The organism is Leucobacter aridicollis, from assembly GCF_013409595.1.
GTDB classification, from domain to species: Bacteria; Actinomycetota; Actinomycetes; order Actinomycetales; family Microbacteriaceae; genus Leucobacter; species Leucobacter aridicollis.
Window position 1 is genome coordinate 857,278 of sequence record NZ_JACCBD010000001.1, and the last position, 108,895, is coordinate 966,172.

The following is a 108,895-nucleotide window of genomic DNA, read 5'->3' on the forward strand; positions in this document are numbered from 1 at the left end:
CCGACTCGAACAGCGCGTCAAGCGTGTCGCAGAGCAGCTCGCGGTCGGCCTCGGCCGACGCCTCACCGCTCGCGTCCACCGCCGCGAGCGGCCCGAGTACCTCACGGCTCAGCTCCGTCGCGGTGTGTCTGCCGGTGAAGCCGAGGCTGAGCACCGCGTCGAGGAACGGCGCGTCGCGGTCGACCCAGATCACCTGCGCGCGCCGCGGTTCGGCGTAGAGCGCGGCGCGGCCCGGCAGATCGCTGATGCGTGAGGCCGCGGAGCGCCCGCTCACGGGCACACTGCCGCGGTCGACCTCTCGCCCGACGACAAGGTCAAGCCCGTGCTGCACGGTCCGCGTGATCGCTGGCTCGGGGTGCGCGCCGTCGATGATCTGCCAGGCTTGCGCGAGCCCGCCCGGCAGCTCCTCGGTCGAGGTGATGAGCCTGTCCAGGCCCAGGCGCGGTTCCGTGCGCCAGGCCGAGATGTCCTCGGGAGCGCCCTGCACGGCGACGGCACGCAGCGTCGCGGGCATCACGAGTCCGGGGGCGAGCGCCTCGGCGGTCTCCGCGGGGAACTCGCCGCTCAGGATCCTGCCCGTGAGGAGCTCCCATCGCTCCCGTTCGGCGCGGTCGGTTGCGCGGTCGCTGCGCACGCTGAATCCGAGCGCCATCGCGCCGGCGGCGATCACCGAGCTGCCCTCGGGTGTGAGTGGGCCCGAGCCCGCAATCGCGAGCCGGAGCGTCCCCTCGGTGTCGAGCGCGACGAGCTCGGCGCCGTCCGGATTGAATCCCTGCGTGCTGGCGAGCACGCGGTCGGGGCCTGCGATGAGCGCGAGTTGCCTGCCGGTCGCCTGCGAGATGCTCGCGAGTACCTCCGCAGGGTCCTGCGCGCCGCGCGCGCTGTCGAGGAGGCGCAGCTGGACCTGCAGCGCCGAGCGCGCGGCGCGCAGCTCGTCCGAGCGCATGAGGCCGGCTACGGCTTTGGTGACGGCGATGAAGGGGACCGGGAGCGGGATCTCGAATAGGGCGACGCGGTACGTGCTCGCGGCGCGGAGCAGCGGGGTCGGCACCCGCTCGTGGTTCACGCCGACACCGAACCCGATCGCGGCGATGCGCGCGCGGCTGAGGCCGGCCACGAAGTCGAGCCAGCCCGGGTCATCGGCGCTGAGGGAGAGGCCAGTCGTCATGATGATCTCACCGCCCTCGAGGTAGTCGCTGAGCGTCAGGAGCTCGGTGATCGACGCCCAGCTCAGCTCGGGATCTCCCTGGCCCGCCTGCAGGAGCGTGAGGCCGAGATCGGGCAGTTCGAGCAGTTGGGAGAGCGTCGCCATGGTGTCATTCTCGCACAGCATCGAATGCTAAGAGTGTGCAAGTTTTGCCCCTCGAGTTGTGGCAGTTCGCCTACAGTTGAAGTATGACAACCCCAGGTCCGCTCGCCGGCATTCGTGTCGCAGACTTTTCCCGAGTGCTCGCGGGCCCACACGCAACGATGCTGCTCGCCGATTTCGGCGCCGACGTGATCAAGATCGAAAGCCCCGAGGGCGACGGCACCCGGCAGTGGTCGCCGCCGACCAACGCGATCGGCCAGAGCACCTATTTTGCCGGGGTCAATCGCGGCAAGCGCTCGGTCGTCTGCGATTTGCGTAGCGAGGAGGGGATCGCCCTCGCGACCGAGCTCGCAACCTCAGCGGACGTCGTCATCGAGAACTTCAAGCCGGGCACGATGGACAAGTTTGGGCTGAGCTACGAGGCGCTCGCCGCCGCGAATCCTGGCGTGGTCTACTGCTCGATCTCGGGCTTCGGAGACGCCGAGGGTCGCGACCTCCCCGGCTACGACCTGCTCGTGCAGGCCGTCGGCGGGCTCATGAGCATCACCGGCCAGGCAGATGATGCTGGCGGCGAACCGACGAAGGTCGGCGTCGCGCTCGTCGACATCCTCACCGGCCTGAACGCGGTGATCGGCATCCAGGCAGCCCTCCGCGCCCGTGACGCTGCGGGCGGCACCGGCCGCGGCCAGCACGTCAAGGTGACGCTCCTCGGCTCGCTGCTCTCGGCGCTCGCGAACCAGGCCTCGTCGACGCTCGAGACCGGCGCGTCGCCGGGGCGCATGGGCAACGCCCACCCCTCGATCGCGCCGTACGAGACGTTCCACGCTGCCGATCAGTCGGTCGCGCTCGCGGTCGGAACGGACGGCCAGTTCACCAGGCTCTGCGAGGTGCTCGGCATCCCCGAGCTGGCGGCCGACGACCGGTTCGCGAACAACCCCGCGCGCGTCGCCAACCGGGTGGCGCTGCGTGCGGCGCTCGAGGAACAGCTCCGCACCCGCAACGCCGACGAGTGGATCACCGCGTTCACCGAGGCGAACATCCCGGCCGGCCGGGTCAACACGATCGCGCAGGCGATCGAGCTCGCAGAGTCGCTTGGCCTTGACACCGTCGCCGAGACCACCGGCGTCGCCGCCGACGGCAGCGAGCACACGCTCCGCTCGGTCGCCGCTCCCATCCAATTCTCCGAGACGCCAGCCCGCTACACCTCGCCGCCTCCAGGGGTCGGCGAGCACCAGGGCGCGACCTGGCTTCCCCGCTAACCCCGCTGCACACACCGAACAAAGGAAACTCATGACCACCACGATTGACCAGCTGTTCAACGTCGCCGACTTCGTCACCGAAGAAGAGCGCGAGTGGCAGCTCAAGGCGCGAGAGTTCGCGCAGACCAAGATCAACCCGATCATCGACCAGGCGTTCGAGGATCGTAGGCTCCCCGTCGAGCTGCTCCCGGAGGTCGGCGAGTTCGGCGCGTTCGGCATGTACATGAACGGGTACGGCCTCCGCGGCGCATCGTCGGTCGCGTATGGCCTCGTTGCGATGGAGTTTGAGGCCGCTGACTCGGGCTTCCGCACCGCCCTCTCGGTGCAGGGCTCGCTCGCGATGGGCGCGATCTACAAGTTTGGCTCGGAGGAGCAGAAGCAGCAGTGGCTCCCCGCCATGGGCCGCGGCGAGGCCGTCGGGTTCTTCGGACTCACCGAGCCGCAGGGCGGCTCCGACCCGAACACCATGCTCACCTCAGCTCGCCGCGATGGCGACCAGTGGGTGCTCAACGGCAAGAAGCGCTGGATCGGTCTCGCAACCATCGCGAAGGTCGGCGTGATCTGGGCGAAGGACGAGGAGGGCGTCGTGCGCGGCTTCGTCGTGCCGACCGAGACCGAGGGCTTCAAGGCGACCGCGATCGAGAACAAGCTGTCGATGCGCGCGTCGCTGCAGACCGAGATCGAGCTCACGGACGTGCGCCTGCCCGCGGACGCGATCCTCCCCGGAGCCAAGGGGCTGTCGGCGCCGTTCAAGTGCCTGAACGAGGCGCGTTACGGCATCGCCTGGGGTGTCATGGGCGCGGCGCGCTCGTGCCTCGAGGCCGCCGTCGAGCGCTCGCAGACGCGCGAGGTGTTTGGCGCTCCCATCGGATCGAAGCAGATCATCCAGGCGCAGCTCGCCGACATGTTCGTCGAGTACGAGAAGGGCATGCTGCTCGCGCTGCACCTTGGCCGCCTGAAGGACGCGGGAACGCTCACCTACGGCCAGATCTCCGTTGGCAAGCTGAACAACGTTCGTGAGGCCATCAAGATTGCCGGTCAGTGCCGCTCGATCCTTGGTGGCGACGGCATCACCTCGGACTTCCCGGTGATGCGCCACATGGCAAACCTCGAGTCGGTGCGCACGTACGAGGGCACCGACGAGGTGCACCAGCTCGTCATCGGTCGCGAGCTCACCGGAATCGCGGCGTTCTAGTCTGACGCTCACGGCGCCCGCCACCCGCAGGGGTGGCGGGCGCCTCGCGTTTTCGACCCGCGGGCCTGCCGGCCTCGGTCGATACATCTGTGATCTGCACATCCAATGCCGTCGGGGTCGGTCTGAGGCATATGCGTTGCAGATCGCATTGCTGCCGCGGGTGCCGGGTAGGTGCGGGCACGGGGAAGGGCTGGCGCAGCTGCGGAGGCGCGGGCGCAGACAGGACTACCGGCGCCGGGTAGGCGCCAGAGCCTACTTCACGAGACCGGAGTCGATGAACCGGTCGTCGCCATCGCGCGGCTCGACGCGGCCGTCGGTGTTGTTGCTCAGCAGCCAGAGCGTGCCGTCCGGCGCGACCGTGACGTCGCGGATGCGGCCATACTCCTCGACGAAGTGGTCTGAGCTCGCGGTGAGATCCGACAGTGGCACCGTACGCACGCGCTGGCCGCGCAGGTTCGCGATGTAGATCGTGTCGTTCGTGATCGCGATGCCGCTCGGGCTCGCCTCGGCCGGGGCCCACTGCTGGACCGGGTCCACGTAGCGGCTGTCGCCCGCGATGCCCTCGACCTCGGGCCACCCGTAGTTCGAACCCGCCGTGATGACGTTCAGTTCGTCCCAGGTGTCTTGCCCGAACTCGCTCGAGTACATCTTGCCGTCCGGCGCCCACGCGATCCCCTGCGGGTTGCGGTGCCCGTAGGTGAAGACCGGCGAGCCGTCGAACGGATTGTCGTCGGGGACGCCGCCGTCGGGGGTGAGGCGCAAGATCTTGCCCGCGAGGCTGTCGAGGTCCTGCGACAGCCACGGCTGTGAGGCGTCGCCGACAGTCACGTAGAGCATGCCGTCGGGGCCGAACGCGATCCTGCCGCCGTTGTGCGAGGTGGCGCTCGGGAGGCCTTCGAGAATGGCTGTCGGCTCGCCGATCGCAAGCGCGCCCGGTTCGCCCGTGAGCGGGAAGCGTTGCACCCTGTTACCGGTTCCCGACGTCGAGTAGGCGTAGAGATACTCGGGCTGAGTGCCTTCGGCGGCGGGCGACACCGCGATCCCGAGCAGCCCGCCCTCGCCACCGTGCACGACATCGGAAATTGTCGTGATCTCGCGACTCGCGCCGTCCGCGGTGAGTTCGAGCAGCTTGCCGGAATCGCGTTCGCTCACCAGCGCCGAGTTCTCGACGTAGGCGATCGACCACGGGGCGGCGAGGCCCGTCGTCGACTGCCGCGGGCCGAGCGGCTCGGGCCCTTCCTCGGCCGGAGGGTCGGCGGTCGGAGCCGTGGTCGGCGACGCCGTGGGCTTCGATGGTGGTTCGGCGGCGCACCCGGTGAAGCCGAGCAGCGCGGCGAGCGCCCCGGCGGTGAGCGCGACGGATGCGGTGCTCCGCGAGCGTGGCGAACGGTTCATGGTGACCTCCCACAACTCACGGTAGTTGATGTTGGTGCATCGGGCCAGACACATTGTTCTAGTTCAAGTAGAGTTATTGGTGAAAGGAGCGCGCATGCTGATTCGGATTGACGAAGCGAGCGAGCGCGCGATCTACGAACAGATCGCCGACTCGATTCGTGCCGACATCGCCGCGGGCAAGGTTCGGGCCGGTGCCGCGCTCCCTGCCGCGAAGCGGCTTGCCGCCGCGCTCGACATCAACGTGCACACCGTACTGCGGGCCTATCAGCAGCTGCGCGACGAACGGCTCGTCGACCTGCGGCGCGGCCGGGGCGCCGTGGTCACCTCACTCGCCGGCACGCTCGTCGAGCTCTCGAGCGAGGTCCGCGACCTTGTCGACCGTGCCAGCCTCCTCGGGGTGAGCCAGGTCACCCTCGCCGCGCTGGTCGCGCATGCCGACCCCAACGGCGCGCCGCCGTCAGGCCGCGCCCCGATCCCGCTGACGTTCTCACAGGAGCAGACCGCCGCATGACCGAGACCGCTCCCGCCCAGCCAGCCCCCGAGTCGCACCCAGACTTGCCCCGCGCGCGCATGGCCGCGCGCGTCGTCGGGCTCATCATCCCGGTCGGCCTCGTCATCGTCGGCGTGATCGTCTCGCTCGTCTGGCTTCCGCGGCTGCCCAACCCGGTGGCGGTGCACTGGAGCGGCGCAGGCGTCGCTGACGGGTTTGGCAGCCCGGCGCTCAGCCTAATCATGTTCCCGATCACTGGCCTCATCGTGGCGGGGCTGTACTTCGTAACAAGGGTGCAGGACCTGCAGAACCGGGCGCGGCCAGGCGGCGACATCTGGGGCCCGATCAATCGCCTGACGCCTGCGATCGTCCTCGGTGCAGCCGTGCTGATCTTCTCGCTGAACATGGTCACGACGGCGATCCAGCTCGACCTCCCCGACGCCAGGCAGCTCGAGCCGAATCTCGCCGTCACGATCGTGCCGGCGGTCGCCGGGCTCGCCGCTGCCGTACTCGGCTACTTCGCGCAGCCGCGGCTGCGGGTCTCGGCGACCGTCGAGGCCGATACAGGCGAGCCGCTCGAGCTCGCTCCAGCCGAGCGCGTCGCCTGGGTCGGCACGATCGGCGTGAGCCGGGCGTACCTCTGGATCATGGGGGCCTCGTTGGTGGTGCTCGTCGCCTGTCTTATCCTCGTGGCAAGCATCAGACCGGCTGAACCTGCCGGAATCTCGATCGTTGGCGCCTCGCTACTGGTGGTGGTCGTGCTCACGGTCACCTGCATGCGGTTCAACGTGCGCATCGACGAGCGCGGCCTCGAGGCGAGGTCGTTCGTCGGCTGGCCGGTGATGCGCGTGCCGGCGGACCAGGTAGTCACGGTCGAGGTGGGCGATATCCACCCGTTCGGAGAGTTCGGGGGCTGGGGCTGGCGGCTCTCGGTCGACGGCAAGATCGGCATCGTGATGCGCACGGGCGAGGGTATCCGCGTCACGCGACGTACGGGCCGACCGCTCGTCGTGACGATCGACGACGCCGAGTCCGCGGCCACCGCGCTTGCGACGGCGGCACAGCAGGCACGCGCAGGGTCGGTCGCCCCGGACGGCCAGACCGGCACCGAACGAGCCAACGGATCCCGCGGGGAGGTCACCGAATGACGACGCGCACACCGATCGCTCGCGCGCAACGCGCCGCCCTGTGGATCGGCACGATCGTGCCGCTGGCGCTCCTGACTGTCTCGGTCATCGTGCAGCTGCTGTGGCTGCCGCGAATGCCTGACCCGGCAGCGACGCACTGGGGCCCGTCGGGTCTGCCAGACGGCTTCGGACCGCCGTGGACGAACGTCGTGTTGTTCGCCAGTATCAGCCTCGCGGCCCTGCTGCTGCCGCCCCTCCAGCGGTTCCAGCTGCGCCGCGGGGACGCCGTCGGCGCGGGCCGCAGCTGGGCGGCGGCGAACCGGTGGATGCCCGCGTTCACCCTCGGCATGGTCGTGTCGCTGCAGCTCAACGCGCTCGGAACGGCGTGGGTCCAGCTCGATGCGGTCGACGCCCGCGAGACCGGCTCGACGCTCGGCTGGCTTCTCGGCGGCTGGCTCGCGGGCGCGGTCGTCTGCGTCGCCGCCTATCTCCTGCAGCCGAGCCTGCGCATCGACCCGGAGGAGGGGGAGCCGGCCGCGCGGGCGCTCCCGCTCGGGGCCACCGAGCGCGCGGCCTGGGTTGGCGAGATCCGCCCGTCTCGTGGCGTGGGGTGGGCGCTCGGCGCGGTGAATGTGTTGCTTGCTGCGATGGCGGCGTGGATGTTCACCGTCGAGCCGCTTGCTGGCTGGATCGGCGTCGGCACCCTCGCGGTCGTCGCGGCGGGGACGGTGATGTGCATGTGGTTCAGCGTGCGGATCGGGCCACAGGGCTTCGAGGCGCGCTCGCTGGTGGGGTGGCCCGTGTTCAGGATCGCCGCGGCTGATGTCGCCGACGTGGTCACCGCGCGGATCGAACCGCTGGGCGAGTTTGGCGGCTGGGGGCTGCGCTTCGCCGGCGGCCGCACCGGCCTCGTGCCGCGCGGCGGGGAGGGGCTCGTCATCACCCGCCGGAACGGCAAGGTGCTCGTCGCGACCCTCGACGGTGCAGAGGAGGCTGCGGCCGTGCTTGTCGCCGCTGCCCGGGCGGCAGGCCCAACGACTGACCCAGCAGCGCAAGTGCCAGACGCCGCTGACGCAACTGACCGACCGAATCTAACGAAGGAGACTCGCAATGACGCAGGAACCGATTGAGCGACCGCAACCCGAACCGCTCGCGCGGGTGCCCTGGGTCGCCGTCGCGGTCTTTGTGGCGCTCGCGTGGGGGCTCGCCTGGCTGGTGATGCTCCCGATGTGGCGGCTCGACCCCGTCGCTGCCGCGACGATGCCGGTGGGCACGCAGATGCTGCTGCAGTTGTTGCCGTCGGTGATGATGTTCACGCCGGCCGTCGCGATGCTCGTCGTGGTCTTCGTCTTGAGGTCGCCTAGGCGGGGGAGGGCCCGGTTCCTCGGCCTGTGGCCGCTCCGCCCCGCAAAGCGCGTGGTCTGGTTCATCGTGCTCGGGAACTTCGGCCCGATGGTGATCGTCGCGCTCGCCCTCGGCGTCGCGACGCTGCTGGGGTGGTTCACCCCCGACTTCGCCGAACTCTCGGGGTTCGCGGCGACGCTCGCAGCGAGCGGCACGCCGCCTGAGCTCGCGCGCACGGTGATGCTCACGCAGCTTGCGGTGATCCCGTTCGCAGGCCTCATCAACCTGTTGCCGGCGTTCGGCGAGGAGATCGGGTGGCGCGGCTGGTTACTCCCCGCGTTGCGCCCGCTCGGAACCTGGCCCGCGCTGCTCGCGAGCGGCGTGATCTGGGGCCTCTGGCACGCCCCGGTCACGCTGCTCGGCCACAACTTTGGGCTGTTCGACTGGCGCGGCGTCGCGCTCATGACGATCGGCTGCGTCTTCTGGGGGATCCTGTTCGGGTGGCTGCGGCTGCGCAGCGCCTCCGTCTGGCCGGCGGTTATCGCGCACGGGGCGCTCAACGGCGTCGCCGCCATCTGCATGGTGTTCACGATGGCCGGCGCCCCGCTCCCGATGCCGCTCGTGAACCCGCTTGGCGTCTCGGGGTGGATCGTTGCGGCCGTCGCGATTGTCGCGCTCGCCGCGACGGGCCAGTTCAGCACACAGCCGAGCCTGGCGCCGCCGCGGCGCTAACGCGCAGACCCCGCCGGGCTAGTTCGCTGCTGCCTCCGCCTGGAACCAGGCGGGGAGCAGCAGCGGGAGGTTCTCGAAGAAGCGCTCGCGCGACATGTCACCCTCGAGGATCCAGATCCGGATCGCGCCGGTGGCGCCGTTGGCGAGGAACGCCGCAGCGACGTCGAGGTCGACGTCGGGCACGGCGGGCTTCCGCTTGCGGCGCTTGGTGAGGTAGGTCTCCGCGACCTCGGTGAGGAAGCGGGAGAGCATGATCGGGATGGTGCCGTCGACCTGGTCGCTGAACGCGATCGTGTAGAGGTCGCGCCGCTCCTCGAGGTGGTCGAGCGCCGTGTAGATGCAGTGAGTGAACGCGTCGATCTCCGGCGCGGGGGCGCCGCCCCGGCAGACCTCCGAGAGTTCCGAGTACAGGGCATCCGCGAGCGCCTCCGCTGGCGTCGTGTAGTGCTTGTAGAACGTCACCCGGTTGATGCCAGCACTCTCGGCGAGCTCCGAGACAGTGATTTCCCCAACTGGCTTCTGAGTGGCGAGATCGGTGATCGCCTTGTGGAGTGCGGCCCGAGTCCGCAGGATACGCGCGTCAGTCATGGCCCCAGCCTAGCGCTGTTTCATGGAGGAAAGGCAGCATAGGAAACTGTTTCTGTTGTCGGAACTGTAGAGAATGTACCAATTAGACGGGCCACGTCTGTCGATATGTCACGTTTCCAATGTTGCTGCCTCGAATTCTTGCACGTGAACACTGCGTACCAACGCGTCAGCGTGTCGACAGCCCCCGTTTACGTGCGGAGCGTACCTTGTGCAGTACCGGGCACCGTGCCCGGTTGAGGAGGCCGTAGCCCCCCTCGAAAGCTACGGCCGACTCGTTTCGCCGGGGCCGCCCCGGCAGAACGAAGGAGCCGCCGTGGCAACTATCCGAGAAACCATCACGCAGCCGGCGATCGGCGAGGCCGAGCGCCTCGCGCAGGCGGAGCGAACCTACGTGCTCGACACGTCGGTGCTCCTCAGCGATCCGTCGGCGATTTTCCGGTTCGCCGAGCACAGCATCGTCTTGCCTGTCGTCGTCGTGACGGAGCTTGAGAAGAAACGGCACGATCCCGAACTCGGGTACTTTGCGCGCCGCGCGCTCAGGCTCCTCGACGGACTGCGTGAGCGGCACGAGCGACTCGACTTCCCGGTACCTGTTGGCGAGGATGGCGGTACGCTGCGGGTCGAGCTGAACCACTCGAGCGCCGAGGTGCTGCCGAGCGGCATGCGGCTCGGCGACAACGACACCCGGATCCTCGCCGTCGCCCAGAGCCTCGCGAGCGAGGGTCTCGACGTGACGGTGATCTCGAAGGATCTCCCGATGCGCGTGAAGGCCGCCGCGCTCGGCCTCGGTGCCGAGGAGTACCGCAACGATCAGACCGGCGACGACAGCTACCTCGGCACGACCGCGATCGAACTCACGGACGCTGACGTCGACGCCCTCTGGGAAAACGAGCGGCTCGATGATGTGGAGGCGGCCCGCGGCCTCGTCGTCGGAACCGGGCTCGTCATTAGCTCGCCGACGGGGTCCGCGCTCGGTCGAGTCGACGGCGACGCGTCGCTCAGGCTCGTGCGGGGCGACCGCGAGGTCTTCGGCGTGCACGGTCGGAGCGCGGAGCAGCGCCTCGCGATCGACCTGCTGCTCGACCCAGAGGTGGGGATCGTGTCGCTCGGCGGCAAGGCCGGCACCGGCAAGTCGGCGCTCGCGCTCGCCGCGGGCTTGGAGGCCGTGCTCGAGCGGCAGCAGCACCGCAAGGTCATGGTGTTCCGGCCCATGTATGCGGTGGGCGGCCAGGAGCTCGGCTACCTCCCCGGCGATCAGCAGGACAAGATGAACCCGTGGGGGCAGGCGGTGTTCGACACCCTCGGCTCGATCGTCTCGCAGAACGTGCTCGACGAGGTGGTTGCGCGCGATCTCGTTGAGGTGCTCCCGCTCACGCACATCCGCGGCCGGTCCCTGCACGACGCGTTCGTGATCGTCGATGAGGCGCAGTCGCTCGAGCGCAATGTGCTGCTCACGATGCTCAGCCGGATCGGGCAGCGCTCACGGGTCGTGCTCACGCACGATGTCGGCCAGCGCGACAACCTGCGCGTGGGCCGGCACGATGGAATCGCGGCGGTCATCGAGAAGCTCAAGGGGCACTCGCTGTTCGGCCACGTCACGCTGACGCGCAGCGAGCGCAGCGATATCGCCGCCCTCGTTACGGAGCTGCTCGACTCGTAGCGGGGCAGGATCGGGGCGGGCCGGCGCTAGCGTGAAGCTGCGCCGGCCCGCTCTGCGTGGTCCCAGCGCTCGGTGGCGGCAAGGTTTGCCGAGGCGCTCGCGCCGGCGGCCTCGGAGTCGCGGCGCCGGATCGCCTCCAGCACCTCCTCGTGGCCGCGCGGGTCCTCTCTGCTGAAGCCGTCGCGGGTGATCGCCGACTCGACGGATTCTCGTAGCCGCGGCAGCAGGGCTGCGTAGATCTCGAACAGGATCGGGTTGTGTGCGGCCCGCGCGACCTCCTCGTGGAACGCGGCGTCCGCCTGCGCCCACACGGCGGCGTTCTCGCGCGTCGGCGGCTCCGCGGTCACGAAGGATCGGTACTCGAGCGCCTCCGCGATCCTCGCGATGTCGTCGTCGTCCGCCCGCTCGGCTGCGAGGCGCGCGAGCTGCGGTTCGATGGCGGCGCGGGCCTCGAGCACATCGCCGATCGAGCCGCCCGAGCGGGCGAGCGCCCCGGGAACTTCGCTCCGCGCGGTCACAAACGTCCCGTCGCCGCGGCGCACGTCGAGCATGCCGCTGTACTGCAGCGCCCGGATCGCTTCTCGCAGGGTGCCGCGGGCGACGCCCAAATCCGCGATGAGTTCGGGCTCGGGCGGGATCCGCTCGCCGACTCGCCAGCGCCCCTCGACGATCTCAGTGCGGAGTCGCTCGACGACCTGGTCGCTCAGCGAGGACTGGCGTATCGGATCAAGGCTCATGTGTGCAATGATAGTACGTCTCAAAGGTTAGACGTTTGACGTTTGGATGAATATGACCCACTTCTCTGCCCCCGCCCGCCGGCGGCCCGCGCTCATGCTGATCGCGCTCGTGCTCGTCGCGCTCAACCTGCGCCTGGCGATCACGAGCGCCGCCGCGCTGCTCACGCTGCTCACCGAGAGTGGGGCGCTGAACTCGGCGACTGTCGTGCTCATTCCAGCGATCCCGACGGCCGTGTTCGCCGTCGCCGGTGTGAGCACCGCGAGGCTCGCCGGACGCTGGGGCGTCGAGCGGACGGTGGCGGTCGGGCTCGCCGTCCTGAGCGTCGGGCTGCTCATCCGCGCGATCCCGAGCCCGTGGATCGTCGTGCTCGGCACCGTCGTCGCGACCGGCGGGCTCGCCGTCGTGAACATCCTCTTGCCCGCCGTCGTCCGCGCGCACTTCGGGCGCAGCATCGGCACGGTGACCACGGTCTACTCGACCGCGATGTCGCTTGGCGCGGCGACCGCGGCCGCCACCGCCGTTCCGGTCGCGGTCGCCGTCGGCAGCCCGACCGTTGGGCTCGCGGCCTGGGCCGTGCCGGCGCTCATCGCTCTCGCCGTGTGGGCAGTCGTGATGCCGATCGCGCGACCCGCGCGCCCCGCGGCCCCCGCGCCCGAGGCTGGGGTACGCCGCGAGCGCGCCGCCTACCCTGCCGGAACCTGGCTCCTCGCGAGCTTCTTCGCGATCCAGTCGCTCCTGAGCTACGTCGTCATGGGGTGGCTTCCGACGATCGCGACCGACGCGGGGCTGTCGCCCGAGCGCGCCGGTCTGTTGCTCGGCATCACGATGGCGGTGGGCGTGCCTGCGACGGTGCTCGTCATGCCGCTTGCGCGCGGCGCCGGCCGGATGCGGGTCGGGTTCGCGGTCGTCGGATCCGCGACAACGGCGGGCGTGCTCGGGCTGCTGTTCGCCCCGCTCGCGCTGCCCGAGGTGTGGGCCGGCCTCCTCGGGCTTGGCATGTGCGCGTTCCCGCTTGCGCTTGCGCTCATCGCGACGATCGGCACTGACGCGGCGGAGTCGGCGCGGGTCTCGACCGCAGTTCAGTCGATCGGGTACACCGTCGCGACGCTCGGCCCCCTCGGGGCGGGCGCCCTGCACCAGGCGGCGCAGTCGTGGACGCCCGTGCTCGTGCTGCTCGTCGTCGGCGCCGCGGCGCAGATCACTGTCGGCGTTGTGCTCACCGGGGTGGTGTGGCGTCGGCGGCCCGGCGGCGACCGGTAGCGGCCTCGCAACCGGCGCCCGACGCGGCGCACGCACCGGCGTAACTGGTGTCGAAACCGGCGGGAACGCGTGAGGCGGGGCGCCGGGAGAGTTCCCGACGCCCCGCCTCACGCGGCTCCTGCGCTAGCCGATCGTGTGATCAGCCGTCTCTGCGGCGGCGGCGCGGCGGCGCCACAGCAGCAGTCCACCGCCCGCGGCGAGTAGCGCGAGCGTTGCAATGCCGAGCGGGACGAAGGACGCGCCGCCGGTGGTGGCGATCGATCCTGATCCCTTCCCGCCCGTGCCCGTGGTGCTGTCGCTCGGCGTGGTGCCGGTCTCGCCCGGCTTCTGGCCGCCGGGATTCTCGCCGCCCGGGTTTTCGCCGCCGGGGTTTTCGCCGCCCGGGTTCTCCCCGCCGGGGTTCTCCCCGCCGGTCTCGGCCGCGGTGACGGTGAGCGGGGTCGACACTGTCTTGCCGTTCGGCAGCACGGCGACGAGCTCGTGCTCGGTGTCAGTCGGGGTGTTCGCCGGGATCGTCACGGTTGTCGAGAACGCGCGATCCTCACCGACCTCGACCGACGCGAGCGCGACCGGCTCCGAGTGCAGCTCGAGCGCGATCTTCGAACCGGGCGCGAAGCCCGATCCTGAGACCTGCAGCTCGCCGCCCTGAGCGACCGATGCCTCGCCGAGCTGCAGCGCCGGGCCGGCGGGAGTCTCGATGCCAGGCTCCGTCACCCACTTCTCGCCGGTGTCGTACTTGGTGACAGTGAACTCGTCGAAGACCTCGCCGACGGCGGGGACCTCGAAAGCGGCATAGACCGGGCGCTCGGCGGCAGTATCGGTGAGCTTGAAGCTCTTCGACCCATTCACCTTCTCGGCGACGTACGAGCGGTAGGTGAGCTGGTTCGCAGTGACGTCGATGACCTGGTAGGTCGTGACGCGCTCGCCGCGGATGACCTGGGTCGCGCCGTTGTTCGTCCAGACGTTCTTTGCTTCGGTCTCGAGGTCGTAGTGCTTTGCGCCCGAGTTCGAGACCGCGTACACCGGTCCGACGGTCATGCCGCGCGTCTCGGTGGTGTCGTCGTTCTTGTAGCCGCGGCCGTACGTGTGGTCGTGCCCCATGAGCACGAGATCGATGTTGTTCTCCTCGAAGACGGGGACCCAGTATTCGCGGAGGACGGCCTCGTCGCGGCCCGAGGACGTCGAGTACACGGGCTGGTGGAAGGTGACCACGTTCCACTTCGACGGGCTCTCCTTGAGCACGAAGTCGAGCCAGGCGGCCTGGTACTCGGTCCACAGGGCCTGGACCTTCGTGCTCGGGCACTCGGCGCCCGTGCAACCGGGGAGGTTCGCGGGCTTCAGGAACGTGGTGTCGCGTGTGGCGTTCAGCGTGATGAATCGGACGCCCTGGTAGTCGGTGTAGTACACGGTCTCGGCCGCGAAGTCTGCCCAGTGCTCGAAGTATGCGGCGTACTGGCGTGCGACGTCAGAGTCGCCCTGCGCGCGGCCAGCGAGCTCACCGATCGTCTCGGTGGACGGCTGGTTGAGCGGGTACTCAAAGTGGGCCTTCCACGAGGCGAGCGTCTTATCGCCCGAGTACTCGTGGTTGCCCGGCGCGGCCATGACGTTCGTGCTCGTCGCCGAGCGCTCCATGCCCTTGAACCAGTTCAGCCACTCGGTGTCATTGCTGCCGGTGTTGATGAGGTCGCCGGCGTGCACCGAACCAATGGAGCGAGGCGCCTTGGCCTCGGCCTGCTCGACGACGGCGGGCCAGGTGGTGTCGAGGCCGATCTGTGCGTCGCCGTAGTAGACGAACTGGAAGTCGGTCGCGCCCGGGGTCTCGGTGGTGAACCTGTACCACTCGCTCATGCTGCCCTCGGTCCCGACGCGGTAGCGGTACGCGGTTGCGGGGGCGAGGTCGGTGACTGTCGCCGAGAAGTGCTCCTTCGCGTTGCCGTTCACGGCGCCAACCGCGCGCGCATCGACGACGCGGGTGTCGCCGCCAGCAGCGAGCCCGATCTCGACCGCACCGCTCTTGTGCGTCTCATCGCCAGCGAGCCACGAGAACGACTGCGACGTCGCCGGAGTCTCGGTCGGCGTCAGGATCACGCGCGTCGGAGCGGCGACCACCGGATCGGTGCCGCCACCCTCATCGGTCTTGGGTGAGAGCTGCAGCTTCGTCATGTCGAAGTACGCGTCGGACGAGGTCTCGCGATCCTGGTAGACGGCCACCGCGATCGTGTTCGTGCCGTCCTGCAGCAGCGCCGGGTCGACAGTGAAGTCGGACACGACAGGGTCGCCCTTGCTTTCGCCCGCGTACTGCAGGTTCGTGGGCGACGCGTCATCGACTCGGGCATCGAGGAAACCGGCGACCTTCTGGCCGTTGACGAACACTCTGGCCGCGTCGTCGTGGATGATCGACGCGGAGACCGCATCAACCTCGCTCGCGACGCCGGCCTCGAGCTCGATCGTTGTGCGGAAGAAGTAGGTCGGAACCGTGTTCTTCGAGTCGCCGTCGATGTAGTGGGCGAGCTTGGTCGCGGGCATGTAGGGGCCGACCGCGGCGAGCTCGTTCTTCTTTACGCCGAAACCGCTCGCGGCAGTTGGCCACGCCGAGTCATCGTACCCGGGGGCCGTCCAGGCGTTGCGGTCGGCGTTGCCCGCGGCCGGGTCGACGTTGGTGTCGAGGTACTTCCAAGCGGTGCCGGTGGAGACGAGGGAGGCGGCGGGGACGACCGGGACGGCGGCCGTCTCGGCGGCCGCGGTTGTCGCCGAAGCGGGGCTCGCGAGTGGGATGGCAAGGCCGGAGCCGACGAGCGCGGCGAGCGCGAACGCCGTCGCTCCTCTGCGTAGTCGGGGCGGGCGAGCGGGGTTCGTCATATCGTTCCTTCAGACTCGATTGCGGCACGTGTATGGGCGCCCGCAGGGCGCCCTCAACTACACAACCGAACCCGAATGGCCCCGGGGTCGCCCGGCGGTAGCCGGTTCGCGACGTCGAGGTGCACGGCAGATGAACGTGCGGGGCAGGCTGGGGTGCGCGAGCTATGGGCGGGCCGGCTGGCGTGCGCCGCCCGGCTCGTCATCCTCGTCGTCTTCGTCGTCTGGGTCTGGGGCGATGTCGGGGAGCACGATCACGCCGGTCTGCAGCGCCTCGTCGATCACAGCCTCGACCTGGCGCTGGCGGCGCAGCTGGATACGGCTGAGCGCGCGCTGCTCGGGAAGGCTCCACCCGAATCGAATGGCGAGGAGGCGCAGCAGCGTCGTCACGACGACGCAGACGACGCCGGCGATGAGCACGGGGGCGCCGAACTGCAGCATGACGAGCAGCACGACGATTCCGCCCATCGACGCGACCGCATAGAACGAGCCGACGTGCATGAGCGCGATCGGGATGTTCAGGATCATGTCTCGCAGCACACCGCCGCCGACCGCGGAGACCGTGCCAATGAACAGCGCGGGCAGGACGGGAAGTCCGAGCGCGAGCGCCTTCGTCGCGCCGATCGCGCCGAACATTCCAATGCTCACCGCGTCGAGCAGGGTGACGACCGGATCCACCTTATGGAACAGGCGCGGCACGAGCATGCCAACGAAGGCAGCCAGCGTCGCGGTCAGCAGGTACCAGTTGATCGAGAACGCGGCCGTGGTCGTGTTCAGCAGGATATCGCGCAGGAAGCCCCCGCCAATCCCGGAAGCGATGCCGACGAGTGCGACCCCGAGCAGGTCGAGCCGCTTGAAGCCGGCCGCGAAGAGGGCGCCCTGGAGGCTGCCGACGCCGACGGCCGTGAGTTCGGCCCAGAGGGGAAGCGTGAAGGTTTCGTCAAGCACCCGACTATTCTCCCGTATCGCCGGTGCGGAGCTGCGCAGCGTAACCGGTGAGCGAGCGCTGATACTTCGGCAGCGTCGGGATGAGCGCCTCGAGCAACACTGCGACGGCCTCCGTGGAGCGGCCGGCTGCGTGCAGCGCGAGCGCGTGGAAGGCATCGGGCGACGCGCCGAGCTCCTCGTGTCGAGTCGTCGTCTCGAGGACCCGCACGGCCTCGTCGGTGCGGCCGAGGACTCGCAGCGTCGACGCGTACTGCACGTCGAGCTCCGCCCGCGGCAGACCGGCGAGGCCGAGGGCGATTGCGCGCTCATAGAGTTCGGCGGCGCGCTCTTCATGTCCGGCGGAGTCGTGGGCGCCGCCAAGCTCAAAGGGGCCGCGCGGGTCTGATTCGGGGAGCTCGGCCGCGAGCGCCGCAATGCGCTCGAGCACCTCCTCCTCGGTGGCGCTGGCGTCACCCCAGACGCGGTCGACCCGTACCTGCCAGGTGTCGGCGGGGCTGGCGGCGGAGCGGGCTGAGGCGTCGGCGGTCATGAAGCCAGCGTAACGCGGGCGCTGGCGGCGCGCCCCGCCCGGCACCCTGTCGAGCCGAAACCGCATCTACCTTCCGAGATCGGTCCGCACATTTCGGAACTGCGGTCGGTCTCGGAGGACAGATGCGTGCTCGGCAACCCCCAGCATGGCCGCACGAACGCGTTCCTCTCGAAGGTGCTGTAGCGGCCCGATACCGGGGAGACGCGAAAGCGGCTCGGGATCCGATGTGGATCCCGAGCCGCTTTTTTGCGCGCTGTGCGAACTACTTCGCGACGCCCGGGTGGGTCATCGAGAGCAGATCGAGTGCCTTGTCGAGGTCAGCCTCGGTGACCTCGCCGCGCTCGACGTAGCCGAGGTCGATGACCGCCTCGCGCACCGTGATGCCGGCGGCGACCGAGTGCTTCGCGATCTTCGCGGCAGCCTCGTACCCGATGAGGCGGTTGAGCGGAGTGACTGTCGAGGGGCTCATGCCCGCGAGGGTCTCCATGCGCTCGATGTTTGCCTCGAGCCCGGCGACGGTCTTGTCGGCGAAGACGCGCGAGACGTTCGCCAGCAGGCGGATCGACTCGAGCAGGGCCGTGCCCATCACCGGGATCATCACGTTGAGCTCGAAGTTGCCGCGAGCGCCGCCCCAGGCGATGGTCGCGTCGTTGCCGATCACGCGAGCGCAGACCATGAGGGTCGCCTCGGGGATGACAGGGTTGACCTTGCCAGGCATGATCGACGAGCCGGGCTGCAGATCGGGAATGTGGAGCTCACCGAAACCGGTGTTCGGGCCCGAACCCATCCAGCGGACGTCCTCTGCGATCTTCGTGAGCGAGACGGCGATGGTACGCAGCGCGCCCGAGGCCTCGACGAGGCCGTCGCGGTTGGCCTGTGCCTCGAAGTGGTTACGCGCCTCGGTGATCGGCAGTCCGCTCGACGCGGCGATCTCGGCGATGACCTTCTCGGGGAAGCCGAGCGGGGTGTTGATGCCGGTGCCGACAGCGGTGCCGCCCTGCGGGACCTCTGCGACGCGAGGGAGTGCGGCGTCGATGCGCTCGATGCCGTAACGGATCTGCGCGGCGTAGCCGCCGAACTCCTGGCCGAGGGTGACGGGGGTTGCGTCCATGAGGTGGGTGCGGCCCGGCTTCACGGCCGACTTCCACAGCTCGGCCTTCTCCTCGAGCGCCTCGGCGAGGTGCGCGAGCGACGGCTTGAGCTGCTCGATGAGCGCGCCGGTGACCGCAACGTGCACCGAGGTCGGGAAGACGTCGTTCGACGACTGCGAGGCGTTCACGTGGTCGTTCGGGTGAACGGGAGCGCCGAGGTGCTTGGTTGCGAGGCTCGCGAGGACCTCGTTCATGTTCATGTTCGACGAGGTGCCAGAGCCGGTCTGGTACGTGTCCACGGGGAACTGGTCGTGGTGTGCGCCACCGATGACCTCGTCGGCCGCAGCGACGATCGCCTTCGCAATGTCTGCGTCGAGAATGCCGAGGTCGGCGTTTGCCATCGCCGCCGCGCGCTTGATGCGCGCGAGCGCGACGATCTGAGCGGGCTCGAGGCCCTTGCCCGAGATCGGGAAGTTCTCGACAGCGCGCTGCGTCTGCGCTGCGTAGATCGCGGACTTCGGTACGCGTACCTCGCCCATGGTGTCGTGCTCGATGCGGTACTCGATCTCTTCAGTCACAGTTGTCCTTTGCTAATGGGGTGTTGATGAGGATGTGTTAATTCAGGGGAGCGAGCTCAAGCTCGACGGGGCCGACGGCCGAGTACGGCACTGCGCGGCCCTCGGTGAGCCGGTACTGGAGCCCGACGATCGCGAGGGTGCCGGCGTCGACGGCGTCGCTGATCGCGCGCGAGGTGCGCAGCAGCTCGTGGACGGTGGCGCCGAGGTGGAGCCGGCCGACGGCGTTCGCGTCGATGTCCGCCGCGTTCACATACGGGGTGTCGGTATGGCCCTGCAGCCACAGCTGCTGCACGGACGGCTGGATCGGCGCGAGCGTGTGCTTCACGGAGCGGGTCGTCTCGGACGGCTCGCGCCCGGTCTGATCGATCGCAGCGGCGACCGCGCCGCACGAGTCGTGCGCGAGCACCACGATGAGTGAGGCCCCAAGCTCGGTGACCGCGTACTCCATCGAAGCCGTGATCGACTCGGCGACCACGTGGCCCATGTTGCGGGCGATGAACAGATCGCCGAGACCGCAGTCGAAGATGATCTCCGCGGCGAGGCGGGAATCGGAGCATCCGAAGAGCGCCACGTCGGGGCTCTGCGAGTTGACGAGCTCGCTGCGCCGTTCGACGTTCTGGTTCGGGTGTGCTGACTCACCGGACACGAATCGCTCGTTCCCTGCGATCAGCGTGTCCCATGCCTCCTGTGGGCTGACCCGCGGGGTGCTGCTCATTCGGTCACCTCTTTCGTCGTGGTGGTGTCGCCGTTCAGGCCGGCGAGCGACTCGCCCACCTGCGTCGCGAGGACTCGGATGGTTGCCTCATCGTCGGTGCCGAAGACGAGGACGGTGTTCGTGCCAATGACGCCCTCGAGGCCGAAGCGCATGTTGACCTCGTCGGCCTTCCGATCCTGATGGTCGTAGACCTGCCAGTCGACGCCGCCGAGATGCTCGCTGCCCGTTGGCCGCTGCTCCTCGAGCTTGGTCGCGATCCAGGTCGCGGGCACGGGGGAGCCGTCGGCGGTGTATGCCTGCACGACGGTCGCGTACGCCTCGTTCTCGGTCGTGTAGTGGACCTGCCAGAACGTCACGTCGCCGTCGATCGCGAGCGCCGCGCGCTTCGCCTTCCAAGTGTCGGGCACGTCGGGCACGGCGAGGGAGTAGCTCGACCCCGAGCTCTCGGCCGCCGCCGCGACGTCGACCGAGCGATCGGGGAAGTCTCCGGCCTCGCGCGGCACCATGAGGTAGATCATGAAGACGACGCCGACCGTGACGAGGAGCGAAAAGACGAGGTTGTTCACCGTCTTCCGCTGCTTGTAGAGGCGGCTGCCCTCGGCCTTGCGGGCGGCGGTCTCGGCCGCGGTCTCTGGCCGACCGAGCTCGGCGACAATGTTCGGGCGCTTGTTTTTCGCCATCGTTAAAATGCTTCGCCGTTCTCGGGCTGCGTCGCGGCGTCGCCGGAGGAGGCGCCGCCCTGACGCGCGTCCTCGAGTCGTTTGCGAGCACCGATCAGCCACTCCTCGCAGCGGGTGGCGAGGGCCTCGCCGCGCTCCCACAACTGGATTGACTCTTCGAGCGTGGCGCCGCCCTGTTCCAGGCGACTCACCACCTGAATGAGTTCGTCGCGGGCCGCTTCATAGCTCAGCGCAGCGACGTCTGCTTCGATCGGGGCAGTCATAGCTTTCAGTCTAGCCGCTGCGGCTTGGAGACTCGCGATACGGCAGCTGTCGGACCTGGCGGCAGCGCACACGTTAGGCTTTTTCCGTGCTTCGCCTGACATTCTTCCTCGGCCTCGGAATCCTGCTCGGCGGCGTCGTGTCCGCGCTCGTCGGGCCGCCGGGTGCCGCGTCGTGGGCGTTCCCGGTTGGCCTGATCACTGCGGTCGTGTCTGCGGTGCTCGTCCTGCTCGGAAAGTCGCTCCGGGGCCTCGCGCTGCCGTCGGAGGAGCAGGTGCAGTCCGCGCTCGCAGACGGCAGGGTAGGTCTCGCCCGCGTCGACGCGCTCACGCAGACCGGAACGCAGATCAACGAGCAGCCGGTGTGCGACATCGACCTCACCGTACGCCCGGTGCGGGGCGGCGTCTACCGTACGCGGGTGCGGCGGATCGTGCAGCTCACACAGATCCCCCGTTTCCAGCCGGGGACGCGGCACGTCGTCGCGATCCTCGCCGAGGGCGCGCCAGACGTTGCGCTCACCGACGAGGATGCGACTGCGGAGATCTGGGCCGACACCGAGTTCCCGCCCGCGGCGGCCGCGGGGGAACTGCGCCTCGGTTCGGCGGGCGGCGCGCCAGGCTCGCGCAGGCCGCTCATCGGCACCGGCAAGAGGTCGCGGCCGATCCGGATCGCGGTCTTCGTGCTTGCCGGCCTGCTCGCCGGCGCCGCCGTCGTATACCCGTACCGCGCTGGCCTCGCGGAGACCGTCGCCGCGATCCCCGAGGGACGGTTCCATGCCGACCTTCGTGAACCGGCCGCGCTCGACCGGGCCCTGACGGCGCTCGCCGCCGAGGTCGGGCACGATCGCGTCGTGAGCGTGACGGTCTCGGAAGACCTCGTCACCGTGAACGCACCGCTCACCCCGGAGAGCCTGAACGTCGACCGGTGGACCTACCGGAAGGGCTCCGTCACGCACGGCGGCCCCGGCGCCCCGCAGCCTGAGACACTCAGCGAGCAGTTTGCGCTCACGGAGATCGACGCCGGTGCGATCCTTCGCGAAGTGGAGCGCGCGGCAGGGGAGGCCGGAGTGAACAGCCTCGATGGCGTGATGTACAACGCGAGCAGGGGGTTGGCGCAGACCGACGAGGATCCGTGGAACACCGAACGCTCCGGCCCCGTCAGCGTCTCGTTCGTGATCAACGACGGCTACCGCAGCTCATCGTTCAGGGTGGCGCCCGACGGCAGCGGCCTCGAGAGCACGGACTAGCGCCGGGGTCTAGGCCTCGGGCCCCGCGGACGTGGCGCCGAGCTTCCCGCCGACGACGCTTACGCGAAGGGCCGTGCCCTCGGGGGCCTCTGCCGGGTCGCGCAGCACGTCGCCAGTCGGCAGCTGCACGATCGCGTAGCCGCGCTCGAGCGTTGCCTGCGGCGACAGCGCGGTGAGTCTGGCGCGGGTCTCGGCGAGCGTGCTCGCGCGGTCGACGATTGCGCGGTCGGCGAGCTCGGAGCCGCGCGCGACCCACCGCACGAGCTCCTCGGCGCGGTCGTCGACGATCCTGTCGGGGCTGGCGAGCACCGGCCGTTGCCTGAGCTGCGCGATCCTGTCGGTCTCGTGCGAGAAGAGCTGGCTGAGCCTGCCTGACATCCGGCTGCGCGCCTGGTCGATCCCGGCGAGCTCCTCCCCGACGTCGGGAACGACGCGCTTGGCGGCGTCGGTCGGCGTCGACGCGCGCAGATCGGCGACCTCGTCGAGCAGCGGGCGGTCCGCCTCGTGCCCGATGGCGCTGACGATCGGGGTGCTGGCCTCGGCTGCCGCGCGCACGACGGCCTCGTCCGAGAACGGGAGTAGATTCTGGAAGTCTCCGCCGCCGCGCGCGACGATGATGACGTCGACCTCGGCGTCGGCGTCGAGCGCGCGGATGCCCGCGGTTACTTCGGCGGCGGCGCGGTCGCCCTGCACCGCCGCGTAGTGGATCTTGAACTGGACGCCCGGCCACCGCAGTGTCGCGTTGCGCACGACGTCCTTCTCCGCGTCGGAGTCGCGGCCCGTCACGAGTCCGATCCTGCCGGGCAGGAACGGTAGGCGCTGCTTGCGGCCCTCGTCGAAGAGGCCCTCGGACTGGAGCTGCCTGCGCAGCCGTTCGAGCCGTTCAAGAAGCTCGCCGAGGCCGACGTGCGCGAGGTCGAACACCTGCATCGTGAGCGAGCCGCCCTTGACCCAGAAGTTTGGCTTCACGAGCGCGATCACCCGGTCGCCCTGCTTGAACTCGGCGGTGAGGCGCTGCGCGACTGAGCGCCAGACGGTGAAGCTCACCGTCGCGTCCTGGGTGAGGTCGCGGAGCTTGCCGTAGACGTGCCCGCCGCGCACCTGCCACTGGGTGACCTCGCCCTCAACCCAGACCTGGCCGAGCCTGTCGATCCAGCCGGCGACCTTCTCGCTCATGAGGGCGACGGGCCACGGGGCTTCGCGGGTTGCGGGTGCTTCTGCTGCCATGACGTCGAGCCTACTCGGCGGCCCCGACGGGCGGCGCCACGACGCACACTTGGCGGGGACAGCTCCCAGATCATCCGCTCAGCGTTCCAGCGTAGACTTATGGGCATGACAGAGCAGGGTTCGGTTGTTGATCAGCGCACGGTTGGTGCCCCGGTTGTGAGCCTGGCGATGCCGCGCATGCGTCGCCTCGGCGGCAGGCTGAAAAACGAGCCGGTGGACGGCGACAAGCGCGTGCTCCTCGCCGCCCCGCGCGGCTACTGCGCTGGCGTCGACCGCGCGGTCGTCGCCGTCGAGAAGGCGCTCGACCGCTACGGCGCGCCCGTCTACGTGCGCAAGCAGATCGTGCACAATGTGCACGTCGTGCAGACGCTCGAGAAGATGGGCGCGATCTTCGTCGAGGAGGTGGAGGAGGTGCCCGAGGGCGCGAACGTCGTGTTCTCGGCGCACGGTGTCTCTCCCGCTGTCGTGCAGGCCGCTGAGGATCGACACCTGCACGCGATCGACGCGACCTGCCCGCTCGTCACCAAGGTGCACCGCGAGGCAGTGCGCTTCGCGAAGCAGGACATGGAGATCCTGCTCATCGGCCACACCGGCCACGAAGAGGTCGAGGGGACCGCCGGCGAGGCACCCGATCACATCACGATCGTGAACTCGCCCGACGACGTCGATGATCTTGTGGTGCGCGATCCTGATCGCCTCGTGTGGCTCTCGCAGACGACGCTCTCGGTCGACGAGACGATGGAGACCGTGCGCCGCCTGCGCGAGCGGTTCCCGAACCTGCAGGATCCGCCCTCGGACGACATTTGCTACGCGACGCAGAACCGCCAGGTCGCGATTAAGAAGATCGCGCCCGAGGCCGACCTCGTGCTCGTCGTTGGGTCGACGAATTCGTCGAACTCTGTGCGCCTCGTCGAGGTCGCGCTCGAGTACGGCGCGAAGGCCGCCTACCTCGTTGATTTCGCCGAGGAGGTCAAGCAGGAGTGGCTCGAGGGCGTGAAGACGATCGGCATCTCGAGCGGCGCGTCGGTGCCCGAGGTGCTCGTGCAGGAGCTGCTCGATGACCTCGGCGAGGCCGGCTACTCCGACGTGAGCGCGGTCGTGACCGCCGAGGAGGACCTCGTGTTCTCGCTGCCGAAGGAGCTTCGTCAGGACGCCTCGGGTAAGCGCGACGCGCGTGCTCTCGGCGGGCGGGTGCGCTAGGGCTCGCTGACCCGCGCGAGGAGCTCGATCAGGATCGCCTCCGCAACCGGGGCCGGGAGCTTCTCGGCGAGCGCCATGAGCGGCGCAAGCTTGCCGGGGAGCGACGAGCCCCGACTGCCGGCGCCGGCGATTTTCAGGATCCGCCACGCCATATCGGGGGAGGGGACGCGGTACGCTCCGCCCTCGCGCTTCGGCGCGAAGCCGAGCGCCTGCATGCCGAGCAGCTCGAGTCGTGGGCTCGCCTGGCGGCGTCCGCGGACCGCGTCGGCGGCGGCCTGCAGCGCGGGAACAAGTTCAGGGAGGGTGCGCTCGGTGACCGGCGTGACAGTCAGGTGAGCGGTGTGCGGCAACCGGACGCCGTTGCGCTGAGTGAAGCCCGGCTGATGTTGGATGCGGAAGCCCCGCGTCGCGAGCTCGTCCGCGAGGTGATGCGGGTCGACCCGCTCGCCCTCGGGAACGCCGTCGTCGGTGACGAGGGCGATCGAGGGGCCGGAGGGGGCGCCCCACACATTTAGCCCGCGGATGAGCGACGCCTCGCGCACGATCGTCTCGGCCGAGCGCACGCACGACGCAGTGAGCGCCGCGTACCCGTCGAACCCGAGCCGCTTCGAGATCGCCCACGCTGCGGCGAGCGGTGAGGCAGGCTTCGAACCGAGCAGCGTAGGGTTCACGACGGGGTATCCCGGCCAGCTCGTCGTCGCGAAGAACTGCGCGCGGTGCCGCTTCCTGCCGCGATGCAGCAGCACCGAGACGCCCTTGGGCGCGTACCCGAACTTGTGGAGGTCGGCAGAAATGCTCGTGACACCCGGCACGCGGAAGTCCCAGTCGGGCAGGCCCGGCCACCAGGGCAGCGCGAGCCCACCGAAGCAGGCGTCGACGTGGCAGGAGACGCCGAACTCCTTCGCGATCCCGGCGACCTCCGCGACGGGGTCGAGCGCGCCGTTCGGGTAGGCCGGCGCGGAGACGACGACGAGCGCGACGTCCGCGCCGAGCTTCTCCTCGAAGCCAGCGGCCCGAACCGAGCCGTCGGGTTCGCAGGCAACGGGATCCCAGTCGAGATCGAACATCCGCGCGGCCTTCTGGAACGCCGCGTGCACCGTCGACGCGGTGACGAGCCGGGGCTGTTTCCCCGCACGGGCAAGCTTCGCGGCGAGCTCGGGGTGGTCGGCGCGCCACAGATCCCGCGCCGTCTTCACGGCGAGTAGGCAGCTTTCGGTGCCGCCGCTCGTGACGCTCCCGACGACGCCACCGCCGAAGCGCGGCGTTCCTCCTCCGAGCGCGCGACGCATGAACGCGATGAGCTCCCGCTCCATGACCGCGATCGACGGGAACGTCGTCGGGTCGAGCGCGTTGAGCGGCCGCGTGAGTTCGGCGGCATCGCGCGCGAGTTCGTCGAGCTCGGAGAGCCCTGAATCGTAGACGTACGAGAGCACGCGGCCGCCCTGCGTCGGTGCATCCCCGGCGCGGAGCTCCGCGAGCTCGGCGAGAATGTCGGCCGCGGACGGCCCGGCGAACGGGCTCGCGCTCACCGCAGGTTCCCCGCGGCCCGCTCGACGTCGGTCTCACTGAGCGTGTAGCCGCGCAGCGTTGCGAGACTCGCGAGCATGAGCAGCGCCGGGAAGAGGCTGAACGCGAGCGCGATACCCGAGACCGCGGTGGCGGGCTGCGTGACAGTCACCGACGCGACGGATTCGACGTAGCCCGTCGCCGCGAGCACGAGCGCGAGCGTCGTCGAGCCGAGCGCCATGCCGGCGGTCTCTCCCGCAGTCCAGACGCCGCCGAAGACCCCCGCGCGTCCGTCAGGATCGTCGGACGTCGCCGCGTCGTGACTCATCACGTCGGGGAGCATCGCCATCGGCATCGTCTGCATGCCAGCGTAGGCGGCGCCGGCGATCCCGACGGGCGCGAGGATCCACATGCCCGGCCAGAGCAGCATGCCGACGAGCGCGATCGTGGCGACGAGGAACACGAGGCTTGCGATGCGGAACGTGCGTACCTTGCCGATGCGGTCCGCGATCCACCGCCAGACCGGGGCGAACAGCAGCGCCGGCGCAATGAGCGACGCGAAGAGGATCGTCACGGCGCCCTGATCGTGCAGCACCCAGGTCGCGACGTACTGGGCGCCTGCGAGCATGAGCCCAGTGGCGAGCCCCTGAAGCATGAACGTCGCGAGCAGCGCGCGGAAAGGCTTGCTGTCGCGGAGCGCGCGGAGGCCCTCCCGGTAGTGCGTCGCGGAAAACGCCTTGTGGCCCGCGGTCGCCGAGATCGTCGGGCTGCCCTGTGGGGCAATTGTCGAGGCGACCCAGAGACTCAGCCCGAGCAGCACGGCAGCTGCGGCGGCCATGATGAGGTAGCCAAGCAGCTGGTTGTCCGGGAACAGGTCGCGGATCTCCGGGCCTCCGGCGCCGAACAGGAGGATCGCGATCGTGAGCACGACCACCCGCCACGTGAGCAGCCGCGTGCGTTCCTTGTACCCGTTCGTGAGCTCAGCGGGAAGCGCAATGTAGGGGATCTGGAACATGCTGAAGAACGTCGCGGCCGCCACGAACGCGATAAGCACCCAGAGAGCGGAGACCGCCGGAGCGAGCCCGGGCGGTACTGCGAACATGAGCACGAACGCGATGGGCAGCCCGACCGCGCCGATGAGCATCGGACCGCGGCGAGAGCCGGTGCGCGCGAGCGTGCGGTCGCTGAGCCCGCCGATGATCGGGTCGATGACGACGTCCCAGATCTTTGCGAGGGTGACGATGAGGCCGGCCGCGAGCGCCGTCACGCCGAGGGAATCCGTGAGGTAGTAGACGAGCACGAGGCCCGGAAGAGTGGCGAAGCCGCCGGTCGCGAGGGAGCCAGCCGCGTAGCGGGTGATGGTGCGCGCGGGCAGCTTGGCGGCAGTGGCTGAGGTTCCGGTCGCGGGCATCCCGGACATCGGAACCGACTCAGAACTCGACGGTGAACTCATGTGATTAGCGTAGCCGAATGCGGTGTTCTGCGAGGCCGCGGCGCGGGCATAACAGCCGCACGCCGCCCGCCCGGGAGGGCGAACGGCGTGCGGCATCAGCGGAAGCTAGTTAGCGGGGAAACCCTGCAAGTACTCCAGCAGCTGTGTCGAGGCCTGCGGGTCGCGCATGATCTCCATGAGCTCGGGCGTTTGCATCATCGCTGCACCGACGACGGCGACCACGATGATGAACGCGAGCACGCCAGCCGCGAGCGGCGCCCAGAACGTGATCTTGCCGGCGCGGAGCCTGCGAATCGAGAACACGAGCACGAGCCCGTACAGCACGAGCAGACCGAGCCCGATCGCCTTGCCGGTGACGTCGAGCCAGCCCGGCGGGGTCAACGAGGTGATGCCCGGGGCGTCCTCCATGAGCGAGAACATGGTGCTCATGCCCATCATCGCGAACGCCGACTGGAGCGCGCCGAAGCCGCCGAATACAAGCAGCAGGATCGTGACGATCCGGTCACCCATGTTCGCGGGCTTCTGGTAGCCAGGCGCGCCCTGGGGCGGGGCCTGGAATCGCGGCGCCTGCTGCTGCGCCTGCTGCGGAGCCTGCTGGCTTTGGGCCGGCGCGCGGTAGGGCGCACCCGAGCTGCCCTGCGCGGCGGACTTTCGCGGCGGGCGGGCGATGCCTGCGCCGAGGTTGTGCGGCACGCCCTGCACGGTCGCGGGCGTGGGCGAGGCGGCGGCCGAGCCGGCCTGCGCGGGGGAAGCGGCCGGTGCTGCAGCGGGTGAGGCCTCGGCGCCCTCCGGCTTCCACTCCCACCCCTCCGGGGCGTATTCGCCGAACTCCGGCTTCGGGCGGGTGTCGCGTGCCTGCGGGGTGGCCGGCGCGTCGAGCTCGGCCGTCGGGACCGGCTCCTGGGTCGGCGCCTGATCCTGGGCCGCGGCCCGCTCCGGGGCCGGATCCTGAGCCGTGGCTGGCGCCGCGGCGTCACCTGACGCCGCGGCAGCCGATCCTTCGCCTGCCGTGGCGGCCGGCGTGCCCTGTGGGCCCGACTCCGGAACGCCCTGGTCGCCGGGGGTGCCCGTCACTATGCGCTCACCGACTTCCCTGCGGATCCGAGCTGCTCAGCAGCGAGCGCGATGCGCGCGGCCATGCCGTTCTCGCCGACCTTGCCCCATGCGCGGGGATCGTAGGTCTTCTTGTTGCCGACCTCGCCGTCGATCTTCAACAGACCGTCGTAGTTCTTGAGCATGTAATCGACGATCGGGCGCGTGAACGCGTACTGCGTGTCAGTGTCAATGTTCATCTTGATGACGCCATTGCGCACGGCCTCGGCGATCTCCTCGGCCGACGAACCCGAGCCGCCGTGGAAGACCAGGTCGAGCGGGTTCTTGCCGGTGCCGTACTTCGCCTGCAGACCGTCCTGAATCTCAGCGAGCAGCTCAGGGCGCAGGGTGACGCCACCCGGCTTGTAGACGCCGTGCACGTTGCCGAACGTGAGCGCCGTGAGGTAGCGGCCGCGCTCGCCGAGCCCGAGCGCCTCGACTGTCGCAATGCCATCCTCGAGGGTGCTGTACAGGCTGTCGTTGATCTCGTGGCTGATGCCGTCTTCCTCGCCGCCGACGATGCCGATCTCGACCTCGAGAATCACGTTGATTGCCGCGAGCCGGGGGAGCAGCTCCTTCGCAATGTCAAGGTTCTCGGCGAGGGGCACCGCCGAGCCGTCCCACATGTGCGACTGGAAGTAGGGGAGCCCGCCCTCCCTCACGCGCTCCTCGCTCGCGGCGACGAGCGGCAGCACGAAACTTTCGAGGTGCTGCTTGGGGCAGTGGTCGGTGTGGAGCGCAACCGTCACGTCGTACGCCTTCGCAACCTCTTCCGCGTACTTCGCGAACGCGATCGCGCCGCCAGCGCGGTTCTGCACGGTGTGGCCCGCAAGGTAGTCGGCGCCGCCGAAGCTCACCTGCAGGATGCCGTCCGAGCCGGCCTCAGCGAAGCCCTGAATAGCGGAGTTGATGGTCTGGGAGCTCGACACGTTGACCGCGGGGAAGGCGAATCCGCCTGCCTTCGCGGCGTCAAGCATCGCGGCGTACTGTTCCGGAGTTGCGACGGGCATAGGTGCTCCTTGGGCTTCTGGCGGTTGCGCGCTTTCCGGGCGGCAACACACGACGAGTCTTGGCGGCGCGGAAGCCGTGTCACGAAGATCGCCACCGGGCCGCACTGCATCCTCCAGTCTACGCGGTAGTCTTATGGGTATGACTGATCCTCTTTCGCTTGACGAATGGCAGCCCGACCGGAACCTCGCGATGGAGCTCGTCCGCGCGACAGAAGCCGCAGCGATGCGCTCGACACCGTGGATCGGTCGCGGCGACAAGAACGCCGCCGACGGCGCGGCCGTTGACGCGATGCGTCGCTTCCTCGCGACGGTCAACATGAACGGCACCGTCGTCATCGGCGAGGGCGAGAAGGACGACGCCCCGTGGCTCTACAACGGCGAGGTCGTCGGCAACGGGCACGGTGCTGAGTGTGACGTCGCTGTCGACCCGATCGACGGCACCCGCCTCACCGCGGAGGGTCGCCCCGGTGCGCTCTCCGTCATCGCCGTCGCCGACCGCGGCAGCATGTACGACCCGTCCGCGGTCTTCTACATGGACAAGCTGGTCGCCGGGCCCGAGGGTGTCGGCGTTGTTGACATCCGCAAGCCCATCGGCGAGAACATCCGCGCGCTCGCGAAGGTAAAGGGCGTCGACGTCTCGGATATTCGTGTCGCAGTGCTCGACCGCCCGCGCCACGATCAGCTCATCACCGACATCCGCGAGGCTGGCGCGGGCACGCGCCTCATCATGGACGGCGACGTCGCAGGCGGCGTGAACGCTGCCCGCTGGGACTCAAGCATCGACCTGTGCGTCGGTATCGGCGGCACCCCTGAGGGCATCATCACCGCGTGCGCCGTGAAGGCACTCGGCGGCGTGATCCAGGGGCGGCTCTGGCCGAAGGACGACGACGAGCGTCAGAAGGCGATCGACGCTGGCCACGATCTCGACCGCGTGCTCGAGGCCAATGACCTCGTCGCGAGCGACAACTGCTACTTCGTCGCGACCGGCATCACCGACGCCGAGTTCGTCGAAGGCGTGCAGCGGCGCGGTCCGTTCGTACGCGCCGAGAGCATTGTGATGCGATCGCACTCGCGCACGATCCGCCACATCATCAGCGACATGGATCCGAACCGCTGGGAGTAGTCCCGGCCGGGAAACCCGGCGCGCAGCAGTAACGACGTAGTTCACGAGGTCGAATACACAGCGAGGAGTACCACATGAGTTTCATCACACGGACGGCGCGCCTTGTCGCGTGGACGGGTCTCACTGCGGCTGGCGCGATCCACGCCGTCTGGGCCTCGGGGTCGTCGTGGCCCGAGCGAAACCACAAGCGCCTCGGCGAAGCTGTTGTCGGCAACGGCAAGCAGCAGCCCGACGCGCAGGCGACGATGGTGGTCTCCGGTCTTGCATTCGCCGGTGGTGCCGTCGCTGCCGGCGGGCTGGGCGAAGGGAAGCTCATCGTCGGGGTGCGCCGCGTTGCGGGCCTCGCCCTTATCGCCCGTGCCGCCTTCGGTGGGGCTGCCGCGTTGCAGGTCCTTGGGCTCGACGAGCCGGGCAAACGATTCGAAGAGCTCGACAGGCGGTACTACCGCCCCGCCTTCGGGATCCTCGGGGCCGCGATGCTGCTCGGCGCAAAGGACTCGAAGAAGCGCGCGGCGAAGCTCGCCCTCAAGCAGCAGGCCCGCTAGCGCTCCGGTACTGGTCTGGCGGCGCCGGCCCGGCCCGCCGGCTGGCGCCGGCAGCTTTCTCTACGTTTTGACGTAGTTGGCGGGCCGCAACTACGTCAAAACGTAGAGAAAGTCTCACGTTTGGTCCGCGCCGCGCCGGTCGATACCTCCTGGGCCGCGCTCAATAGCCCGCTGCTTGTGCGGAGCGCATGAAGGAAGGCCTCTGAGAGGGGACTCGTATCGCTCTCGCGAAGCGCAGCAATAATTTGTCGTCGGGGTGGTCGGGGATGGACAGGTAGGATCGCCAGGTCATCTGCTCGTTCGACGATCGAGATCCTGGGGAGAAGCGCGACCGCAAGGCCCGAGGCAACAAGTCCAAGGATCGTGCTCGGGTTGTTGCTCTGGAAAGCGATATTGGGCGTGAAACCAGCCTCGGCAGAATACTTGCGTAGGGAGGCGCTCGCGGGAGTATCCGGAAGGTGAGCGGCCCAAGTCTCGCCACGAAGGTCAGAGAGCTGCAGCGACTGTTTGGATCTGAACCGGTGTTTGGCTGGCCCAACGAGGAGCAAATCCTCGATGGCGACCTCCTCGAGCCGCAACCCATTCGGAAATGCGGCCGGAGCTAACTCGTACTCAAATCCAAGCGCGATGTCGAGAGAGCCGTCAGCCACCCGGGGGAATAACTCGTGCGGCTCACCTTCGTCCAGAGAGATCTCGGTGTCTCGACGGCCCACGAGAAACTTCGCGATGGCAGGCCCGAGAAACCTGCCTCCGGCGCTGTGATAGCTCCCAATTCTTAGACGGCCAGCCTGCCCTGCGCCGAGTCTGCCAACGTCGAGGTCGATCTGGTGGATGAGATCGAACAGCTCCGACGAGCGCTGGACGAGATACTCTGCTGCCTCGGTAGGAACAATACGCTTTGCCTCTCGCTGAAACAGTTGCACTCCGAGGGATCGTTCAAGGCCGGAAATCTGTTGGGAAAGTGCTGAGGCTGTGTAGCCAAGACTCCGCGCTGCCCCCGCGAATGACCCATGGTGGACGACTTCGCGCAGCGTTGCCATTCCGCGGACATCGATCGGCATCCTTGCCTCCTCCTACATGTACCCGCTCGCTAACCATAAGTGAAATTAATGGAAAGGTGGCAAAAGTATCGCTGTCGACCCAAAATTTGCCTGCGAGTAGTCGATAGCGTTAATGCTAGCTGCAGCCCCATCGACCTGACATGACGAACATAGGAGTTTTTCAGATGTCAACCGACGTGAACCTTTCTACCCTCGTAGTTTTCGTTGTCTACCTCGTGGCTGTGCTCGCAATTGGCGTGTGGGCTTACCGTCGGAATAACACCATGGGGGACTTCGCCATCGGCGGCCGAACGCTTGGAACCTTCGTGACCGCGGTCAGCGCGAAAGCCACCGATTCGAGCCAATGGGTGTTCTTTGGACTCCCCGGTGCGTTTTATATCAGCGGGATGCGAAACCTATGGATGATCGCTGGACTGACGCTTGGCTTTTATCTGAGCTGGCGCATCCTTGCTGGTCGCCTGCGCACGTATTCCGAGCGGCTCAATGACTGGCGTGATGAGAACGACACCAATGAATCGGTGACGCTCCCGGGGTTCTTCGCGAACCGCTTTCACAGCGACTGGCTGCGGTCAGTTACCGCAGTTTTCATCATTGTGTTCTACATCATCTACTTGGGTTCAGCGTTTATCGCGACCGGAGTCATCTTTTCGCAGATCTTCGGATCGTCGATCCTCACTGGCACGATTGTTGGAGCAATCGTTGTGACTGTCTACTCCTCGCTCGGCGGGTACCTTGCCAGTAGTTACACCGACCTCGTCCAAGGGCTGCTGATGTTTGGAAGCCTGGTCGCGATCTCGATAGCTGCAATTATTCGGCTTGGCGGTCCAGGCGCGTTTTTCGGTGCCGTCACTGATCAGAATCCAGATCTGCTTAACCCGTTCAAAGGCGTGGCACTCGTTGATGGAACGTGGATGACCACAACTTCGGTGCCTTTCGTGGCTATCGTCTCAGCGCTGGCCTGGGCGCTCGGGTACTTCGGGTCGCCGCACATTCTTGCGCGATTCATGGGCATGCGGTCCGCGAAGTCCGCCCGCGGTGGCGCTCGCATCGGAGTCGTTCTTTCGATCACGCTGCTCGGCTCGGCAGGCATTATTGGGTTCGCCGCAATCGCTATCTTCGGGGCAGACCTCGCAAACCCAGAGGACGCGTACATGATGCTCGTCGGCGAGCTGTTCCCAAGCTGGGTTGCCGGGATATTCCTTGCAGGAGTGCTTTCTGCCGTCATGAGCACGGCCGATTCGCAGCTTGTTGTGGCGTCGGCGACCCTCACGGAGGATTTTTACCGTGCCTTCATCAACAAGGAAGCGCCCGCAAAGACGCTTGTCTGGATGAGTCGACTTGGCGTTCTCCTCTGCGCGGGAGTCGGCCTTCTCGTTGCGCTGCAGGGTGGTTCTATTCTCGACCTAGTCGGCTACGCCTGGGCGGGGTTCGGTGCAGCCTTCGGCCCCGCGCTGCTGGCTGCACTCTATTCCAAGAAAGCAACCTGGTTCGGGGTCATGCTCAGCATTATTGCTGGGGGTCTCACAGTGATCGTCTACCGCGAGATTGACACGATCGGACTGTACGAGCTTGTGCCTGGTTTCCTCGTCGGAATGCTCGCACTTTGGCTAGGCAGCGCGTTCGGTCCGAAACAACGCAAGAACGTCGGAGAAGCGTTTGACACGCTGACCGGGCGTACACCTGTCGTGGCGCATTAGCGCTCGACCTCTTTCTACTTCACCCGCAAACAACCATCTAAGGAGTTCCCATGGCAAAGCTCGATGTCGTAAAGACAGCCGGAGTCGCGGTCCTCACTATCAATAATCCGACTGCAATGAACGCGTGGACGCAGGCAATGCAGCGCGACATGGTCGTTAAACTCGGTGAGCTGGATTCAGATCCCGAAGTCGGCGCGATCGTACTCACTGGCGCCGGAGACCGGGCTTTCTGTGCCGGGCAGGATCTCAAGGAAGTTGCGCAGTTTACCGGCGCTGACGTTGAGGAGTGGCTCAACACATTTATGGCGGTGTATGACGCCGTGCTGTCGAACTCAAAGCCCGTGATTGCGGCCCTCAACGGTGTGACCGCCGGCTCGGGTTACCAGCTCTCGCTGCTCTGCGATGTGCGCATCGCCCACCCCGACGTACGTATCGGGCAGCCCGAGGTGAAGTCAGGCATTCCAAGCATCACTGGAATGTATCTGACTTGGCAGGCAGTGGGGTACAGCAAGACCGCAGAAATGATGCTGACGGGCGAGTTACTCACCGCAGAGCAGGCGGCGGGTCTCGGCATGATTGCCGAGATAGTTCCGCAGTCCGAAGTGCTCTCGCGAAGCATCGAACTCGCGCAGAACATGGCCCAGCTGCCGAAGCAAGCATTCGCCCTGACGAAGCAACGGGTGCGCGCAACGCTGATGCCCGGCCTGCAAGAGGCATTCGCCGCTGCGCTTGACGCAGACAAAGAGGCGTACGGTGACGGAGAGCCGCAACGAACGGCACGCAGCTTTGTAACGAAGGCCGGAAATTGAACTCAGGGTCGGCTCAGCCCGATAGCATCGAGCGGGCGTCAGCGTTTATTCACGGTTCGCCTCTCGAAGAGCAGCTCTCGGCAGCCGCGAAGCGCGACCCGAATCGTGTGTATCTCCTGGACGAGGGGCGACCTGTCACTGTGGGGGAGATCGAGGAGGGCGTTACGTCCCTGGTCCGAGTGCTCGGCCGGCTTGGGATATCGGGCGACTCGAGGGTGGGGGTGGCGCTTCCAGTCGGCAAGGATCATGTCGTCACGATCTTTGCATTGCTCCGCCTGAGGGCGCTATGGATTCCGCTGAATCCACAACTTATCGGCGAGCCGCTCGGTCACCAGCTGCGTGACTCGGACGCGACCCATGTTTTGTGTGAGTCGGGGTCGCCGTTGGCTCAAGACTCCCAAGTTCAAGTATTCGGAGAGCTCCGCGCTCTCCACGGGCCGGGACACAACGCCACAGTGTTCGCCACTTTCCCCCGAACGGCTATCTCTGCCGACAATGGATCCTCAGAACTGCAGGGAGCATGCCTGCTGATGTACACGTCGGGTACGACGGGCCCGCCGAAGGGCGCGCTTGTGACGGAGACGATGCTGCGTGCCGCAGTACTCGGAGCCATCGAGGTATCGCAGCCAAAGCCGGGAGACGTGTTCTACGTCTGGGAACCCCTGTTTCATATCGGCGGGGCCCAAGTCGTATTCCTGCCGCTGTTCGAAGAACTCACGCTGGCCATGGTGCCACGGTTCAGCGCCTCGCGGTTTTGGGACGACATGCTGGCGTACGATGTCACGCACATCCACTATCTCGGCGGCATCTTGCAGATCCTGCTGCAGTTACCGCAGAGGGGTACCGAACGCGAGAACCGGGTGCGTATCGCCTGGGGAGCCGGGGCAACCCCCGAGGTGCGGGCAGCGTGTGAAGACCGGTTCGCGTTCGCGCTCCACGAGTGCTACGGCATGACGGAGGCCTCAAGTATCGTTACGGTGAACTCAGCTGAACGCGATGGCGGAGTCGGACGCCCCCTGCCTTGGGTGGATGTGTCGGTACGGTCGGATGAGCGCTTGACTACTAGTCGCGCCGACGGGCCAAGGGTAGGCGAGATTCTTGTGCGGGGCCAAATAGAAGGACTCATCACCCCCGGCTATCTCGGAAACCCTGAGGCGACAGCGAAGATTCTCGACGGCGAATGGTTTTGCACTGGGGACAACGGGTACTTTGACGCTGCAGGCAGGCTGCACTTCACAGGCCGAGCGAGCGACAGTATTAGGGTTCGAGGCGAGAATATCTCGGCCTGGCAGATCGAGAGTGTCTTCAGCTTGCATCCGGCCGTAGAACGGTGCGCTGTAGTCGGCGTCGAGGCAGCAATTGGGGAGCAGGAAATGGCACTGTTCTATACGCTCGATGGAGCTGCCAACATCGAGCCTGAAGACTTGCTTGAGTGGGGAAAGAACCACCTTGCACGGTTTCAGATTCCCCGATACGTGAGATTGCTCGAGGAGATGCCGTTGACCCCAAGCCAGCGAGTGGCAAAGCACCGGCTCCCAAAGTTCACAGAGTGTGTGTCCTTGGCCTAACAGACCCTGAATAGCTGGCTCGTTGCCAGGTGTGGGGCAGGTCCCGTTGCGCTTGGTCCGGCAACTTTCTCTACGTTTTGACGTAGGTGGCGGGCCGCAACTACGTCAAAACGTAGAGAAAGTTGCGGCCTAGCGGCCGCCGCCCCACAGGGTGGGCTGTTCTGCGTCAGCCGGGTCGGGTGCCTCGGGCTGGGGCTGGGGCTGGGGCTGGGGCCTCGGGTCGGGTGCCCGGGTTGGGGCGTTCGGGCCGGGTGCCTGGGGCTGGGGCTGGGGCTCAGCCTTCGGGTCGGGATTCAGTTCTGGTGCTGGTTCCTGCTTCGGCTCGGCAACCGGGTCGAAGGTCGAGGCGAGCTCGGGGGCCGTCAGCGGGCGCACCGCGTCCTCGAGCTGCACGGGCTCGTCGATCGCCGCACCGTTGAGCGCGCTGATCTTGCGGGCCGTCGGCAGGACCTGACGTTCGAGCGACCCGATGTACGCGTTGTACCCCTGCACCCCGCGCGAGAGCGTGCGGCCGAGTTTGTCGAGGTGGGTTGCGCTCACGCCGAGCCGCTTGTGCAGTTCGCGGCCGAGCTCGAAGAGCGTGCGGGCCTCACTCGTGAGCGACTCCTGTCGCCAGCTGAACGCGACTGACTTCAGGATCGCCCAGAGGCTCACCGGAGACGCGAGCGCGACCCTGCGCTCGAAGGCGAACTCGAGGAGCACCGGGTCCGTGTCGAGCGCGGCAGACAGCAGCGACTCGCTCGGCACGAACGCGATCACGAACTCGGGGGAGTCGCCAAGTGCTGAAGAGTAGTCGCGCCCGCTGAGCTCGATCACGTGGTCCCGCAGCGCGCGGGCGTGGCGGGTGAGGAGCGCCTGCTGTCGCGCGGCCCGCTCGGTCGGGTCGCCGCCGGACTCGGCACCAAGGTGCTGCGCCTCAAGGTATGCGTCGAACGGGACTTTCGCGTCGATGGCGATTGACTTGCCACCGGGGAGCTTCACGACCATGTCGGGTCGCAGCGCCCCGCGCTCGGTCTTGATGTGCTGCTGCACTTCGAAGTCGACGTGCTCGAGCATGCCGGAGGCCTCGATGATGCGGCGCAGCTGCGTCTCACCCCAGAGCCCGCGGGTGTTGTTCGAGCGCAGGGCGGACGCGAGGCCCTCTGCCGTGCCCCGCAGTTTCTCTTCGGCGCGTGCGGCCTGCCTGAGCTGTTCCGCGAGCTCGCCGTGCTGCACCGCGCGCTGCTGCTCAATGCCGACGACCGTGCGCTCGAGCTTGCCGAGCGAATCACGCAGCGGAACGAGTTGCTGCAGCACGCGCTGCTCCTCGCGATCCAGTTCGATGCGGCGCTCCGTGTTCGCGTGCGCGTCGCGCAACCTGTCGTTTAGACCCTGCACGCGGGTCTCGGCGACGGCGAGTTCCTCGCGCAGGTTTCGGGTTCGGTAGGTCGCGATGACGAAGCCGGCCGCGCCGCCGACCGCGAGCACCGCAAGCATCACCACGGAGAAGATCAGGGGCGAAATGGTCATGCCTCTATGGTGGCAGGCGCCACTGACATCGGGGTGGGCGGGGCGTCCGAGCCGAGCCGCCCGCGGACTCGGCCTACAGCTTGAGCGGAATCGCCTTCAGTTGGTGCAGCTTCACGCCGGCGATCTTGGCAAGCGAAGGCACGTCCGCGGCCTCGTGTCGCCTCGCCGAGTCAATAATGATTGAGGCGCACGCCTCCGCATCGGCGAGGGCCTCGTGGTGGGCGAATTCCCCGTAGCCGGCTGCTGCGGCCGCGAGCGGGAGGCGGTGCGATGGAATGTCGTAGGTCTTGCGCGACACTTGCACGCTGCAGAGGTACTTCAGGCGCGGGGTGGGGAGCACCGCGTCAGCGCACGCCGCTCTGATTACGCCCATGTCGAACGAGGCGTTGTGCGCGACCGCAACATCGTCTCCGATGAATGACAGGAGATCGTCGAACTGCTCGCCCCAGGTCGGAGCGTCGACGACCATGTCGGGCGTGATGTTGTGAATCTTCACGTTGAAGGATTGGAACTGCGGGTGGCTCGCCGGCGGCTTGATGAGCCAGTACGCGCGGTCCACGACGACACCGTCTCGCACCCGGGCGAGCCCTACCGAGCATGCGGATGCGGGGTTCCCATTTGCGGTCTCGAAATCGATCGCGGTGAAGTCAACTGGCACCCGTTGATCCTCCCACACGGGTCTGACAGTCGACGCGCGGGTGAGGGTTCCGCTCCCGATCCTGATCGTGTGACAATGATCTCCCACCGGAGCCGCACAGGCGCCGAACAGAGTGCGAATGGAGTTCGCCATGATTCCCGAGATCAACTACTGGGCGGTACTGGTCGCGACGGCCTCGACGATGGTCGTCGGGTCGGTCTGGTACACGCCTAAGGTGTTCGGCACACTGTGGATGCGGCTGGCAAACGTCACGCCCAGCGGCAACGCGAAGGACGCCGTCGGGCCAATCATCACGACGGTCATCGTGAGCTTCATCACCGCGTGGGTATTTGCGGGGGCGATCTGGATCGCGCACGCCTTCTACGGAGGCTCGTTCCTCTCCTCGGCACTCATCACCGGGCTGTTGCTCTGGGCGGGATTCACTGCCGCAAGATTTGTCACCCACGACGCGTTCGAAGGGCGTCCGGTCAAGCTCACCGTGCTGAACATCGCGCATGAACTCGTCACCGTCGTCGTGATGGCCGTGATCCTCGGCGCGTGGCCGCCCGCGATGTGAGAGGCATTGCGAGCGCGCGCAGGCAACTTGCCGGGTAGACTTGACCCCCGTGGCTCTAACTATCGGAATCGTCGGTCTCCCGAACGTCGGCAAGTCGACCCTGTTCAACGCACTCACGCACAACGACGCTCTCGCAGCGAACTACCCGTTCGCGACGATCGAGCCGAACGTTGGCGTCGTCAACCTGCCCGACCCCCGGCTCGACAAGCTCGCTGAGATCTTCGGCAGCGAGCGGATCCTGCCGGCTCCCGTGAGCTTCGTCGACATCGCGGGCATCGTCCGCGGCGCGAGCGAGGGTGAGGGGCTCGGCAACCAGTTCCTCGCGAATATTCGCGAGTCTGACGCCATCGCCCAGGTCGTGCGCGGCTTCTCGGACCCCGACGTGATCCACGTCGACGGCGACGTGAACCCGGCGAGCGACATGGAGACGATCAACACCGAGCTGATCCTCGCCGACATGCAGACCCTCGACAAGGCGCTGCCGCGCTACGAGAAGGAACTGAAGGGCAAGAAGATCGACGCGTCGGTCGTCGACGCCGCCAAGGCCGCGCTCGCCGCGCTGAACGAGGGCACGCCGCTGTCGCTCGCGGGTGTGGATCTCGAGCCGATCCGCGAGCTCGGTCTGCTCACCGCGAAGCCATTCCTGTACGTCTTCAACGTCGACGAGGGCGTGCTGCAGGACAAGGCGAAGCTCGCCGAGCTCGCCGATCTCGTTGCGCCCGCGAAAGCGATCTTCCTTGACGCGAAGCTCGAGAGCGAGCTCATCGAACTCGACGACGAGGACGCGGCCGAGCTGCTCGCCTCGATCGGCCAGGAGGAGAGCGGCCTCGACCAGCTCGCCCGCATCGGCTTCGAGACCCTCGGCCTGCAGACCTACCTGACGGCGGGGCCGAAGGAGGCTCGCGCCTGGACGATCCCGAAGGGTGCGACGGCGCCGCAGGCAGCCGGTGTCATTCACGGCGACTTCGAGAAGGGCTTCATCAAGGGCGAGATCATCTCGTTCGAGGACCTCGTCGAGACCGGTTCGGTCGCCGAGGCCCGCGCCAAGGGCAAGGCCCGCATGGAGGGCAAGGAATACGTCATGCAGGACGGCGACGTCTGCGAGTGGCGTTTTAACGTCTAGGTTTTGACACGAAAGGCCGGGAAGCGCGTCGCGTGCTTCCCGGCCTTGTGCGTTCTCGCGGTGGACCACCGAGACCAGCGCAATGCTAGGACGCGCGCGGGCCTGGCTTGTGTGTGAATGCTTTGGCGTGTGCCGTGGGCGTGGTGCCGAGGCGAGCGGCGAAGTGCCTCCGCAGCAGGTCGTCTGAGGCATACCCGACCGCATGGCTGATCGCAGATACCGACAGGTCGCTTTGCTCCAAGAGGCGCTGAGCCTCGCGTACTCGGAGATCGTTCAGCCAGGCGTTCGGGGTGGTGCGAAGGTGTGCCCTGAACCAACGGTAGAACGATCTTGGCGACATCGAACAGATGGCGGCAAAATCTGTCGTGCTCCAGTGGCGGCGCAGATCAGCGGTGACGGCCGTGTGGAGGTGTGCGAATGTCGGGGCTGAACTCGTTGGGGTGCGGAGGTCGGCAAACTGGGCCTGCGTGCCAGGCCGGTGCGCGGGCGTCACCATCGAACGGGCAATAGTCTCGGCCGCCGTTGCTCCCCAGGAGTGTCGAGCGAGTTGAATGAGCAGATCGATGCCCGCTGTCACGCCTGCCGACGTCTATACGTTGCCGTCGCCGCAGTAGAGGTCGCGTGGGCGCACGTCGGTGTCGGGGAACTGTGAGGCAAGGTCGCCGGTGTATCTCCAATGCGTCGTCGCCGTGCGGCCCTTGAGGAGGCCCGCGTGGCCCAACGTGAATGCGCCGGTGCACAGCGATGCGACGGTCGCGCCCGCCGCGGCGGCGTTCGCGACGGCCGCGACTTCGGACGGGGAAGGCACGGCAAGCGGCTCTTCGCTCCCGGGCACGACCAGGAGGTCGACCTCGCTGGCCGAGCGGAGGGAATGCGTGCTTCGCATGGAGTTGGCCTCGTCGAGGTCGATCACGGCTTGTGCGCCGAGAAGTCTCAGATCCGCGCGGGGCACCTCGCGATCAGTCCGGTCGCTGAACACCTCGCGGGCAACCGCGACATCAAACGCGCGACGGCCGGTGCCAAGCAGGATTCCCACGACATGCATGGCGAAATTTTATCGAACACTGGCGTACGCGCCACTGTGCGCTGCGGTGCGTTGCTGATGGACTGCAGTCATGACACACAAGGAACGGACCGCGCTGGTGGTCGTCGACATGCAGCAGGGGTTTTTCGACAACTCATGGGGAGCGACGACAAACCACCCGCAGTGCGAAGACAACGTTGCCCTATTGATCCACGCCTGGACGGAGGCGAACCAGCCAGTGGTGATCGTTCGGCACGACAGCCTGGACTCGACCTCACCGCTCAACACCGACCACCCAGGTAACTCGTTGATGCCCGAGACCGCCGGTGTCGATCCCGCTCTGATGGTGACAAAGACTGTGAACTCTGCCTTTCTCGGAACGCCTGATCTCGAGGCGTGGTTGCGGGCCGGGCAGATCACCACGATCGTGCTGTGCGGCATTCAGACGAACATGTGCGTGGAAACCACCGCGCGCATGGGCGGCAACCTCGGATTCGACGTCGTCGTGGCGATCGACGCCACACGCACGTTTGACCTCGCCGGGCCTGACGGGACCACCGTCGACGCGGCCACGCTCATGCGGACGACCGCGACGAATCTGCACGGCGGCGGATTTGCGCGGGTCGCTTCGACGAGCGTCGTCGTTGCAGAGCTCCGGAAGAACGTGCGGGACACGCGTGCCTCCCAATAGGCCCTGTGAGTCTTCCTGAGAGGAAACCGTCGTGCCCGCATCGAGGAATGGGCCCATGCGGCGGCGCGAAACTCACTAGCATGAGGAGTGCGCGCCCTGGAGCGCGGCACGGGCTCGGCAGAGGGGCGGACCGCGACGATGGCGGAGAACAGGTTCTGGCGCGACTTCTCGGTGCCGATGCGGTCGCTCGGGTTCGCGGTCGCTGTCGTCGCAGTCGCGGTGCTCGTGCTCGGGGCGAGCCGCCTCTGGATCGGTCCGAACACTGCGCAGGCAGGCTTCTTGACGATGCTCCTGCTGCTCGGGGTCGCCCGCGTGCCGAGTTGGACGTCACGTCTCGTCGCTGCCGCGTGGTCGCTTGCCGTGGCCGGGCTCGGCTTCGTCGTCGGGTCGCTCGGCCTGTGGGCGACGCTCGCGGCGGTGGTCGCCGTGTCGCTCGTGCAGGGATTGCTGAAGATCGGCGAGGTCGCGATCCTGACCCGCTCGCCCGTGAACCTCCTCGCCTTCGCGACGCTCTCACAGGGCACGGCCGAAGCCTGGCACGTGATCCTCGGCGCACTCATTGGCGCCGGGCTCGTGCTCGGGGCGGCCGCGTTCGCGCCGATCAGGAACCGTGAGCAACCCCGCGCCGCGAGCCTGCGCGATCGCCTCGACTACGGCATCGCGACGGCGATCGGCGCCGCGCTCATCGTGCTGTTCGCCGAGCTGACGGGCTTCGATTACGCCGGCTGGATGATGCTGTCGTTCTGCGTCATTCTCGCGGTGAGCTTCGACGCGCAGTTCGCGCGGGCGGCTGACCGCGTCGCGGGATCCCTCGCGGGCGTCGCCGCGACCGTGGCGTTCGGGATGCTGCCGGCACCGATCCCGGTGATCGCCGCCGTACTGTGCTTGGTCGCGAGCGTCGCCTACATTCAGGCCGGCAAGTACCGGCAGTTCGTGCTGTTTCTCACCCCGGGGATCCTGCTGAGCACCAGCTCGGAGCTCCCGCTGTGGATGCTCGGTGTCTACCGGATCGAGGCCGTCCTGATCGCCGCGGCCTTCGCGGTGCTGTGCAGCGCGGGTCTGCAGCTTCAGCGCCGCCGCCGTGCGGGAACCAGGACCCAACCCGAGAGCGCCGCGCCGTGAGCGCCGGAACGCCGGCCTCGGAGCGCGCCGGGGGCACCGGCGCCGCTGCGGCCACGCGCGCCGCATACTCGCGGCGCGCGGCCGAGTACATTGCGGCGCTCGGTGACATCGCCGCCATGTCGCCGATCGATCGCGCCGCGATCGCGGAGTGGGCGTCGCCCCTCGCCGGCCCGGTGCTCGACGCCGGGTGCGGGCCCGGCCACTGGACTGCCTACCTGCACGGCATCGGAACGCAGGTCGTTGGTCTCGACATGGTGCCCGAGTTCATCGCCAGCGCACGCGAACGCTTCCCCCGGGTCTCTTTCCGTGTTGGGACGCTCGACAGCCTCCCCTACGCGCAGGGCGCGCTCGCAGGGATCCTCGCGTGGTACTCGCTGATCCACACCCCGCCAGCGCGGGTGCCCCAGGTGCTCGCCGAGTTCGCGCGGTGCCTGGAGCCTGGTGGCTCGCTGCTCGTCGGGTGCTTCGCCGGGCCGCAGGTCCGAGCGTTCGGCCACGCGGTCACAACCGCGTATCTGTGGCCGCCGGCCCAGCTGAGCCGAGCGCTCGAGGGAGCAGGCTTCCGTGTCGTCGGCGTGGAGACGCGCACCGACGTCGGCAGCCGGCCGCACGCGGCAATCTCGGCGACGCTAGGCTGAACGCGACCGAAGGGGGAGAGATGGGGAAGCGCAAGACGCCGGAGGAGCGGGCGGACGAGGATCGGCGCTACGCGCTCGCGCTCGGGGCGCACACGGACGCCGAGTTCGTACCGTTCTTCACGGACACGAACCAGTCGATCCGTAATGCGGCCGCGCTCAATCCAGACGCGAGCGCCGCGGTGCTCGCGGAGTTCGCGAAGGATCGGTTCTGGAGCGTCCGCGTCGCCGTCGCGGAGCACCCGAACACGGCACGCGAGACGATCCTCTCGCTCCTCGAAGCGATGCCAGCCAAGCGCGGCGTCGTGCACCACGCCGCGAAGGAGCGCCTCGAGCGCGAGGGCGTCGTGTTCGGTGACGACGGCATGCCGGCCCCAGGCGTGCTTCCCGGCTAATCGCCCAGACCGCGGCGGGCCGGGAGCGGGGCCTCCGTTCCTGGCCTAGGCTTGTCGGAACCCAACTGTCGGAGCCCAACCGGGGCTGAAGAACGGAGCACGCATGTCTGAGCAGGTCGTCGCCAGGGAGTCCGAGACGCCGCCGTGCCCGCAGTGCGACAGCGAGTTCTCGTACGAGCTCGGCGCGCTGCTTGCGTGCCCGATGTGCGGGCACGAGTGGGCCCCAGCTGCTGACGCCGGCGCGGACGGACTCGCGGAGACGGCCGCCGGCGACGCAGCCAGCATCCGCGACGCGGTCGGCAACGTCCTCGAAGACGGCGACACCGTCACTCTCGTGAAGACGGTGAAGGTCTCGGGCGGCGGTGGCGGCACCATCAAGGTCGGCACGAAGGTGACCGGCATCAGGCTCGCCCCGGGCGGCGCCGGCGGCCACGACATCGATGCGAAGGTGCCGGGCTTTGGGAAGATGCAGCTGAAGTCGAGCGTCGTTAAGAAGGCGTAGCGGCTGAAACGCTGGTGAGCTGCTCGAGCTTGCCCCGCATGCGTGCGAGCGAGCGCTCGCGCTCGCGGAGCAGCGCCCCCGGCCATGCCGAGCGGCGCAGCGTCAGCGGGTTCGAGAACCACAGCGCCGCCAGGAACAGCACGGCGTAGATCGCGGGCACGTACAGCGGCCTGATCTCTGCGAGCACGAACCACAGGTTGTAGCCGAGAAGACACGCGACCCCGGCCGCAAGCATGATGCCGCCGACGAGCTCGAGCTTGCTGCGTACGCCATATCCCGCGAGCTTGGAGAGCCGTGCCTCGATGAGTTCGTGTTGGATGATCGAGACCGCGAGGAAGACGAGCGCTCCGATGGCGGCGACGTAGCACGCCTCGATGATCGCCGTCGACACGGGTTCATCATGCAGCAGCCAAAAGGCGAAGAAGACGATGATCACGAGGCAGCCCTGCACGAGGAGCGGCCTGCGCCAGGGCGACCGCGCGGTGTGCGCGGTGACGCTCGGGTCGCCGTAGAAGAGGGGCGCGTTCGCGAGGTGCGTGTATTCCGCTTCGGAGCGTGCGATGGCCTGCCGGAGGAGTTCGACCCGGCGCGCGACGGGGCGGAAGTCGAGCCGTCCGAGCACGAGCGCGAAGACCACCGACACCGGCGTGAGAAACAGCAGCCCCCAGAGCTGCTGCCCGCCTTCGCTCGTGGCGGTGGGGCCGTGCGTCGACAGCACAACGACGGCGAGCACGGTCCAAGCCAGCATGAATCCGCCGATGAGCGCCGCGACGTAGGGGAGTGGGCGCAGCACGGATTGGCTGTCGAGATCGGCGGTCGGTGTCACGAGGAACCCGAGGCCGACGAGCAGCGCGAGCAGTGAGGGCGCGACCCACCCGACGTAGCTCCCGGAGATCGCGACGACCTCAATGGTTTCGCGCCATGCCGCCCCGTAGTGCGGGGTCTGCGAGTCTTCGGCCGCGAGCATCGCCGCGCGGGCGAAGAAGGCGAGGAAGAACACGAGCGGCCAGAGCAGGGCGCCCGCGCCGAACAGCACAGCGGACGCGCCCCAGCTGTCAGACATCGCCTGGGTGCTGCCGGGCGATGCGGGCGGCGGCAACTCGGTGTCGTGGGTGTTCGTCATGGCGCTCTGCAGCGATAGTACCGAGAGATGGGCCCGGACGCGCGGAACCGGGTGCGATCGCGCGCGGCGGGTGGCGCGCTACGCGTCGAGGTTGCTCGCCTTGCAGAGGCAGAACAGGTGGCCGGCTGGGTCGGCGAAGACGATGAACGACCCGCTTTCGCTCGGCTGCACCTCGTGCCGCCGCGCGCCACACGCCACCGCGGCCGCCGCCGCAGTCTCGAGGTCCGGCACGTAGAAGTCGAGGTGCGCCTGCTGGGGGACTGCGCCCTCGGGCCATTCGGGCGCGCGGTAGTTGTCGACCTGCTGGAAGGCGAGGAAGTATGAGCCCCGGGCGTCCTGCGTCGGGTGCGCCTCGACCCAGCGGTCGTCCTCCGGGTCGCGCGAGACGTCCCATCCGAGGAGCCCGGCGTAGAACTCGGCGAGGGCGACCGCGTCGGGGCAGTCGAGCGCGAAGGTGGTGCGGGTCACGGTGATCGGAGTGGTCATGCGAAAAGTGTAGGCAGCGTCCCCGGCGCTGTCTACGCCGCACGACGGGCAGAGTCTCAGCAAAATCTTGCTGCGTCTCGGCCCGATCCGGGGGATACTGAGTGCTGACCCCGTCACCGTCGAAGGAACAGCCCATGGCTCACATGCTCGCGACATACATTGCCCTGCCAGGCACAACCGCTGAGGCGATGGAGCACTGGCACGACGTCTTCGGGGGCGACCTCGAGATCATCCGCTACGGCGAGGCCCAGCTCAAGGATCTGCCGTTCGACCCGCCGCCGAACGCCGTCGCTCACGCATCGCTCACCCTGCCCGCCGGGATCATCACCGGTGGGGACGTGATGGATCAGGGCACCGACTACCCGGTCCGCGGCACTGCATACTCGCTGTTGTACACGACGGATACCCCCGAAGAGGCCCAGCTCTACATCGACAGGCTCTCCGCGGCCGGCGGCTCCCTCGGCATGCCGTTCGAGCAGGCGCCGTGGGGCGACTGGTACGGTCAAGTGTTCGACAGGTACGGCGTGATGTGGGCGTTCTCCTGCGCAGTCATCTAGCGCGCTGGGCCCCGCGCGCGAAAGCGAGATGAGGATCGGCAGTGGCGTTCGCAGACTCCTACCTCGGGCGGCTTCGCCAGCACGTCGGCAACGCTGAGCTTCTCGCGCCTGGCGCGCAGGTGCTCCTGCTCACCGACGACGATCACGCGGTGTTTCAGCGCCGCGCCGATTCAGGCGGCTGGGAGATCCCCGCCGGGAGCGCGGAGCCTGGACAGAGCTTTGCCGACACCGCGATCGCTGAGGTCGCTGAAGAACTCGGCGTGCGGCTCTCGCCCGACATGCTGACGCCGTTCGCGTCATTCTCCGACCCGGTGGAGCATCGACTTGTCTACCCCAACGGCGACATCGTGCACGCGTTCGCGCTGTGCTTCGTCGCGCGGGACTGGGCGGGCGAGATCGATCCTGATCCGGGGGAAGTGACCGAGTGGGGCGTGTTCCCGCTCGCGCACCCGCCCGAGGGGCTGCAGCGCGCCACCGGGATCGTGCTTGACCTCTTCGAACGGTTTCGCGAAACCGGCGCGTTCCAGGCCCGATAGCGATTGCGATGTCGGACCCCGCTGCTACGTTAAACATCCACCACACACGCTGAGGAGTCGCCATGGCTGAACCCGTGAAGGGCCCAAAATCGTACTTCCCTTCGATTGAAGCGAAGTACGGCAAGTCCATCGACGAGTGGCTCGAGTTGCTCCGCCCGCACGCTGGCGAGAAACACATGGAGCAGGTCGCGTTTCTCAAGGAGCACGGGATGGGCCACGGGCACGCGAACGCGCTCGTCCACGTCTTCCGCGCCGAACACGGTGGTGCCTGATGGCCCCCAAAGCGCCAGCGATGTCGCCGTCGGCGATGCCCGTCGTTGACGTGCTCGACAAGGTCACCGGTCCGCGCCGTGCGGAGGCCGACGAACTGCTCGCTCTGCACCGCGAGGTGAGCGGCGCGGAGCCCGTCGTGTGGGCCGGCCGCATCATCGGGTTCGGGGAGTACGAGTATCAGTACGAGAGCGGCCACGGTGGTCGGGCGCCCGAACTCGCCTTCGCGACCGGTGCGCAGCGGCACACGATCTACCTCACGCCAGACTTCGCTGACCGCTGGCCGGATCTCATTGACGCCCTCGGCCCGCACAAGGCGAGCAAGGTCTGCCTGTACCTGACGCGCTTGACGAAGATCGACATGACAGTGCTCCGAGAGTTTCTTGTACGCGCGCTGAGCGAAACGCGCTCGGGCGACCCAATGCACAGCTGATTCAGAGAGGTCAGAGTTAGCCTCACATCATGAGCAACACCGCACCCATCCCGCGAGCTCCCCTCTCCGCCGTCGGCGATGAGATCACCATTTCGCCGAGCGAACTCCGCTCCCTCGGCGGGGAACTGCAACGGTTCATGCTCGAGTACCGCTTCGCGATGCAAGAGATCGAAACGAAGGTCGCGATCCTCCGCGAGGAGTTCGTGCACATGCACGAATACAACCCCATCGAACACGTCTCGAGCCGGGTCAAGAGCGCCGAGAGCCTGCTCGCGAAGGTCGAGCGTCGCGGGGTCAGCCCAGAGATCGAGTCGATCCGGCGAGAGATCCAGGACATTGCGGGCGTGCGCGTCACGTGCGCGTTCATCCGCGACGTGTACCGGCTCTTTGGGCTGCTCACCCAGCAGGACGACCTCACGGTGCTCGAGGTCGAGGACTACATCGAAAATCCGAAGGCGAACGGCTACAAGAGCCTGCACGCGATCCTGTCGGTGCCCGTCTACCTGTCGAGTGGTCGGGTCGACGTGCCTGTCGAGGTGCAGTTCCGCACCATCGCCATGGACTTTTGGGCGAGCCTCGAACACAAGATCTACTACAAGTACCAGCGCCAGGTGCCGGAAGAGATGATGGCCGAGTTGAAGCAGGCCGCCGACTCCGCAGCCGAGCTCGACACGCGGATGCAGAGCCTCCACGTGCAGATGCACGGCGATCCCGCCCCGACGTCGCCGATCAACCTGCGCGAGATCCGCGAGGTTCGGGAGCGCATCCGCAGGGTCTAATCCACGCGCCGACGCAACCGGCCCTCGGGCGCCGTACCCCGTAGGCTCGATTCGTGGAAGAAAACGAACGAGGCGAACACCTCCCCGGCGGCTCCGGCGGGGTCTGGCGAATGCGATCGGCCGATGGCACGACCCGTGTGCACCGGCCGACCGGCGCATGGACGCCCGCGGTTCACGAATTGCTCGACTACCTCGCATCCGCAGGCCTGGACGGCATCCCCGAGGTGTACGGCACCGACGCGGCCGGCCGCGAGGTGCTGAGCTACCTGCCGGGAGACACGCTCGACCCGGAGACCGAGCAACCGAGTGCGGCCGCGCTCGCCGCCGCCGCGCGGTGGCTTCGTCGGTTCCACGACGCGGTCGCCGACTTCGAGCCCACCCACCACGTGTGGCGGCCGGGGGAGCAGCGGCTCGCCCGGGAACGCGGCGAGATCATCTGTCACAACGATCCGGGCCTGTACAACTGGGTTGTCGTCGACGGCGAGTTCGCCGGCATGATCGACTGGGACCGGGCGGGCCCTGGGCTGCCGCTCGACGACCTCGCGTTTCTGGTGTGGTCGGGGGTGCCGCTGCTACGCGAGATCCCCCTCGCCGAGGCCGCCGCGCGAATCAAGCTCGCCGCGGAGTCCTACGGGGGCGTCGACGGCAAGCAGCTGCTGGACGCGGTGACTCACCGTATGGACCTCATTGCGACCCGCTGGCAGGCGGGCATCGAGCGCGGCGACCCGGGCACGCTCGCGCTGCGGGACTCCGGCATCATGGCCCGGCATGAAGCGAGGGTGGCCGCGTTTGGTGGCCGTCGCGCCGCGCTTGAAGCGCTCCTCTCCTGATACTTCGGCGAGATCCCGAGTCTGTCGCGCCCGCCTGGCGGCCGTCGCTCCCTGCGCAGGGGACGCGATGCTCCGGGCGAAGTGGGCAGCGTCGCCGGGCGATCCGGATCACGCGGATCCTGGGATTCAGGCTTCGTCGTTTAGGCTTGTGCTGTGAGTAGAGACCCATTGGAAGAACTCTTCGGCCCGCTGGACTCGGACGATACCGACACCGGCGCCCTCGAGACTTCGTCGACGCCTGCCGCGGAGGCCGCCGACACGTCGGCCACGACACGAGCATTCGAACCAGCGCCCGCCGTGCGCCCTCGGGGCACCGGTGAGGCTGCCCCGAGGCCAGCCGTTCCGGCCGACGCGCCGACCGCGCCATTCGCGCCGACTTCAGCGACCGCCGCGCGGACGGCCGCGACCGCGACGCCTGCGCCCGCCACCGTTTCGGCGCCCGGGCCGGTCCGGGCGCGCGCGACTCGCGACGCCCGCCAGGAGCTGCCGACGCGCCCGGTTCCCGCCGAGCAGAAGCGCTCGAACACTGCACTGCCGTGGATCATCGTCGCGGCCGTCGCGGTTCTTGCTCTTGTCGGCGCCCTGCTCGTCGTCAACGCGATCCGGGGCAACGACGAGCCCACGCCCGCGCCAACGACAGAGGCGCCAGCACCCGAACCGACCGAGCCTGAGGTGACAGAGAGCGAGACGCCTCCGACAACCCCGGAGGAGCCCGAGGTTGAGGAAGCGCCGAAGGTCGACGTTGGCCCGAACCCGATCTCCATGGACATTTCGTACGCCGGCATCTCGGTGGAGTCGTCGCAGAAGCTGACGAACCCGCTCTGGTTCTATCAGGCAGGACCCCCCGAGCGCGTGATGTTCGAGTCGGGTCTCATGAACACGTTCCCCGACTCGTGCTCCGCGATGCGCAGCCCGACCGGGCAGAGCCCCTGGGGTATCGAAAAGGGCGAGGGCGATACCTGGACTGTTGTGCGCCCCGAGGGCACCTGCGAAGCCGACCCCAAGCTCTACAACGAGGTCTGGGGCCTGATGCAGGCGGTCGCCGACAGCGCGAAGCCGCTGTAGGTCCTGCCTGCGGAGTTACCCGAAGAGTGCCGGCCAGAGCGCGAGCGCGAGGGGATACCCCACGAAGCTCACGATATCGAGCAGCAGGTGCGCGACGATCAGGGGGAGTGAACGCCCCCACCGCTGGTACACCCAGCCGAACACGAGGCCCATCACGACGTTTCCGATGAAGCCGCCGAAGCCCTGGTAGAGGTGGTAGCTGCCCCGGAGCAGGGCGCTCGCAATGATCGTCGCCCAGACGCTCACGCCCAGCCGTTTGAGTCTGTCGAAGAGGTACGCGACGACGATAAGTTCCTCGCTGAGCGCGGCGCGGGCGGCGTTGAGGATGAGCACGGGGACCGTCCACCAAAACGCGTCGAGCGTCGTCGGAACGACGGTCGTGTTGATGCCGATCCACTTCGCGAAGAGATAGAACGCCAGGCCGGGAATGCCGATGACGGCGGCAAGGAGAAAGCCGTTGCCCGACTCGCGCAGCCAAGGCCAGCCGCCTCGTCCACTCGCAAGCTGGGTGAAACTCATTCCTCCGGGGGCGCCGGTGAGCGTCAGCGGACGGGCGCCGAGGCCCAGGTCCCCGAGGTGCGGCTTATGCTCCCGCCAGAGTAGGAATGCAACGAGCGCAACCGGCGCCAACCCGCCGACGATCCCGAGGAGCTGGTACGCGAGGTCGAAGTACTGCTGGCCCGACATGGGCCGGTTGATCGTCGCGGTCTGGTTCGCGAGCGCGGTGTCCTGCGCGAGCCGCTCAAGGATCGTGATGATCGCCCGTGCGCCCGCATAGCCGAACGAGAGTGCGAGCACGATCGCGAGCTCCCAGCGGAGTCTCGGTCGGAGTTCTGGGGGAGCAAGGTCACGGCGATGTTCGGTCACAGGCTCAGCGTAGCCGGGTGGGTGGCGCAGTTGCTTGGATTGCGACGTGACTTTCGATTCCACCCCCAACACACCCACAGCGCCCTACGGGATATGGAGGGAGGTAGCTTCCGTATGTCGAAGCAATTGCATGATTCGCACAAGTTTCCGTCACATGCGGGGGATTGCTTTGGCAGTGGCTCGTAGGGCGGTCACGACTACGTCACGAGGGATTCCTAGATTCGCTTCCCTGGTTAGCTTTGGCTTAAACTGCTCCACGGAAATACCTACATACTCTGGACCCATTTTCCGGCGTGCTCCGCACGTCACTTCGGTACGGGTCAGGAGTCAATACAAGGAGGAAACCAGTGAAGCGTTCACGCATTGGGGTGGGCATTGTTGCCCTCGCCGCAGCGGGCTCCCTGGCACTTGCCGGTTGCTCGACCGGCGGAGGCGACAAGGGCGGCGACAGCAACGGCGGCGGGGGAATCATCACCGCTAACGGCTCGGAGCCCCAGAACCCGCTCATCCCGACCAACACGAACGAGGTAGGTGGCGGCAAGATTCTTGACGCTATCTTCGCTGGCCTCGTGAGCTACGACGCCGACGGCGCGCCGCACAACGAGGTTGCAGAGTCGATCGAGCCGAACGAGGACGCATCTGAGTTCACGATCAAGCTCCGCGAGGACGCAACGTTCACCGACGGCACCCCCGTCAAGGCTGAGAACTTTGTGAAGGCCTGGAACCAGGGCGCGAGCAACGAGCTCCAGCACCTCTCGAACTACTTCTTCGAGGACATCGAGGGCTTCGAGATCAACGATGGCCCGGATGGCGAAGCCGGCACCGACGACGACGTCTACGGTGCTGTCGGAGACATGTCGGGACTCGTTGTCGATGGCGACTACGAGTTCACCGTGAAGCTCAAGCAGCCCGCATCGGACTTCCCGCTGCGCCTCGGCTACTCGGCCTTCTACCCGCTGCCCGACGTTGCCTTCGAGGACCTCGAGGCATTCGGTCAGAACCCGATCGGCAACGGCATGTACAAGGTCGACGGCGAGGGCGCTTGGGAGCACGACGTGCAGATCAAGCTCACCAAGAACGAGGACTACAACGGCCCCCGCGAGGTCAAGAACGATGGCCTGACCATCGTCTTCTACGCTTCGCAGGACGCGGCGTACGCTGACCTCCAGGGCGGCAACCTCGACGTGCTCGACGCGATCCCCGATGCGGCACTCGCGAACTTCGAGTCGGATCTCGGCGAGCGCGCCGTGAACCAGCCGGCAGCGATCTTCCAGTCGTTCACCATCCCGGAGCGCCTCGAGCACTTCAGCGGTGAAGAGGGCAAGCTCCGCCGCGCAGCCATCTCGATGGCGATCGACCGCGACGAGATCACCAAGGTGATCTTCGACGGCACCCGCACCCCCGCGAGCGACTTCACCTCGCCCGTCATCGACGGCTGGAGTGACAAGCTCAAGGGCGCCGAGGTCCTCGAGTACAACCCCGAGGAAGCGAAGAAGCTGTGGGCTGAGGCCGACAAGCTCGCTCCGTGGACCGGCTCCTTCGAGATCGCGTACAACGCCGACGGTGGCCACCAGGCCTGGGTCGACGCTGTGACCAACTCGGTCAAGAACACCCTCGGCATCGACGCGGCTGGCAAGCCGTACCCGACCTTCGCTGAGGCTCGCACCGAGATCACGAACCGCACTATCACGACTGCCTTCCGTACCGGCTGGCAGGCTGACTACCCGGGTCTGTTCAACTTCCTCGGACCGTTGTACGCAACGAACGCTGGCTCGAACGACGGCGACTACTCGAGCGCTGAGTTCGACGGCCTGCTCAAGCAGGGCGCGCAGGAGACCGATCCGGCAGCAGCGAACAAGCTGTTCCAGGAGGCACAGGAAGTTCTGCTCGCAGATCTCCCCGCAACTCCGCTGTGGTACTCGAACGTGGCCGGTGGCTTCGGCGAGTCGGTAGAGAACGTCCAGTTCGGCTGGAACTCTGTACCGCTGTACCAGGACATCACCAAGAAGTAGTGCACTTCTTTTAGGGCCCCGGGCGAGAGCTCGGGGCCCTAACCCCGTCTTGACGGCCTACACGGCATTTACAAAGCGGGAACACAGAGTCGTGCGAACCGGAGACACCGGAGTCTCGACTTCGCATCGCGCAACCACAGCGAGAGAAACAACTAGTTATGCATACGCAGTCTGAACGGGGGACGACAGCAACATGCTGAGATACATCGTTTTCCGCATCCTTCAGGTCGTCCCAGTGCTTTTGGGGACAACCTTCCTGATTTACTTCATGGTGTTTGCCATGCCCGGCGATCCCATCATCGCCATGTTCGGTGACAAGACCCCGAACCCCATCGTGCTCGAGAAGCTGCGCGCGCAGTACAACCTCGACAAGCCCTTCATCGTGCAGTACCTGCTCTACCTCAAGGGAATCTTCGTCGGTGACTTCGGCGTGAGTTTCTCCGGCCAGCCGGTCAGCACGATCCTCGCCCGCACATTCCCGGTGACCGCGACGCTCGCAGTCATGGCAATTGCGATCGAGTTCGTCCTCGCAGTCGTCATCGGCCTCTTCTCCGGTCTGCGCAAGGGCAAGCTGTTTGACAACGTCAACCTGCTCATCGGCCTCCTCCTCATGAGTGTGCCGATCTTCGTCATCGCCTTCATCGCGCAGTACTTCTTCGCGATCGAGCTCGGCTGGTTCCGCGCAACAGCGGGCCCCGGCGCTCCGATCAAGGATCTCCTGCTGCCCGCGATCGTGCTCGGCGTCTCGCTCTACGCGACCTCGATGCGCCTGACGCGCTCCTCGGTGATCGACACGCTGAACCAGGACTTCGTTCGCACCGCCTACTCGAAGGGTCTGTCGCGCAACCGCGTCGTCCCCGTGCACGTGCTCCGCAACTCGCTTATCCCGACCGTCACCAACAGTGCGGCGAACTTCGGCGTGCTGCTCGTTGGCGCGACCGTCACCGAGGGCATCTTCAACGTGCCCGGCGTCGGCAACACGCTGTACCAGGCGATCCTCCGCGGCGAGAACGCCACCGTCGTGTCGTTCGTCACGATCATGGTGCTGTTCTACCTCACCGTGAACCTCATCGTAGACCTGCTCTACGCCGCGCTCGACCCGAGGATCCGTTATGCCTGAGTCACCGAAAAATTCCTCGCAGAAGCGTCCCCCGATCGAGCACTTCGTCGCACCATTCGACGAGAACTCCGTTCAGGCTGTTGACGCTGTCAAGGTCAGCGAGACGAAGTCAAACCTTTGGAGCGACGCGTGGAAGGACATGCGCCGTCGCCCCATGTTCTGGATCTCGGCAGTCATCATTCTGCTCGTCCTCGTCGTTTCGGTATTCCCGACCCTGTTCACGCAGGTTGACCCCCGACTGTGCCAGCTTGCACAGTCGAACGCTGGTCCCTCCGCTGGGCACCCGCTCGGATTCAACAAGCAGGGCTGCGACATCTACTCGCGCGTTATCCACGGCACCTCGACTTCGGTCTCCGTTGGTCTCGTTGTCATCGTGATGACCTTCGTTATTGGCATCGTGATGGGCGCGCTCGCCGGCTACTTCGGTGGCTGGGTTGACACGATCCTGTCGCGCCTTGGCGACATCTTCTTCTCGATTCCCTACATCCTCGCTGCTGTCGTCGTGATGAGCGTGATGAGCGAGCACCGGAACATTCTTGTGATCTCGCTGGCAATCGGCGGCTTCTCGTGGCCGGTGACCGCGCGTATTTTGCGTGCAGAGATCTTCAGAGTAAAGAACAGCGACTACGTCATGGCGTCGCGCGCGCTTGGCCTGTCCGGTCAGGGCACGCTGTGGAAGCACGTGCTGCCGAACTCGATCGCCCCGGTGATCGTTGTGACGACGCTGTCGCTGTCCGCGGCAATCGTCGCCGAGGCCACGCTGTCGTTCCTTGGCGTCGGGCTTCCGCCGAAGGACTTTATGAGCTGGGGCCTCGACATTAGCGCCGCACAGGGCGATCTTCGCACCAGACCGCAAAACCTTATCTACCCGTCAATCGCGCTCAGCGTCACCGTCCTCGCATTCATCATGCTTGGCGAGGTCGTTCGTGACGCGCTCGATCCGAAGGCGAGGGCCCGCCGATGAGCGACATGCAACCGCTGCTCAGCGTGCGCGACCTGAAGGTCGCCTTCAAGACAGACAAGACGGCGAAAGAGGTGCTTCACGGCATCAACCTCGATGTCTACCCGGGCGAGACCGTGGCGATCGTCGGCGAGTCGGGTTCCGGCAAGTCAACGACCATGCACGCGGTGATCAATCTGCTTCCCGGCACCGGTGAGATCACCGGCGGCTCGGTGCAGTGGAACGGGCGCGAACTCGTCGGTATTGGCCGGCGCGAGATGGAGTCCATCCGCGGTCGCGAGATTGGCCTGGTTCCGCAGGACCCGATGTCGAACCTCAACCCTGTGTGGTCGGTCGGCTTCCAGGTCGAAGAGGCGATCCGCGCAAATGGCCTCGCGAAGAGCAAGAAGGACGTGCGTGCGCGCGCGATCGAGGTGCTCGAGCAGGCCGGACTGCAGGATGCTGAGAAGCGCATGAAGCAGTACCCGCACCAGTTCTCGGGCGGTATGAAGCAGCGCGCGCTCATCGGTATCGGGCTCTCGGCGAAGCCGGAGCTGCTCATCGCTGACGAGCCGACGAGCGCCCTTGACGTGACGGTTCAGCGCGTCGTGCTCGATCACCTCGCCAAGCTCACGAGTGAGCTCGGGACCGCGGTGGTGTTCATTACGCACGACCTCGGCCTCGCAGCCGAGCGCGCCGAGAAGCTCATCGTGATGTACCAGGGCAACATCGTCGAGTCGGGGCCGAGCCGCGAGATCCTCCAGGATCCGCAGCACCCCTACACGAAGCGCCTGGTCGCCGCGGCGCCGAGCCTCGCCTCCCGCCGGATCGGTTCGGACGCGGTGATCCCGGCAGCTCCGACGAGCACCTTCGACGTGGCGGCGCTCGCGGAAGCTGAGAGCCGCGGTGGCAAGGTCGGGGAGCCCCTCATCGAGGTGGAGAACTTGCGCAAGGTGTACAAGCTGCGCAAGGGGAACTTCAGTAGCGAGGACTTCGTCGCGGTCGAGGGGGCGAACTTCACGATTAACCGTGGCGAGACGCTCGCGCTCGTTGGCGAGTCCGGCTCGGGCAAGTCGACGATCGCCAAGATGGTGCTCCAGCTTGAGGAGCCCACCGGCGGCACGGTGAAGATCGCGGGGAAGGACACCGCGAAGCTGAACGGGCGCGAACTCTTCGACCTGCGGCGCACGCTGCAGCCGGTGTTCCAGGACCCCTACGGATCGCTGGACCCGCTGCATAACATCGGCAACACCATCATGGAGCCGCTCAACATTCACAAGGTTGGCGACATGGCGAGCCGAAAGCAGCGCGTGAACGAGCTGCTCGACCAGGTGTCGCTGCCGCGCGAGCTCGCAACGAGGTACCCGAACGAGCTCTCGGGCGGCCAACGCCAGCGCGTTGCTGTCGCTCGCGGACTCGCGCTCAAGCCGGACATTCTCGTCCTCGATGAGGCCGTGTCCGCGCTCGACGTGCTCGTGCAGGCGCAGATCCTCGATCTGCTCGCCGAGCTGCAGCGCGACCTCGGGCTGACCTACCTGTTCATCACACACGACCTCGCGGTTGTGCGCCTGATCGCGGATCGCGTGTGCGTGATGCAGCAGGGCAAGATTGTTGAGCAGGCGACGACCGAGGAAGTGTTCGAGAACCCGCAACAGGAGTACACGAGGAACCTCCTCGCGGCGATTCCTGGCGCGTCGATCGAGCTTGGCGTCGGTAGCGTCGGCGATCACGTTGCCCACACCACTGCTGCCGGAAGCGGCACTGCGCCGTTCGCAGGCGGCGGTCAGGCTGGTGCGCAGGGATAGCAAATCTAGTTGGGGGCGACACTGAGCGCCGCCCGCTAGGTCACAATTCGTGGGCCATTGTCACAAGCGGTTTTTCGCTTGGGGCAGTGGCCCACTAGTGTGTGAAGTGATCTGAAACGCAATTAGTACGAGCATCGAAGCACGTATGAGTTTCCAATGGAGGAAGAATTGAAGAAGACGCTATTTACTTCTGTCGCACTCGCGGGCGCGGCGGCCCTGCTGCTGAGCTCGTGCGCGTCTGGCGGCGATAATGCCGGTGGCGAGAGCGGGGGATCGGGCGGCGGCGCGGTCACCGTCGGCACGACCGAAACGGTCACCTCGCTCGATCCCGCAGGCGCATACGATAATGGCTCGTTCGGAGTGATGACGAATGTCTACCCGTTCCTGCTGAACAACCCCGTGGGCGAGTCGACCGTTTCCCCGGATATCGCAGAGTCGGCGGAGTTCACCGCTCCGACCGAGTACACGGTGAAGCTGAAGCCAGGCCTGACGTTTGCCAACGGGAATGAGCTCACGAGCTCGGACGTGAAGTTCACGTTCGACCGGCAGGTCGCCATCGCGGATCCGAACGGGCCGTCGAGCTTGCTCGCGAACCTCGACAGCATCGAGACCCCTGACGACACGACGATCGTGTTCAAGCTCAAGTCTGAGAACGATCAGACGTTCCCGCAGGTGCTGTCGAGCCCGGTCGGACCCATCGTCGATGAGGATGTCTTCCCGGCAGACGCAATCCTCGACGACCAGGAGCTCGTGAAGGCTAACCCCTTCGCCGGCCCCTACGCGGTGACCAACTATGACAAGGGCAATCTGATCGCCTATCAGGCGTTCGATGGCTATGAGGGCCTCTGGGGCGCTCCCAAGACCGATTCGATCAATGTGAAGTACTTCGCGAACGAGTCGAACCTTAGCCAGGCGATCGAGACCAAGGCAGTCGACGTCGCCTTCCGGAACATCTCGGCGACCGACGTTGAGAAGTTCGAGGGCACTGACGGCCTGAACGTCGTCAAGGGCCCGGGCGGTGAGATCCGGTACATCGTGTTCAACTTCAACACGCAGCCGTTCGGCACGGGCGTGGACGGGGCTGACCCGGCGAAGGCGCTCGCAGTGCGTCAGGCTGTCGCGGACTCGCTGGATCGCGAAAAGATCTCGACCGAGGTGTTCAAGGGAACCTACACCCCGCTGTACTCGTACATTCCCGAAGGTCTCCTCGGCGCGAATGAGTCGCTGAAGGGCCTGTACGGTGATGGCGACGGCGGCCCGGACGCTGAGCGCGCAGCCAAGCGGCTCTCCGATGCTGGCGTTGAAACGCCTGTGAACCTCAAGCTGCAGTATGCGGGGGAGCGGTATGGCGCAGCCTCGGCAGAGGAATACGCGCAGATCAAGTCTCAGCTCGAGGCCGACGGCCTCTTCACCGTTGACCTGCAGTCGACCGAGTGGGGCCAGTATACCGAGGACCGCGTGAAGGATCTCTACCCGGCGCACCAGCTCGGTTGGTTCCCCGACTACTCTGATCCTGACAACTACCTGACGCCGTTCTTCTCGCCGGACAACTTCCTCGTGAACCACTACGAGAACGCCGACGTCGTGAAACTCATCGACCAGCAGCGGGTGACGGGCGACGAAGCAGAGCGCGGCAAGCTGCTCGAGCAGGCGCAGGACAAGCTCGCGGAAGACCTTTCCACGCTGCCGATGCAGCAGGGCGCGCAGGTTGCAGTTGCGGTTGACGGTGTGGACGGGGTGACGCTTGACGCGTCGTTCAAGTTCCGCTTCGGGTCGCTCACGAAGTAACTTGGTTCGGCGGGCGGGGGCGCGACGCGCCTCCGCCCGCCTACCGTGTCTCTGAATTCCTGCAATGGTAATTACAGAAGCCGCCCCTGCGGTGACCGCACGCGCGAAGGTGAAGGGTGGTGGCCTCGGACGTTTTATCCTGTGGCGCGCGCTCCTCATCATCCCCACCGTCTTCATCCTGGTGACGATGGTGTTCCTCCTGATGCGAACACTCGGCAACCCGATCTCGGCCTCCGTCGGAGACAGGCTGCCCCCGGCTGAGCTCGCCAAACGCGTCGCCGAGGCTGGCTATGACCGCCCGCTGATCGTGCAGTACCTCGAGTACCTCGGCCAGATATTCACTGGCAACTTCGGTGTCACATTCAGTGACCGCCGGCCGGTGACCGAGGTGCTCGTAACCTTCGGGGCTGCGACCCTGGAACTCGCTGTCTACACCCTGATCGTCGCGCTCGTCGTGGGCATCCCACTCGGCATCCTCGCAGCCTACTACCGTGACCGTGGCCCCGATGCGGTGCTGCGCGTCTTTGCGATCTTTACGTACGCGACGCCAGTGTTTTTCTCTGGCCTCATCATGAAGCTCATTTTTGGGGTGTGGCTCGGGTGGTTCCCCGTGTCTGGTCGTGCCTCGATCGCCACCGAGTTGCAGCTGCAGACGCTGGCAAACCCGAGCGGCATCTATCTCATCGACGCAATACGGACTGGTTCGTTGGCAAACGTGGGCGATGTGCTTTCCCACGCAGTGCTCCCTGCACTGACGCTTGGCATGATGACCGCCGGGATCTTCCTCAGGCTCGTCCGCACAAACATGATCGGTACGATCGGGCGCGAATACATCGACTCCGGCCGGTCGCGCGGAGTTGGCGAGTACCGCCTTGCCACGAAGCATGCCTTCCGCCCAGCGCTGATCCCGATTATCACCGTGATCGGTCTCCAGATCGCGATGCTGCTCGGTGGCGCCGTACTGACTGAGACCACGTTCGAATGGAAGGGACTTGGCTTCCAGCTGGCCCACTACCTCAGTGCGCGCGACTTTGTCGCTGTGCAGGGCATTGTCGCGCTGCTCGCGGTTATTGTCGCACTGTCGAACTTCATCGTCGACGTTGTCGCCGCCCTCATCGACCCGAGAGTGAGGTATTGATATGTCGACCGAAATCATTCCCGTCGTGCCTCCGCGCGAGCGTGGGTGGCATAACCTTCCGCTCGTAAAACAGCTCCACCAGAGCGTTGGCCTGCAGCGCGGGATGCTGATCACCGGCCTCGTGCTTGTCGCTATCTTCGCGCTTGTCGCGCTGTGTGCCCCGATCCTTGCGCCGTACTCCTATTCCGCGTTGAGTGGACCAGACGGTGACTTTGGGTCGCTCACGGCGCCGTCTGCCGCCCACCCACTGGGCACGACAATCGCCGGTTATGACGTGCTGTCGCGTGTCATCTGGGGTGCACGCACCGCGTTCCTCGTTATCGTGATCGCTGTCGTGAACTCGATCTTTGCCGGCACGATGCTCGGATTGCTGTCGGGGTACGTCGGCGGCGCCCTCGACCGGGTGCTCGTGATGATCGCGGACGCGATCTACGCCTTCCCGTCGCTGCTGCTCGCAATCGTGCTCTCGATCGTCATCTCCGGTGGGCAATCGAGTTTGTGGGGCGGCATTTGGGCTGCGTCGCTGTCGATCACGGTGGTGTTTATCCCGCAATACTTCCGGGTCGTGCGATCCGAAGTGGTGCGAGTGAAATCGGAAGCATTCGTCGAATCGGCGCGCGTGGTCGGGGCGAGCCGCGGACGAATCATGTTCCGGCACGTGCTGCGCAACTCGACCCGTTCCCTGCCACTGGTCTTCACGCTCAACGCGTCTGAGGCAATTCTCACCCTCGCGGGCCTCGGCTTCCTCGGGTTCGGTATCGAACCGAACTCGGCCGCGGAGTGGGGCTATGACCTGAACAAGGCGATCGCAGATGTGACGAACGGGGTGTGGTGGACGAGCGTCTGGCCCGGACTTGCGATCGTGCTCGTCGTCATGGGCCTCACGCTGACCGGTGAGAGCCTGAATGACCTCGCGGATCCGCGGCTGCGGAGCCGCCGGAAGGCGAAGGCGGGCAGCGGCGTCGTCGCAGCTACCGCGCCGACAACAACGGAGAAAGGGGAGCGCGATGAGTAAGGTACTCGATATTCGCGACCTCGAGGTCACGTTTGCGACGGACCACGGCGACGTGAAGGCCGTCGATGGCGTCTCGCTCGCCGTGCAGCCGGGGCGCGTGCTCGCCGTCGTCGGCGAGTCGGGATCCGGCAAGACCGTCTCCGCTCGGACCGTACTTGGGCTACTGCCCGAGACCGCGGTCTCCCGCGGGTCCGTGCTGCTCGCGTCGCGTGACGGCAGCGGAACGAGCGACGTGCTGCAGCTGTCGGCCGACGCGCTGCGCGCGGTGCGGGGCCGGGACGTCGCGATGGTGTTCCAGGAGCCTTCGACGGCACTGAACCCGGTGTACACGATCGGGTGGCAGATCGCGGAGGGGCTGCGGGCGCACGAGAAGCTCTCAAAGAAGCAGCTTCGGGCGCGGGCGGTCGAGATGCTCGCGCTCGTCGGGTTGCCCGATCCCGAGGAGCGGGTCGACTACTTCCCGCACCAGCTGTCGGGCGGGCAGAAGCAGCGCGTCATGATCGCGATGGCGCTCGCACTGAAGCCGGGCCTCATCGTCGCCGATGAGCCGACGACGGCGCTCGATGTGACAGTGCAGGCCGAGATCCTCGACCTGCTGCGCAAGCTCAGGGACGACCTCGGCACCGCGATCCTGCTCATCACGCACAACATGGGTGTCGTCGCCGACCTCGCCGACGATGTCGCCGTGATGTACCAGGGCAAGGTCGTCGAACAGGCTCCTGTCGCCGAGGTGTTCGCGAATCCCCGCGAGGACTACACGAAGCAGTTGCTCGGCGCCGTGCTCAAGCTCGGTGACGGCAGGATCCGCGCCGCGGATCGGCCCTCCGATACTGCCGCGGGCTCCGCGAGCGCGGGGGAGGGCGCCCCAGCGCTCGTCGCCGCGCGCGGGCTCGAGATCCAGTATCCGGGCAGGCTCGGGCGGCCAGGTTTCAAGGCCGTGCGCGGCGTCGATTTCGAGATCCGGGCAGGCGAGGTCTACGGCCTCGTCGGCGAATCAGGATCGGGCAAGTCGACGATCGGCCGCGCGATCGCCGGCCTCACGGACGCAACCGGCGGCTCGCTCACGGTGCTCGGCCACGAGATGGTCGGCTTCAAGGAGCGGGCGTTCAAGCCGCTCCGCAAGCGCATCGGGTTCGTGTTCCAGGACCCCGCGTCGAGCTTCAACCCGTTGCTCACGATCGCGGAGAACGTCGCCGAACCGCTCATCGTGCATCGCGTCGCGCGCTCGCTGCAGGAGGCGAGGCCGCGCGTCGACGCGCTGCTTGAGTCCGTGCAGCTCCCGCGCGCATACGGCGACCGGTACCCGCACGAGCTCTCGGGCGGGCAGCGCCAGCGCGCCTCGCTCGCGCGCGGCCTCGCGCTCGACCCGCAGCTGCTCATCGCCGACGAGCCGACGAGCGCGCTCGACGTCTCGGTGCAGGCGCGGGTGCTTGAGCTGTTCACCGAGCTGCAGTCCGAGCTCGGCTTCGCGACGCTGTTCATCACGCACGACCTCGCCGTCGTCGACGCGCTCGCCGACCGCGTCGGCGTGCTGTACCGCGGCGAGCTCGTCGAGAGCGGCCCGACCGCCGAGGTGCTGCGCGCGCCGCGTGAAACCTACACGCAGCGCCTGCTCGCGTCGCTCCCGGTGCCCGACCCCGTCGAGCAGGCCGAGCGGCGAGAGCTCGCCCGCGCGCTCAGGGAGGCGGAGGGGCTGCAGTAGCGGCGCCGATCCTGATCTGCCGCGTTCCAGGTCGCCGCCCCCGCATTCCCGCGGCGGGCGGCGACCTACTACGCTAGAGGGGCGCCCGTGCCGTGCGGCACGGGCAGGGTTTCCGGGGCAATCGTCGCCCCGAGGTCCGTCTCGGCCCGCTTCGCAACTCGCGCATTTCCCGCGCGGGTCGCGAGTTGCGCCGTGAACGGGTATGATAGAACGTTCGCTATTTTATGATCGTGAGGATCCACCCCTATGGCTCTTGCCACACGCGAAGACCTTCGTAACGTCGCCATCGTCGCACACGTCGACCACGGCAAGACCACGCTCGTTGACGCCATGCTGCGTCAGACGAACTCCTTCGACGCCCACGCCGACGTCGATGACCGCGTCATGGACTCCAACGACCTCGAGCGCGAGAAGGGCATCACCATTCTCGCGAAGAACACTGCCATCAGCTACGAGGGCGAGCACGCGAAGAACGGTCCGATCACCATCAACGTGGTCGACACCCCGGGCCACGCCGACTTCGGTGGCGAGGTCGAGCGCGCACTCTCGATGGTTGACGGCGTCGTCCTGCTCGTCGACTCGTCCGAGGGCCCGCTGCCCCAGACCCGCTTCGTGCTGCGCAAGGCGCTCGAGGCGAAGCACCCCGTGATCCTCGCGGTGAACAAGACCGACCGCCCCGACGCCCGGATCCCCGAGGTCGTCGGCGAGGCGCAGGACCTGCTGCTCGGCCTGGCGTCGGACATCGCTGAAGAGCACCCTGACATCGACGTTGACGCGATCCTCGACGTGCCCGTCGTCTACCTCTCGGGCCGCGCTGGCGCATCGAGCCTGAACGAACCCGCCAACGGCACGCTCCCCGACGGCGACACCCTCGAGGCGCTCTTCGGCGTGATCCTCGAGCAGGTTCCCGCACCAACGTACGATGACGAGCACCCGCTGCAGGCGCACGTCACGAACCTCGACTCCTCGCCGTTCCTCGGCCGTATCGCGCTGCTGCGCGTGCACAACGGCTGGATCCACAAGGGCGAGACCGTCGCCTGGGTCAAGAGCGACGGCACCCAGCAGAACGTGCGCATCACCGAGCTCATGCTCACCAAGGCGCTCACCCGCTACCCGGCAGAGAAGGCCGGCCCCGGCGACATCGTCGCGATCGCCGGCATCGAGGACATCACCATCGGTGAGACCATCGCCGACGCTGAGGACACGCGCCCGCTGCCGCTCATCGAGATCGACGAGCCGGCAATCTCGATGACGATCGGCGCGAACACGTCGCCGCTCGTCGGCAAGGTGAAGGGCCACAAGCTCACCGCCCGCATGATCAAGGACCGCCTTGACCGCGAGCTCATCGGTAACGTCTCGCTGAAGGTCGTCGACACCGACCGTCCCGACGCGTGGGAGGTGCAGGGCCGCGGCGAGCTCGCCCTGTCGATCCTCGTCGAGAACATGCGCCGCGAGGGCTTCGAGCTCACCGTCGGCAAGCCGCAGGTGGTTACGAAGCAGATCGACGGCAAGACCCACGAGCCGTACGAGCACCTCACGATCGATACGCCCGAGGAACACCTCGGCGCGATCACCCAGCTCCTCGCCGCACGCAAGGGCCGCATGGAGAACATGGTGAACAACGGCACCGGCTGGGTTCGTATGGAGTTCATCGTCCCCGCGCGTGGCCTCATCGGCTTCCGTTCGGAGTTCATGACCACGACCCGTGGCACCGGCATCGCGAACGCGATCTCGCACGGCTACGACGAGTGGGCAGGCCAGATCGTCACCCGGAACAACGGCTCGATCGTCGCCGACCGCTCCGGCGTCGTGACCCCGTTCTCGATGATCAACCTGCAGGAGCGCATGAGCTTCTTCGTGCAGCCCACGCAGGAGGTCTACGAGGGCATGGTCATCGGTGAGAACTCGCGCTCCGAGGACATGGACGTGAACATCACCAAGGAGAAGAAGCTCACCAACATGCGTGCGGCCTCGTCTGACTCGTTCGAGTCGATGACCCCGCCCCGCGTGCTCACGCTCGAGGAGAGCCTCGAGTTCGCCCGCGAGGACGAGTGCGTCGAGGTGACCCCCGAGGTCATCCGCATCCGCAAGGTCGAGCTCGACGCCACGTCGCGCGCTCGCTCGGCCTCGCGCCTGAAGAACCAGAAGTAAGCGCTTACTCGCGCTTCGCGCCCGCACTCTGAGCCTGGCTCGGGGTGCGGGCGTTTCTGTGTCCGCGGTCGTTGCAGCCGCGTATGATCGGGTCATGGCTCTCCTCTACGCAGACACCACGCTCGTCCCGTCCAAGCTTGAACTCATCGCCGAGTGGCTCCCGAAGCAGCCCTGGTTCACGGGCGACGTCGCCCAGCTCGCCCGCGTTTCGGGCTACCGCCTCGACGACCCGGAGGGCGAGGTCGGTATCGACGGGATCCTCGTGTCGGCGGGGGAGGATAAGGTCTACCACGTGCCGCTCACGTACCGCAGCGCGCCGCTCGACGGCGGCGAGGCACACCTCGTCGGAACGACCGAGCACGGCATCCTCGGCACGCGCTGGGTGACCGCAGCGACCGGTGACCCCGTCTACCGGGCCGTGCTCGCCCAGGTGATCGCGCAGGGCGGCTCGGGGAGCGAAGAGCTTCTGCACCAGCCGGACGGCTCGACGGTGCCACGCGAGATCGCGATGCCGATCCACGGGTCGGGAGAGCCCGGCGCGCAGGTACCCGAGCTGTGGGCCGCCGAGGTCTCGCTCGCCGACGGCGTCAGCGTCGCCTCGACGGGCTTCGCGACCCTCAGGGTCATCCACGTGCCGCAGGCCGACGCCCCGGCCGCGCGCGGCGCCGCAGGCACGCTCACGGCGACCTGGCCGGGCCAGGAGACGCCCGTCGTGATCGCCACGCTGGACTAGTGGCGTTCGCCGGGGGCTTGCACCATCGGGCTGCCCGCCAGCCACGGGCGCTCGCGCAGCGCGCGGGGGCGCGAGGCGTGTCGCCCGCGTGACGCGCCCGCGACATGCGGTTGGCCCGCCCGTTTTCGCTTTTCGCGAGTGACCCGATAGAGTATTCCTTGCGCGAAAGCGTAAATCGGGATGTGGCGCAGTTTGGTAGCGCACGTCGTTCGGGACGACGGGGTCGCAGGTTCAAATCCTGTCATCCCGACGAAATGGCCCGGAACATTGTTGAAATCTCAACGAAGTTCCGGGCCTTTATCGTTTCCTCAGAATTCCGATATCGGAAACATCCCACATTTATCCCACATGGGAAATTACGCGGCGAGTGCTTGAGCTCTCCGCTCCTCAACCAAATCGACAACTTCAGCAATTTTGTCGGGCCAGAGTGCGGCATAAGTGTTCAGCGTTTCTGTCGCATCTTTGTGCCCAAGCATCTGCTGAACAAGCTTCACATCCGCGCCGGCCGCGATTGAGAGAGTTGCCGCTACGTGGCGAAGGTCATGGATCGTGAATCCAGTATCGAGCCCCTGCCCATCGCGTATCTTCTTCCAGATCCGGTTGTACCAATTCCGGTCGTTGATCGCTTCACCGCGGGCCGACTGGAATACCCAGTCGTCTTCGTTCATGTCCGTGACGAGCGTTTCTATCTCCTCGATCAAGAAACCCGGGAGCGGTATCTCACGGCTCTCCCAGGTCTTTGGCGGGCCGGTCTTTCGTTTGCCTTCGCGGTCGATCGTCCAGGTGCGGTTGATCTTCGCACGGCCAACTGTCAGGTCGAGATCACCAACCTTCAACGCGGTCGCTTCCCCGATGCGAGGGCCGCAGTACGCGAGCAGACGCACTAGCGCGGCGTCGCCTGGTCTCCGAGTGATGTCTGAGGCGGCCTCAGCGAGCATTTCGACCTCTTGGTAGGTCAGCGTCGGCAGGCCCTCCCGTTCGCGCTCGTCGCGGGGGAGCTCGACGTGCTGCAGCGGGTCGCGCGCAAGCCAGCCCTCCGCGACGGCGTACCGGATCGTACCGCCGAACGTCAGCCCAACGATGTGCTGAACGTATGTTGGCGCGAGGGGACGCATCGCTTTAACCTTCGCCTCGCCATCCGCTTTGGCTCGGGCCTTGTAGCTGTGTGGCGCCGTGCCGGCCATCAGCTCTTTCACCCACTCATCGATGTGCTCGCGTCGAATCGCGCCGATCTGTACGCCTGCCCACTTCGGGAGTACGTAGTTCCTCAGTTCGCGGTCGTAGCGCCGGAATGAGGAACCCTTGAGCCGGTTCTTGGAACCCAGCCAGATCGCGGCTACTTCATCAAACGGCCGCTCACGATGTGACGGGTCGACATAGCGGCCAGTACGAATATCGTCCTCGAGCTCAGCCTCAAACGACTCGGCATCGGAGCGCTTCTTGAACGACTGCTGTCGAACCCGCCGGACGCCTCCGTCTTCCTCATACCAGCGAGTAGCCCAACGCGACCCCTTGCCAAACTTCGAGGTTCGGAAATGCTCTGGGAGCGTCTTGAGAGACTTGAGCTGTTGCGCGGTTGGTGCGATCCGCTGTTCAGTTCCGTCGGGGAGCGTGACGACAGTGTCTTTCACCCAGAGATCATCGACCCATGCTCTAGCCATGTGCTGCTCCAATTCTCATCGCCCATTGCCCCTCGCCCATCTTGGGATCTAGGTACACGACGTCGCCGAGACGTTCGAACCGCAGCGCTTCCTCGCGCTGGCGCTTGCGTTCCTCGTTGTAGGCCACGAACTGTTCTCGTGTGACTCCGAGCTCGAGGCAGATGCGGTCATAGTCCTGCGTCATCGCCAGCTGCGCGTCAAACTCCCTTGGGTCGATCAGCCGCTGTGCTGAGTGAAGGTTGGCCCGGGCCTCGAAGCGGTGATGATGGCCAGGTGGGTCATTATGTTCGGCATGGTCACACTCGTGAGCGAGGATCGGCATTTCGAACTCTTGAGGTAGATCAATGTCGAGGATGATTAGCCGCTGCGCGGGAAACCATCCGCCGTAGTTCATAGTGAGCTTGCGTCTGACGACGGGGATCTTCATGCTGTCGGCATGCTCCCAAGCGTCATACAGTGTTGTCACCTCGTCACCTTCCTGAAAATGGGTGCAGTCAATCGCCTGGCCCCGCCGTGGGGTCAGTGAGGGGGAGCTAGTCGCGGTCTGCGGCTAGGGCGTGTGGTCCTGAGGTAGATCCGTCTTGGGGTGTGCGGCTAGGCCCCACTCCTCCTCGACGTTCTCCGGGACTTCGATGTCGCTCTCGGTTTGGACATTGTTACCCGCTCCACCGACATTCAGATCTTGCGACTCAAGACGTCGGCGTTCACCGCGGAGGATCTGGTTCACCTCGCGTTGCATGTGCTTAGGCGTTATCCCGGCAGAGATGATGGCCAGCCCACGTTTGCGAGCACGTCGTTGCAGTTCCTCGAGGAGCTCCCCGTCGGAGGCTTCCTTGAGAGCCAGGGCGAATTCGGAGACTCCTTCATGGTCAGCCCTGTCGGAAAGGGTCATTCTTTGGACCTCAAGGTTGTAGTCGATTTCAGCGAATGGATCGGGACGCTGAGCCCCATCGGACAAATCGTCGCCGAAGAATCTGCGCACCTTGTACTCAGCTTTTCGTGCGACTCCGACTCTTTCCCAGTTGGTGATCGTCCTTGTTGACACTCCGAGCTGTTCAGCAAGCTCCTCTTGCGTGAGATTGCGGCGCTCGCGCGCGTCTCTAAGTTCGTTCCATGAGATGACCATGCCTACATTCTTCCCGCCGAGGCAAGGATTGGCAAGTTTTGCGGGCAATAAATGCTGATAATTCGCGAATTGCGGATAATGTTACTTGCCAGAGTTGCTGAATTCGGCAGTAGTTGCCTAGTCTGGACTCATGTCAACTAGAAACATCAACGGCCCCGCCGTCGCGGTCATCCGGGAGCTGATGGGCATGCGGAAGGGCGAATTTGCTCGACGTGTCGAAATCGATCCGGGCTATCTCACCAAGATCGAGGCTGGATCTCGTCAGCCGTCACCGGCAGTCATGAAACGGATTGCATTTGCGCTAGGTGTGTCCATCGAAGTGGTGACCTACCCAGTTAATGCCGAGGCGGCTGCTTGATCCAATCAGGCGAATGCCCGATGAACCACTGCCGAAATCACCGAACCAGTTTCTTTACGAGGAGAAAACACTATGACCAGCACAAGCATTATTGAAACCCGAGGCGGAGAGCTCACGATCTCCTCCGAGATCATCGCAGAGCGAACCGAGAGAGACCATCCCTCGATTCTCAGGACTATCGCCGAACACGAAGAGGCATTTGCTGAATTCGGCTTGGTCCGATTTGAAATCCGACCAAGAGTCGCGGGCCAGCATGGCGGCGGAGAGGTCCGGTTCGCGATCCTGAACGAGCATCAGGCAACTTTGATGATGACGTTCATGCGCAACAGCAAGATCGTGAAGGCCTTCAAAGTTGAACTGGTCAAGCAGTTCTACAAGATGCGTCAGGCTCTCACCGCACCTGCTGTGGCGGCGCACAAAGCACCTGAGGTGCTCGACCTCAAAGGGCAGGCAGCAATCCTGCGCACGTTGAGGAGTTCGCTGCAGCCTGACTATGCCGATGCGAAGGCTCGTGTCCTTCTGGCCCGTGCGATGGGCGATGAGGCCGAGATTGACCCCGCAAGGCGCCCACTTGACGTACAGAGCTACCTCGAGAGCCGAGAGATCCCGACCTCGGTCCTTCGATCGAGGCGCGGACAGTTCGGAACCCTTGTCGCCAAGGAGTACCGCGCCGAGTTCGGGGAATCACCGAAGAAGGTTGAAAGGTTCGTAAATGGTGTTCCGAAGCAAGTGAATGGCTATACCGAAGAGCACCGCTACCTTTTCGACCGGGCCTTCCCGAAGGACAAGGTCCTTGCTGAGTATGTGGATGGCGATCCCGAACAGCTCTCTCTTGGTGGCTTCTAGTGACCGGTGTCATCGATTGGCTGTACGCGTTGACGGCCGCCACGATCATCATCTGGCTTTACCGCAACCGACGCGACCTTCGGTGAACAGCCTTCGCGTTTTCCACCAACCACAGATCAGCACAGAAAGGCGCAACGTGAGTGAAGTCATCCAGTTCCCGAACGCGAAGCCACCCACCGATGACCCAGTTCCTGACCTCCCGCTTGTTCTCTCACCGGCTCAACTCTCCGAGCTCCTCACCGTTTCGGTGAAGACGATCACCCGGTGGAGAGAAGACAAGGTCGGGCCGCCGGCGTTCAAACTCCCCGGTGGACGGTTTTACCGGTATCGCAGAGACGAGGTCATCGCCTGGATCGATGACCTGGCAAAGAAAAAGCCCGGAGCTGCAACCCCGGGCCAGAACACAAACCTCTAGGGAGAGAATCATGTCTGAAGTACAGAGTATCAACATCGTCGAAGACGCGGAAGGCGAACTGCGCGTCTCGTCACTGATCATCGCCGGGCGCACCGAAGTGCAGCACAAGAACGTGATGGACCTGGTGAGGACTTACGCGGACGAACTAGCAGAGTTCGGCCCACTCGCGTTTGAAACGCGAATGGGTGTCCCGCTCCCACAAGGCGGCTTCGCAAAGGCAACCGAGTACGCGCTGCTTAGCGAACACCAGGCCACACTTCTAATCACGTTCATGCGCAACAGCCCGATCGTGCGCGAGTTCAAGGTTGAGTTGGTGAAGCAGTTCTATGCGATGCGTCAGGCGCTCGCTGTCTCGCAGTTCGCGCCCCCACAAACGTACTCAGACGCGTTGCGTGAGCTTGCAGCAACGGTGGAGAAGAACACGGAGCTGGCGCAGAAGATCATCGCCGACGAACCCAAGGTCGACTATGTGGACACTTTCGTCGCTGACGGTGACTTGCGAATCCTCCGCAACGTGGCGAAGTCGATCGGTATGACTGAAACGGAACTGCGCACCGACCTGCTGGCACGCAAGTGGATCTACGTCGAGCACATGACGCGCTGGTCAGAGTCGAAGCAGGAGAAGGAAACCGTCTCCCGGTATTCGCCGTACGCCCACAAGGCCGAGTACTTCCAGCCGATACCGAACCATCTGGCGCCACGGTTCAAGGGCGAGGTCATGCACACGCTGAAGGTGACGCCGGCAGGCGCTGTAGCTATCGCGCGACTGTACGGTAGGCACCTCGCCGCGGTTGAGGCGGTGTCGGCATGATTGGGCTGCGCAGCATGAGGAAGGCCCGGCGTTTGGGCGCCGGGCCGGGGCTTAAAGCTTCGAGGGGAAGTCAAATAGGCCCTGTGGGGACTCTAACCCGGGAACGGTCAGAAGAAAAGGAAAAGTTGCGTCGTGAGGCGGTGCCGGCATGAGCGCCCTGCTGTGGAAATGGGAAGGCCCGGCCTTGGGGAAGCCGGGCCAAGGCAGGGGGATTGCTTGGGGAAGCGTCTGCCTATGGGGGACTCTAGCTGTGTTTACGTCGAACCGGAAGAGCGAATTAGGGCGAGAGGCGGTGTCGGCATGAGTGCGCGACGCCGTTCACGTCGTGAAGCGGAATACCGGGCCTTGGTTGACGCCCTTCGCGTCGGTCCAGTCGATCTTGAACACACCCGTGCCTGCATCGCTGACCATAAGCAGGATGGCGTCTTTTGGTCGGCACTTGTTGACTGGGGCGTCCGGGTGAAGCTCGAACTCCGAGTTTCCAGTGATGGCGATGTCCACGTTGTGCGCTTCGATGTCGCCGATGTTCTCAATGATGACGATGCGCGTCTTGAGTCTGCTGTCTTTGATCGACCAGGTGACAGACCAGTCAGCAGCGAGTTTCTTGGCTTCGGAGCGGCGCCGGAGGAACGAGACAAGTTCGTTCAGCCCAATGGTGGAGGCAGCCGTGATGACCGCGATGAGGATGCTGACCCAAGCGCTGACCATGAGGCAAAGCCTACATCTTGGGGCGAAGCGGTCTGGGCTGCTTTGGAAGGCCGCTCGCGTGGGGTTCGACTGGCTTTGACCGCTTCCGAGTAGCAGGCGTTCGCGCCACTTTCTTGGCCCTTGCGACATAGGGCTAGCCACGCTTTACCCAAAATCGGGCCGGTCGGCCTCAAAACCGTCCGGTTCACGACATGGCCTAAACAGCCGCCCACCGTCACGAGGGCCCCCTTCACCGGGCGTCCCATGACTGACATATCGGGCATTGAACTGAATAGAAGATAACCGGCGCGGATGGTGCGGTGAGGGTAGTGACTCACCGTGCGAGCTTGAAGCGTTTGGGATGCCGAACCTCGGGAGGGGTAATCAGGCGAGTCGCGGCGGAATCGCTGTCGCGCCGTGGACACCGATGGGTGGAAGCGTCTAGAGCTTTATGGCCGTTCGTTCGGCCAGGCGGTGCTTGGTGCCGTGTGATGTCTGGGCTACCCGGTCACACGCGAGGTTCGAACCCTCGCCCGCCACGACAGTACGTCACAACAACAAGGAGAACTCATGCATTACTACGCACTGGTCGAAGTGCCAGAAGGAGATGAACCGTTCGAGAAGCGTCTGGCTGCAGTGCTCGCGCCGCATAAAGAGGGCGTCGAGGGCGGCTCTGAGCTGTGGGATTGGTGGATTCTCGGCGGGCGTTGGAGCGGCAGGCTTTCTGGCTACGACCCCTACACGGACCCTGTGAATCAGAAACGCTGCTGGCTGTGTCAGGGCACGAAGTTCCGAAACGACGAACTGGGCAAGCGAGAGCGTGCGCTCAACCCGGAGTACACATGCAACGGCTGTGGAGGCACCGGGCTCATGACAGTGCATGAGAGCGAGTTCGTGCCGCACGCTGGCAACGTGGCAAAGTTCGGGGCGCTGTCCAAGGAGATGCAGCCGCATGTGCTTATTGCCAATGGCCAGGTTGTCCAGATGGAGGCATGGACAGGGAGTGAGTGGGAGGACACTTCCGCCGCTCTCACCGAACTGTGGGGCGAGATCGACCCAGATGCGACTGTCGCCGTTGTTGATCTTCACAGGTAACTGAAATGAGCGCAGCGGTCGGGTGGCTGCTGACGGGAACGCTCGCGTATGCGGGATCGCCTAGACAAGCCGGTCAGGGGTGGAACGACTCTGACCGGCACCGCCCGCACAACACCCTCTTGCACCGGCTGTGGTCGCAGCCAACACTCCACCGATCTAGAAGTGGGGCGCACGTGGACGCCAGCAACCATTCGGCTGCGATGCGGGATCGACACCCGCCAAGAGGACCAACTGGTATTGGAAGGAAGTGCACACATGGACTTGGAGATTAAGACAGTCACCGAACTGCTCGCGAAGATCGCACGCACCGACGGTGACGAGGTGGTCGCTGAACACGTTCTCGCGGTCGTGAGCGACTTGGATACGCAGGCGAAGCGGATCGTCCTCGGGGCGGTCGCTGACGGGCTGGGGGTGCCCCTTGCCTGACTATCTGCCGCCGGGGATTGGTATCCCTGCCGGCCTCATTATTGCCGCCTACGTGCTGCTGTCCGAGAAACAGCGGTGGGGGCGGTTTCTTGTTTCTGAACTGAGGAAGCTAGGAGCTCTCATGAAGAACCCAAAGCCGCACAAATGCGGTGAGTGTTTCAACCGGTTCCTCGAAGCAGGAAATGAAGAATGCCCGAACGTGGCGAAAGAGCGTGCCGAGCAGGTGCGGGCAATGCGCGAGTCCCGTGCTCGCTTCCAGGCCGCTCTGGACGCGGAACTCAAGAACGAAGGCGCTGCCTGATGCACGGTGACGAGCCGGAAGATGAGCCCGTCTACGACGACGCCCACGACGAGGCGTGGATCGAGGCGCGGCGCATGGAAAGGAAGAACATTGGCTGAACCGATGAAACGCGACGGGCTCGTGCTGGGCATGAGCGAAGACGAGTACCACGGTGGCGGATCCGCTGAACTGTCCTCGACGGGTGCGAAGCTGCTGCTGGAAGCGCCGGCAAGGTTCAAGCATGTCGTTATCGACGGCAACCGCACCGAGAAAAAGGCGTGGGATGTTGGCACTGCGGTGCACACGAAAGTGCTCGGTACTGGATCACCTGTTGTTGCTTACCCAGCGACAGTGCTTGCCGCTGATGGGTCCGTGCGCGACAAGGCGAAGGTGTGGGCCGCAGAGCAACGCGCGGCGGGCATGGTGCCCGTGAAGCAGCGTGAGCTTGACCAGATCAATACGGTTGCAGAGTCGCTACTGACCCACCCGACAGCGAAGGCACTTCTCGAAGCGGCGGGGAACTCTGAAGCGTCAGTGTTTGCGAGTTGCCCTGAAATCGGGGTGCGGTTGCGTGGAAGGTTTGATCGGCTGCCGGATGATCTCGATGTCGCGCTCGACGTGAAAACAGTCGGGCAGTCCGGTGGTGCTGCCGAGTCGGAGTTCACGCGACAAATCTTCAACTTCGGGTACGACGTCCAAGCAGGGCAGTACCTCGACACTCTGAAGTACGCGACCGGGCGCGACCTGGACTTCGCCTTCATTGTCGTGGAGCTGACTGCACCGTACCTCGTGAACGTGATCACAATGACGCACACCTACCTCGAGATGGGGCGAGTCAAGTCGATGGAAGCACGAAAGCGCTACCGTCACGGCCTCGATACCGGCGAATGGCCCGGGTAGTCGATCGACATTAAGCGAGTCGAGCCGCCGATGTTTGCGGTCTACGACTTCCAAGACAACTACGAAGGGAACCTCTAGTGACCAGTGTTCAGATGCCGGCGGATCCGTCGAAGAAACCTGATGTGATCGGTGCTGCGAAGACTGCTGCGAAGCCGGGCCCGCCGCCTGCGCTTGCGACGCGGAAGCCGTCTGGGCTGCCGTCGTGGCCGGTAATCCTGCTCGCTGGCAGGGAGAAGACAGGGAAGAGCTACCATGCGGCGCTCGCGTCAAGTTCGGCCCTCATTGGGCGCACACTATGGCTCGGGTTCGGGGAGAAAGACCCCGACGAGTACGGAGCGATCCCCGGCGCACGGTTTGAGATCGTGGAGTACGACGGCACCCTGTCCGGGCTGCAAGCATTCGCACGCGCTGCGGTCGCGCAGCCTCAGGAGGACGGGAAACCGAACCTCATCATCGTGGACTCGGGCACCGTCATTTGGGACACGTTGCGGGACAAAGCCACTTGGATGGCCCGTCAGCGAGGATCCATCAACAAGAACACGCAGGAGCCCATCGTTGGTATGGACCTGTGGAACCACGTCACGGGAGAGTGGAACGCGCTACTGCGCACGCTGCGGTCCCACAACGGGCCCGTGATCATCACCGCCCGCATGGACACGACCACCGTCATGAACGATCGAGGTCAGCCCACTCCTGTGAAGGAAGACAAGGTGAAAGGGCAACGCAACCTCGCCTACGACGTGGACGCGATCATCGAGATGCCTTCCCGCGGTCGGGCGACACTGACCGGAGCACGGTCGGTGCTGCACAAGCTGCCTGAGCGGATGGATATCGAGGATTTCGACACAAAGGGAATCGACTGGCTGTGGCGTTCCCTTGGGCTCGACAAGCATGCTGCCGCGCAGGCGGTCTACACCGAAGCGGCACCTGTTGATGGGTGAAGCCAAATACGAGCCGCTCATTAGTTGCGGCGCCTGTCATGGCTCGGGCTGGATTACTCCGGCGCCGGGCCTTTCGTCTACCTGCGTGTGCAGGTACAAACCAATGGAGGAATCATGACCGAACGAATCGACCACGCAGCAGAAGCGCGAGAGGCGTTGCGTGGTTCGGGGGACGGACGGAACTTCGCAACGGATGCGTCGAATGCGGCGATTGCTCATGCCGTACTCGCCCTGGTGGAGCAGCAGCGTATCGCCAACCTGATCGCACTTTCGCAGGCTCTGGATGGCAACGGGTGGCAGGCTGCGGAACCGCTAGATGCGATCTACGGCTACAACAATGCGGAGCCGTTTGACGAGTTCGCGGGCTTGCACGTTCGTCCTGAGATCCGTGAGGCGTTGGGGCTCCGTGAGTAAGGGCATCCCGAGGAAAACTGTGGCCGCTGTACTCGCAAGGGACCGCGGCCTTTGCGTTCTGCGGATCTCCCGCTACTGCACCGGGCAGGCGTCGTGTGCGGATCATCGGGCGAACCGGGGGAGTGGCGGCGCGAAGTCTGGCGTGCTGGATCAGGCCTCGAACCTTGTTGCGGCGTGCGGCTACTGCAACGGCTACAAGGAGGCCGGTGGTGACCGTGGCGACCTTGTAGCGCGCGGCCTCCGTGTTGAGGGTGCGTCGACTCACGCGAAAACCGCAGACCGCGCTCGCGCTACGCCGGTGCTTTACCCGGATGGGCGCTGGTGGCTGCTTGACGACGACGGCGGGAAGGAGGAGCGCCGTGACCCTGACCGATAGGCAGGCCGCGTACGCCCGCATCCTCGCTTGCACGCACCGCACTAGCGAGCTCGTGAAAGGTGTCACCCATCATGCTCGCGCCCGCCGAGATAGCCAGGTCGCTGTCTACCTGTACGCGCTCCGGTACCAGGCGGTCTGGTACGGGCATTGGGGGTCGTTGATCCAGGCGGGGATGCTCGCATCAATCGAAAGGAAGGAGGAGCCAGGGTGCGGATCAGGAGCATCAAGCCAGAGTTCTGGCGGTCGCAAGACATCTCGCGATTGATCATCGAGGACCGGCTTCTGTTTATCGGCTTGTGGTCGTATGTGGACGATAACGGGGTTGGTGAGGATCGTGTGCCGATGATTGCTGCTGACCTGTTTGCTGACGATATTCAGCGCGACCCTAGCGAGACTTTCGCGAGGGTGTCGCGAGGCCTCGCGAGGCTGTTCGAAGGTGGTCAAATCGTGCGTTTCAGCAACGATGGGCGCGACTACTTCGAGATTTTGGAGTGGAAGAAGCATCAGCGTATCGACAAGCCGGGAAAGTCGAGACTTCCGCACCATGATGCGGAGGGATCGACCATCGCGACACTCTCGCGAGACACTCGCGAGAACCTCGCGCCTGGAACAGGGAACAGGGAGCAGGGATCAGGGAACGAGGGAGCAGGGGATCAGGGGGGCGCAAGCGCCGCGCCTTCGGCCCCCTCCCACTTCTGCAAACGACATCCCAACGGCACAGACGCGCCCTGCCGAGGCTGCAAAGTCGCATGGATCGAGTACGAGAAATGGGCATCAGATGGCGGGCCGGTCCAGCACGAGCACAACTGGTTCTTGGACGGCACCTGTCTAGGGTGCGACGAACGAAGAGAGGACACGACATGAGTCAAGAGATCTCGGTGAAGCTTCCGGGCCCGCTCGTGTGGGAAATCTGGAAGCGAGCCGAAACGGAGGGCATCAGCCCTGGCGAGGTGATTAAGCAGGCGTTCACGAAACCTGTCGTGAAGACACCGACCGCGACGGAGGCGACTCGGGCGCGCATCGTGGAGCTCGTGCGGGCCGGTGTTGATGATGGTGCGATCGCTGTGGAGTTGGATCGGACGCGCGGCTATGTCGCTGATGTGCGGCGCAAGGCCGGGTTGAAGCCGAACGCACTCATGAGCCGGTACGACCTCGAACAAGTGTTGGAGGCCGCATGACCGCGCCAGTGATGACAGGCGACGAGCTCGCAGCGACACCGCCCGAGCATCGGTTCTACGAATGCCAGGACTGCAAACAGCGGGGGACAGACCCGGCCCGGTTCAAGATGATTCAGATCTTCCGGGTCGGGTTCGTCATTTGCCGGGAATGCTTGGAGAAACCATGACCAGGAATCGGGCCTCTGCGAAGAAGGCTGGCACGGCGCAGGAAACCCTCGCGGTGAGGTATCTCGCCCGTGTGCTCAACGATGACCGTATCGAGCGGCGCCGGTTGAGTGGGGCGAAAGACCGCGGCGACATTGCTGGGCTGCGAACAGTGACCGGCGAGCGAATTGTTGCCGAGGTGAAGAACACTGCGAAGCTCGCGCTCGGGCCGTGGCTGAAAGAGGCCGAGATCGAGCGCGGCAACGACGACGCAGCGGCCGGTGTCGTGATCCACAAGCGGCACGGCAGCGCGAAACCAGAAGACCAGATCGTCTCGATGACGCTACGCGATTTCGCGGTGCTACTCGGAGGAGACATCGACCAGACAGGAGAAGACCAGTGAGTGACACATTCACAGCCAGCAACGGGGTCCGAGTGACCAGGCGTGGAGAGAGCGTGAAGCTCTCGTGCGAGCGCATGGCGAACAGGCTCGCAACGTTCGACGATCTCAACAGGCAGGACATGGAGGCGTTGCGGGAGTTCTTCCAGCATGAACGCGACAAGGAACTCGGACGCTGGCGCGACCCCGAGCGGCCGGACATCGTTGTTTACCTCTGCGATGCTGAGCGATGTGTCCGCGTCCTGGACGAGCTAACTGGTGTCTCGCAGCTCTACGTTGAAGGGCAGATGAGCGAGTACCGAGGCGACATGGCGGACGCTGCTCGCACCTACTTCGCTGCTCACCCGGAACCTCGCTCCTGGCACGACGCTCGGGACGGCCAGCTCTGGCTTATCCGCTTCGACGACTTCCCCGACACAGATGTTTCCGCGCTCGTGAAGGGCGGCAGGTTCGTCTACAACGATCACTGTCACGAAGGAACCGCGACGCTGAAAGACAGCAGCATCGTCGGTGGGACGCAGATCTGGCCGGAGGTGAAGCCTTGACCGCCCACATCACTCCGCGCGAGCGTGAGGCCACGAAAGCAGCAGCTGTCGTGGCCTTCATCGTTTCATCGGTCATCCTCGCCGCATGGCTTGCAACGGTGATCCTCCACATCACGGGTCAGCCGGTCATCCCGGCGCCCGCACACGGCCCGTTCCCTCTCGGGGCAGCCGCCACTATCGCTGCCTGCTTTGGGTGGGCGCGACACACAACACGAAAGAAAGGCCGATAGATGCCGAAGTACAAGATCTACCTGACCGGATACGCCGGCCACACAGTCGAAGTCGAGGCAGAGACCGCAGACGAAGCAATCGACGCGGCGTTGAGCGGTGACCTTCCCGTGAGCTGCCACCAGTGCCCGCAAATCGAGCAGTGGGAATTCCCGCCAGACGTTGACGACCGTGCTAAACGCGAGACCTACATCACCGAAATTGAGGAGAGGGAATAGTGGCGAAGATCACTCTGGTGTTCAAAGGCGGAGCCGTCATCGATATCGACGTGGATCGCTTCAAGGCGACCAGGTCGAACTACGGCGGCTTCACCGAGATCGAATGGGCAGACGGCAAAGACCGCCCGCTGGGCTTTGAACCGTCCGAAATTGCAGCAGTCATCGAAAGGAAGAAGTAACCATGGCAGGCGAACCACTAATCACCGTGACTGGCAATCTTGTTGCGGATCCAGAACCGCGCGTATCCCAGGGCGGCAAGTCGTGGGTGACGTTCCGTATCGCGTCAACACCGCGGGCGTTCGATAAGCAGGCGAACGAGTGGAAGGACGGTGAAGCGCTCTGGCTGGGTTGCCGCGCTTACGGTGAGTACGCCGACAACATCGCCGCGACCCTTACGAAGGGCATGCGCGTGATTGTGCAGGGCCGACTCACGCAACGCTCGTACACGGACAGCCAGGGCGCGCAACGCACGTCACTCGACCTTGACGTCGAAGAGGTCGGGCCGTCGCTGAGGTTCGCCACAGCAACGGTCGCCAGAGGTGCTACACGCGGCCAGGGCGGCTTCACAGGCGCTCAGGCAGGGCCACAGTCACAGTCGGGCTGGAACCAGCCGCAAAACGGCGGGCAGAGCTTCCCCGACCCGGGCGGCTCAGGCGGCGGCTTCGACGACGAACAGCCATTCTAGCCACCCACCATCCGCGCTCCACCCACCGGTGGGGCGCTATCTCCGTCATTTGAGGGGCCAGTGTTCAGCTGGCCCCTCAGCTGCGATACTGAGCGGGCTTGCGCCGCCGCTTCCTTGCCATATCTGACAGGAGCGGGCGACGGTTTGTCTCTTGGCGTCGCTTGGAAAGAATCTGCGCTACTCGATCCTCATGGATGTGGTGCTGCTCGTGCAAATGATCGTGCAGGGCAACGAACTCGTCTTTGAGTTCTTGTCCTACCTGGCTGGGGTCAGCCAGCCACTGCGCGAGTCGCTTGCTGATCAGTGCATGTGGGCCGATTCTTTCCAGCACTACGCTCTCGATCGGCTCCATTGTCTTGCTGCTGACTGATAAACCGAACTCCTTGAGCATGAGGCTATATTCGAGCATCAAATCTGCCCAGGCCACTACCTCAAATGCGTTCGCTAATCCCGAAGTCCTAATCAAGTTGTATGCGGTTGTGGACCTCGAAATTAGCGGAGAGTCTTGAAAGCTCCCCAAGTCTCCATTCTTGAACACGTCGTTGGCGTTGTCGGCAATGTCACCAACCACTGAGCGCAATTCCCTTACGACTGAATCCCCGAGCGCTTTGTCCGTCTGATACTTGGCAGCTCTGAAGCTAGCCCAGATGGTCGCTGCAGCGATCGCTCCAGAAACCAGTCCGACGGCCAGAACTTCAACGATGGGGAGATTGAAGCTCATCGTCCCGCAGAGCCCGGGGCCTGTCAGCCAGCAGAAGTCATCCATTCTCGCACTCTATCCAAGATTGGAGGTCGCTTTGGCGATCCTGAAAGCGCTAGTTACGCAGATCTTCAGTGCCTGGAACCGCAGAGGCGAGCTCCCGGACCGCGTTCTTCTGCGACCTACCAATTGCGGTCGCAGCCAGGGGGACTGTCGTGAAGAGTACCCCGGCAAGCCCAATCGCTCGAGCCTCGCGCTGCGCCCCAAGAAAAGTCTGCCAGGCCTTCTCATGAAGCGTTTCCGGCGTAGCCAAGTCCGCGGCGCCACCGACAACCCGGCCTAGCTCAGCGCGCGCGACATCCACGTCGAACGCTTCGTATGTTGCTGCGGCACGCATGTCTAGAAAGAAGGCCAACGCAATGACGAGCACCGGGATCGCGTAGAGAGCCCAAAAGGCCGGATTCTTCATGGCCTCAGCATAGCCCGCAGCAAGTTCGGGGACGACGCGTTATCGGCGCCCGTACTTTGCGGCGTTCTTCGCGCGCACACGACGGCCGATCACATCACCGGCAACCCACATGACCGCGCCAGCGACAAGAACAATGCCACCAATCCCAAACATCATTTCCATACGAAACACGGTAACAGGAGAACAACAACCATGAACAAAGAACTCATCCGAGAGGCGCGCGCGTTTGCTGCGCTCGGATCCGACCTGAACCCAGTCGAGGCGAACCGCCTCATCTTTGAGCTCGCCGAAGAACTCGCAGCCGCTGCTATCTCCGGCTCAACTTCGGACGGCCACCACACGTTTGACGAGCTCTACGACTACCGCATGCTCTACAACGCCCACGCCGCGCACGGCTGGCTCGCTGCCGGTATCCCAGTCGTGAAGTCGTGGAATCACTCCGACGGTGAACTCTGCTTCGGAGGAGGCTGGTTCATCGTCACCGCGACGCTCACAACTGGGCAGGTTTCGAACCACTACAAGGCCGAGCATTGGGAACTGTTCGCGGTTCCCGAGGTCGACCTGCCGCCCGAGTATGACGGGCACACACCACAGGACGCGGCTGAACGGTTGCGGGCTGCTGCTGGTGCCGCACCACAGGAACCAGCAGCAGGTGATCGGGGGGAACTCATTGCCGAGGCGGGCAAGCACTCAAAGGGTGAGCCGCAGCATTGCGACTGCGGCAGGCCGGGATGTGCCGGGCAGGCCTACTGCACGTGGTGTGGCAATGAATGGCCGTGCTTGTCACGCAGGCTTGCTGATGCTCTTGCCGCCCAGCCGCAGGTGGACGAAGCGAAGCTCGCCGAGATCGCCGCTCGCGTCGATGGGCACGAGTGGTCGCGCCTCGGCGGGTCGCGCGGCGAGCAGGTCTCGGCGATCGTGGCGGACGTACTGCGAGGTGGTGGGCGATGAGTGATCGCTACTTTTTTCGCAGTGGCATTCCCACAATGAAACCAATGATCGCCCCAACTGCGACACCGACCCCTGCTCCCGCAGCAACGTTACCGACCCACATCCCCATGAGAGCACCTAGGCCGGCACCGACAAGTATCCCGGCGACCGTCCAAGTCATAGAAGCGTTCATGCGGGGGCTTTTGTTCTCGCTCATGGTTTCGATTCTAAGCAGCTCTGGCGTGGGTGCCCTCCCTCTTGAGGATGAACTGTTTCCCGCACAAAAAGGAGGAGAGAACGATGGCAACAGGCCTTGATTTCTACGAACGCCGTGAAGAATACATCGGCGTATCGGTGAGCAACCCAGCAGTCGGCGCTGATGTGGTCCGAGCCTTGACTGCTGCACACAAGCGGTACGAGGAGTACCACGGCAAGTCCGCCGCTGACGACGCGATCACAGTGACAGCGGACGAGTCGGGGATCTTCTTCGAGTTCCGAGGAACTACAGGGCTCACCGGAACCGGGGGCAGAGAGTGACCGCCCCTGATGTGCGTACCGCCGCACAAGAACAGTACCGCCGCGAAAACTGGCCGACCAGCCGCGACGACTATTGGAGCAGGGAGCAAGCGTTCGTAGCCGGCGCTGTGTGGGGTGCTGCTCTGGTCACACCCACTCGGGAACAGATCGCGGAAGCGCTCTACAACAAGCACCCCCGAGCACAGACGCGGCCCTGGAGCGAGACGCCAAGAATGACTCGAGAGATCTACCTCGAGGATGCTGACGCGGTGCTGGCGCTGATCGAGGGCGCGGCGGCGGGGTGACCGTCCACCACCTTCGTGAAACCCCACCGCGCATTCACTGCCGTGCTATATGGACAGCCCAGGTTTGAGCACACATACGGATGCGCGCCAAGGGTGGAGACCCTGGAGAGGTCTCGCTTGTAGACCGGCTCTGACTCGCAAAGAGTGCAAACAGTTCTACTCATGCCGCTCACCTTACCCAGGTGGGCGGCATGACCGGAAGGGGGTGGACTGAACACCTATGTCGTTTGACGCAAAGCGAGCTACAATTTAAATAGCTCCTGGGCGATGAAGATGGGGCGGCCTGCGTCAACAGACCGCCCCGGTGAACATTAGTTCTAGTCCACTAGGAACTTGAACAAGGAAATGAAGAACCTGCCGGCGTGGAATGCGAGACTAAGTATCGCTACCACGCTTGGTGGGTTCTTCTCTTTCCAACCTTGCTTTCGCAACGTCATATCCACCACCCCCTTTCCCCTCGGCTTAGCCGAAGTAAGAGAGTGACTCTACTTATTTGTTTGCTTTGGTGATTTCGTTGAAATACCGGCTAACTCAAGAAAGAGGGCATCTCGATCATAGCCGCGCTTAGGGAAGGGATAGTCTCAGACGCATGTTCCGTGCCACGATTCGTCTTGTTGAAACCGTCGAACTTGAGGCGTCGGGGGAGTCGCTCGAGGAAGTCCACGCACAACTCGAGGTCAACCCGCAGGCCGCTCCGGCCTATCGCTACTTGTTTTGCTCGGCAGTGCTCCAGAACTATCACAGGGCGGGGCAAAGACAGCAAAAGGCAGGGCCGAAAGAAAACTGACGGCCCTGCCTTCCCCTAGCTCAGCAGCTACAGAACGAGAATGTTGGCTGCCTGCATTCCCCTCGGGCCGCGCTCTGCATCGAAGCTAACTTTCTGGTTCTCTTCGAGGCTGCGGAAACCTCCACTGTTGATGGCGCTGAAATGCGCGAACAGGTCTGCGGTGCCATCATCAGGTGAGATGAAGCCGAAACCCTTGTCGGAGTTGAACCAGTTGACGGTGCCTGTGGCCATGACGTCGTTCCTTTATTGTCTGGGATCACGAATGATCAGAATCTGCAAAGGAATCCCCTGCAGAGATGATGCGGATTCTCGGTACGCGCGAGCCCGCATCGGCTCTACGCGTGAGGGGCGGTGAATCAAATACTGCCCAACCCTGCGGTTGAGCTTTCAAGTCGGTCCGAGATAGCTCGGCAGAAACGCAACTTCCTGTGCCCCTCCGATAGACACTACACCACGGAGTGAAGTGTCTATCGGAATATGACTACTTACGGTTGTTCAAGAGTGCTGCCGCAGACTTATTCTTCTCTCGCTTCGCGGCCTTCTTTTCTTTCGCCGTCGTTGCTGCTGGCTTCTTAGCGGCCTTTTGGCCTCGATCTTTGGACATCGTTCTGCCCTCATTTCCGGGTTTAATTACCCTTTGCTGACCATAGCGGCTTCACCTCTGAGCCGCCAGCACGTGCGTGAGTCGGCGCCGCGAGTTGCTGCCGCCGCGAGGAGCCTAGCGGCGCCCGTATTGGGCGCTGACGGGGCAGTCGAAAGGGTCCCGGGCGGCTAGGCCGACTCTATTTAGATAGTCGATAACAATCGCATACGAGCGCCACAACGAGGTCTCCGTGTAGGGAACCTCAAGTGTTTCGCAGTGTTCCATGACGATCTCTCGAGCGCGGGCCAGATGAGGCCTCGCCATGCTGGGGAACAAGTGATGTTCAACCTGATAGTTCAGGCCGCCCATAAGCCAGGTTGCCCACCAGCCGCCGCGAATGTTGCGAGAGGTGCGAACTTGCTTAGTGAAAAAGTCGAGTTTTGCGTCGTGCGCTATGACTGGCATTCCCTTGTGGTTTGGCGCAAACGAGGCGCCCATGTAGACACCGAACACCGCTAGTTGAACACCGGTGAACGCAAAGGCCATGCCAAGTGGCAGGAAGATAAACACGGGGGTGTAAAAAACAGCGAATCTAGTAAGAATGATCCCGAGCTCGACCCAACGTCCTTTCACAGGTTCCCGACTCAACAGATGTCGGAAGCTGTGCAAATGCAGGTTCAAGCCTTCGAGCGTCAGCAGGGGGAAGAACAGCCATCCTTGGCGGCGAGTTATCGCGCGACGCAAGCCCCGCGCCTGCACAGCATCCTCTTCGATGAAGGAGATCGTATCTACGTCGATATCGGGGTCCTTTCCCACCCGATTCGGATTGGCGTGATGCCTCGTATGCTTGGAGTCCCACCACGAGTAACTCATGCCGATCGAGCCCGCAAGAAACCTTGCCAGCCGGTCGTTTGCCGGCCCAAGGGTGAGGATCTGTCTGTGGGCAGCCTCGTGGGCCAGAAACGCGATTTGGGTGAAGATTATGCCGAAGGCGCCGGCGACGAGGAGCTGTAACCAGCTGTCTCCAAGCAGCACGAATCCCGTGATCGCGCCGCCGAGGGCAACGATTATTGCGATGCCGACGAGGGCGTAGAACCATGGCGCTCGACGAAGAAGTCCGGACTCGCGGACCACTTCAGAGACGCGCGTGTACGCCTTGGCTATTGGAGGAAAATCGTCCTTGGATGCCCTTGTAGGGCGGAGTGGACCAAGCCCAGACTTTTTAATGAATGTGGTACTCGTCATCAGGGCACCTGCTTCCGTTTGCGCGCCCAGGGGGCAGCTGGTGGAGCCACAGGCAAGTGCCGATCGCTATTACACACGCTACTCGGCGAAGCATGGGATTGAGTGTGCGTCGAGGCGAATCTGATTTGCGCAAGCATTGAAGGCTTTATTCGGCCCGGCCCGGCCCGCCCACCGCCGTTGTGTCGGCAGAGGTGCCTGAAGGCGTGACGCGAGTAGAACATGCACTCCGCACTTCACAGGCTGCGCGTCTACGTCCAATCCAGCTGCACACAGATACGGGCGACGCCTTCCTGTGAGTCTCGTTTTGGTGGGGCGAAGAGGCGTATGGTTGCGACATGTGGGCACTAATCATCATCTTCCTCGTTCTGTGGGCAGTTTTAGCCATCGTTGGGTTCGCGCTTAAAGGTCTTCTTTGGCTCGGAATCATTGGCATTGTGCTGTTTGTAGGCACACTGCTGCTCGGCATTGTCCGCCGCAGATCGTCTAAGCCACCGACGGGTTAGAGGCGCTCGCATTGCTCCCCTCAACCTGACGGGGCGACTCTTGGCGTCTGGCCAAGCTTTCTTCGGAGAAGAAAATGAACACTGAACACGAAGCATCTCTCCCGCTAGGGCTAAGATCGATCCTCATTGACTCCCTTCCTGCTGAGCTACTTACCGATGCTGCCCCCTCCCACTACACGGTTGAAGCCGTCTTCAACCGTCGCGTTACGGAAGGAGAATCTCGAGCGCTCCTTGGCCCCGAGAGTCTTCGCAAGCTTCAAGAAAGCGGCTATCCCGAGGTGAAGCTCGGAGTCTCTGACCGAAGGCTCAACATTGAGAACACGACCTTGGAAGAACTCAGAGACGGGCTCGCAAGCGTGTTGACGCAAATGCTCGCGGAGATAAGCGGCGAGAGCGAACGGAAACAAGCCGTCGCCGATCAGCGCCTCAAAGAGCATTTAGAAAATGAGCGTCAACGGCTCGAATCCGTGACGGAACTAGCGAGGTCCGTTGTCTTCACTCTGCCGACCCCAGAGCCCCATTCTCCTGCTGTACACGAGCCGACGCTTTCTGATCGCGAAGAGATCGCAAACTGGGTAGACGAAGGCGGAGCGCGGAACAGCTGATGAGGTTCTCGCAGCATTGATGCGGAGATCGTCTCAGGGGTGATCGTCGGGCGCAGCCGATCATCAAGTCACGCTCAGGGGAGGTGTAGCGCGCCAGCGGACGAAGTGTTCAAGGGAGGATGGACCCCCAATGCGTCCGGGATCCCCGCTCCACCATCCACGGTGTAAGCCAATCTTCAGAAGGCCAAGGATTCTGGAATTCTCCCTTCATCTTCACAGGCACTTCGCGCGAGCCCGCTTTCCCCGTTGGTGAACTGAGCACCTCGACGAGTCCGTCGTAGTAGGGAATCGCGTCTGTGTCGATGTTTGGGTCTACGCCGTTCTTATAGAACTCAACCATGGATCCATACTCCAAGGAATCGAACGAGGTCTGGTGCCTGCGGTGCTTTCTAGCCATGTAGCTCACCGTACTCACCTGGGCAGCGTGATGGGAAGCCTCAGCGCAGCAGGAACCACCAAACGGCAAGAGCCGCGACAGCAACAACAGCGACAATTGCGACGACCGCCCCGACCCGGTTCTCAAGATCAACCTTGCGGTTGTGCTCACGCACCTCCGCGTTGCGTTTTTGTACCTTCTGGTTGTGCTTCTGAATGCGGACCCGTTCAGGGCACGTAGTCCCTTCCCGATGACGCGTTGTGGGGCAGGTGGGCTGGTACTGACACATGAGCACCACCATAGCCAAAGCAGGTTCATAGCTGAAGGTCGGGTAGCCTGAGGCCATGCTGCGTGCCACGATCCGACTAGTTGAAACCGTCGAGCTTGAGGCATCGGGGGCGTCGCTCGAGGAGGTCCACGCACAGCTCGAAGCAAACCGTCCCGAGGGTTTCGATCTCGTGAAAGCGCCCGTGAAGATGGGCAAGACTGGCGGCGTCATCACTGCGGCCGGCACGTATCAGCGGCGCGACCAAACACAGGTCGTAGAAGCCGCAACCATGCCAGAACTCAACGCCAAGGTTCCCGACGGGTGGCAGATGCTGCATGTCCAAACCATCCCCTGACCGGGAACGTATTCTCGCGCTTCGGAGCGCCGGACTCACTCACGCCCAAATCGGCCTATCCAGGACACGCATCGCGCAAATCCTGAGCCAAGCACGCACACCAGAGCAGATTGCCGAGCTCCGTGCGCGCGTCCACGCGAAAGCAGAAGAGCTCCGCAACCAAGCGTGAATGTCAGCGCGCAGACGTACGCTGTTCGAACAAACTTTCGAACGGAGGAAGCCATGAGCCGAGCCAACGACATCGAACGCGAACGCATGCCATACGTGCAAATCGACACCAACCTGTGGGCCGTCATGCGCTACCCCAAAGACCACCCGGTTGCGATGATTGTCGGCGTCGCAAACCGCGACAACGTACCCCTGTTCTTCGTCCAGCAATGGCACCCCGAACCATCCAAACGACGCGTCATCTCGCAGCACGACACCCTCGAAGAAGCCAACGCTTCTGTGCTGTGGGATCTTGAACGAGTCAACGCAGCCGGGCGCACCCGCGTCGGACCGCCAAACGGCACCCCCCAGAAATGACGAAAACAGCCCCCAGTAAGCCTGCCGCCTCCATCACAGAGGAAACGGGCCTACTGGGGGCTATTCGTGTTTAGAATGGGCGGGCGAAGAGCGCGGCACGTGCAATGCGTGATGGCTTCAGCGGGCAGAACCGAAGAATCTAGTCGCCCGATCGGCGATCCGTTACATTCACCGAGACCACACACGTTCCCGGTAAAATCAACTACAAGAGCCCGCCCATTCGGATGTGGTGTTCGCTCCCGGCGGGCTCTCACCACGTCCGTAAAACCACGCCGGCGACACCGGTCACGCGTCTTCGTTTGCCCGTCCGGCGCTGTCGTCAGCCAACGCTTCCACAGCCTCAGTCAACGACTCAAGGATGCGTTGAACTCTGGCCTGGAACACCCGGTTCCCAGCAGGAGCGTCGCTGACATCTTGCATGAAGAGCGACAGCTCGTCACGGACATCATTCAAACTACGCGCCAGGATCTGCTCTGTCGTTGCCATACCGGTCACACTATCCCGGCACACCCGCCGCGTGGAAGAGGCTACTATCGGGACCATGCGCCACGCCACGCTACGACTGGACGAATCAATCGAGTTTGAAGTGTCGGGCGCAACGCTCGATGAAATCTATGCCCGAATCGAAATCGACCGCCCGGAAGGGTTTGAACTTTCCCGCACCCCGCTCCGCGTGACCGAAGACGATGAAGGTGTCACGGCCGCGGGCGCATATCAGCGGCAAGACCAGACCCGGCAGATCTTGGCGGCGACGTTTGAGGAACTGTGGGCGCAAACTCCTTCAGGGTGGACTGTCGTGCATGTGGAAGTTGTACCCTGACTGTGGCGTAATGCTATCGAGAGACACCCGGACCTTCCTCTAAGGCGATCATCCTTGACAGGCGTGTAGGGTGGGCAATGAGAACCCAGAGTTACGCTTCCCCAAAGAGCCGTGAAACTGGGTTCTCGCCTTTTCCACGCACCCCACCCGCCTTTCCCAACGCTTAACATAGTCAAAGGGGGGAATCCATGGGGTAAGCGTAGGAGACACACAAAGTTGGGAATAACACCTCTCGTCAAGATCAGCCGATGCGAGAACTGCGGCACACCCGGACCACACAGGTACGACCGGATAGTGGGCAAGCGCCTCTGTGAAGACTGCAGCGCCTGGTAAAACGACAAATAGCCCCCGTGCTCAACTCCCATAACGGGAGCGAGCACGGGGGCTATTCGCGTCTATAAGTGCGGATGGCGCGGATGGCGCGGATCGCGCGGCCGTTTCATCGCGAGGGAGGGCCTCCCTCGCGATGAACTGGATCCTACGCGGCGTAGCGAGGCTCGTAATGTGGGCGAGCAGAGCTGCCCAGCAACACCTTCTCAATGTTCGGCCAACGATCACCAAGCCACTGAGCCGCCTTCTGATAGAACAGGATCACCGCGGCCGTAATAACCGCCTGCACGAGCGCGGGCGCCGAAATGGACGCGTACCCGGCATCCTTGAAAACGCCATCCACCCACGCGAACACGTCAGCGACAGTCGGGATAGCGGCAACAAGACGCACGATCAGCACACCAACGAGGGCGGCAACGAACGTACGGACAGACTGAATATTCATGAGGTCTCCTTACCCTGTGATTGTCTTCACGACGGCGGCACCAATGACTGTCACGACGACCCCAACCACGATCCACTGAGCCGCAAGCTGAGACTCGATCTTTCGAAGCCGCTCACCATGGTTATCGAGCCTCGAGTTGATGGCGACCATCTGCTCGACAGCACCAATGACTTTGTCGAGTTTCGTGTCGGTCTCAAGTACCTTCTTGTAGATCTCAGGGAGCGTGACAATCACTCCCGGTGCTTCATCGCTCATGCGTTAGGGATCGCGTTCAGGTCCGCAGCCGCGACGCCGGCGACGTGGAGCTTCACTCCCTGCCCTTCGAGGGCGCGCAGCGAGTTCCATTCGGCCTTCTTGATGAGGCGCTTGCGGCCGTTCTCCTGCAGCGCGTACACGCTGCCCTGTGAGCCCTTGGCCTTGTCGCGAATGTATCCAATGACGTTCATGTCTTCGTCTTCTTTCTGCCCAGAGGGCTTTGAGGTGTTCGGTTTGGCCGGCGTCTTGATGTACGGCACGGGGTTGACGTAGGTGCCGTTCTTCTCGAGCATGAAATGCAGGTGCGGCCCGGTGGATGCGCCGGAGGATCCGACGTAGCCGATGCCGGCTCCGGTGCTGACCTGCTGGCCGACCCTCACGAGGGGCGACTGCTCCCGCATGTGGAGGTAGAGCGTGTGGTATCCGCCGCCGTGGTCGATTCGGATCATCCAACCGCCGCCGGTGGGATCCCACCCGTTATAGACGACGGTTCCGCCGTGTGCGGCACGGATGAGAGTGCCCGCGTTGGCCTTGTAGTCCTGCCCGTTGTGCAGGCCGGCACCGATGACGCCAGGGATAGCGTCACGCCAGCCGAAGGCGTCGGAGAGCGGCGCACCAGGGATGGGGTGCGATAGCACGATTGCCATGCGTGCTCCTTCCTTAAATGAGAGAAGCCCCACCGAGGTGGGGCTTGTATGAGTTGTGTTGGGTCCTGGGAAGTCCGGGCGAACGCAACTTCCGTAGCGTGTAAGTTGGGGCCATGCCTCCTGTAGCAGCACTGTGTCCGGTCCATGGGGCACAAGAATCGATATCGGCCAAGATTTCAGACTCGACCGACGTTGTATTCAGTGGCAATGCCGACTACTGCCCGGTGCCTGGCTGTTCTCGCATGATGCGTGTGATGGAGGGACGGTACAACTTCGATTCGAATGCCCGGGCGATCCCGATTGACGCGCCAGAATGGTCCAGAAGGATTCTCGCTGAAGTGCAGGGCATCTTCGAAGCAGCGGCGGAAGAAGTCACAAGCAAGCCATCAAAATCCGCCGATTCGATCGTTGAGGACGCTCAGTCCAAAGCGCTCGCAAGAATCGCAGATTCGACAGACGAGACCGCAAAACTACTTCGCGAGTTCATTCCTCTAGTGCTTGCTCAGAAGGACCTACCCCAGGGCGCACGCCACCTCGGGAAGCGAGCAAAGTCCAAAGCCTCTTTGAAAACCATTGCAATTACTGTCGGGATCATTGCAGGACTGACTACAGCTGTGACCAACGCAATGGACATTTACGATTGGGTTGCAGAGCATGTCGTTGCCGGCGAAGAGATCGACGAGTCGCTTATCGATGAGGCGCTAGCTGGCGGCTCAATCCATACACTTCCGTGGGAAACGAAAGGTGAAGACGACGTGGCAGTCGTTGACGTTTAGCACCCATGGCCAACTCGACCACTTCTTAGTGAGCGCGCCATTCACTTAGCGAAGCCCCACCTATTCGGTGAGGCTCGGGGTATCTGGTGCCGGGAAGTCGCCCGGATCGCCGTCAGGTTCGGGGATCATAGGCTCTGGCTCTGGCTCTGGCTCTGGCTCTGGCTCTGGCTCTGGCTCTGGCTCTGGCTCTGGCTCTGGCTCGGGGAGGCTGTCCGGCGCCATGTCAGGTATCGACTCCCCATCGTCCTGAGGGGCCGGTTCCGGCTCTGGCTCAGGTAGCGGCTCCGGCTCCACCTCGCGAATCCCTGCGAGGCGGCGCACCGCTTCCAGGATCATCGCGTCAGTGATGACATCTGGCCTGGCTCCAAGGGTCAGCGTCAACCCGGCAGGGTCACCCTCTGGGCGGCCGCCCGCAGCCATGTACGCCTCGACCCAGCCAGGCGTCACCACGAGGTCGATGATGCGTCTTGCAGCCCATTGCAGCCCATCGGCGATCCCGAGCGTCGCGGCACACATGCCGGCCCTGTCGATCAGGAAATGGTCGTTCCTCATCTGCGATTGAGTGAAATAGTTCATGAGTCTCCTTAGACGCCGAGCACGGCGGTAAGCACGTGAGATGTTCGCGGCGAGATTCCATTGATCGCGTTGCCGAGGATGCGTTCGTTGACGACGTAGACGTATTTCTGGTGCGGTGCGGTGCCGCTGTTGCCGGGCCACAGTGTGCACTGCACGCCCTTGCCGTTCAGCGCACCGGCCACGTGCCATTTGGGAACGAAGACGTACACAATGTCGTAGTCCTTCACAGCGCCGTTGACATAGGCCTGCCAGACGAGAACGATCCCTGTCGCCTGGTCGCTCACCCGTTCAGAGAGCGTCGCGACTTGCTCGGCATGCATATAGATCGGCGTCCCAGCCCACAGCACCTTGTTCTGTGTGCCTTTCGCGCGGCCTGTGATGGTCGCTCGGCCTGCTTGAAGGGTTACCTGTACACGGTCGCCGAGTGACAGGCCGCTCACGGTCGTGGAAGGCGTGCCCTCCACTGGTGTATCGAGCCCGTCAAGCTTGAACGTGAGAGGCGTGACGGATGCGATGGTGGCCCACCGAAGCGAGGGCGCCGCGAGTACCCGCGCTTCAAGATCAATGACGCGCCGCTGCAGCTCGTGCAGCATGTCACCTGTGCTCATGCGGTCACCTCCCGCCATTCCGCCCGGCATTCCGTGCCAGTCTCAAAACTGAGCGACATGGATTGGATCGTGCATCGAACATCTGTCGTGCCATCGATGTGCCGGATCACCTCGTTGGGGTTGAGGGGGAGTGGCGCGTGAGATGCGGTGATGCGCCCCACGACTGACATTGCGTCACGCAGACGACGAGTTGCGAGCTCCACGGCCTCTTCCACTGTTTCGACTTCGGCGGATTCGCTGCGCTCGATGATGAACCCGCGGCGCGGGATCGAGAACGGCGATTCCTCGTCTTCGTTCCGGTAGACGCCCTCGATGCCGTCGTCCTCGTCGCTGCCTTCCCGGTACACCCGGTACACGTTCGGGACATTCGACAGATCCTGCTCACGCTCCCAGTCAGGGAACCGGACTTGGGCGTCGCCGTTTTCGAACCGGTGCGACTCTGGCCGTTGTGAGGGGTCTTCGTAGGGTTCCACGCGGTAGACGCCGGCCCCGTCGACCCACAGCGACCAATATCCTGCAGCTTTCAAGAGCTCGTTGATGATCGTGAGGATCGTTGACGCGGGGTCGAAGACCATCTGATTCGGGAGGGTCTTATCTGACGGGGTGACCGCAATGCGTTTCTCGCCAGTGCTTTGAATGAGCGATACGACCGTGTCGATGATGCGTGTCCCCTCAGCGAGGGAATAGAACGCGCCCGGGGATGCCGAATCAAGGATCGACAGCTTCGACAGCAGTTCCACCGAATACGACACACCGAAAGAGGTGTGCCGATCCCTGGGGGAGGTGAACCGCATCGTCGCGACCGGCCACGGCTCCACACCTTCAACGCCCGGATCGTACACATGCTGCACTCGAGCAGTCAGCCAGTCAATATCCTGGCCGCGCTCATCAATCTCGATACTCCCGGACACCCCGAGACGTGACAGGGCGGCGAGTTCAACCCCGCCGCCCGTCACACCATCAAGGCGCGCGATCCGCGCATCCTCCGAGTCGAGAAGCCAGTGCTCCCATCTGGGTTCACGGTGACTATGCAAAGTCATGAGTGACTCCTTCTCTTAGTCGTCGGCTTCCTCAATCGACGTGGAATACGACCACATGCCGTCAGCGACTCGTTGTTTGCTGAGCGGCGCGAGCATGCCCTTCACGTGCCGCCCGTCCGGGTCGCGGTACAGGTGCAGCGGTGCGGGGGCTTGCGAGATCCGCTCGAGCGTTTCCACGCTCGCCACTTCACTGTCGTGCGAGAGGAGCGTTCCGCTCCACTGCACGGTGCGCGTGACTGCTTCACCCGAGTACACGACCGGTTTCTCACGGCCCGCGTACTGCTTCAAGATCCGCTCACGCGATGTCGAGAAGTCGACCTCGGGGTCGTAGGGGAGACGTGCCGTGTCAGTGAAGCCAGGGCCGCCCGACAGCCAGACGGCTGGCGAGTTCGCCTCGACCTCATGAACCACGACCGATGCCGCATCGTCTGCCGAGTACGTCGTGACACGGTAGAGCGTCGTCCCGTTCGAGAGCGCTTGCGGGTCAGTCTCAACGACAGGCAGATCTCCGCCCTCGATAAACGTCTCCCACGAGAGCCCGCCGTTAACAGATCGCTCAACGTCCACACGAACCGCAGGCGGTGCAGTGTGGATAGTCGAAGTCGAGTTATCGACTGCGCCGTCCCAAGCGGCAGACATCCACGTATCGCCGACCTTCACCAGGCCCGAAGACCCGCTGAACGCCGGGCCGACATACCCAGGCCCGAACAGGCCGGGAGCCGTCCAATACACGTCCCCGCCACCGGGGTAACCCTGCGAACCAAAATAGACGTACTTGATCGAAACACCAGGCGGGAACTCGACACGGTGCGGACTATGCCCCGCGACGTTGTCGAACGGCGTTTGATAGATAACCGAACTTGCCCGGATTCCGTAACCGCCAGCCGCCCGCGCGATCTCCGACTCCTGATACTTGATCGCCTGGAACACGCCACCCGACGCAATCAGAGCGTCAGGCAGCGCGAACCCCGCATAAGCAGAACTTGCCGCGCCGCTGACGTTGATGAGGCGGCCCGCTGGCACGCCATCAACCGACGAGCTGATAAACGCAGCCCCGGAACCCGTAATGAATCCGCGAGCACGCTCGCCCTCCAACACGGAATCCGTGCCGTCGAACCTGACCCGGAAATCCTCGCCGCGCTCGATGTCCGAACCAACAATCTCGTCACCGAACCAGCCTCCGAGTTCTTCTGACCATTCGGTCAGATAGTCGTCAACGTAGAACACCCCCGCTTCAGCGAACCTGATCGACACGGCGAACGTTACCCGGTTGCCAGGCTGAATATCGTCACGAGTGATTCGGATGCGCTCCCAATCGCCAGTGCCCTCGAAATTGAGAGTCTTCTGATTCAGATAGACATTCGACGTGTCTCGCTCCTGCAAGTCGGCACGCATCCTGAGCCCAGCGGGAGCCTTCACCCACGCGCTCGAAGTGACGACCCCATTCGGGCACGTCATCGGGTACGTGTTCGTAGAGTTGATCCCCGCCGAGATTTCCAAACCCTCAGATGTCACCTTGCATGCATACTGTCCGGAATGCACCTCTGCCGTCTCAAGAGCGAGAGTCACGCCAGGGCGGCCGGCATTGCTGCCCCAATATGCAGTCGAGCCGCGCTCGAAACTGGAATTGGCGCGTGCGTTCCGCCTGATCTCCACCCAAGTCCCGTCACCCACAAAGTTCGGGTTATCAAAATGGTTGGTGACCGGTGCTCGCTCGCCACCTCGCCCGTCCTGCACGTTAAGCGTGACAGCCCCCGAATCCTCAGACCAAGCACCGCTCATGTCGGCCGGTGCGGCGGGCGGGACCATGACGAGGAACCACTGCTCGGCAGGCTCAGACCAGATGTCGCCCGCTGCCGCGCGAACCTTCACGCCGTATTCGATGTTGTCCGCGACCTTCGCCGCGAACTGCACCTTCGTCGTAGCGCCCGTGCCAGTCTTGCGTTCAATCTCGCCGTCAGGACCAAGAAGGATCGCCTCCCATGCCGACTGCGGCCTGCCCTGCGGCTGATCCCAAGACCACTCCGCCGTGACTGTGCGTTTCGTCCACAACTCGTCAGGGGAGATGACTGCGACGCCCGGACGGTCAATGACCGTGAAGATCGCGACCGCAGACCACTCGGACCAGTCAGGGTGAGCGCCCTTCGTGCGGATCTGCCACTCGTATTCGCCAGCCTCGAGGAGCCGCGTGAGCTGCTCCTCACCCCCGACAGTCGAGGTGCTCCATGTCGTCGTGTCTTTCAACCGGCGCCGGTACTCGGCGGCGGTCTGCTCGGACGAATCGACGGGGTTGTGTTTCCACGAAAACCGGGTCAGGTCATCGGACACTGACACTGCACCATTCGGGGTGAGCCCGGTAGGTGGGAGCGGCTTCGAAATGAGTTGCACGGTGTTTGACTTCGCCGACCACGCGCCGGCAAGCCCTGACACGACACCCTGCACCGTGTACTCGTGCGGCACCGCAGGGTTCGGGTTCGCGTGCGTCCACGGCAGCGACACCCCAGACGCGACAGTCGTCGCGCCGTCACGGATGTTGTAGCTCGTCGCATGCGCAGGTTTCCCCGACGCGTCCACACGGATGCCCGTGCCTGAACGTGTCGCCGTCACTCCCGTGGGCGCGAGCGGCGACGTGAACACCGTCGCTACATTCGAGAACGCAGACTGGCCGGAGCCTCCAACACCAGCGACACGGTAGGCGTACTTGTTGCCCGCCTTGGTGCTCGTATCCGTCCACGTGTATGCGTTCCCTGTCGGGCGCCCAACCTGAGTCCAGGCACCACCATTTGTTTGGCGCTGCACCACCACGGACGTATACGTCGAATTGCGCGTCCAGTTCAGCCGGTGCGAAGTGTCCGAGCTGCGAGTGATCGTGAGCCCGGTTGGCGTCCGCGCATACCGGGGCGGAATCTTCACCGTCAGCGTGGACGTCGTAGAGCCGAAGAAATGGTACGCGGTGGCCGTGAACGAGCGCGTCTGTTGCGCGTCCGTCAACGTAACTGATGTACCGCTTGTAGCGACGATCGCAACTCGAGTGCCAGCGGGCAGGTTGTACGCCTGCGCACCAGAACCAGACCCCCACGTGCCAGACCACGACTTCGTACCGCTGAAGTACTGCGAGTACGGCGCAACGGACATGAAATACGCCGTCGCCTTGATAACCACAGACGTCGACCCCTGCGAGACACCCGAAACCGAGTACACCCACTGGATCTGCCCGTTATTCTGAACGGCACCATTCGAAGTCGCCAAAACAGCCCCCTTCATCGGGAGAGGGCGACACCCCGCAAAAGGAGTGCCGCCCTCAGAAACAAGAAAGCGCCCAGCAAAGGGGCTCTAGAACCCGCCATCACGACGGAACGAACCACGAGACTGCGAACCCACCTCGCGCCGCACCACAGAATCCGCGCGACGATCCACATACCCGCCAAGCGCCGTACCGTCGTCCAAGACGATGTACAAGCGCTGGCCAGCAGTGATACCGCCGCCACCCTGCGAAGCAGCCGACAGGTCAAGTGCGTGACTCTTCGCACGCTGCCGCGACGCCTGCAACGAATCCCCAAACGAATCAGGGACACGGAACAGCGCCTCAGCCGCGCTCGCCACAATCGGCTGAGTCGCCTCAAGACCGCCAGCAAACCCCAAACCAGTCCACTGACCCAGGCCATCCATGACCCGGCTTGGTGACTTGATCTTGAGGGTCCGCTTCACTGTCTGAGTGATGGTGTCAGCGATCTTCTGCGCCTGCGCCTGCAACGCTTTCTCCTGCGACTGCAGCCCCTTGATGAGGCCCTTCGCAGAATCAATACCTGCCTGGTACAGGACAGCGCCCACCTGATCGCCGAGCGCCCCGCCCGCAGCATCAAGCTGCTTACGGAGATCGACCACCTGCTTCACGCCAGACTTACCCGACGCGAGCAACGCTTCCGCCGCACGCGAAGAACCAGTCGACGCGAACTGCTCGGTGAGCTCCTGCATCGACGCGCCGTCGAGCCCGAGACTCTTCAGCTTCGCAATCGTCTGCGCGAACGTCTTGGTCTGCTCGATACGCTTCGTTAGGTTAGCGACCATCCCGGGGACCGTCGACTTCGAGGCGATACCGCCAAGGCCGTTGATCTTCTCCTGGATGCCCGCAGACCAGTCCGCCATCTGATCGGCAGACTCAGCAAGCACCTTCTGAGCGGCAGCGAGTTTCTTCGCCACCTGTGCACGCTGCAACGCGATAGCGTTCAGCTTCGTCGTCTGTGCCGTGAGCTGCGCGATAAGCGCCGGCCCCTTCGACTTCCCAGGCGCACCAATCGTGGAATTGATTTGCGCGATCTGCTGACTGTAGTCCGCGATCTGAGCCGCGTATGCAGCCTTCGCCTTCGTGCCAGCCTTCGAAGTACGCCAGTTACCCAGCGCCTTATCGAGCTTCTTCTGCAGCGATGACCGCTCACCACCGAGCTGATCGAACCCAGTCACGACCGAACGCACCAGGCGCTCTGTAGCCGTCCGTGTGGCCGCGACAGAACCCGTAATTCCGGCGCTCAAGCCAGCACCGATGTACTTACCGATCGTGCGGAACACACGCGACGGCGAATGAATGTCGAGCTCACGGTTCGCGGTGCCAATGATCGCCGAAGTGACCTCACGCACCGCACCCTCAACACCAGAACGCCCGCCACGCAGCCCAGCAACAAGCCCATCAAGGACATTGCCGCCGACACCCTGCAGACCACCCGAACCAGACAACGCACGCATGAGCGCCTTGTAGCCTCGAGCCTCATCATTCGTGAGGACCGCTTCCGGCTTCCCCGAGAGGTTCACTCCCACACCACCGTGCGGGATGATGCCGCCCTGATCGTAGAGCTTCGCCCCACCAATCGACAGCTTCTCAGTCGCCCAGTCCACGACGCTCTTTACGCCGGACTTCATGATTCCGCCCGCGGCTTCGATCCACATGCCGCCGCCAGGGAACGCCTTGCTGAACGCGCCAGTCGCGAAGTCGATGAGACCACCGACCATGCTCATGACAGGGTTGATGCTCGAAGCCCCCGAAAGGTACGGCGCCGGGTCTGTCGGGTTCCCGTTCCGCAACACCTCGAAGTGAAGGTGCGGGCCAGTCGAGTTACCGGTTGAACCCTCGTACCCGATGACCTGGCCGGCCTTCACGACCTGGCCGAGCTTCACCGCAACGTTGGCAAGCATGTGCGCGTAACGCGTTGACATGCCGCCGCCATGATCGAGGTCGACCATGTTGCCGTAATTCACGTGGTAGAACTGCTTCGAAACGATCCCGTCAGCGGCCGCCTGGATTGGCGTGCCTTGGGGCTTCGCGAGGTCGATACCAGTGTGGTTCGGGTAACCCATCCAGTTCGTCGTCACAACAGCGCCTGGCAGTGGGTGAACGAGTCCACCCCTCTTATAGCCAGGTACTGAACCGAATCGGTTCATGTGATCGAGCAAGCCTGGATGGCGCGCCTCGATCGCGCGACGCGACGCGGACCGGATGACATGCTCGTCACCGTGGACGACGCCAGCGACCGCGTTCGCAGAGATGTTGCCGGTGTACCCGCCGTCAGAGAAACCCTTTGGCAAGGACACCTTTGAGAGGTTCACTCCCGGGATCTTGTTCATCGTCCCGATCAGCCCGTTGATGACTGTCTCAACGACGAAGCGGACGGGCTTCTTCGCGATCTCCTTGATCGCCTCCCACGCCGTCTTAATGCCGTCGCGAGCGGCCTCGAACGCCTTCTTCGGGTCGCTCTTCACAATCCGAACCATCGTGTCGATGACCGGCTTGATGCCGTTCTTCCAAACACTGTCGATGACAGCTTTGATGCCATTCCAGACTGGCGCGATCACCGTGTCACGCAGCCAGGTAAATACCGGGCCGAGCGTGTTCTTGATGATCGCCCACATCGCGTCAAATACGGGCTTGATAAAACCGACCCATACCGACCGGATGATTGCACCGATGAAGTTGAATGCCGGCTGCACGGCGTTGGTCCATAGCCAGGACACGATGTTTCCGATGACCACGAAGTACGCCTTGATGAGCCCGAAATAGGGCTTCACAATCGTGTTCCACAACCAGCCGACGATCTTGCCGATCGCATCAAACACCGGCTTCAGGATCGCCTCATAGACGCCAACAAAAATGCCCGCCATGACAGCGAACGCGAAGCTGATGAACTGGAACGTCGGTTGCAGGATTGTCTGCCAAATCCAGGTGACAACCGCGGCCACGCCGTCAAAAACGGGCTTTAGGACTGTCTCCCAAACGGTCTTGAAGAACCCGGAAACGTTCGCCCACGCCTCACCCAAGAAACGGGTGAACTCGCCCCAGATCGCCTTGCCCGTGTCGGTCTGAGTGACGAACCACACAAGAGCGCCAACCAGGGCCGTTACTGCAGTGATCACTAGCCCGATTGGGTTGGCCTTCAGCGCTACGTTAAGGGCTCGCTGGGCAATGGTGGCGCCGCTAGTCGCAACAGTTGACGCGACAATTGCGATCTTGCTCCGCAACGAGAGCGCTTCGTTTGCACGCAGCGAAGCAATGAGGCGAACTAGCGACGAATTCTGAATCGCGTATGCGGCAGCACCGATCTTCGAAGCGATCCCGCTTGCATAGGTGGCGCCGATTGCCCCATACGAGGCCGCTGCATAGGCCACCTTCACTGCTCGGACGAGTTGCACCGCCTTGTAGTAGGCGACCAAAGCGCCTACAACTGCGGTCGCCGGGATTAGCCAATCCTTATTCGCTGCCGCCCACTCTCCGACAGCAAGCGCAACATCAATGACGCCAATTGCTGCGGGCCCGAGAGCGTTCGCGATCTGAGTAGCTCCAACCAGAAATGCGTCGATTGTTGGCTTGAGTTTCTGGATGATGGTCGCAAGGTTGCGGGTGATCGCAGTTTGCAGGTTCGCCCAGCCAGTGCCGATGCCGTCAGTCGAGTCACGGGCTTGCTGCTCAAACGAGGCAAACGCCCCAACGCCCTCGGAGTTCAGCTTCAGTACGGCGTCGTTGAACTCGGCGAATGTGACTTTGCCTGACTTCATGGCCTCATAGAGATCCATCGACTTGTTGCCCGCACCAAGGAGGGACACGGATAGCTGATCCATCTGGCCAGGCATGGCGGCGACCATCGAGCGCCACGCGGCCATGTCGACCTTGCCGATCGCGAGCATCTGGGTGTACTGCTCCATGGCGTTCGCCTGAATGTCCGTGCTCTTACCGCCAGCAAGGAGCGCATTGTTTAGCGCCAGTGAAAGGTCAGTGGCTTCGCCGAGCCCACCTGTCAACGGGGCGAGCTGCTGCACCATCCCTGCCATCGAATCGAGCGAGGTCGGCAGGCCTTTGAGCCCGTCGGACATCTTGTTGATCGACTTGGTGGCGTCCTTGGCGGAGTAGCCAAGGTTCTTCATGATCTTCGGAAAGTTGTTCATGGTGTCGACACGCTTCACCGCGTCGCCGATCGCGCCAGTGACCATGCTCACTGCCTTCGACGTCGCTACTGCAACAGCGCCACCAATGGCACCTGTTAGTGCCGCCCCAATCGACTTACCGTTGTCGGCAAGGACCCGCTGAGTGTCGCTGCCGCCAAGCGCTCGGTTAATGTCTGCGCCAACCCCGGGCATCTTTACCTGCAGCGTTACGTATGCGCTTGCAATCTCAGCTCCAGTAACCGCCATGCGGCACCTCCAAATTGATAGGCTCAGCGCATGGCTGAGAATGGAACCATCACCGCGGACGGGCACACGGGAAGAGTCCTGTTTGACGGCAGCACGATCCAGATCGAGCGCCCAGGGCTTCGAGGGAAGATCGGGTACGGAGGCAAGCCGACATCGATCAACGCCAACGCGGTGACACAGGTTTGGTTCGCGCATCCCTCGGAGAAGGCAAACGGGTCAATTGCGTTTCTGACGCCTGGACACCCGCAAGTACTTAAAGGGCTTGACTCGCACTCGGTGCTCTTCACGGCAAAGCAAGCGCCGCATTTTGTTGAGCTCCGCGATGCAGTGAATGCGCTGGTGCGGTCCCGAAGCGAAGGAGCCAAGGCGGCGCTCGCTGAGCAGGCTGCGGCCCACGCCACCGAGAAAGAAATCACATCTCGGAGCTTTGAAGTCATTAGCTACGCAGGCCATAAGGTGTCGGGTGGCTTGTTTGCAACGCCAACTGGTGCAAAATCAATCGCAGGGGCTTCGGCGTTGTTCGAGTCTGGCGCCGACCATTCGAGGCCCACACTCACTCGGATCGGGGCCGGAGCGGTTATTGCAGGGCCAGCAGGCGCAATCGTCGGAGGACTCTTCAAAAAGAACACTGCCAAGGGCTACGTGACAGTCGAGTTCCCAGACGGAGAAGCTGTAATTATCGAAGGCCCAGCAAAAGACGAAACCAAGATGCGCCAGTTCGCGGCAGACGTGAACAGAATCGCGGCATCGTCGTGAGTTCCCTCGCCAAGCTTCGGAGACGCAGGCAGCAGTCCAGCTAGAAGACGGCCGCCGCCTGCGCCCATAGTGCGTCTACGAACCCTCGAGAGCCCTCAACAGCGCGATCCGGTCAGCGTCAGAAAGGCGCACACCCTCACGGGGCTGGACATACGCGCGGGCAGTACGGCGGCTCGGGCGCTTCCCCTGGACGACCATCTCAAACTTTGATCCCGCCGCTGCGCTCACCCGTGCAGCTTGCTCGTTAACACGCGACTGCACGGGCGCAGATGTCATGAGCTTGTTCAGCCCGGTGAGCTTGAGCTTCACCTTCACATCGCGTCTTGCCATGGTGTCCGCCTATCCGTTGATCCGGTTCTGCATCGAAGCGAGAGCGCGAGCTCGCGACGCCCGTTTTTCCTCGGCGCGGGCCTTCGCCACTTCCGCGTCCCGTTCACCCTTGGGCGCGTCCGGGAAGGGCGGTGCGCTCCTCTTCCCGGCTGTCTGAGCGATCTGCGCGTTCAGGAGGTGCTCGACATTCACAAGGTGTTCTTCCTGGGCTGTCAGGGCAGCCCAGCCGCCCACCCAACGGTGAACCGCGCCACCGCGAGGCAGATGGACTGCGAAGTCTGCAACGTCGAGCACTGGGATTCGCCCCTCGTACATGTCGGTGAGGCACACGCCGTAGACACGCTGCAGGTCAGCGTTCAAACGAGCACGTGCCTCACCGATCAAGCCGACGAGCGTTAGGAGTTTTTTTCGCCGACCTTCTCCGCAATCGCGTTGAGAAGCTCGCCGGCCTGCTCTGCGCCAGCATCGGGGTTCTTATCGAGGAACTCCTCGAAGCTCTTGTCTCCGATGACGCGGCGCAGTGCTGAGGTGATCTGATTGCGCTCGAGCATGTCGAGGGTACGCAGAGATCCGAGCGAGCCGCGCGTGGTCGTGAACGTCACACCCGCGTGCTCGATCGTCACAAGGTCAGCGTCTGCGGGCTTGTGGTCCTGCGGCTTGGCGGGCGAGCGGTCACGCGTGGAGAGCGCCGCCTCGGCGTGCTCGATCTGAGCGTCTCGAGCTTCGAGCTCGCGAACCTTCGCTCGCAGTTCGTCCAGCTCATCAGCTTCGATCGCTGCGGGCGAGTGATCAGTGGTTTCAGTCATGGTGACTCCATTTCTTTGAAAGATGTTGTGTGTGACTCAGCGGGGGGTGTGCCTGGGGCGCGGAGTCACCACGCGCCCCAGGCGGTCTAGTTACGGGACGGTGACCGCAGCCTCAACGAACGCCGGAGCGTTGGTCAGGATGTAGTCCTTCCCGACCGACTCGAGAGTTACTTCCTTGCCGGCAGCGTCCTCGTTGTTCGAGGACTGGTCGCCACGCTCGGACACCTGCCCGAGCTCGATGCAGCGACGCTCAACAACGTCACCGTCGTGCTTCTCAATTACGGCAGTGCCCTCGACAACGCCGACAGCCTCAGGGATGTCGATACGAGCACCAGTGCCGGCCTTCACGACCTTGTCGGCCCCGTAGTACAGCTCCGCGGCGAGTGGCGAGTTCTCAAGCATCGTGAAGCCAATGGTTTTCTCGGTCGACGTGTTCGTGACACGAACTGTCTGACCGCCAGGCCAGCCCTTGATCTTGTTCGTGTCGACCGAGAGCCCCTCGTTGACGCCATCCTCTGAGAGGATCCCGACTGGCGTGAATGCTGGGTCGAGCGCCTCATCAAAAGTCTCGGGGAGCGCAGTGCCCTTAGGCGCCCAGAAAACGGCACCGCCAAGCGAACCCCAGACGCGGACATCATCCTTTGTGTAAAGTTCAGCCATTCTTGGCCACCTCCTTGGTTGCGGGAGCAGGCTTCGGGGAATCCTTGCCAGCGCCCTTCGATTCGATGTCGCCCGGCGCTTCTGCCGCACGAACCTTGCCTGCCGCGATCAGGTCACGAGCAAGCCCGTGGGACACCTCGATCACCTCGCCGCGCTTGCGTTCCTTGCCGTCAATCTCCTGACGGTTCACCACCTGGACATGCGTCATCGGCGGCACCTCCTTGAAATGAGAAAGGCCCCCAGTTAGGGGGCCGAGTAGCCGCGTAGCCGCAGCTCGAATGTGAATTGGTAACGGGGCGACCCATCTACCGGATCTGGGGCGTGGGCAAGCCCGCCGATCTCGACACGCTTGTACACGGGGACACCACCAAGCGTGGTGAGCGAATGGAAGTAGCGCTTCACCCCGGCTGCGAGACTCCAAGCGTCATCCCAGGTGGCGCCCCACACGAAACAGGTGACCATCGGCCGGTCGGTCAGCATCCTTGAGGTGCCGCCAACTCGGATCAGGTGCACGAACTCTGCCGGTCGCGGGCTCTCCACCTCGACACCGCACGCAGTCCCGAAGCGGGCACGTACGAGCTCGATGAGTTCCAGCTCGGCATTAATGAACTCGTAGGGCGCTTCCATCAGCCCTCCACTCGTGAGAGTCGAACACGGACGCCTGCATCGAAGCCGAACGGGCCGAACCGGTAATCGTCTGGCTCGCCCTGCACGAACCACTCGACCCCGTTCACGACGAGCTTGTCTCGATGCTTCGTGGGGGACGAACGGCAGTACACGTCCAGTTCGTGCTTGGTGCCGGTCTGCTCCGCTCGAACCACATCGTCAGGGGCTGGTGGCCCCCACCCGAACACTTCGAGGTCGACAGCCGGTTTCCATGACTCCTTCGGGGCCATCCCGCCAGTCGACATTAGGCGTTCGCGGTACCCGACGGTGAACCGTTCACGGATCAGCATTGGTTCCACCCATCCGCACGGTGAAAGCTCGCTGTCGACCGCATCCGAGCATTCCGGCGTGCTTCGAAGTGATGAACAGGTCGGAGGAATCCCGGTAGGACACTTGCTGCGAGAACGGGCCAGCTGTCAGGTTGAGAGCCGACACGTTTGCGCCGTCACCGGGAGACTGAAGCACTGTTTTCACCATGTCGCACACGACAATCCGCAGGATGCCAGGGTCAACGTTTGCGACGTCGGGTGCACGCGCTCGGACCATCGCAGAGGCGTCCTCAAGAAGTACTTCGGCGTGATCCTCTGCACCCAGCGGGAAGTCAGGCCAGCGCTTCTTGAGGTCGTCAACAGTCGCGTAGACCTCAGGTTCGTCTGCCATGCAAACCTCCTAGAAGGATGCGGGGGCCAGCTGACTATGCTGACCCCCGACATGCTTGATTAGTCCTGTTCCGACTTCCGAGGACGCCCCGGCTTGCGCTTCATTGGGGCCTCAGCCTCAGCCTCAGCCTCAGCCTCGGGCTCGGAAGCTTCGATGAGTGCCTCGCTCGGGAAGATCTCACCTGCGCTCTCCGCTGTCCACCCAGTAGCGAGCAGTCGAGCAGCAGTGTCATCGTCAGGGAGCGTCACGATGACGCCAGACGCATTCCGGTAACGGGGCATCAGGCCGTCTCCACCACCGCAAAGCGGTCAGCAAACACGTGCCAGCCGTAGACGATCTCAAGGCGGAGCGCGATCTGATTCTTGCGCTTCAGGTCTCCCTGACCATCAGGGTCGCCATGCTTGATCATCTCGATCGGGATGTTGCGCTGAACGCCCCAGCGGATACCTCCGCGGAAGTCACCTGCAATAGCTCGGGTCTTCAGATCGGTCGGAGTCTCGCCGCCCGCCTCGGGACGACCCGAAACAGTGTCCGACACAGACGCCGTCAGTCCCTCGTACGAGGACAGGTTCACGCCGATACCGAGCTCGGGGTTCTTCTTGCGGCCGTCAGCGTAGCGGGCAGTCGCAAGAGTCCATGCGAACGACGGGTCAAAGGCAATGCCGTTGACGGTCTTGCTGTCATTCACGAGCAGCCCGATCGCCTGCTCGACCTCAAGGTCGGGCTTGTCTGCGACCTCGACCCGCTTCGTGGTGGCGTTGAGGTAGTTATCCCACCCCGTAATCGCCGCACCAGTGAGCGGGTTCAGGCGGTGGTACACGCCAAGATCCAGCGCACGGGCGAGCGCCTCGCCGCCGGCCTTCGCGAGCTCAGACAGCACACCGAGCTGATGATCCTCGTCAGCCCACTGCACCTCCTCGTTGAACCGCATCGTGACCTGCGCCTTGCGCGGCTTCGCAGTGACCGAGCCAAACGAGCCGGTCGTGTGGCCTTTCTGGTCACCCTCGCCAACGAACTCTGCACGCGGCAGCCCATTGAACGTGATGATGTCGACATTGCCGAAACGCATCGGCTCGCTGCCCGAAAGAGCCGCGATAGTTGAACCGCCAACGGTGTCCTTAACGAGACCGTCAGCGATTGTGCGGGGGAGATTCTTCAGATCTCCGGTACCAAATACAGCCATGTTGCTGCCTTCCTTTAGTTGTTGCCGCCGCCGAAGAGTTCAGCCACAAACGACTGCACCTCGGACGGCTCCTTGTCCGGCGTCTTCCCCGTGTCAGGGTTGACGGGGTGTGGGTTGATGAGTGGTTTGAGTTTGTCCGCGTGCGCCTCGAGTTCCTCCCGGCTCGTGCCGGCAAGGATCGACGCGTCGGCGATGCCCTTGGCCTGAGCGACCTCAGCTCGAAGCTCGTCCAACGCGAGGGCGGCCTGCTCATCGGCTTGCCGCTGCTTGTCAGCAGCCTCACGATCGGCGATGGCCTTCTCAGCCGCTTCGGCACGCTCGATGGCCTTCTCGAGCGCGCTCTTGTCGCGGTCCTCGTATTCCTTGAGCTTGACCCGGTTGGCTGCCGCCTCCGCACGAAGCTCCTTGACGTACGCCTCATCGAACATCTTTGGTTCAGCCTTTGGCGTGGCCTGCTGGCCGGTCTGTTCGGCTGTGGGCTGCGTAGCTCCCTGCTGCGCGTGCTCTTCACTCATCGTTTCCTCCTGGGAATCACTGGTTTTGCCCGCCTGGGGCATGAAAAAACCCGCTTCGATGAGCGGGTTGGTCTGGTACCAGTCGCGGATCACCGCGGCTGTATGTGGTGGGCGGTCACGTGCACGGTCAAGGCACGTTGATTCGCCAGGGTCGAGTAGCTGTACGGTGGCCCCGCGCGCGAGGTACTCGGCAACCTTCGTGGGAGAGGGTGACGTGTGTATCAGCCACGTGTCGGACTCGGCTTCGAACGCTGCATCAATGCGCTCAGCACGGATCTGCAGAGCTTGTTCGCGAACACTCGAGTGTTCGGCGTATCGTTTGCCACCAAGCGACTCTTCGATGTCGTCAAGGTCGATGACCTCACCCAGTTGAGCGCGTGCAAACGTTGTCTTTCCGGCACAAGGAGGCCCCATGATGACGTGCACAGGCATGAGCCATCACCACCATCTGGGCAAACAAAAAACCCGCACAGAGCATGTGCGGGGTTATAAAGGAGGCGGAAGCTACGGGACGAGTGTCAAAGCGTCACTCAACTCGATGTGATGGTATTCGGCAGATTCCAGGCACATCGCGTGCGCGATCTCCCATTCCTCATCCATCATCACGACATCCAACATCTCAAGAGAGAAGTCGTTAAGGTGCGGCGCGAGTGTCTCTCGTATCTGCTGCACAGCTGTCTGGATATCCATGGCTACAGGATACCTCCGTTCCCCGACACCGGGAAGGAGGTGGCGATAGTCAGCTTGCCATCCCCGTCGAGATAAGTGCCGACCACATACTTTTGGCCGGCTATGGTCTTGAAGTAGTTCAGGGTCGTCCCCGGTCGCTCGGGGTGGGGTGCGGTGTAGTCAGGTGCTTGCATTGTCTCGCGAACGATTTTCGCGATCTCGTACTCGGTCATCTCGTCCGGGAACAGCGATGGTGCGTCCCCTCCCGGCCCGTGGCGCTTAAGGATATGTCGCCACTTTCGACCGGGAACAGGCTTGACTCCTTCTGGCCACCCCGAGTCAAGGTCGCGAAGAATGGAGGGCACCTCGGCCCCGTCCTTGATGTCTCCCGGGAACATATCTCGGATGCGTTGAGCGATGGCACGATCAGTCGCATCGAAACCATCCGCACGGACCTCTTTCCTCGCCGCCTCATACATTCCGTACATGTCTTCAACGCGCTGATCGAACTCTGCACGCTCCCTTCGGGACAACGCATAGTGCGGCACGACACTGCAGTCGCAGTCATCGTGAAACCTGTCGCCGAATCCACTCGCAGTCTCGCCAGCAGCACCCCGGGACGAATAGCTGAATCCGCGCGAAGCCATCATGAGGCAAAACGCGCACGTCGTCTTGCCTGAAGGGACACGCGCATAGGAGAACCCATCACGCTCAGCGTTCAGCCTGACAGTGTTGCGGCCTGCGTTCTTCACGTGCCGCAGCAGTGACTTCTCAAGCTTCCGCCACGTATCAACCGGGTCGCCATGATAAAGGTCATCAACTGCCCACCGGGCGGCCTTCTCAACGGCTTCCAAGTTCACGCCAGAAAGCAGCGCCCGCCTCGACTGGCCAGTCGATTCGCGCAGCGTCTCCTCGTACCAATCCGCCGCCGCCGCAGACATGATGTCGCCGTGCTTCTGCGCTAGCGCAGGAAGCGCAGTGAACAACGTGTCTCGCAGCTTGTCCGCTGGAAGGTGCGAATAGAGACGCCACACTTTCTGAAGGTCAGCCTTCGCGAGCCCTGCCGCAGCACGTTGTGCAGCATTGAGGCGGTCGACTGCTCCCACTTCGACCACCTCACAGCCTTACTCGCGTTCGCGGATCGTGATCGGGTTACCGGGAATGAACTTCAGCCCATCAAGCCCGACCCGAGCGGCCGCGTCATGCTCGTCCACGCCGGCGCGCCTCAGAATGCCGAGCGCATCTGCTCGAGCCTTCAGCACCTGCGCCTCAGCGAGCTCGCTTGACTGAGTACTCGCAGGAGCCTCCCCAGAACTCACATCACTGGTAGGCGTCTCGCCGGCAACGAGTTGCTCAAGCACCGACCCGGCACCAAGCCGCCTTTTGTCAGCCTGAAGTCGCGTGATCTCAGCCGAGGTGAACCCGGCATACTCAAGAGCCACTTCAGTCTCACCAATCCACGGGAACACCTGTGAGAGGTTCATCAGCGCAGCAGCCGCCGTGATTGGGGACGTGAAGGCCGGGTTCAACCAGTTCGCCCGAATACCAGCAAGTTCCTTGGGAGCCTCCGTGAGGCCATCCCGAATCATGACCGACCGTTTGGCAACCTGTCTCAGCGCGACGCCCATCACTCGAGTGCAAGCTCGGGCTTCAACAATCAGGTCTTTCTCTGCCGCATACAAAGCCTCAGCAGACGGCGGGTTGTCTTGCACGATCCCAAG

At 64.5% G+C, this 108,895-nt stretch carries 126 protein-coding genes and 1 tRNA gene (2 of these 127 running past the window's edge); 68 read left to right on the top strand and 59 right to left on the bottom strand.

Annotated elements, in window-relative coordinates:
* Positions 1-1,312: the 5' portion of a PucR family transcriptional regulator gene (locus BJ960_RS03840; RefSeq protein ID WP_185986328.1), read on the bottom strand. 158 nt of this gene lie to the left of the window's left edge; the window shows 1,312 of its 1,470 coding nt (coding positions 1-1,312); the start codon lies at positions 1,310-1,312; its stop codon lies off the left edge, out of view.
* 83 nt (positions 1,313-1,395) lie between these two features.
* Between BJ960_RS03840 and BJ960_RS03845 the strand changes: the two genes are divergently transcribed.
* Positions 1,396-2,568, top strand: a complete 1,173-nt coding sequence (locus BJ960_RS03845; RefSeq protein WP_185986329.1) for a CaiB/BaiF CoA transferase family protein — start codon at positions 1,396-1,398, stop codon at positions 2,566-2,568.
* Positions 2,569-2,599: 31 nt separating this feature from the next.
* Positions 2,600-3,763 (top strand): acyl-CoA dehydrogenase family protein, encoded by a 1,164-nt coding sequence (locus tag BJ960_RS03850; protein ID WP_121075427.1) that lies wholly within the window; start codon positions 2,600-2,602, stop codon positions 3,761-3,763.
* Between the two features lie 252 nt (positions 3,764-4,015).
* On the opposite strand, the gene BJ960_RS03855 is transcribed toward BJ960_RS03850, so the two are convergent.
* Entirely contained in the window at positions 4,016-5,158 is a 1,143-nt protein-coding gene (locus BJ960_RS03855; protein ID WP_185986330.1) for a PQQ-dependent sugar dehydrogenase, read from the bottom strand.
* A gap of 94 nt (positions 5,159-5,252) precedes the next feature.
* On the opposite strand from BJ960_RS03855, the gene BJ960_RS03860 reads away from it, so the two are divergent.
* Genes BJ960_RS03860 through BJ960_RS03875 form a run of 4 tightly spaced genes read left to right on the top strand, consistent with a single transcriptional unit; the run spans position 5,253 to position 8,851 of the window.
* Positions 5,253-5,669, top strand: coding sequence for a GntR family transcriptional regulator (locus tag BJ960_RS03860; RefSeq protein WP_121075424.1), 417 nt, complete (start codon positions 5,253-5,255; stop codon positions 5,667-5,669).
* Complete coding sequence (locus BJ960_RS03865; RefSeq protein ID WP_185986331.1) at positions 5,666-6,796, top strand: DUF1648 domain-containing protein; 1,131 nt, start codon at positions 5,666-5,668, stop codon at positions 6,794-6,796. The genes BJ960_RS03860 and BJ960_RS03865 overlap by 4 nt, the downstream gene beginning before the upstream one ends.
* Positions 6,793-7,905, top strand: a complete 1,113-nt coding sequence (locus tag BJ960_RS03870; RefSeq protein ID WP_185986332.1) for a DUF1648 domain-containing protein — start codon at positions 6,793-6,795, stop codon at positions 7,903-7,905. Before BJ960_RS03865 ends, BJ960_RS03870 begins: the two co-directional genes overlap by 4 nt.
* Entirely contained in the window at positions 7,886-8,851 is a 966-nt protein-coding gene (locus BJ960_RS03875; RefSeq protein ID WP_185986333.1) for a CPBP family intramembrane glutamic endopeptidase, read from the top strand. Before BJ960_RS03870 ends, BJ960_RS03875 begins: the two co-directional genes overlap by 20 nt.
* Positions 8,852-8,869: 18 nt before the next feature.
* Here the strand turns inward: BJ960_RS03875 and BJ960_RS03880 are convergent, their stop codons facing one another.
* Positions 8,870-9,439 (bottom strand): TetR/AcrR family transcriptional regulator, encoded by a 570-nt coding sequence (locus tag BJ960_RS03880; RefSeq protein ID WP_185986334.1) that lies wholly within the window; start codon positions 9,437-9,439, stop codon positions 8,870-8,872.
* A 322-nt stretch (positions 9,440-9,761) separates the two neighbouring features.
* Between BJ960_RS03880 and phoH2 the strand changes: the two genes are divergently transcribed.
* The gene (phoH2, locus tag BJ960_RS03885; RefSeq protein WP_307814686.1) at positions 9,762-11,099 is read left to right on the top strand and encodes an RNA 5'-3' helicase PhoH2; all 1,338 of its coding nucleotides are present in this window, start codon (positions 9,762-9,764) and stop codon (positions 11,097-11,099) included.
* Between the two features lie 26 nt (positions 11,100-11,125).
* Here the strand turns inward: phoH2 and BJ960_RS03890 are convergent, their stop codons facing one another.
* The gene (locus BJ960_RS03890; RefSeq protein WP_121075407.1) at positions 11,126-11,836 is read right to left on the bottom strand and encodes a FadR/GntR family transcriptional regulator; all 711 of its coding nucleotides are present in this window, start codon (positions 11,834-11,836) and stop codon (positions 11,126-11,128) included.
* A gap of 52 nt (positions 11,837-11,888) precedes the next feature.
* Here BJ960_RS03890 and BJ960_RS03895 point away from each other — a divergent pair, with 52 nt between their 5' ends.
* The gene (locus tag BJ960_RS03895) at positions 11,889-13,097 is read left to right on the top strand and encodes an MFS transporter (RefSeq protein ID WP_185986336.1); all 1,209 of its coding nucleotides are present in this window, start codon (positions 11,889-11,891) and stop codon (positions 13,095-13,097) included.
* Positions 13,098-13,220: 123 nt separating this feature from the next.
* Here the strand turns inward: BJ960_RS03895 and BJ960_RS03900 are convergent, their stop codons facing one another.
* The 7 genes from BJ960_RS03900 to BJ960_RS03925 all read right to left on the bottom strand — a co-directional run bounded on the left by BJ960_RS03900 (position 13,221) and on the right by BJ960_RS03925 (position 20,757).
* Positions 13,221-15,956 carry a fibronectin type III domain-containing protein gene (locus BJ960_RS03900; protein ID WP_185986337.1) on the bottom strand — a complete coding sequence of 912 codons (2,736 nt, stop codon included), beginning with the start codon at positions 15,954-15,956 and terminating at the stop codon, positions 13,221-13,223.
* 162 nt (positions 15,957-16,118) lie between these two features.
* Positions 16,119-16,901, bottom strand: coding sequence for a trimeric intracellular cation channel family protein (locus BJ960_RS03905; RefSeq protein WP_307814663.1), 783 nt, complete (start codon positions 16,899-16,901; stop codon positions 16,119-16,121).
* Positions 16,902-16,905: 4 nt separating this feature from the next.
* On the bottom strand, positions 16,906-17,430 hold the full coding sequence (locus BJ960_RS16645) for a tetratricopeptide repeat protein (RefSeq protein ID WP_237463627.1): 525 nt from the start codon (positions 17,428-17,430) through the stop codon (positions 16,906-16,908).
* A gap of 262 nt (positions 17,431-17,692) precedes the next feature.
* The gene (locus BJ960_RS03910; RefSeq protein ID WP_119283147.1) at positions 17,693-19,099 is read right to left on the bottom strand and encodes a class II fumarate hydratase; all 1,407 of its coding nucleotides are present in this window, start codon (positions 19,097-19,099) and stop codon (positions 17,693-17,695) included.
* Positions 19,100-19,136: 37 nt separating this feature from the next.
* Positions 19,137-19,814 (bottom strand): carbonic anhydrase, encoded by a 678-nt coding sequence (locus BJ960_RS03915; protein WP_185986339.1) that lies wholly within the window; start codon positions 19,812-19,814, stop codon positions 19,137-19,139.
* Entirely contained in the window at positions 19,811-20,494 is a 684-nt protein-coding gene (locus BJ960_RS03920; RefSeq protein WP_185986340.1) for a DUF4245 family protein, read from the bottom strand. Before BJ960_RS03920 ends, BJ960_RS03915 begins: the two co-directional genes overlap by 4 nt.
* 2 nt (positions 20,495-20,496) lie before the next feature.
* Positions 20,497-20,757, bottom strand: coding sequence for an exodeoxyribonuclease VII small subunit (locus BJ960_RS03925; RefSeq protein WP_121075369.1), 261 nt, complete (start codon positions 20,755-20,757; stop codon positions 20,497-20,499).
* Between the two features lie 86 nt (positions 20,758-20,843).
* On the opposite strand from BJ960_RS03925, the gene BJ960_RS03930 reads away from it, so the two are divergent.
* Complete coding sequence (locus tag BJ960_RS03930; protein WP_185986341.1) at positions 20,844-22,001, top strand: hypothetical protein; 1,158 nt, start codon at positions 20,844-20,846, stop codon at positions 21,999-22,001.
* Between the two features lie 9 nt (positions 22,002-22,010).
* On the opposite strand, the gene xseA is transcribed toward BJ960_RS03930, so the two are convergent.
* Positions 22,011-23,228, bottom strand: coding sequence for an exodeoxyribonuclease VII large subunit (gene xseA, locus BJ960_RS03935; protein WP_185986342.1), 1,218 nt, complete (start codon positions 23,226-23,228; stop codon positions 22,011-22,013).
* Positions 23,229-23,396: 168 nt separating this feature from the next.
* On the opposite strand from xseA, the gene BJ960_RS03940 reads away from it, so the two are divergent.
* Positions 23,397-24,428, top strand: a complete 1,032-nt coding sequence (locus tag BJ960_RS03940) for a 4-hydroxy-3-methylbut-2-enyl diphosphate reductase (RefSeq protein WP_121075360.1) — start codon at positions 23,397-23,399, stop codon at positions 24,426-24,428.
* Here the strand turns inward: BJ960_RS03940 and BJ960_RS03945 are convergent.
* The 4 genes from BJ960_RS03945 to fbaA all read right to left on the bottom strand — a co-directional run bounded on the left by BJ960_RS03945 (position 24,425) and on the right by fbaA (position 29,489).
* Complete coding sequence (locus BJ960_RS03945) at positions 24,425-25,957, bottom strand: pyridoxal phosphate-dependent decarboxylase family protein (protein ID WP_185986343.1); 1,533 nt, start codon at positions 25,955-25,957, stop codon at positions 24,425-24,427. The genes BJ960_RS03940 and BJ960_RS03945 overlap by 4 nt on opposite strands.
* Positions 25,954-27,387, bottom strand: coding sequence for an MFS transporter (locus BJ960_RS03950; protein ID WP_307814664.1), 1,434 nt, complete (start codon positions 27,385-27,387; stop codon positions 25,954-25,956). Before BJ960_RS03950 ends, BJ960_RS03945 begins: the two co-directional genes overlap by 4 nt.
* A gap of 105 nt (positions 27,388-27,492) precedes the next feature.
* A complete protein-coding gene (locus BJ960_RS03955; RefSeq protein WP_185986344.1) occupies positions 27,493-28,461 on the bottom strand; it encodes a DUF6264 family protein in 969 nt (322 codons plus the stop codon).
* Entirely contained in the window at positions 28,461-29,489 is a 1,029-nt protein-coding gene (gene fbaA, locus BJ960_RS03960; RefSeq protein WP_185986345.1) for a class II fructose-bisphosphate aldolase, read from the bottom strand. The genes BJ960_RS03955 and fbaA overlap by 1 nt, the downstream gene beginning before the upstream one ends.
* Positions 29,490-29,628: 139 nt before the next feature.
* On the opposite strand from fbaA, the gene glpX reads away from it, so the two are divergent.
* Both glpX and BJ960_RS03970 read left to right on the top strand, forming a co-directional pair.
* Positions 29,629-30,612: a class II fructose-bisphosphatase gene (glpX, locus tag BJ960_RS03965; protein ID WP_121076147.1), complete on the top strand. Its 984-nt coding sequence runs from the start codon at positions 29,629-29,631 to the stop codon at positions 30,610-30,612.
* 74 nt (positions 30,613-30,686) lie between these two features.
* The gene (locus tag BJ960_RS03970) at positions 30,687-31,157 is read left to right on the top strand and encodes a DUF3995 domain-containing protein (RefSeq protein ID WP_185986346.1); all 471 of its coding nucleotides are present in this window, start codon (positions 30,687-30,689) and stop codon (positions 31,155-31,157) included.
* A 95-nt stretch (positions 31,158-31,252) separates the two neighbouring features.
* Here the strand turns inward: BJ960_RS03970 and BJ960_RS03975 are convergent, their stop codons facing one another.
* Positions 31,253-32,218, bottom strand: a complete 966-nt coding sequence (locus tag BJ960_RS03975; RefSeq protein WP_185986347.1) for a LysR family transcriptional regulator — start codon at positions 32,216-32,218, stop codon at positions 31,253-31,255.
* A 164-nt stretch (positions 32,219-32,382) separates the two neighbouring features.
* Between BJ960_RS03975 and BJ960_RS03980 the strand changes: the two genes are divergently transcribed.
* The 3 genes from BJ960_RS03980 to BJ960_RS03990 are packed head-to-tail and all read left to right on the top strand — an operon-like array spanning position 32,383 to position 36,292.
* Positions 32,383-33,915, top strand: coding sequence for a sodium/proline symporter (locus tag BJ960_RS03980; protein WP_185986348.1), 1,533 nt, complete (start codon positions 32,383-32,385; stop codon positions 33,913-33,915).
* Between the two features lie 50 nt (positions 33,916-33,965).
* Positions 33,966-34,724, top strand: a complete 759-nt coding sequence (locus BJ960_RS03985) for an enoyl-CoA hydratase/isomerase family protein (RefSeq protein WP_185986349.1) — start codon at positions 33,966-33,968, stop codon at positions 34,722-34,724.
* A complete protein-coding gene (locus BJ960_RS03990) occupies positions 34,721-36,292 on the top strand; it encodes a class I adenylate-forming enzyme family protein (RefSeq protein WP_185986350.1) in 1,572 nt (523 codons plus the stop codon). The genes BJ960_RS03985 and BJ960_RS03990 overlap by 4 nt, the downstream gene beginning before the upstream one ends.
* Before the next feature lie 129 nt (positions 36,293-36,421).
* Here BJ960_RS03990 and BJ960_RS03995 read toward each other — a convergent pair whose 3' ends face one another.
* Both BJ960_RS03995 and BJ960_RS04000 read right to left on the bottom strand, forming a co-directional pair.
* On the bottom strand, positions 36,422-37,801 hold the full coding sequence (locus BJ960_RS03995; protein ID WP_237463628.1) for a DNA recombination protein RmuC: 1,380 nt from the start codon (positions 37,799-37,801) through the stop codon (positions 36,422-36,424).
* Between the two features lie 73 nt (positions 37,802-37,874).
* Positions 37,875-38,459: a 3'-5' exonuclease gene (locus tag BJ960_RS04000; protein ID WP_185986351.1), complete on the bottom strand. Its 585-nt coding sequence runs from the start codon at positions 38,457-38,459 to the stop codon at positions 37,875-37,877.
* 130 nt (positions 38,460-38,589) lie between these two features.
* On the opposite strand from BJ960_RS04000, the gene BJ960_RS04005 reads away from it, so the two are divergent.
* Together BJ960_RS04005 and ychF are read left to right on the top strand one after the other, a co-directional pair.
* Positions 38,590-39,015: a DUF1761 domain-containing protein gene (locus tag BJ960_RS04005; RefSeq protein ID WP_185986352.1), complete on the top strand. Its 426-nt coding sequence runs from the start codon at positions 38,590-38,592 to the stop codon at positions 39,013-39,015.
* Between the two features lie 49 nt (positions 39,016-39,064).
* Positions 39,065-40,138: a redox-regulated ATPase YchF gene (gene ychF, locus BJ960_RS04010; RefSeq protein ID WP_121075331.1), complete on the top strand. Its 1,074-nt coding sequence runs from the start codon at positions 39,065-39,067 to the stop codon at positions 40,136-40,138.
* Positions 40,139-40,223: 85 nt separating this feature from the next.
* On the opposite strand, the gene BJ960_RS17345 is transcribed toward ychF, so the two are convergent.
* Entirely contained in the window at positions 40,224-40,634 is a 411-nt protein-coding gene (locus tag BJ960_RS17345) for a helix-turn-helix domain-containing protein (protein ID WP_372430602.1), read from the bottom strand.
* A gap of 93 nt (positions 40,635-40,727) precedes the next feature.
* Positions 40,728-41,183 (bottom strand): DJ-1/PfpI family protein, encoded by a 456-nt coding sequence (locus BJ960_RS04020; protein WP_185986354.1) that lies wholly within the window; start codon positions 41,181-41,183, stop codon positions 40,728-40,730.
* Positions 41,184-41,253: 70 nt separating this feature from the next.
* Here BJ960_RS04020 and BJ960_RS04025 point away from each other — a divergent pair, with 70 nt between their 5' ends.
* The 5 genes from BJ960_RS04025 (at position 41,254) to BJ960_RS04045 (ending at position 44,507) form a co-directional block, all read left to right on the top strand.
* Positions 41,254-41,853 (top strand): cysteine hydrolase family protein, encoded by a 600-nt coding sequence (locus tag BJ960_RS04025; protein ID WP_185986355.1) that lies wholly within the window; start codon positions 41,254-41,256, stop codon positions 41,851-41,853.
* Between the two features lie 87 nt (positions 41,854-41,940).
* Complete coding sequence (locus BJ960_RS04030) at positions 41,941-42,975, top strand: FUSC family protein (RefSeq protein ID WP_185986356.1); 1,035 nt, start codon at positions 41,941-41,943, stop codon at positions 42,973-42,975.
* On the top strand, positions 42,972-43,613 hold the full coding sequence (locus BJ960_RS04035) for a class I SAM-dependent methyltransferase (RefSeq protein ID WP_307814665.1): 642 nt from the start codon (positions 42,972-42,974) through the stop codon (positions 43,611-43,613). The genes BJ960_RS04030 and BJ960_RS04035 overlap by 4 nt, the downstream gene beginning before the upstream one ends.
* Positions 43,614-43,633: 20 nt before the next feature.
* Positions 43,634-44,005: a hypothetical protein gene (locus BJ960_RS04040; RefSeq protein WP_185986357.1), complete on the top strand. Its 372-nt coding sequence runs from the start codon at positions 43,634-43,636 to the stop codon at positions 44,003-44,005.
* Positions 44,006-44,108: 103 nt separating this feature from the next.
* The gene (locus BJ960_RS04045) at positions 44,109-44,507 is read left to right on the top strand and encodes a zinc ribbon domain-containing protein YjdM (RefSeq protein ID WP_185986358.1); all 399 of its coding nucleotides are present in this window, start codon (positions 44,109-44,111) and stop codon (positions 44,505-44,507) included.
* Here BJ960_RS04045 and BJ960_RS04050 read toward each other — a convergent pair.
* Both BJ960_RS04050 and BJ960_RS04055 read right to left on the bottom strand, forming a co-directional pair.
* Entirely contained in the window at positions 44,494-45,630 is a 1,137-nt protein-coding gene (locus BJ960_RS04050; RefSeq protein WP_185986359.1) for a hypothetical protein, read from the bottom strand. The genes BJ960_RS04045 and BJ960_RS04050 overlap by 14 nt on opposite strands.
* Before the next feature lie 78 nt (positions 45,631-45,708).
* Entirely contained in the window at positions 45,709-46,116 is a 408-nt protein-coding gene (locus BJ960_RS04055; protein ID WP_121075316.1) for a VOC family protein, read from the bottom strand.
* A gap of 134 nt (positions 46,117-46,250) precedes the next feature.
* Here BJ960_RS04055 and BJ960_RS04060 point away from each other — a divergent pair, with 134 nt between their 5' ends.
* The 7 genes from BJ960_RS04060 (at position 46,251) to BJ960_RS04090 (ending at position 50,586) form a co-directional block, all read left to right on the top strand.
* A complete protein-coding gene (locus BJ960_RS04060; protein WP_121075313.1) occupies positions 46,251-46,673 on the top strand; it encodes a VOC family protein in 423 nt (140 codons plus the stop codon).
* Positions 46,674-46,714: 41 nt separating this feature from the next.
* Positions 46,715-47,209, top strand: coding sequence for an NUDIX domain-containing protein (locus BJ960_RS04065; protein WP_185986360.1), 495 nt, complete (start codon positions 46,715-46,717; stop codon positions 47,207-47,209).
* Between the two features lie 62 nt (positions 47,210-47,271).
* The gene (locus BJ960_RS04070) at positions 47,272-47,481 is read left to right on the top strand and encodes a DUF4287 domain-containing protein (protein WP_121075307.1); all 210 of its coding nucleotides are present in this window, start codon (positions 47,272-47,274) and stop codon (positions 47,479-47,481) included.
* Positions 47,481-47,912, top strand: a complete 432-nt coding sequence (locus BJ960_RS04075; protein WP_185986361.1) for a DUF1801 domain-containing protein — start codon at positions 47,481-47,483, stop codon at positions 47,910-47,912. Before BJ960_RS04070 ends, BJ960_RS04075 begins: the two co-directional genes overlap by 1 nt.
* 29 nt (positions 47,913-47,941) lie before the next feature.
* Complete coding sequence (locus BJ960_RS04080; RefSeq protein ID WP_121075301.1) at positions 47,942-48,691, top strand: GTP pyrophosphokinase; 750 nt, start codon at positions 47,942-47,944, stop codon at positions 48,689-48,691.
* Between the two features lie 53 nt (positions 48,692-48,744).
* Complete coding sequence (locus tag BJ960_RS04085) at positions 48,745-49,521, top strand: phosphotransferase (protein WP_307814666.1); 777 nt, start codon at positions 48,745-48,747, stop codon at positions 49,519-49,521.
* Positions 49,522-49,674: 153 nt separating this feature from the next.
* Complete coding sequence (locus tag BJ960_RS04090; protein ID WP_185986362.1) at positions 49,675-50,586, top strand: hypothetical protein; 912 nt, start codon at positions 49,675-49,677, stop codon at positions 50,584-50,586.
* A gap of 15 nt (positions 50,587-50,601) precedes the next feature.
* Here the strand turns inward: BJ960_RS04090 and BJ960_RS04095 are convergent, their stop codons facing one another.
* Complete coding sequence (locus BJ960_RS04095) at positions 50,602-51,453, bottom strand: CPBP family intramembrane glutamic endopeptidase (RefSeq protein ID WP_185986363.1); 852 nt, start codon at positions 51,451-51,453, stop codon at positions 50,602-50,604.
* Between the two features lie 347 nt (positions 51,454-51,800).
* Between BJ960_RS04095 and BJ960_RS04100 the strand changes: the two genes are divergently transcribed.
* The 11 genes from BJ960_RS04100 (at position 51,801) to BJ960_RS04150 (ending at position 66,107) form a co-directional block, all read left to right on the top strand.
* A complete protein-coding gene (locus BJ960_RS04100) occupies positions 51,801-53,465 on the top strand; it encodes a peptide ABC transporter substrate-binding protein (RefSeq protein ID WP_121075295.1) in 1,665 nt (554 codons plus the stop codon).
* A gap of 193 nt (positions 53,466-53,658) precedes the next feature.
* Positions 53,659-54,585 (top strand): ABC transporter permease, encoded by a 927-nt coding sequence (locus tag BJ960_RS04105; RefSeq protein WP_121075292.1) that lies wholly within the window; start codon positions 53,659-53,661, stop codon positions 54,583-54,585.
* On the top strand, positions 54,578-55,549 hold the full coding sequence (locus BJ960_RS04110; RefSeq protein ID WP_121075289.1) for an ABC transporter permease: 972 nt from the start codon (positions 54,578-54,580) through the stop codon (positions 55,547-55,549). The genes BJ960_RS04105 and BJ960_RS04110 overlap by 8 nt, the downstream gene beginning before the upstream one ends.
* Positions 55,546-57,330 carry a dipeptide ABC transporter ATP-binding protein gene (locus BJ960_RS04115; RefSeq protein ID WP_185986364.1) on the top strand — a complete coding sequence of 595 codons (1,785 nt, stop codon included), beginning with the start codon at positions 55,546-55,548 and terminating at the stop codon, positions 57,328-57,330. Before BJ960_RS04110 ends, BJ960_RS04115 begins: the two co-directional genes overlap by 4 nt.
* 156 nt (positions 57,331-57,486) lie before the next feature.
* Positions 57,487-59,118: an ABC transporter substrate-binding protein gene (locus BJ960_RS04120; RefSeq protein WP_121075283.1), complete on the top strand. Its 1,632-nt coding sequence runs from the start codon at positions 57,487-57,489 to the stop codon at positions 59,116-59,118.
* 64 nt (positions 59,119-59,182) lie between these two features.
* On the top strand, positions 59,183-60,256 hold the full coding sequence (locus BJ960_RS04125) for an ABC transporter permease (RefSeq protein ID WP_185986365.1): 1,074 nt from the start codon (positions 59,183-59,185) through the stop codon (positions 60,254-60,256).
* A 1-nt stretch (position 60,257) separates the two neighbouring features.
* Complete coding sequence (locus BJ960_RS04130) at positions 60,258-61,271, top strand: ABC transporter permease (protein ID WP_185986366.1); 1,014 nt, start codon at positions 60,258-60,260, stop codon at positions 61,269-61,271.
* Positions 61,264-62,973 carry an ABC transporter ATP-binding protein gene (locus tag BJ960_RS04135; protein ID WP_185986367.1) on the top strand — a complete coding sequence of 570 codons (1,710 nt, stop codon included), beginning with the start codon at positions 61,264-61,266 and terminating at the stop codon, positions 62,971-62,973. Before BJ960_RS04130 ends, BJ960_RS04135 begins: the two co-directional genes overlap by 8 nt.
* Before the next feature lie 246 nt (positions 62,974-63,219).
* Positions 63,220-65,124 carry a translational GTPase TypA gene (typA, locus tag BJ960_RS04140; RefSeq protein ID WP_121075271.1) on the top strand — a complete coding sequence of 635 codons (1,905 nt, stop codon included), beginning with the start codon at positions 63,220-63,222 and terminating at the stop codon, positions 65,122-65,124.
* A 94-nt stretch (positions 65,125-65,218) separates the two neighbouring features.
* Entirely contained in the window at positions 65,219-65,857 is a 639-nt protein-coding gene (locus BJ960_RS04145) for a maltokinase N-terminal cap-like domain-containing protein (RefSeq protein ID WP_185986368.1), read from the top strand.
* Positions 65,858-66,033: 176 nt separating this feature from the next.
* Positions 66,034-66,107, top strand: a tRNA-Pro gene (locus tag BJ960_RS04150).
* A 106-nt stretch (positions 66,108-66,213) separates the two neighbouring features.
* Here the strand turns inward: BJ960_RS04150 and BJ960_RS04155 are convergent.
* The 3 genes from BJ960_RS04155 to BJ960_RS04165 form a co-directional block, all read right to left on the bottom strand.
* The gene (locus BJ960_RS04155) at positions 66,214-67,518 is read right to left on the bottom strand and encodes a tyrosine-type recombinase/integrase (RefSeq protein WP_185986369.1); all 1,305 of its coding nucleotides are present in this window, start codon (positions 67,516-67,518) and stop codon (positions 66,214-66,216) included.
* Complete coding sequence (locus BJ960_RS04160) at positions 67,511-67,984, bottom strand: hypothetical protein (protein WP_185986370.1); 474 nt, start codon at positions 67,982-67,984, stop codon at positions 67,511-67,513. Before BJ960_RS04160 ends, BJ960_RS04155 begins: the two co-directional genes overlap by 8 nt.
* Before the next feature lie 84 nt (positions 67,985-68,068).
* Positions 68,069-68,644, bottom strand: a complete 576-nt coding sequence (locus tag BJ960_RS04165; protein WP_185986371.1) for a helix-turn-helix domain-containing protein — start codon at positions 68,642-68,644, stop codon at positions 68,069-68,071.
* A gap of 130 nt (positions 68,645-68,774) precedes the next feature.
* On the opposite strand from BJ960_RS04165, the gene BJ960_RS04170 reads away from it, so the two are divergent.
* From BJ960_RS04170 to BJ960_RS04185, 4 genes are all read left to right on the top strand, one after another.
* A complete protein-coding gene (locus BJ960_RS04170; protein ID WP_185986372.1) occupies positions 68,775-69,002 on the top strand; it encodes a helix-turn-helix domain-containing protein in 228 nt (75 codons plus the stop codon).
* 72 nt (positions 69,003-69,074) lie between these two features.
* The gene (locus BJ960_RS04175; RefSeq protein WP_185986373.1) at positions 69,075-69,848 is read left to right on the top strand and encodes a Rha family transcriptional regulator; all 774 of its coding nucleotides are present in this window, start codon (positions 69,075-69,077) and stop codon (positions 69,846-69,848) included.
* Between the two features lie 136 nt (positions 69,849-69,984).
* Positions 69,985-70,263 carry a helix-turn-helix transcriptional regulator gene (locus tag BJ960_RS17150; RefSeq protein ID WP_185986374.1) on the top strand — a complete coding sequence of 93 codons (279 nt, stop codon included), beginning with the start codon at positions 69,985-69,987 and terminating at the stop codon, positions 70,261-70,263.
* Positions 70,264-70,273: 10 nt separating this feature from the next.
* Positions 70,274-71,074: a Rha family transcriptional regulator gene (locus BJ960_RS04185; RefSeq protein ID WP_202229181.1), complete on the top strand. Its 801-nt coding sequence runs from the start codon at positions 70,274-70,276 to the stop codon at positions 71,072-71,074.
* Positions 71,075-71,392: 318 nt separating this feature from the next.
* Here BJ960_RS04185 and BJ960_RS04190 read toward each other — a convergent pair whose 3' ends face one another.
* On the bottom strand, positions 71,393-71,782 hold the full coding sequence (locus tag BJ960_RS04190) for a hypothetical protein (RefSeq protein WP_185986375.1): 390 nt from the start codon (positions 71,780-71,782) through the stop codon (positions 71,393-71,395).
* Positions 71,783-72,331: 549 nt separating this feature from the next.
* On the opposite strand from BJ960_RS04190, the gene BJ960_RS04195 reads away from it, so the two are divergent.
* The 14 genes from BJ960_RS04195 to ssb all read left to right on the top strand — a co-directional run bounded on the left by BJ960_RS04195 (position 72,332) and on the right by ssb (position 79,591).
* Positions 72,332-72,856: a hypothetical protein gene (locus BJ960_RS04195; protein WP_185986376.1), complete on the top strand. Its 525-nt coding sequence runs from the start codon at positions 72,332-72,334 to the stop codon at positions 72,854-72,856.
* A gap of 255 nt (positions 72,857-73,111) precedes the next feature.
* Entirely contained in the window at positions 73,112-73,282 is a 171-nt protein-coding gene (locus BJ960_RS04200; RefSeq protein ID WP_185986377.1) for a hypothetical protein, read from the top strand.
* Positions 73,275-73,583: a hypothetical protein gene (locus BJ960_RS04205; protein ID WP_185986378.1), complete on the top strand. Its 309-nt coding sequence runs from the start codon at positions 73,275-73,277 to the stop codon at positions 73,581-73,583. The genes BJ960_RS04200 and BJ960_RS04205 overlap by 8 nt, the downstream gene beginning before the upstream one ends.
* A gap of 90 nt (positions 73,584-73,673) precedes the next feature.
* Positions 73,674-74,462, top strand: coding sequence for a PD-(D/E)XK nuclease-like domain-containing protein (locus BJ960_RS04210; RefSeq protein WP_185986379.1), 789 nt, complete (start codon positions 73,674-73,676; stop codon positions 74,460-74,462).
* A 77-nt stretch (positions 74,463-74,539) separates the two neighbouring features.
* The gene (locus BJ960_RS04215; RefSeq protein ID WP_185986380.1) at positions 74,540-75,403 is read left to right on the top strand and encodes an AAA family ATPase; all 864 of its coding nucleotides are present in this window, start codon (positions 74,540-74,542) and stop codon (positions 75,401-75,403) included.
* A 114-nt stretch (positions 75,404-75,517) separates the two neighbouring features.
* Complete coding sequence (locus tag BJ960_RS04220) at positions 75,518-75,817, top strand: hypothetical protein (protein ID WP_185986381.1); 300 nt, start codon at positions 75,518-75,520, stop codon at positions 75,815-75,817.
* Positions 75,818-75,959: 142 nt separating this feature from the next.
* A complete protein-coding gene (locus tag BJ960_RS04225; protein ID WP_185986382.1) occupies positions 75,960-76,193 on the top strand; it encodes a hypothetical protein in 234 nt (77 codons plus the stop codon).
* Positions 76,194-76,400: 207 nt separating this feature from the next.
* Complete coding sequence (locus BJ960_RS04230) at positions 76,401-77,057, top strand: hypothetical protein (protein ID WP_185986383.1); 657 nt, start codon at positions 76,401-76,403, stop codon at positions 77,055-77,057.
* Positions 77,054-77,371, top strand: a complete 318-nt coding sequence (locus BJ960_RS04235) for a hypothetical protein (protein ID WP_185986384.1) — start codon at positions 77,054-77,056, stop codon at positions 77,369-77,371. The genes BJ960_RS04230 and BJ960_RS04235 overlap by 4 nt, the downstream gene beginning before the upstream one ends.
* Positions 77,372-77,534: 163 nt before the next feature.
* A complete protein-coding gene (locus tag BJ960_RS04240; protein ID WP_185986385.1) occupies positions 77,535-77,918 on the top strand; it encodes a hypothetical protein in 384 nt (127 codons plus the stop codon).
* Positions 77,915-78,460, top strand: a complete 546-nt coding sequence (locus BJ960_RS04245; RefSeq protein WP_185986386.1) for a hypothetical protein — start codon at positions 77,915-77,917, stop codon at positions 78,458-78,460. The genes BJ960_RS04240 and BJ960_RS04245 overlap by 4 nt, the downstream gene beginning before the upstream one ends.
* Before the next feature lie 230 nt (positions 78,461-78,690).
* The gene (locus BJ960_RS04250) at positions 78,691-78,906 is read left to right on the top strand and encodes a hypothetical protein (protein ID WP_185986387.1); all 216 of its coding nucleotides are present in this window, start codon (positions 78,691-78,693) and stop codon (positions 78,904-78,906) included.
* Positions 78,906-79,085: a hypothetical protein gene (locus tag BJ960_RS04255; RefSeq protein ID WP_185986388.1), complete on the top strand. Its 180-nt coding sequence runs from the start codon at positions 78,906-78,908 to the stop codon at positions 79,083-79,085. The genes BJ960_RS04250 and BJ960_RS04255 overlap by 1 nt, the downstream gene beginning before the upstream one ends.
* Positions 79,086-79,087: 2 nt before the next feature.
* The gene (gene ssb / locus BJ960_RS04260) at positions 79,088-79,591 is read left to right on the top strand and encodes a single-stranded DNA-binding protein (RefSeq protein ID WP_185986389.1); all 504 of its coding nucleotides are present in this window, start codon (positions 79,088-79,090) and stop codon (positions 79,589-79,591) included.
* Between the two features lie 76 nt (positions 79,592-79,667).
* Here the strand turns inward: ssb and BJ960_RS04265 are convergent, their stop codons facing one another.
* From BJ960_RS04265 to BJ960_RS16970, 3 genes are read right to left on the bottom strand one after another with little or no spacing between them, the layout of a single operon-like run.
* Positions 79,668-80,357 (bottom strand): hypothetical protein, encoded by a 690-nt coding sequence (locus tag BJ960_RS04265; protein ID WP_185986390.1) that lies wholly within the window; start codon positions 80,355-80,357, stop codon positions 79,668-79,670.
* Positions 80,358-80,406: 49 nt separating this feature from the next.
* Positions 80,407-80,760, bottom strand: a complete 354-nt coding sequence (locus BJ960_RS04270; protein WP_185986391.1) for a hypothetical protein — start codon at positions 80,758-80,760, stop codon at positions 80,407-80,409.
* 39 nt (positions 80,761-80,799) lie between these two features.
* On the bottom strand, positions 80,800-80,922 hold the full coding sequence (locus BJ960_RS16970) for a hypothetical protein (RefSeq protein ID WP_272928802.1): 123 nt from the start codon (positions 80,920-80,922) through the stop codon (positions 80,800-80,802).
* Between the two features lie 30 nt (positions 80,923-80,952).
* On the opposite strand from BJ960_RS16970, the gene BJ960_RS04275 reads away from it, so the two are divergent.
* Positions 80,953-81,711 carry a WDGH domain-containing protein gene (locus BJ960_RS04275; protein ID WP_185986392.1) on the top strand — a complete coding sequence of 253 codons (759 nt, stop codon included), beginning with the start codon at positions 80,953-80,955 and terminating at the stop codon, positions 81,709-81,711.
* Between the two features lie 7 nt (positions 81,712-81,718).
* Here the strand turns inward: BJ960_RS04275 and BJ960_RS04280 are convergent, their stop codons facing one another.
* The gene (locus BJ960_RS04280; protein ID WP_185988353.1) at positions 81,719-81,907 is read right to left on the bottom strand and encodes a hypothetical protein; all 189 of its coding nucleotides are present in this window, start codon (positions 81,905-81,907) and stop codon (positions 81,719-81,721) included.
* 83 nt (positions 81,908-81,990) lie between these two features.
* Between BJ960_RS04280 and BJ960_RS04285 the strand changes: the two genes are divergently transcribed.
* The 3 genes from BJ960_RS04285 (at position 81,991) to BJ960_RS04295 (ending at position 83,298) form a co-directional block, all read left to right on the top strand.
* Entirely contained in the window at positions 81,991-82,227 is a 237-nt protein-coding gene (locus tag BJ960_RS04285) for a hypothetical protein (protein WP_185986393.1), read from the top strand.
* Positions 82,224-82,511: a hypothetical protein gene (locus BJ960_RS04290; RefSeq protein ID WP_185986394.1), complete on the top strand. Its 288-nt coding sequence runs from the start codon at positions 82,224-82,226 to the stop codon at positions 82,509-82,511. The genes BJ960_RS04285 and BJ960_RS04290 overlap by 4 nt, the downstream gene beginning before the upstream one ends.
* Before the next feature lie 589 nt (positions 82,512-83,100).
* Positions 83,101-83,298, top strand: coding sequence for a hypothetical protein (locus tag BJ960_RS04295; RefSeq protein ID WP_185986395.1), 198 nt, complete (start codon positions 83,101-83,103; stop codon positions 83,296-83,298).
* 27 nt (positions 83,299-83,325) lie between these two features.
* Here BJ960_RS04295 and BJ960_RS04300 read toward each other — a convergent pair whose 3' ends face one another.
* Both BJ960_RS04300 and BJ960_RS04305 read right to left on the bottom strand, forming a co-directional pair.
* Positions 83,326-83,529 carry a cold-shock protein gene (locus BJ960_RS04300; protein WP_185986396.1) on the bottom strand — a complete coding sequence of 68 codons (204 nt, stop codon included), beginning with the start codon at positions 83,527-83,529 and terminating at the stop codon, positions 83,326-83,328.
* Between the two features lie 487 nt (positions 83,530-84,016).
* On the bottom strand, positions 84,017-85,126 hold the full coding sequence (locus tag BJ960_RS04305) for a fatty acid desaturase family protein (protein WP_185986397.1): 1,110 nt from the start codon (positions 85,124-85,126) through the stop codon (positions 84,017-84,019).
* A gap of 577 nt (positions 85,127-85,703) precedes the next feature.
* On the opposite strand from BJ960_RS04305, the gene BJ960_RS04310 reads away from it, so the two are divergent.
* Positions 85,704-86,234, top strand: coding sequence for a hypothetical protein (locus BJ960_RS04310; protein ID WP_185986398.1), 531 nt, complete (start codon positions 85,704-85,706; stop codon positions 86,232-86,234).
* A gap of 109 nt (positions 86,235-86,343) precedes the next feature.
* Here BJ960_RS04310 and BJ960_RS04315 read toward each other — a convergent pair whose 3' ends face one another.
* Together BJ960_RS04315 and BJ960_RS04320 are read right to left on the bottom strand one after the other, a co-directional pair.
* Positions 86,344-86,631, bottom strand: a complete 288-nt coding sequence (locus BJ960_RS04315) for a hypothetical protein (RefSeq protein ID WP_185986399.1) — start codon at positions 86,629-86,631, stop codon at positions 86,344-86,346.
* Positions 86,632-86,671: 40 nt separating this feature from the next.
* On the bottom strand, positions 86,672-86,968 hold the full coding sequence (locus BJ960_RS04320) for a hypothetical protein (protein ID WP_221936274.1): 297 nt from the start codon (positions 86,966-86,968) through the stop codon (positions 86,672-86,674).
* On the opposite strand from BJ960_RS04320, the gene BJ960_RS04325 reads away from it, so the two are divergent.
* The gene (locus tag BJ960_RS04325; RefSeq protein WP_185986401.1) at positions 86,955-87,233 is read left to right on the top strand and encodes a hypothetical protein; all 279 of its coding nucleotides are present in this window, start codon (positions 86,955-86,957) and stop codon (positions 87,231-87,233) included. The two genes, BJ960_RS04320 and BJ960_RS04325, sit on opposite strands and share 14 nt — an antisense overlap.
* Positions 87,234-87,455: 222 nt before the next feature.
* Positions 87,456-87,758 (top strand): hypothetical protein, encoded by a 303-nt coding sequence (locus BJ960_RS04330; protein WP_185986402.1) that lies wholly within the window; start codon positions 87,456-87,458, stop codon positions 87,756-87,758.
* 285 nt (positions 87,759-88,043) lie between these two features.
* Here BJ960_RS04330 and BJ960_RS04335 read toward each other — a convergent pair whose 3' ends face one another.
* On the bottom strand, positions 88,044-88,244 hold the full coding sequence (locus BJ960_RS04335) for a hypothetical protein (protein WP_185986403.1): 201 nt from the start codon (positions 88,242-88,244) through the stop codon (positions 88,044-88,046).
* A 55-nt stretch (positions 88,245-88,299) separates the two neighbouring features.
* On the opposite strand from BJ960_RS04335, the gene BJ960_RS04340 reads away from it, so the two are divergent.
* Positions 88,300-88,578 (top strand): hypothetical protein, encoded by a 279-nt coding sequence (locus BJ960_RS04340; protein WP_185986404.1) that lies wholly within the window; start codon positions 88,300-88,302, stop codon positions 88,576-88,578.
* 478 nt (positions 88,579-89,056) lie between these two features.
* Here the strand turns inward: BJ960_RS04340 and BJ960_RS04345 are convergent, their stop codons facing one another.
* The 3 genes from BJ960_RS04345 to BJ960_RS04355 are packed head-to-tail and all read right to left on the bottom strand — an operon-like array spanning position 89,057 to position 90,255.
* A complete protein-coding gene (locus BJ960_RS04345; protein ID WP_185986405.1) occupies positions 89,057-89,353 on the bottom strand; it encodes a hypothetical protein in 297 nt (98 codons plus the stop codon).
* Between the two features lie 9 nt (positions 89,354-89,362).
* Complete coding sequence (locus BJ960_RS04350) at positions 89,363-89,608, bottom strand: hypothetical protein (protein ID WP_185986406.1); 246 nt, start codon at positions 89,606-89,608, stop codon at positions 89,363-89,365.
* The gene (locus BJ960_RS04355) at positions 89,605-90,255 is read right to left on the bottom strand and encodes a M23 family metallopeptidase (protein ID WP_185986407.1); all 651 of its coding nucleotides are present in this window, start codon (positions 90,253-90,255) and stop codon (positions 89,605-89,607) included. The genes BJ960_RS04350 and BJ960_RS04355 overlap by 4 nt, the downstream gene beginning before the upstream one ends.
* A 113-nt stretch (positions 90,256-90,368) precedes the next feature.
* Between BJ960_RS04355 and BJ960_RS04360 the strand changes: the two genes are divergently transcribed.
* A complete protein-coding gene (locus BJ960_RS04360; protein ID WP_185986408.1) occupies positions 90,369-91,031 on the top strand; it encodes a hypothetical protein in 663 nt (220 codons plus the stop codon).
* A 60-nt stretch (positions 91,032-91,091) separates the two neighbouring features.
* On the opposite strand, the gene BJ960_RS16435 is transcribed toward BJ960_RS04360, so the two are convergent.
* The 5 genes from BJ960_RS16435 to BJ960_RS16975 all read right to left on the bottom strand — a co-directional run bounded on the left by BJ960_RS16435 (position 91,092) and on the right by BJ960_RS16975 (position 100,929).
* Positions 91,092-91,607 (bottom strand): hypothetical protein, encoded by a 516-nt coding sequence (locus BJ960_RS16435; protein ID WP_202229182.1) that lies wholly within the window; start codon positions 91,605-91,607, stop codon positions 91,092-91,094.
* Positions 91,608-91,615: 8 nt separating this feature from the next.
* Positions 91,616-92,215, bottom strand: a complete 600-nt coding sequence (locus BJ960_RS04370; protein ID WP_185986409.1) for a hypothetical protein — start codon at positions 92,213-92,215, stop codon at positions 91,616-91,618.
* Complete coding sequence (locus BJ960_RS04375; protein WP_185986410.1) at positions 92,212-93,255, bottom strand: hypothetical protein; 1,044 nt, start codon at positions 93,253-93,255, stop codon at positions 92,212-92,214. The genes BJ960_RS04370 and BJ960_RS04375 overlap by 4 nt, the downstream gene beginning before the upstream one ends.
* Positions 93,256-93,270: 15 nt before the next feature.
* Positions 93,271-96,504 (bottom strand): hypothetical protein, encoded by a 3,234-nt coding sequence (locus BJ960_RS04380; RefSeq protein ID WP_185986411.1) that lies wholly within the window; start codon positions 96,502-96,504, stop codon positions 93,271-93,273.
* An 84-nt stretch (positions 96,505-96,588) separates the two neighbouring features.
* A complete protein-coding gene (locus tag BJ960_RS16975; protein ID WP_185986412.1) occupies positions 96,589-100,929 on the bottom strand; it encodes a tape measure protein in 4,341 nt (1,446 codons plus the stop codon).
* A gap of 30 nt (positions 100,930-100,959) precedes the next feature.
* On the opposite strand from BJ960_RS16975, the gene BJ960_RS04390 reads away from it, so the two are divergent.
* Positions 100,960-101,685 (top strand): hypothetical protein, encoded by a 726-nt coding sequence (locus tag BJ960_RS04390; RefSeq protein WP_185986413.1) that lies wholly within the window; start codon positions 100,960-100,962, stop codon positions 101,683-101,685.
* A gap of 75 nt (positions 101,686-101,760) precedes the next feature.
* Here the strand turns inward: BJ960_RS04390 and BJ960_RS04395 are convergent, their stop codons facing one another.
* The 14 genes from BJ960_RS04395 to BJ960_RS04460 all read right to left on the bottom strand — a co-directional run.
* On the bottom strand, positions 101,761-102,015 hold the full coding sequence (locus tag BJ960_RS04395; RefSeq protein WP_185986414.1) for a hypothetical protein: 255 nt from the start codon (positions 102,013-102,015) through the stop codon (positions 101,761-101,763).
* Between the two features lie 9 nt (positions 102,016-102,024).
* The gene (locus BJ960_RS04400) at positions 102,025-102,375 is read right to left on the bottom strand and encodes a hypothetical protein (RefSeq protein ID WP_185986415.1); all 351 of its coding nucleotides are present in this window, start codon (positions 102,373-102,375) and stop codon (positions 102,025-102,027) included.
* A 35-nt stretch (positions 102,376-102,410) separates the two neighbouring features.
* The gene (locus BJ960_RS04405; RefSeq protein ID WP_185986416.1) at positions 102,411-102,821 is read right to left on the bottom strand and encodes a hypothetical protein; all 411 of its coding nucleotides are present in this window, start codon (positions 102,819-102,821) and stop codon (positions 102,411-102,413) included.
* Between the two features lie 90 nt (positions 102,822-102,911).
* A complete protein-coding gene (locus BJ960_RS04410; protein ID WP_185986417.1) occupies positions 102,912-103,481 on the bottom strand; it encodes a phage tail tube protein in 570 nt (189 codons plus the stop codon).
* Positions 103,474-103,689 carry a hypothetical protein gene (locus BJ960_RS04415; RefSeq protein WP_185986418.1) on the bottom strand — a complete coding sequence of 72 codons (216 nt, stop codon included), beginning with the start codon at positions 103,687-103,689 and terminating at the stop codon, positions 103,474-103,476. Before BJ960_RS04415 ends, BJ960_RS04410 begins: the two co-directional genes overlap by 8 nt.
* Before the next feature lie 35 nt (positions 103,690-103,724).
* The gene (locus BJ960_RS04420; RefSeq protein WP_185986419.1) at positions 103,725-104,108 is read right to left on the bottom strand and encodes a hypothetical protein; all 384 of its coding nucleotides are present in this window, start codon (positions 104,106-104,108) and stop codon (positions 103,725-103,727) included.
* Complete coding sequence (locus BJ960_RS04425; RefSeq protein ID WP_185986420.1) at positions 104,108-104,437, bottom strand: hypothetical protein; 330 nt, start codon at positions 104,435-104,437, stop codon at positions 104,108-104,110. Before BJ960_RS04425 ends, BJ960_RS04420 begins: the two co-directional genes overlap by 1 nt.
* Positions 104,424-104,807, bottom strand: a complete 384-nt coding sequence (locus tag BJ960_RS04430) for a hypothetical protein (RefSeq protein WP_185986421.1) — start codon at positions 104,805-104,807, stop codon at positions 104,424-104,426. Before BJ960_RS04430 ends, BJ960_RS04425 begins: the two co-directional genes overlap by 14 nt.
* A 59-nt stretch (positions 104,808-104,866) precedes the next feature.
* The gene (locus tag BJ960_RS04435; RefSeq protein ID WP_185986422.1) at positions 104,867-105,088 is read right to left on the bottom strand and encodes a hypothetical protein; all 222 of its coding nucleotides are present in this window, start codon (positions 105,086-105,088) and stop codon (positions 104,867-104,869) included.
* The gene (locus BJ960_RS04440) at positions 105,088-105,990 is read right to left on the bottom strand and encodes a phage major capsid family protein (RefSeq protein WP_185986423.1); all 903 of its coding nucleotides are present in this window, start codon (positions 105,988-105,990) and stop codon (positions 105,088-105,090) included. Before BJ960_RS04440 ends, BJ960_RS04435 begins: the two co-directional genes overlap by 1 nt.
* A 14-nt stretch (positions 105,991-106,004) precedes the next feature.
* Positions 106,005-106,931 (bottom strand): hypothetical protein, encoded by a 927-nt coding sequence (locus tag BJ960_RS16440; protein ID WP_221936275.1) that lies wholly within the window; start codon positions 106,929-106,931, stop codon positions 106,005-106,007.
* A gap of 78 nt (positions 106,932-107,009) precedes the next feature.
* Complete coding sequence (locus BJ960_RS04450) at positions 107,010-107,195, bottom strand: hypothetical protein (protein ID WP_185986425.1); 186 nt, start codon at positions 107,193-107,195, stop codon at positions 107,010-107,012.
* 2 nt (positions 107,196-107,197) lie between these two features.
* On the bottom strand, positions 107,198-108,280 hold the full coding sequence (locus BJ960_RS04455) for a VG15 protein (protein WP_185986426.1): 1,083 nt from the start codon (positions 108,278-108,280) through the stop codon (positions 107,198-107,200).
* An 18-nt stretch (positions 108,281-108,298) separates the two neighbouring features.
* Positions 108,299-108,895, bottom strand: partial view of a phage portal protein gene (locus BJ960_RS04460; protein WP_185986427.1) — the final stretch only. The gene runs 1,044 nt beyond the window's last position; 597 of the gene's 1,641 nt are visible here — the last part of the coding sequence; the start codon falls outside the window, past its right edge — the gene reads right to left on this strand; it ends in the stop codon at positions 108,299-108,301.

Excerpts from the sequence above, each read along its gene's own strand:
- BJ960_RS03845 (WP_185986329.1), top strand. The coding sequence starts at position 1,396 with ATGACAACCCCAGGTCCGCTCGCCGGCATTCGTGTCGCAGACTTTTCC.
- BJ960_RS03850 (WP_121075427.1), top strand. The coding sequence starts at position 2,600 with ATGACCACCACGATTGACCAGCTGTTCAACGTCGCCGACTTCGTCACC.
- BJ960_RS03855 (WP_185986330.1), bottom strand. The coding sequence starts at position 5,158 with ATGAACCGTTCGCCACGCTCGCGGAGCACCGCATCCGTCGCGCTCACC.
- BJ960_RS03860 (WP_121075424.1), top strand. The coding sequence starts at position 5,253 with ATGCTGATTCGGATTGACGAAGCGAGCGAGCGCGCGATCTACGAACAG.
- BJ960_RS03865 (WP_185986331.1), top strand. The coding sequence starts at position 5,666 with ATGACCGAGACCGCTCCCGCCCAGCCAGCCCCCGAGTCGCACCCAGAC.
- BJ960_RS03870 (WP_185986332.1), top strand. The coding sequence starts at position 6,793 with ATGACGACGCGCACACCGATCGCTCGCGCGCAACGCGCCGCCCTGTGG.
- BJ960_RS03875 (WP_185986333.1), top strand. The coding sequence starts at position 7,886 with ATGACGCAGGAACCGATTGAGCGACCGCAACCCGAACCGCTCGCGCGG.
- BJ960_RS03880 (WP_185986334.1), bottom strand. The coding sequence starts at position 9,439 with ATGACTGACGCGCGTATCCTGCGGACTCGGGCCGCACTCCACAAGGCG.
- BJ960_RS03890 (WP_121075407.1), bottom strand. The coding sequence starts at position 11,836 with ATGAGCCTTGATCCGATACGCCAGTCCTCGCTGAGCGACCAGGTCGTC.
- BJ960_RS03895 (WP_185986336.1), top strand. The coding sequence starts at position 11,889 with ATGACCCACTTCTCTGCCCCCGCCCGCCGGCGGCCCGCGCTCATGCTG.
- BJ960_RS03900 (WP_185986337.1), bottom strand. The coding sequence starts at position 15,956 with ATGACGAACCCCGCTCGCCCGCCCCGACTACGCAGAGGAGCGACGGCG.
- BJ960_RS16645 (WP_237463627.1), bottom strand. The coding sequence starts at position 17,430 with ATGACCGCCGACGCCTCAGCCCGCTCCGCCGCCAGCCCCGCCGACACC.
- BJ960_RS03915 (WP_185986339.1), bottom strand. The coding sequence starts at position 19,814 with ATGAGCAGCACCCCGCGGGTCAGCCCACAGGAGGCATGGGACACGCTG.
- BJ960_RS03920 (WP_185986340.1), bottom strand. The coding sequence starts at position 20,494 with ATGGCGAAAAACAAGCGCCCGAACATTGTCGCCGAGCTCGGTCGGCCA.
- BJ960_RS03925 (WP_121075369.1), bottom strand. The coding sequence starts at position 20,757 with ATGACTGCCCCGATCGAAGCAGACGTCGCTGCGCTGAGCTATGAAGCG.
- xseA (WP_185986342.1), bottom strand. The coding sequence starts at position 23,228 with ATGGCAGCAGAAGCACCCGCAACCCGCGAAGCCCCGTGGCCCGTCGCC.
- BJ960_RS03940 (WP_121075360.1), top strand. The coding sequence starts at position 23,397 with ATGCCGCGCATGCGTCGCCTCGGCGGCAGGCTGAAAAACGAGCCGGTG.
- BJ960_RS03950 (WP_307814664.1), bottom strand. The coding sequence starts at position 27,387 with ATGAGTTCACCGTCGAGTTCTGAGTCGGTTCCGATGTCCGGGATGCCC.
- fbaA (WP_185986345.1), bottom strand. The coding sequence starts at position 29,489 with ATGCCCGTCGCAACTCCGGAACAGTACGCCGCGATGCTTGACGCCGCG.
- glpX (WP_121076147.1), top strand. The coding sequence starts at position 29,629 with ATGACTGATCCTCTTTCGCTTGACGAATGGCAGCCCGACCGGAACCTC.
- BJ960_RS03970 (WP_185986346.1), top strand. The coding sequence starts at position 30,687 with ATGAGTTTCATCACACGGACGGCGCGCCTTGTCGCGTGGACGGGTCTC.
- BJ960_RS03975 (WP_185986347.1), bottom strand. The coding sequence starts at position 32,218 with ATGCCGATCGATGTCCGCGGAATGGCAACGCTGCGCGAAGTCGTCCAC.
- BJ960_RS03980 (WP_185986348.1), top strand. The coding sequence starts at position 32,383 with ATGTCAACCGACGTGAACCTTTCTACCCTCGTAGTTTTCGTTGTCTAC.
- BJ960_RS03985 (WP_185986349.1), top strand. The coding sequence starts at position 33,966 with ATGGCAAAGCTCGATGTCGTAAAGACAGCCGGAGTCGCGGTCCTCACT.
- BJ960_RS03995 (WP_237463628.1), bottom strand. The coding sequence starts at position 37,801 with ATGACCATTTCGCCCCTGATCTTCTCCGTGGTGATGCTTGCGGTGCTC.
- BJ960_RS04005 (WP_185986352.1), top strand. The coding sequence starts at position 38,590 with ATGATTCCCGAGATCAACTACTGGGCGGTACTGGTCGCGACGGCCTCG.
- BJ960_RS17345 (WP_372430602.1), bottom strand. The coding sequence starts at position 40,634 with ATGGTGACGCCCGCGCACCGGCCTGGCACGCAGGCCCAGTTTGCCGAC.
- BJ960_RS04020 (WP_185986354.1), bottom strand. The coding sequence starts at position 41,183 with ATGCATGTCGTGGGAATCCTGCTTGGCACCGGCCGTCGCGCGTTTGAT.
- BJ960_RS04025 (WP_185986355.1), top strand. The coding sequence starts at position 41,254 with ATGACACACAAGGAACGGACCGCGCTGGTGGTCGTCGACATGCAGCAG.
- BJ960_RS04040 (WP_185986357.1), top strand. The coding sequence starts at position 43,634 with ATGGGGAAGCGCAAGACGCCGGAGGAGCGGGCGGACGAGGATCGGCGC.
- BJ960_RS04045 (WP_185986358.1), top strand. The coding sequence starts at position 44,109 with ATGTCTGAGCAGGTCGTCGCCAGGGAGTCCGAGACGCCGCCGTGCCCG.
- BJ960_RS04050 (WP_185986359.1), bottom strand. The coding sequence starts at position 45,630 with ATGACGAACACCCACGACACCGAGTTGCCGCCGCCCGCATCGCCCGGC.
- BJ960_RS04055 (WP_121075316.1), bottom strand. The coding sequence starts at position 46,116 with ATGACCACTCCGATCACCGTGACCCGCACCACCTTCGCGCTCGACTGC.
- BJ960_RS04060 (WP_121075313.1), top strand. The coding sequence starts at position 46,251 with ATGGCTCACATGCTCGCGACATACATTGCCCTGCCAGGCACAACCGCT.
- BJ960_RS04070 (WP_121075307.1), top strand. The coding sequence starts at position 47,272 with ATGGCTGAACCCGTGAAGGGCCCAAAATCGTACTTCCCTTCGATTGAA.
- BJ960_RS04075 (WP_185986361.1), top strand. The coding sequence starts at position 47,481 with ATGGCCCCCAAAGCGCCAGCGATGTCGCCGTCGGCGATGCCCGTCGTT.
- BJ960_RS04080 (WP_121075301.1), top strand. The coding sequence starts at position 47,942 with ATGAGCAACACCGCACCCATCCCGCGAGCTCCCCTCTCCGCCGTCGGC.
- BJ960_RS04105 (WP_121075292.1), top strand. The coding sequence starts at position 53,659 with ATGCTGAGATACATCGTTTTCCGCATCCTTCAGGTCGTCCCAGTGCTT.
- BJ960_RS04110 (WP_121075289.1), top strand. The coding sequence starts at position 54,578 with ATGCCTGAGTCACCGAAAAATTCCTCGCAGAAGCGTCCCCCGATCGAG.
- BJ960_RS04115 (WP_185986364.1), top strand. The coding sequence starts at position 55,546 with ATGAGCGACATGCAACCGCTGCTCAGCGTGCGCGACCTGAAGGTCGCC.
- BJ960_RS04120 (WP_121075283.1), top strand. The coding sequence starts at position 57,487 with ATGGAGGAAGAATTGAAGAAGACGCTATTTACTTCTGTCGCACTCGCG.
- BJ960_RS04125 (WP_185986365.1), top strand. The coding sequence starts at position 59,183 with ATGGTAATTACAGAAGCCGCCCCTGCGGTGACCGCACGCGCGAAGGTG.
- BJ960_RS04130 (WP_185986366.1), top strand. The coding sequence starts at position 60,258 with ATGTCGACCGAAATCATTCCCGTCGTGCCTCCGCGCGAGCGTGGGTGG.
- BJ960_RS04135 (WP_185986367.1), top strand. The coding sequence starts at position 61,264 with ATGAGTAAGGTACTCGATATTCGCGACCTCGAGGTCACGTTTGCGACG.
- typA (WP_121075271.1), top strand. The coding sequence starts at position 63,220 with ATGGCTCTTGCCACACGCGAAGACCTTCGTAACGTCGCCATCGTCGCA.
- BJ960_RS04145 (WP_185986368.1), top strand. The coding sequence starts at position 65,219 with ATGGCTCTCCTCTACGCAGACACCACGCTCGTCCCGTCCAAGCTTGAA.
- BJ960_RS04155 (WP_185986369.1), bottom strand. The coding sequence starts at position 67,518 with ATGGCTAGAGCATGGGTCGATGATCTCTGGGTGAAAGACACTGTCGTC.
- BJ960_RS04165 (WP_185986371.1), bottom strand. The coding sequence starts at position 68,644 with ATGGTCATCTCATGGAACGAACTTAGAGACGCGCGCGAGCGCCGCAAT.
- BJ960_RS04170 (WP_185986372.1), top strand. The coding sequence starts at position 68,775 with ATGTCAACTAGAAACATCAACGGCCCCGCCGTCGCGGTCATCCGGGAG.
- BJ960_RS04175 (WP_185986373.1), top strand. The coding sequence starts at position 69,075 with ATGACCAGCACAAGCATTATTGAAACCCGAGGCGGAGAGCTCACGATC.
- BJ960_RS04185 (WP_202229181.1), top strand. The coding sequence starts at position 70,274 with ATGTCTGAAGTACAGAGTATCAACATCGTCGAAGACGCGGAAGGCGAA.
- BJ960_RS04190 (WP_185986375.1), bottom strand. The coding sequence starts at position 71,782 with ATGGTCAGCGCTTGGGTCAGCATCCTCATCGCGGTCATCACGGCTGCC.
- BJ960_RS04195 (WP_185986376.1), top strand. The coding sequence starts at position 72,332 with ATGCATTACTACGCACTGGTCGAAGTGCCAGAAGGAGATGAACCGTTC.
- BJ960_RS04200 (WP_185986377.1), top strand. The coding sequence starts at position 73,112 with ATGGACTTGGAGATTAAGACAGTCACCGAACTGCTCGCGAAGATCGCA.
- BJ960_RS04220 (WP_185986381.1), top strand. The coding sequence starts at position 75,518 with ATGACCGAACGAATCGACCACGCAGCAGAAGCGCGAGAGGCGTTGCGT.
- BJ960_RS04235 (WP_185986384.1), top strand. The coding sequence starts at position 77,054 with ATGAGTCAAGAGATCTCGGTGAAGCTTCCGGGCCCGCTCGTGTGGGAA.
- BJ960_RS04240 (WP_185986385.1), top strand. The coding sequence starts at position 77,535 with ATGACCAGGAATCGGGCCTCTGCGAAGAAGGCTGGCACGGCGCAGGAA.
- BJ960_RS04250 (WP_185986387.1), top strand. The coding sequence starts at position 78,691 with ATGCCGAAGTACAAGATCTACCTGACCGGATACGCCGGCCACACAGTC.
- ssb (WP_185986389.1), top strand. The coding sequence starts at position 79,088 with ATGGCAGGCGAACCACTAATCACCGTGACTGGCAATCTTGTTGCGGAT.
- BJ960_RS04265 (WP_185986390.1), bottom strand. The coding sequence starts at position 80,357 with ATGGATGACTTCTGCTGGCTGACAGGCCCCGGGCTCTGCGGGACGATG.
- BJ960_RS04270 (WP_185986391.1), bottom strand. The coding sequence starts at position 80,760 with ATGAAGAATCCGGCCTTTTGGGCTCTCTACGCGATCCCGGTGCTCGTC.
- BJ960_RS16970 (WP_272928802.1), bottom strand. The coding sequence starts at position 80,922 with ATGGAAATGATGTTTGGGATTGGTGGCATTGTTCTTGTCGCTGGCGCG.
- BJ960_RS04275 (WP_185986392.1), top strand. The coding sequence starts at position 80,953 with ATGAACAAAGAACTCATCCGAGAGGCGCGCGCGTTTGCTGCGCTCGGA.
- BJ960_RS04280 (WP_185988353.1), bottom strand. The coding sequence starts at position 81,907 with ATGAGCGAGAACAAAAGCCCCCGCATGAACGCTTCTATGACTTGGACG.
- BJ960_RS04285 (WP_185986393.1), top strand. The coding sequence starts at position 81,991 with ATGGCAACAGGCCTTGATTTCTACGAACGCCGTGAAGAATACATCGGC.
- BJ960_RS04295 (WP_185986395.1), top strand. The coding sequence starts at position 83,101 with ATGTTCCGTGCCACGATTCGTCTTGTTGAAACCGTCGAACTTGAGGCG.
- BJ960_RS04300 (WP_185986396.1), bottom strand. The coding sequence starts at position 83,529 with ATGGCCACAGGCACCGTCAACTGGTTCAACTCCGACAAGGGTTTCGGC.
- BJ960_RS04305 (WP_185986397.1), bottom strand. The coding sequence starts at position 85,126 with ATGACGAGTACCACATTCATTAAAAAGTCTGGGCTTGGTCCACTCCGC.
- BJ960_RS04310 (WP_185986398.1), top strand. The coding sequence starts at position 85,704 with ATGAACACTGAACACGAAGCATCTCTCCCGCTAGGGCTAAGATCGATC.
- BJ960_RS04315 (WP_185986399.1), bottom strand. The coding sequence starts at position 86,631 with ATGGCTAGAAAGCACCGCAGGCACCAGACCTCGTTCGATTCCTTGGAG.
- BJ960_RS04325 (WP_185986401.1), top strand. The coding sequence starts at position 86,955 with ATGCTGCGTGCCACGATCCGACTAGTTGAAACCGTCGAGCTTGAGGCA.
- BJ960_RS04330 (WP_185986402.1), top strand. The coding sequence starts at position 87,456 with ATGAGCCGAGCCAACGACATCGAACGCGAACGCATGCCATACGTGCAA.
- BJ960_RS04335 (WP_185986403.1), bottom strand. The coding sequence starts at position 88,244 with ATGGCAACGACAGAGCAGATCCTGGCGCGTAGTTTGAATGATGTCCGT.
- BJ960_RS04340 (WP_185986404.1), top strand. The coding sequence starts at position 88,300 with ATGCGCCACGCCACGCTACGACTGGACGAATCAATCGAGTTTGAAGTG.
- BJ960_RS04345 (WP_185986405.1), bottom strand. The coding sequence starts at position 89,353 with ATGAATATTCAGTCTGTCCGTACGTTCGTTGCCGCCCTCGTTGGTGTG.
- BJ960_RS04350 (WP_185986406.1), bottom strand. The coding sequence starts at position 89,608 with ATGAGCGATGAAGCACCGGGAGTGATTGTCACGCTCCCTGAGATCTAC.
- BJ960_RS04355 (WP_185986407.1), bottom strand. The coding sequence starts at position 90,255 with ATGGCAATCGTGCTATCGCACCCCATCCCTGGTGCGCCGCTCTCCGAC.
- BJ960_RS04360 (WP_185986408.1), top strand. The coding sequence starts at position 90,369 with ATGCCTCCTGTAGCAGCACTGTGTCCGGTCCATGGGGCACAAGAATCG.
- BJ960_RS16435 (WP_202229182.1), bottom strand. The coding sequence starts at position 91,607 with ATGAACTATTTCACTCAATCGCAGATGAGGAACGACCATTTCCTGATC.
- BJ960_RS04370 (WP_185986409.1), bottom strand. The coding sequence starts at position 92,215 with ATGAGCACAGGTGACATGCTGCACGAGCTGCAGCGGCGCGTCATTGAT.
- BJ960_RS04375 (WP_185986410.1), bottom strand. The coding sequence starts at position 93,255 with ATGACTTTGCATAGTCACCGTGAACCCAGATGGGAGCACTGGCTTCTC.
- BJ960_RS16975 (WP_185986412.1), bottom strand. The coding sequence starts at position 100,929 with ATGGCGGTTACTGGAGCTGAGATTGCAAGCGCATACGTAACGCTGCAG.
- BJ960_RS04390 (WP_185986413.1), top strand. The coding sequence starts at position 100,960 with ATGGCTGAGAATGGAACCATCACCGCGGACGGGCACACGGGAAGAGTC.
- BJ960_RS04395 (WP_185986414.1), bottom strand. The coding sequence starts at position 102,015 with ATGGCAAGACGCGATGTGAAGGTGAAGCTCAAGCTCACCGGGCTGAAC.
- BJ960_RS04405 (WP_185986416.1), bottom strand. The coding sequence starts at position 102,821 with ATGACTGAAACCACTGATCACTCGCCCGCAGCGATCGAAGCTGATGAG.
- BJ960_RS04410 (WP_185986417.1), bottom strand. The coding sequence starts at position 103,481 with ATGGCTGAACTTTACACAAAGGATGATGTCCGCGTCTGGGGTTCGCTT.
- BJ960_RS04415 (WP_185986418.1), bottom strand. The coding sequence starts at position 103,689 with ATGACGCATGTCCAGGTGGTGAACCGTCAGGAGATTGACGGCAAGGAA.
- BJ960_RS04420 (WP_185986419.1), bottom strand. The coding sequence starts at position 104,108 with ATGGAAGCGCCCTACGAGTTCATTAATGCCGAGCTGGAACTCATCGAG.
- BJ960_RS04425 (WP_185986420.1), bottom strand. The coding sequence starts at position 104,437 with ATGCTGATCCGTGAACGGTTCACCGTCGGGTACCGCGAACGCCTAATG.
- BJ960_RS04430 (WP_185986421.1), bottom strand. The coding sequence starts at position 104,807 with ATGGCAGACGAACCTGAGGTCTACGCGACTGTTGACGACCTCAAGAAG.
- BJ960_RS04435 (WP_185986422.1), bottom strand. The coding sequence starts at position 105,088 with ATGCCCCGTTACCGGAATGCGTCTGGCGTCATCGTGACGCTCCCTGAC.
- BJ960_RS04440 (WP_185986423.1), bottom strand. The coding sequence starts at position 105,990 with ATGGCTGTATTTGGTACCGGAGATCTGAAGAATCTCCCCCGCACAATC.
- BJ960_RS04450 (WP_185986425.1), bottom strand. The coding sequence starts at position 107,195 with ATGGATATCCAGACAGCTGTGCAGCAGATACGAGAGACACTCGCGCCG.